104 protein-coding genes and 2 riboswitches (1 of these 106 cut by a window edge) are annotated in these 114,793 nt (G+C 72.0%); of the genes, 67 read left to right on the plus strand and 37 right to left on the minus strand.

Annotated elements, in window-relative coordinates:
• Positions 1-157 precede the first annotated feature (157 nt).
• Positions 158-1,588, minus strand: a complete 1,431-nt coding sequence (locus tag ACIQMU_RS13420; RefSeq protein WP_352243978.1) for a hypothetical protein — start codon at positions 1,586-1,588, stop codon at positions 158-160.
• 209 nt (positions 1,589-1,797) lie between these two features.
• On the minus strand, positions 1,798-1,995 hold the full coding sequence (locus tag ACIQMU_RS13425) for a hypothetical protein (protein WP_352243977.1): 198 nt from the start codon (positions 1,993-1,995) through the stop codon (positions 1,798-1,800).
• 156 nt (positions 1,996-2,151) lie between these two features.
• On the opposite strand from ACIQMU_RS13425, the gene ACIQMU_RS13430 reads away from it, so the two are divergent.
• Positions 2,152-3,126: a carbohydrate kinase family protein gene (locus ACIQMU_RS13430; RefSeq protein ID WP_352243976.1), complete on the plus strand. Its 975-nt coding sequence runs from the start codon at positions 2,152-2,154 to the stop codon at positions 3,124-3,126.
• Here ACIQMU_RS13430 and ACIQMU_RS13435 read toward each other — a convergent pair whose 3' ends face one another.
• Positions 3,127-4,518, minus strand: a complete 1,392-nt coding sequence (locus tag ACIQMU_RS13435; protein WP_352243975.1) for an aminotransferase class V-fold PLP-dependent enzyme — start codon at positions 4,516-4,518, stop codon at positions 3,127-3,129. It lies immediately after the preceding gene.
• Between the two features lie 273 nt (positions 4,519-4,791).
• Here ACIQMU_RS13435 and coxB point away from each other — a divergent pair, with 273 nt between their 5' ends.
• From coxB to ACIQMU_RS13455, 4 genes are all read left to right on the plus strand, one after another.
• Positions 4,792-5,760, plus strand: coding sequence for a cytochrome c oxidase subunit II (gene coxB, locus ACIQMU_RS13440; protein WP_352243974.1), 969 nt, complete (start codon positions 4,792-4,794; stop codon positions 5,758-5,760).
• A complete protein-coding gene (ctaD, locus tag ACIQMU_RS13445; RefSeq protein ID WP_352243973.1) occupies positions 5,757-7,493 on the plus strand; it encodes a cytochrome c oxidase subunit I in 1,737 nt (578 codons plus the stop codon). Before coxB ends, ctaD begins: the two co-directional genes overlap by 4 nt.
• The gene (locus tag ACIQMU_RS13450; protein ID WP_007451224.1) at positions 7,490-7,888 is read left to right on the plus strand and encodes a cytochrome c oxidase subunit 4; all 399 of its coding nucleotides are present in this window, start codon (positions 7,490-7,492) and stop codon (positions 7,886-7,888) included. Before ctaD ends, ACIQMU_RS13450 begins: the two co-directional genes overlap by 4 nt.
• A 141-nt stretch (positions 7,889-8,029) precedes the next feature.
• On the plus strand, positions 8,030-9,283 hold the full coding sequence (locus tag ACIQMU_RS13455; RefSeq protein WP_352243972.1) for an Ig-like domain-containing protein: 1,254 nt from the start codon (positions 8,030-8,032) through the stop codon (positions 9,281-9,283).
• Between the two features lie 60 nt (positions 9,284-9,343).
• Here the strand turns inward: ACIQMU_RS13455 and ACIQMU_RS13460 are convergent, their stop codons facing one another.
• Positions 9,344-9,745, minus strand: a complete 402-nt coding sequence (locus tag ACIQMU_RS13460) for a hypothetical protein (RefSeq protein ID WP_352243971.1) — start codon at positions 9,743-9,745, stop codon at positions 9,344-9,346.
• Between the two features lie 199 nt (positions 9,746-9,944).
• Here ACIQMU_RS13460 and ACIQMU_RS13465 point away from each other — a divergent pair, with 199 nt between their 5' ends.
• From ACIQMU_RS13465 to ACIQMU_RS13490, 6 genes are all read left to right on the plus strand, one after another.
• Positions 9,945-10,565: a heme-copper oxidase subunit III gene (locus ACIQMU_RS13465; protein ID WP_003969635.1), complete on the plus strand. Its 621-nt coding sequence runs from the start codon at positions 9,945-9,947 to the stop codon at positions 10,563-10,565.
• A 56-nt stretch (positions 10,566-10,621) separates the two neighbouring features.
• Positions 10,622-11,431, plus strand: coding sequence for a c-type cytochrome (locus tag ACIQMU_RS13470; protein WP_352243970.1), 810 nt, complete (start codon positions 10,622-10,624; stop codon positions 11,429-11,431).
• Positions 11,428-12,480 (plus strand): Rieske 2Fe-2S domain-containing protein, encoded by a 1,053-nt coding sequence (locus ACIQMU_RS13475; RefSeq protein ID WP_352243969.1) that lies wholly within the window; start codon positions 11,428-11,430, stop codon positions 12,478-12,480. The genes ACIQMU_RS13470 and ACIQMU_RS13475 overlap by 4 nt, the downstream gene beginning before the upstream one ends.
• Positions 12,477-14,126 (plus strand): cytochrome bc complex cytochrome b subunit, encoded by a 1,650-nt coding sequence (locus tag ACIQMU_RS13480; RefSeq protein ID WP_352243968.1) that lies wholly within the window; start codon positions 12,477-12,479, stop codon positions 14,124-14,126. Before ACIQMU_RS13475 ends, ACIQMU_RS13480 begins: the two co-directional genes overlap by 4 nt.
• 123 nt (positions 14,127-14,249) lie before the next feature.
• On the plus strand, positions 14,250-15,314 hold the full coding sequence (gene trpD / locus ACIQMU_RS13485; RefSeq protein WP_402688885.1) for an anthranilate phosphoribosyltransferase: 1,065 nt from the start codon (positions 14,250-14,252) through the stop codon (positions 15,312-15,314).
• A gap of 104 nt (positions 15,315-15,418) precedes the next feature.
• A riboswitch (SAM riboswitch) is annotated at positions 15,419-15,536 on the plus strand.
• Between the two features lie 178 nt (positions 15,537-15,714).
• Positions 15,715-17,109, plus strand: a complete 1,395-nt coding sequence (locus ACIQMU_RS13490; RefSeq protein ID WP_402688886.1) for an aminotransferase class V-fold PLP-dependent enzyme — start codon at positions 15,715-15,717, stop codon at positions 17,107-17,109.
• A 61-nt stretch (positions 17,110-17,170) separates the two neighbouring features.
• On the opposite strand, the gene ACIQMU_RS13495 is transcribed toward ACIQMU_RS13490, so the two are convergent.
• Positions 17,171-17,452, minus strand: a complete 282-nt coding sequence (locus tag ACIQMU_RS13495; RefSeq protein WP_007451244.1) for an Lrp/AsnC family transcriptional regulator — start codon at positions 17,450-17,452, stop codon at positions 17,171-17,173.
• A complete protein-coding gene (locus ACIQMU_RS13500; protein WP_352243965.1) occupies positions 17,449-18,204 on the minus strand; it encodes a rhomboid family intramembrane serine protease in 756 nt (251 codons plus the stop codon). The genes ACIQMU_RS13495 and ACIQMU_RS13500 overlap by 4 nt, the downstream gene beginning before the upstream one ends.
• Before the next feature lie 193 nt (positions 18,205-18,397).
• Between ACIQMU_RS13500 and ACIQMU_RS13505 the strand changes: the two genes are divergently transcribed.
• The 5 genes from ACIQMU_RS13505 (at position 18,398) to ACIQMU_RS13525 (ending at position 23,910) form a co-directional block, all read left to right on the plus strand.
• A complete protein-coding gene (locus ACIQMU_RS13505; protein WP_030121791.1) occupies positions 18,398-18,640 on the plus strand; it encodes a hypothetical protein in 243 nt (80 codons plus the stop codon).
• Positions 18,641-18,678: 38 nt separating this feature from the next.
• A complete protein-coding gene (locus ACIQMU_RS13510; protein WP_352243964.1) occupies positions 18,679-20,040 on the plus strand; it encodes an NYN domain-containing protein in 1,362 nt (453 codons plus the stop codon).
• A gap of 293 nt (positions 20,041-20,333) precedes the next feature.
• Positions 20,334-21,359 (plus strand): NlpC/P60 family protein, encoded by a 1,026-nt coding sequence (locus ACIQMU_RS13515; RefSeq protein ID WP_352243963.1) that lies wholly within the window; start codon positions 20,334-20,336, stop codon positions 21,357-21,359.
• A 249-nt stretch (positions 21,360-21,608) separates the two neighbouring features.
• A complete protein-coding gene (locus ACIQMU_RS13520; protein ID WP_402688887.1) occupies positions 21,609-22,637 on the plus strand; it encodes an NlpC/P60 family protein in 1,029 nt (342 codons plus the stop codon).
• Between the two features lie 16 nt (positions 22,638-22,653).
• Positions 22,654-23,910: a hypothetical protein gene (locus ACIQMU_RS13525; protein WP_352243961.1), complete on the plus strand. Its 1,257-nt coding sequence runs from the start codon at positions 22,654-22,656 to the stop codon at positions 23,908-23,910.
• Here the strand turns inward: ACIQMU_RS13525 and ACIQMU_RS13530 are convergent.
• Complete coding sequence (locus ACIQMU_RS13530; protein WP_402688888.1) at positions 23,886-25,139, minus strand: glycosyltransferase 87 family protein; 1,254 nt, start codon at positions 25,137-25,139, stop codon at positions 23,886-23,888. The two genes, ACIQMU_RS13525 and ACIQMU_RS13530, sit on opposite strands and share 25 nt — an antisense overlap.
• A 104-nt stretch (positions 25,140-25,243) precedes the next feature.
• Here ACIQMU_RS13530 and ACIQMU_RS13535 point away from each other — a divergent pair, with 104 nt between their 5' ends.
• Positions 25,244-26,386, plus strand: a complete 1,143-nt coding sequence (locus ACIQMU_RS13535; protein WP_352243959.1) for a glycosyltransferase family 4 protein — start codon at positions 25,244-25,246, stop codon at positions 26,384-26,386.
• Positions 26,387-26,450: 64 nt separating this feature from the next.
• Here ACIQMU_RS13535 and ACIQMU_RS13540 read toward each other — a convergent pair whose 3' ends face one another.
• Positions 26,451-28,247, minus strand: a complete 1,797-nt coding sequence (locus ACIQMU_RS13540; RefSeq protein WP_352243958.1) for an AMP-dependent synthetase/ligase — start codon at positions 28,245-28,247, stop codon at positions 26,451-26,453.
• Between the two features lie 279 nt (positions 28,248-28,526).
• On the opposite strand from ACIQMU_RS13540, the gene ACIQMU_RS13545 reads away from it, so the two are divergent.
• The 6 genes from ACIQMU_RS13545 to ACIQMU_RS13570 all read left to right on the plus strand — a co-directional run bounded on the left by ACIQMU_RS13545 (position 28,527) and on the right by ACIQMU_RS13570 (position 33,585).
• On the plus strand, positions 28,527-29,333 hold the full coding sequence (locus ACIQMU_RS13545) for a metallophosphoesterase (protein ID WP_352243957.1): 807 nt from the start codon (positions 28,527-28,529) through the stop codon (positions 29,331-29,333).
• Positions 29,334-29,442: 109 nt separating this feature from the next.
• Positions 29,443-29,892, plus strand: a complete 450-nt coding sequence (locus ACIQMU_RS13550; RefSeq protein WP_352243956.1) for an SRPBCC family protein — start codon at positions 29,443-29,445, stop codon at positions 29,890-29,892.
• A 5-nt stretch (positions 29,893-29,897) separates the two neighbouring features.
• Positions 29,898-31,085 (plus strand): ArsA family ATPase, encoded by a 1,188-nt coding sequence (locus ACIQMU_RS13555; protein ID WP_402688889.1) that lies wholly within the window; start codon positions 29,898-29,900, stop codon positions 31,083-31,085.
• A gap of 86 nt (positions 31,086-31,171) precedes the next feature.
• Positions 31,172-31,651: a DUF5304 domain-containing protein gene (locus tag ACIQMU_RS13560; protein ID WP_352243954.1), complete on the plus strand. Its 480-nt coding sequence runs from the start codon at positions 31,172-31,174 to the stop codon at positions 31,649-31,651.
• Positions 31,652-31,770: 119 nt separating this feature from the next.
• Positions 31,771-32,712: an ROK family glucokinase gene (locus ACIQMU_RS13565; protein WP_352243953.1), complete on the plus strand. Its 942-nt coding sequence runs from the start codon at positions 31,771-31,773 to the stop codon at positions 32,710-32,712.
• 78 nt (positions 32,713-32,790) lie between these two features.
• Positions 32,791-33,585 (plus strand): endonuclease/exonuclease/phosphatase family protein, encoded by a 795-nt coding sequence (locus tag ACIQMU_RS13570; protein WP_402688890.1) that lies wholly within the window; start codon positions 32,791-32,793, stop codon positions 33,583-33,585.
• Here ACIQMU_RS13570 and ACIQMU_RS13575 read toward each other — a convergent pair.
• Both ACIQMU_RS13575 and ACIQMU_RS13580 read right to left on the minus strand, forming a co-directional pair.
• Positions 33,552-34,241: a hypothetical protein gene (locus ACIQMU_RS13575; RefSeq protein ID WP_352241024.1), complete on the minus strand. Its 690-nt coding sequence runs from the start codon at positions 34,239-34,241 to the stop codon at positions 33,552-33,554. The two genes, ACIQMU_RS13570 and ACIQMU_RS13575, sit on opposite strands and share 34 nt — an antisense overlap.
• Complete coding sequence (locus ACIQMU_RS13580; protein ID WP_352241025.1) at positions 34,234-35,013, minus strand: alpha/beta fold hydrolase; 780 nt, start codon at positions 35,011-35,013, stop codon at positions 34,234-34,236. Before ACIQMU_RS13580 ends, ACIQMU_RS13575 begins: the two co-directional genes overlap by 8 nt.
• Before the next feature lie 225 nt (positions 35,014-35,238).
• Between ACIQMU_RS13580 and ACIQMU_RS13585 the strand changes: the two genes are divergently transcribed.
• From ACIQMU_RS13585 to ACIQMU_RS13600, 4 genes are read left to right on the plus strand one after another with little or no spacing between them, the layout of a single operon-like run.
• The gene (locus ACIQMU_RS13585) at positions 35,239-36,009 is read left to right on the plus strand and encodes a lysophospholipid acyltransferase family protein (RefSeq protein WP_352241026.1); all 771 of its coding nucleotides are present in this window, start codon (positions 35,239-35,241) and stop codon (positions 36,007-36,009) included.
• A gap of 31 nt (positions 36,010-36,040) precedes the next feature.
• Entirely contained in the window at positions 36,041-37,276 is a 1,236-nt protein-coding gene (gene macS / locus ACIQMU_RS13590) for a MacS family sensor histidine kinase (protein WP_402688891.1), read from the plus strand.
• Positions 37,273-37,977, plus strand: coding sequence for a response regulator transcription factor (locus tag ACIQMU_RS13595; RefSeq protein WP_352241028.1), 705 nt, complete (start codon positions 37,273-37,275; stop codon positions 37,975-37,977). Before macS ends, ACIQMU_RS13595 begins: the two co-directional genes overlap by 4 nt.
• Before the next feature lie 36 nt (positions 37,978-38,013).
• Positions 38,014-39,009, plus strand: a complete 996-nt coding sequence (locus ACIQMU_RS13600; protein WP_352241029.1) for a 2-hydroxyacid dehydrogenase — start codon at positions 38,014-38,016, stop codon at positions 39,007-39,009.
• Positions 39,010-39,024: 15 nt separating this feature from the next.
• On the opposite strand, the gene ACIQMU_RS13605 is transcribed toward ACIQMU_RS13600, so the two are convergent.
• Together ACIQMU_RS13605 and ACIQMU_RS13610 are read right to left on the minus strand one after the other, a co-directional pair.
• Entirely contained in the window at positions 39,025-40,971 is a 1,947-nt protein-coding gene (locus tag ACIQMU_RS13605) for an anthranilate synthase family protein (protein ID WP_402688892.1), read from the minus strand.
• Positions 40,972-41,098: 127 nt separating this feature from the next.
• Positions 41,099-41,167, minus strand: coding sequence for a trp operon leader peptide (locus ACIQMU_RS13610; protein ID WP_352241208.1), 69 nt, complete (start codon positions 41,165-41,167; stop codon positions 41,099-41,101).
• Positions 41,168-41,269: 102 nt separating this feature from the next.
• On the opposite strand from ACIQMU_RS13610, the gene ACIQMU_RS13615 reads away from it, so the two are divergent.
• Entirely contained in the window at positions 41,270-42,616 is a 1,347-nt protein-coding gene (locus tag ACIQMU_RS13615; protein ID WP_352241209.1) for a class II 3-deoxy-7-phosphoheptulonate synthase, read from the plus strand.
• A gap of 171 nt (positions 42,617-42,787) precedes the next feature.
• On the plus strand, positions 42,788-43,087 hold the full coding sequence (locus ACIQMU_RS13620) for a (2Fe-2S)-binding protein (RefSeq protein ID WP_352241031.1): 300 nt from the start codon (positions 42,788-42,790) through the stop codon (positions 43,085-43,087).
• 52 nt (positions 43,088-43,139) lie between these two features.
• Here ACIQMU_RS13620 and bfr read toward each other — a convergent pair whose 3' ends face one another.
• On the minus strand, positions 43,140-43,619 hold the full coding sequence (bfr, locus tag ACIQMU_RS13625) for a bacterioferritin (protein WP_402688893.1): 480 nt from the start codon (positions 43,617-43,619) through the stop codon (positions 43,140-43,142).
• 157 nt (positions 43,620-43,776) lie between these two features.
• Here bfr and ACIQMU_RS13630 point away from each other — a divergent pair, with 157 nt between their 5' ends.
• Positions 43,777-44,409 carry a sulfite oxidase-like oxidoreductase gene (locus ACIQMU_RS13630; protein ID WP_352241032.1) on the plus strand — a complete coding sequence of 211 codons (633 nt, stop codon included), beginning with the start codon at positions 43,777-43,779 and terminating at the stop codon, positions 44,407-44,409.
• On the opposite strand, the gene ACIQMU_RS13635 is transcribed toward ACIQMU_RS13630, so the two are convergent.
• The 5 genes from ACIQMU_RS13635 to thiO form a co-directional block, all read right to left on the minus strand.
• Positions 44,376-45,272: a deoxyribonuclease IV gene (locus tag ACIQMU_RS13635; protein ID WP_352241033.1), complete on the minus strand. Its 897-nt coding sequence runs from the start codon at positions 45,270-45,272 to the stop codon at positions 44,376-44,378. The two genes, ACIQMU_RS13630 and ACIQMU_RS13635, sit on opposite strands and share 34 nt — an antisense overlap.
• Before the next feature lie 6 nt (positions 45,273-45,278).
• Positions 45,279-47,213: a Stk1 family PASTA domain-containing Ser/Thr kinase gene (gene pknB, locus ACIQMU_RS13640; RefSeq protein ID WP_352241034.1), complete on the minus strand. Its 1,935-nt coding sequence runs from the start codon at positions 47,211-47,213 to the stop codon at positions 45,279-45,281.
• 182 nt (positions 47,214-47,395) lie between these two features.
• Positions 47,396-48,190 carry a thiazole synthase gene (locus tag ACIQMU_RS13645; RefSeq protein WP_352241035.1) on the minus strand — a complete coding sequence of 265 codons (795 nt, stop codon included), beginning with the start codon at positions 48,188-48,190 and terminating at the stop codon, positions 47,396-47,398.
• A gap of 2 nt (positions 48,191-48,192) precedes the next feature.
• The gene (gene thiS / locus ACIQMU_RS13650) at positions 48,193-48,471 is read right to left on the minus strand and encodes a sulfur carrier protein ThiS (RefSeq protein WP_402688894.1); all 279 of its coding nucleotides are present in this window, start codon (positions 48,469-48,471) and stop codon (positions 48,193-48,195) included.
• Positions 48,468-49,649 (minus strand): glycine oxidase ThiO, encoded by a 1,182-nt coding sequence (thiO, locus tag ACIQMU_RS13655; RefSeq protein ID WP_352241037.1) that lies wholly within the window; start codon positions 49,647-49,649, stop codon positions 48,468-48,470. The genes thiS and thiO overlap by 4 nt, the downstream gene beginning before the upstream one ends.
• Positions 49,647-49,759, minus strand: a riboswitch (TPP riboswitch). Its footprint overlaps the gene before it by 3 nt.
• 116 nt (positions 49,760-49,875) lie before the next feature.
• Here thiO and ACIQMU_RS13660 point away from each other — a divergent pair.
• From ACIQMU_RS13660 to ACIQMU_RS13685, 6 genes are all read left to right on the plus strand, one after another.
• A complete protein-coding gene (locus tag ACIQMU_RS13660) occupies positions 49,876-50,262 on the plus strand; it encodes a hypothetical protein (protein WP_352241038.1) in 387 nt (128 codons plus the stop codon).
• Between the two features lie 9 nt (positions 50,263-50,271).
• Positions 50,272-51,513, plus strand: a complete 1,242-nt coding sequence (locus ACIQMU_RS13665; RefSeq protein ID WP_352241039.1) for an FAD-dependent oxidoreductase — start codon at positions 50,272-50,274, stop codon at positions 51,511-51,513.
• 83 nt (positions 51,514-51,596) lie between these two features.
• Positions 51,597-51,962: an Rv2175c family DNA-binding protein gene (locus tag ACIQMU_RS13670; RefSeq protein WP_352241040.1), complete on the plus strand. Its 366-nt coding sequence runs from the start codon at positions 51,597-51,599 to the stop codon at positions 51,960-51,962.
• A gap of 76 nt (positions 51,963-52,038) precedes the next feature.
• The gene (thiE, locus tag ACIQMU_RS13675) at positions 52,039-52,689 is read left to right on the plus strand and encodes a thiamine phosphate synthase (protein ID WP_402688895.1); all 651 of its coding nucleotides are present in this window, start codon (positions 52,039-52,041) and stop codon (positions 52,687-52,689) included.
• Between the two features lie 181 nt (positions 52,690-52,870).
• Positions 52,871-53,788: a methylenetetrahydrofolate reductase [NAD(P)H] gene (metF, locus tag ACIQMU_RS13680; protein WP_352241042.1), complete on the plus strand. Its 918-nt coding sequence runs from the start codon at positions 52,871-52,873 to the stop codon at positions 53,786-53,788.
• Positions 53,789-53,837: 49 nt separating this feature from the next.
• Positions 53,838-54,737, plus strand: coding sequence for a hypothetical protein (locus tag ACIQMU_RS13685; protein ID WP_402688896.1), 900 nt, complete (start codon positions 53,838-53,840; stop codon positions 54,735-54,737).
• Between the two features lie 81 nt (positions 54,738-54,818).
• Here ACIQMU_RS13685 and ACIQMU_RS13690 read toward each other — a convergent pair whose 3' ends face one another.
• The 5 genes from ACIQMU_RS13690 to ACIQMU_RS13710 form a co-directional block, all read right to left on the minus strand.
• On the minus strand, positions 54,819-56,333 hold the full coding sequence (locus tag ACIQMU_RS13690; RefSeq protein ID WP_402688897.1) for a phytoene desaturase family protein: 1,515 nt from the start codon (positions 56,331-56,333) through the stop codon (positions 54,819-54,821).
• 31 nt (positions 56,334-56,364) lie between these two features.
• Complete coding sequence (locus ACIQMU_RS13695; protein WP_402688898.1) at positions 56,365-56,982, minus strand: DUF4126 domain-containing protein; 618 nt, start codon at positions 56,980-56,982, stop codon at positions 56,365-56,367.
• Between the two features lie 386 nt (positions 56,983-57,368).
• Entirely contained in the window at positions 57,369-57,980 is a 612-nt protein-coding gene (locus ACIQMU_RS13700; RefSeq protein ID WP_352241046.1) for a TetR/AcrR family transcriptional regulator, read from the minus strand.
• Positions 57,981-58,057: 77 nt separating this feature from the next.
• Entirely contained in the window at positions 58,058-60,145 is a 2,088-nt protein-coding gene (locus ACIQMU_RS13705) for a YhgE/Pip domain-containing protein (RefSeq protein ID WP_352241047.1), read from the minus strand.
• Entirely contained in the window at positions 60,117-60,887 is a 771-nt protein-coding gene (locus tag ACIQMU_RS13710; protein ID WP_402688899.1) for an ATP-binding cassette domain-containing protein, read from the minus strand. The genes ACIQMU_RS13705 and ACIQMU_RS13710 overlap by 29 nt, the downstream gene beginning before the upstream one ends.
• A 164-nt stretch (positions 60,888-61,051) precedes the next feature.
• On the opposite strand from ACIQMU_RS13710, the gene ACIQMU_RS13715 reads away from it, so the two are divergent.
• The 3 genes from ACIQMU_RS13715 to ACIQMU_RS13725 all read left to right on the plus strand — a co-directional run bounded on the left by ACIQMU_RS13715 (position 61,052) and on the right by ACIQMU_RS13725 (position 63,143).
• Complete coding sequence (locus tag ACIQMU_RS13715; RefSeq protein WP_352241049.1) at positions 61,052-61,576, plus strand: SAV_6107 family HEPN domain-containing protein; 525 nt, start codon at positions 61,052-61,054, stop codon at positions 61,574-61,576.
• A gap of 156 nt (positions 61,577-61,732) precedes the next feature.
• Positions 61,733-62,491, plus strand: a complete 759-nt coding sequence (locus tag ACIQMU_RS13720; protein WP_402688900.1) for a methyltransferase — start codon at positions 61,733-61,735, stop codon at positions 62,489-62,491.
• Positions 62,492-62,738: 247 nt separating this feature from the next.
• Positions 62,739-63,143: a DUF3040 domain-containing protein gene (locus ACIQMU_RS13725; protein ID WP_352241051.1), complete on the plus strand. Its 405-nt coding sequence runs from the start codon at positions 62,739-62,741 to the stop codon at positions 63,141-63,143.
• Between the two features lie 246 nt (positions 63,144-63,389).
• Here ACIQMU_RS13725 and ACIQMU_RS13730 read toward each other — a convergent pair whose 3' ends face one another.
• From ACIQMU_RS13730 to ACIQMU_RS13745, 4 genes are all read right to left on the minus strand, one after another.
• Positions 63,390-65,807, minus strand: coding sequence for a DUF3488 and DUF4129 domain-containing transglutaminase family protein (locus tag ACIQMU_RS13730; RefSeq protein ID WP_402688901.1), 2,418 nt, complete (start codon positions 65,805-65,807; stop codon positions 63,390-63,392).
• Positions 65,804-67,168 carry a DUF58 domain-containing protein gene (locus ACIQMU_RS13735; RefSeq protein WP_402688902.1) on the minus strand — a complete coding sequence of 455 codons (1,365 nt, stop codon included), beginning with the start codon at positions 67,166-67,168 and terminating at the stop codon, positions 65,804-65,806. The genes ACIQMU_RS13730 and ACIQMU_RS13735 overlap by 4 nt, the downstream gene beginning before the upstream one ends.
• The gene (locus tag ACIQMU_RS13740; RefSeq protein ID WP_352241054.1) at positions 67,165-68,217 is read right to left on the minus strand and encodes a MoxR family ATPase; all 1,053 of its coding nucleotides are present in this window, start codon (positions 68,215-68,217) and stop codon (positions 67,165-67,167) included. Before ACIQMU_RS13740 ends, ACIQMU_RS13735 begins: the two co-directional genes overlap by 4 nt.
• Before the next feature lie 249 nt (positions 68,218-68,466).
• A complete protein-coding gene (locus tag ACIQMU_RS13745; protein ID WP_352241055.1) occupies positions 68,467-69,030 on the minus strand; it encodes a carbonic anhydrase in 564 nt (187 codons plus the stop codon).
• A gap of 430 nt (positions 69,031-69,460) precedes the next feature.
• Between ACIQMU_RS13745 and rsmH the strand changes: the two genes are divergently transcribed.
• The 16 genes from rsmH to ACIQMU_RS13825 all read left to right on the plus strand — a co-directional run bounded on the left by rsmH (position 69,461) and on the right by ACIQMU_RS13825 (position 87,485).
• The gene (gene rsmH, locus ACIQMU_RS13750; protein WP_402688903.1) at positions 69,461-70,426 is read left to right on the plus strand and encodes a 16S rRNA (cytosine(1402)-N(4))-methyltransferase RsmH; all 966 of its coding nucleotides are present in this window, start codon (positions 69,461-69,463) and stop codon (positions 70,424-70,426) included.
• Between the two features lie 61 nt (positions 70,427-70,487).
• Positions 70,488-71,045: a septum formation initiator family protein gene (locus ACIQMU_RS13755; RefSeq protein WP_402688904.1), complete on the plus strand. Its 558-nt coding sequence runs from the start codon at positions 70,488-70,490 to the stop codon at positions 71,043-71,045.
• Between the two features lie 4 nt (positions 71,046-71,049).
• Positions 71,050-73,038 carry a penicillin-binding protein 2 gene (locus ACIQMU_RS13760; RefSeq protein ID WP_352241058.1) on the plus strand — a complete coding sequence of 663 codons (1,989 nt, stop codon included), beginning with the start codon at positions 71,050-71,052 and terminating at the stop codon, positions 73,036-73,038.
• Between the two features lie 40 nt (positions 73,039-73,078).
• Entirely contained in the window at positions 73,079-74,797 is a 1,719-nt protein-coding gene (locus ACIQMU_RS13765) for a UDP-N-acetylmuramoyl-L-alanyl-D-glutamate--2,6-diaminopimelate ligase (protein WP_402688905.1), read from the plus strand.
• A 4-nt stretch (positions 74,798-74,801) separates the two neighbouring features.
• A complete protein-coding gene (murF, locus tag ACIQMU_RS13770) occupies positions 74,802-76,223 on the plus strand; it encodes a UDP-N-acetylmuramoyl-tripeptide--D-alanyl-D-alanine ligase (RefSeq protein ID WP_352241061.1) in 1,422 nt (473 codons plus the stop codon).
• Positions 76,220-77,290 carry a phospho-N-acetylmuramoyl-pentapeptide-transferase gene (gene mraY / locus ACIQMU_RS13775; RefSeq protein ID WP_352241062.1) on the plus strand — a complete coding sequence of 357 codons (1,071 nt, stop codon included), beginning with the start codon at positions 76,220-76,222 and terminating at the stop codon, positions 77,288-77,290. The genes murF and mraY overlap by 4 nt, the downstream gene beginning before the upstream one ends.
• Positions 77,272-78,714 carry a UDP-N-acetylmuramoyl-L-alanine--D-glutamate ligase gene (gene murD / locus ACIQMU_RS13780; protein WP_402688906.1) on the plus strand — a complete coding sequence of 481 codons (1,443 nt, stop codon included), beginning with the start codon at positions 77,272-77,274 and terminating at the stop codon, positions 78,712-78,714. The genes mraY and murD overlap by 19 nt, the downstream gene beginning before the upstream one ends.
• Positions 78,715-78,778: 64 nt before the next feature.
• Positions 78,779-80,224 (plus strand): putative lipid II flippase FtsW, encoded by a 1,446-nt coding sequence (gene ftsW, locus ACIQMU_RS13785; protein WP_352241064.1) that lies wholly within the window; start codon positions 78,779-78,781, stop codon positions 80,222-80,224.
• Between the two features lie 6 nt (positions 80,225-80,230).
• Entirely contained in the window at positions 80,231-81,319 is a 1,089-nt protein-coding gene (gene murG / locus ACIQMU_RS13790; protein WP_352241065.1) for an undecaprenyldiphospho-muramoylpentapeptide beta-N-acetylglucosaminyltransferase, read from the plus strand.
• 62 nt (positions 81,320-81,381) lie between these two features.
• Positions 81,382-82,176 (plus strand): cell division protein FtsQ/DivIB, encoded by a 795-nt coding sequence (locus tag ACIQMU_RS13795; RefSeq protein WP_402688907.1) that lies wholly within the window; start codon positions 81,382-81,384, stop codon positions 82,174-82,176.
• Positions 82,177-82,452: 276 nt separating this feature from the next.
• On the plus strand, positions 82,453-83,676 hold the full coding sequence (gene ftsZ / locus ACIQMU_RS13800; protein ID WP_352241067.1) for a cell division protein FtsZ: 1,224 nt from the start codon (positions 82,453-82,455) through the stop codon (positions 83,674-83,676).
• Complete coding sequence (gene pgeF / locus ACIQMU_RS13805) at positions 83,673-84,413, plus strand: peptidoglycan editing factor PgeF (RefSeq protein WP_402688908.1); 741 nt, start codon at positions 83,673-83,675, stop codon at positions 84,411-84,413. Before ftsZ ends, pgeF begins: the two co-directional genes overlap by 4 nt.
• Before the next feature lie 6 nt (positions 84,414-84,419).
• Positions 84,420-85,139 carry a YggS family pyridoxal phosphate-dependent enzyme gene (locus tag ACIQMU_RS13810; RefSeq protein ID WP_402688909.1) on the plus strand — a complete coding sequence of 240 codons (720 nt, stop codon included), beginning with the start codon at positions 84,420-84,422 and terminating at the stop codon, positions 85,137-85,139.
• A 125-nt stretch (positions 85,140-85,264) separates the two neighbouring features.
• Entirely contained in the window at positions 85,265-85,888 is a 624-nt protein-coding gene (locus ACIQMU_RS13815) for a cell division protein SepF (RefSeq protein ID WP_402688910.1), read from the plus strand.
• A 90-nt stretch (positions 85,889-85,978) separates the two neighbouring features.
• Entirely contained in the window at positions 85,979-86,263 is a 285-nt protein-coding gene (locus ACIQMU_RS13820; RefSeq protein ID WP_006123846.1) for a YggT family protein, read from the plus strand.
• A 49-nt stretch (positions 86,264-86,312) separates the two neighbouring features.
• Positions 86,313-87,485 (plus strand): DivIVA domain-containing protein, encoded by a 1,173-nt coding sequence (locus tag ACIQMU_RS13825; protein WP_402688911.1) that lies wholly within the window; start codon positions 86,313-86,315, stop codon positions 87,483-87,485.
• 339 nt (positions 87,486-87,824) lie between these two features.
• Here the strand turns inward: ACIQMU_RS13825 and ileS are convergent, their stop codons facing one another.
• Positions 87,825-90,968, minus strand: coding sequence for an isoleucine--tRNA ligase (ileS, locus tag ACIQMU_RS13830; protein ID WP_402688912.1), 3,144 nt, complete (start codon positions 90,966-90,968; stop codon positions 87,825-87,827).
• A gap of 561 nt (positions 90,969-91,529) precedes the next feature.
• Here ileS and ACIQMU_RS13835 point away from each other — a divergent pair.
• The 5 genes from ACIQMU_RS13835 to ACIQMU_RS13855 all read left to right on the plus strand — a co-directional run bounded on the left by ACIQMU_RS13835 (position 91,530) and on the right by ACIQMU_RS13855 (position 96,097).
• Positions 91,530-92,288 carry a TraR/DksA C4-type zinc finger protein gene (locus tag ACIQMU_RS13835; RefSeq protein WP_352241073.1) on the plus strand — a complete coding sequence of 253 codons (759 nt, stop codon included), beginning with the start codon at positions 91,530-91,532 and terminating at the stop codon, positions 92,286-92,288.
• Positions 92,289-92,347: 59 nt separating this feature from the next.
• On the plus strand, positions 92,348-92,938 hold the full coding sequence (gene lspA / locus ACIQMU_RS13840) for a signal peptidase II (RefSeq protein ID WP_402688913.1): 591 nt from the start codon (positions 92,348-92,350) through the stop codon (positions 92,936-92,938).
• A 43-nt stretch (positions 92,939-92,981) separates the two neighbouring features.
• Positions 92,982-93,923, plus strand: coding sequence for an RluA family pseudouridine synthase (locus tag ACIQMU_RS13845; RefSeq protein ID WP_352241075.1), 942 nt, complete (start codon positions 92,982-92,984; stop codon positions 93,921-93,923).
• The gene (locus tag ACIQMU_RS13850; protein ID WP_352241076.1) at positions 93,920-94,405 is read left to right on the plus strand and encodes a GNAT family N-acetyltransferase; all 486 of its coding nucleotides are present in this window, start codon (positions 93,920-93,922) and stop codon (positions 94,403-94,405) included. The genes ACIQMU_RS13845 and ACIQMU_RS13850 overlap by 4 nt, the downstream gene beginning before the upstream one ends.
• Positions 94,406-94,510: 105 nt before the next feature.
• Positions 94,511-96,097 (plus strand): Na+/H+ antiporter, encoded by a 1,587-nt coding sequence (locus ACIQMU_RS13855; protein WP_402688914.1) that lies wholly within the window; start codon positions 94,511-94,513, stop codon positions 96,095-96,097.
• A 40-nt stretch (positions 96,098-96,137) separates the two neighbouring features.
• Here ACIQMU_RS13855 and ACIQMU_RS13860 read toward each other — a convergent pair whose 3' ends face one another.
• On the minus strand, positions 96,138-97,289 hold the full coding sequence (locus ACIQMU_RS13860) for a mechanosensitive ion channel domain-containing protein (RefSeq protein ID WP_352241078.1): 1,152 nt from the start codon (positions 97,287-97,289) through the stop codon (positions 96,138-96,140).
• Between the two features lie 49 nt (positions 97,290-97,338).
• Here ACIQMU_RS13860 and ACIQMU_RS13865 point away from each other — a divergent pair, with 49 nt between their 5' ends.
• The gene (locus ACIQMU_RS13865; protein ID WP_352241079.1) at positions 97,339-97,917 is read left to right on the plus strand and encodes a dienelactone hydrolase family protein; all 579 of its coding nucleotides are present in this window, start codon (positions 97,339-97,341) and stop codon (positions 97,915-97,917) included.
• Between the two features lie 70 nt (positions 97,918-97,987).
• Here the strand turns inward: ACIQMU_RS13865 and ACIQMU_RS13870 are convergent, their stop codons facing one another.
• The 3 genes from ACIQMU_RS13870 to ACIQMU_RS13880 form a co-directional block, all read right to left on the minus strand.
• Positions 97,988-98,803 (minus strand): DsbA family protein, encoded by an 816-nt coding sequence (locus tag ACIQMU_RS13870; protein ID WP_352241080.1) that lies wholly within the window; start codon positions 98,801-98,803, stop codon positions 97,988-97,990.
• Positions 98,804-98,869: 66 nt separating this feature from the next.
• Complete coding sequence (locus tag ACIQMU_RS13875; protein WP_352241081.1) at positions 98,870-99,595, minus strand: hypothetical protein; 726 nt, start codon at positions 99,593-99,595, stop codon at positions 98,870-98,872.
• Positions 99,596-99,693: 98 nt separating this feature from the next.
• Positions 99,694-101,019, minus strand: coding sequence for a DUF2252 domain-containing protein (locus tag ACIQMU_RS13880; RefSeq protein ID WP_352241082.1), 1,326 nt, complete (start codon positions 101,017-101,019; stop codon positions 99,694-99,696).
• Positions 101,020-101,222: 203 nt separating this feature from the next.
• Between ACIQMU_RS13880 and dnaE the strand changes: the two genes are divergently transcribed.
• Positions 101,223-104,762: a DNA polymerase III subunit alpha gene (gene dnaE / locus ACIQMU_RS13885; protein WP_352241083.1), complete on the plus strand. Its 3,540-nt coding sequence runs from the start codon at positions 101,223-101,225 to the stop codon at positions 104,760-104,762.
• Positions 104,763-104,859: 97 nt separating this feature from the next.
• Here the strand turns inward: dnaE and ACIQMU_RS13890 are convergent, their stop codons facing one another.
• Entirely contained in the window at positions 104,860-105,033 is a 174-nt protein-coding gene (locus ACIQMU_RS13890; RefSeq protein WP_352241084.1) for a hypothetical protein, read from the minus strand.
• Between the two features lie 301 nt (positions 105,034-105,334).
• Between ACIQMU_RS13890 and ACIQMU_RS13895 the strand changes: the two genes are divergently transcribed.
• The 4 genes from ACIQMU_RS13895 (at position 105,335) to ACIQMU_RS13910 (ending at position 109,403) form a co-directional block, all read left to right on the plus strand.
• Positions 105,335-106,600, plus strand: coding sequence for an NYN domain-containing protein (locus tag ACIQMU_RS13895; protein WP_402688915.1), 1,266 nt, complete (start codon positions 105,335-105,337; stop codon positions 106,598-106,600).
• A gap of 107 nt (positions 106,601-106,707) precedes the next feature.
• Positions 106,708-107,691, plus strand: a complete 984-nt coding sequence (locus tag ACIQMU_RS13900) for an ABC transporter ATP-binding protein (RefSeq protein WP_352241210.1) — start codon at positions 106,708-106,710, stop codon at positions 107,689-107,691.
• Positions 107,692-107,779: 88 nt separating this feature from the next.
• Positions 107,780-108,619 (plus strand): ABC transporter permease, encoded by an 840-nt coding sequence (locus ACIQMU_RS13905; RefSeq protein WP_352241086.1) that lies wholly within the window; start codon positions 107,780-107,782, stop codon positions 108,617-108,619.
• Positions 108,620-108,662: 43 nt separating this feature from the next.
• A complete protein-coding gene (locus ACIQMU_RS13910; RefSeq protein WP_352241087.1) occupies positions 108,663-109,403 on the plus strand; it encodes an ABC transporter permease in 741 nt (246 codons plus the stop codon).
• Between the two features lie 46 nt (positions 109,404-109,449).
• On the opposite strand, the gene ybaK is transcribed toward ACIQMU_RS13910, so the two are convergent.
• The 4 genes from ybaK to ACIQMU_RS13930 form a co-directional block, all read right to left on the minus strand.
• Positions 109,450-109,953 (minus strand): Cys-tRNA(Pro) deacylase, encoded by a 504-nt coding sequence (ybaK, locus tag ACIQMU_RS13915; protein ID WP_352241088.1) that lies wholly within the window; start codon positions 109,951-109,953, stop codon positions 109,450-109,452.
• A 16-nt stretch (positions 109,954-109,969) separates the two neighbouring features.
• A complete protein-coding gene (locus ACIQMU_RS13920; protein WP_352241089.1) occupies positions 109,970-110,734 on the minus strand; it encodes an LON peptidase substrate-binding domain-containing protein in 765 nt (254 codons plus the stop codon).
• Between the two features lie 5 nt (positions 110,735-110,739).
• Complete coding sequence (locus tag ACIQMU_RS13925) at positions 110,740-111,780, minus strand: hypothetical protein (RefSeq protein ID WP_352241090.1); 1,041 nt, start codon at positions 111,778-111,780, stop codon at positions 110,740-110,742.
• 300 nt (positions 111,781-112,080) lie between these two features.
• Complete coding sequence (locus ACIQMU_RS13930; RefSeq protein ID WP_402688916.1) at positions 112,081-113,682, minus strand: oxidoreductase; 1,602 nt, start codon at positions 113,680-113,682, stop codon at positions 112,081-112,083.
• A gap of 185 nt (positions 113,683-113,867) precedes the next feature.
• On the opposite strand from ACIQMU_RS13930, the gene hisD reads away from it, so the two are divergent.
• Positions 113,868-114,793, plus strand: the 5' portion of a protein-coding gene (hisD, locus tag ACIQMU_RS13935; protein WP_352241092.1) for a histidinol dehydrogenase. 397 nt of this gene lie beyond the right edge of the window; the window shows 926 of its 1,323 coding nt (coding positions 1-926); its start codon is at positions 113,868-113,870; the stop codon falls past the right edge of the window.

The following is a 114,793-nucleotide window of genomic DNA, read 5'->3' on the forward strand; positions in this document are numbered from 1 at the left end:
CGTACAACCCGGGAGAGAAGCAGATGTCCGTATCGGACGAGACCACCACCGTGAGCGACGGCAGCCTCCTGTCCGACGCCGCCGCCGCCGTAGGTCTGTCGCCCCGCGGTTCCGGTGCCGTGCGAACACCCCGCACCGGACCGCGGTCGGGCCGCCGTCAGCCGCGCGGCACCGCGGCGCCCGACGCGGCGTCGATCACCGTACGGTCGCCCAGCGGCTTGTCCAGCTTCACGGTCCGCGTCAGCTCCTTGGCGATCATGATGCAGGCTTTCCCGCCCTCCTGCGGCTTCTCCGTGACCGAGATCCGCACCTGGCCCGCGCTCTCCCGGGCGCTCGCCGTGTAGGTGCTGCACACGCCGCCCCAGAAGGTGACCTCAAGCGTCCGCCCGTCCGCGCCGTACGACGTCACCTTCCGCTCCCCGGGGGGCGCCGTCGGGGACTCCGGCTTCTCGATGAACTCCGGGTCCACCGCGACCTGGGTGACGGTGCTCTCCGGACCTCCCGGCGCCTGGCGGACCGTGAACAGCCAGGACGGCACCAGCGTCTGCCGGCCGTCCACGTAGTTCAGGGCGAGCCCGAACACCGCGCCCTCGACCGTCCGCTCCACCGGCGCCCGCTTGCCGTTGGACGGCACGCACTGGGGGCCCGAGGGCTTCGGCTCGCCCTCCAGCGGTACGGGAGTGGCGCAGCCGCCGATGTCCCTGTCGGCATCGCCCCTGCCCCTGCTCGCCGCGTTCAGCTGCTCCAGCGCCTTCTCCGCGCCGACCGCCGGGTAGGTGTCGCCCTTCTCCAGGGCCTTCAGGTGTCCGCTGCCGCCCGTCACCTCGCCGTCCGGGCCCACCTGGACACCGGTCGACCAGCCGTACGTCGGGAGCCCGCCGATCCTGGGATCGGCGTTCACCACGCGGATGTCGCCCATCAGCTGGCCCGCGTCGAGCGCCGCGCCGTCCTGCCCGGCAGCCTTGAGCACCGGCACCGCGGCCGCCTTCGCCGCCTTCTCGCTCACCGGGCCGCCCCCCGGCTCCGAGGGCCCGTTCGCGCACACCTTCCCCGGCTCGCAGGGCTGGGACGGGGTGGTGCGGGCGAACGTCCAGGTGCCCGGGGCCTGCTTGGCCACCTTCAGGAGCGCGCCGGGGCCGTCGTCGTCGCCGACCACCCAGGAGGTGCCCTCGGTGCGCGGCGAGCCGGGAATGCCCAGCGCCTTCGCCAGCCGGGCGACGTCGGCCGGTGCGACCGTGCCCTTCGCGTGGTGGACCGCCGCCTGGTCCGGACCGTCCGGGAGCTCGCCCGCGGCCCGGTAGACCACCGGCGGGCCGCCCGGGTCCGGTTCGCCGGGTGCGATGCCCGGGGGCGGGGCGTCCGGGGCAAGGGTGCTCGGGCCGTCGGCGGCGGTGTCCAGGGCCAGCAGCGGGGCCGAGCCCTTCGTCGCCGCGCCGTCGCCCGCCGCGCCGCCGCCCGAGGCGGCCGAGGCCCAGTACGCCCCGCCGCCCCCCGCCAGCAGCACGGCCGCGGCCACCGAGGCCACCGCGAGCGGCGAACGCCGCCGCCGGGGGCCGGTCACGTCGTTGTCGGGTCGCTCGGTGCTCACCGGATCGCTCCTTCGACTGCGTTGCCGTCGCGGTGCCTGCCGCGTGTCCCCGGACGGGGACACCGGTGGGACGGAACGGAGAGGCGAGCGGTTCCCCCGTCCGGGGGACGGCCCGGACGGGAGGAGCGTCCGCCTCCCGCCGGAGCCGCGCGGAACGGCCCGGAACGCGGTGGCGTCCGGCCCGGTGCGGCAGGTACGGCCGCCGCCCCTCAGTCCCCGTACTCGGACATGGCGTCGATCAGCCGCGCCGACGAGGGCGGGACCGTCACCCCGTGGATCCGGGGCGGCTCCGCCGGGACCGGGGCGGGCTTCACCGAAGCCGTCCAGTGCGGCGCCATCCGCTCGCAGTCGCCGCGCAGTGCGGCCAGGCTCGATTCCGACTCGGGCAATGCGGTGTGCTTCGACATATCCGCACCGTAACCACGGTCGAGCTCAGGTAGAAAGCCCTACTATCGGGTAGTTCTCCCTTTTCCCGGCCGTCGGCTCACCCGGTAGCGTGAACTGTCACGTCGTCCCGGAGGGCGTACTTACGGCCCTTCGCCTTCCGCAGGAGCAGCCTCCCCGTGCGTATTGCAGTCACCGGCTCGATCGCCACTGACCACCTCATGACCTTTCCCGGCCGCTTCGCCGACCAACTGGTCGCGGATCAGCTGCACACGGTCTCCCTCTCCTTCCTGGTCGACAACCTCGACGTGCGCCGGGGCGGTGTCGCCGCCAACATCTGCTTCGGCATGGGCCTCCTCGGCACCCGTCCGATCCTGGTCGGCGCCGCCGGGGCCGACTTCGACGAGTACCGCGCCTGGCTCGACCGGCACGGCGTCGAGACGGGTTCGGTCCGTATCTCCGAGGTCCTGCACACCGCTCGGTTCGTCTGCACCACCGACGCCGACCACAACCAGATCGGCTCCTTCTACACGGGCGCGATGAGCGAGGCCCGCCTCATCGAGCTGAAGAGCGTCGCCGACCGCGTCGGCGGCCTCGACCTCGTCTCCATCGGAGCCGACGACCCCGAGGCGATGCTCCGCCACACGGAGGAGTGCCGCACCCGGGACATCCCCTTCGCCGCGGACTTCTCGCAGCAGATCGCGCGGATGGACGGCGACGAGATCCGCATCCTCCTGGACGGCGCGACCTACCTCTTCTCCAACGAGTACGAGAAGGGGCTCATCGAGTCGAAGACCGGCTGGAGCGACGAGGAGATCCTCGCCAAGGTCGGCCACCGCGTCACCACCCTCGGCGCCCGCGGTGTCCGGATCGAGCGGGCGGGCGAGCCGGTCATCGAGGTCGGCTGCCCCGAGGAGCAGGCCAAGGCCGACCCCACCGGCGTCGGCGACGCCTTCCGGGCCGGCTTCCTCTCCGGCCTCGCCTGGGGCGTCGGCCTGGAGCGCGCCGCCCAGGTCGGCTGCATGCTCGCCACCCTGGTCATCGAGACGGTCGGCACCCAGGAGTACACCCTGCACCGCACCCACTTCATGGACCGCTTCACCAAGGCGTACGGCCACGAGGCCGCCGCCGAGGTCCAGCAGCACCTGGCGTGATCAGCCGAGCCGGCGGACCACATAGGCGGAGCCCCGGTCCGCCGGCTCCTCGCCCACATACTCCTGCCCCCGCATCTCGCACCAGGCCGGGATGTCCAGGCGGGCCGCCTCGTCGTCGGCGAGCACCGTCACCGTGGCGCCCACCGGCACCTCCTCGATCACCTTTGCGAGCTCGATCACCGGGATCGGGCAACGGCGGCCCAGCGCGTCGACCACCAGGGAAGCGGCGGGCCCGGGGGAGGGGGCCGCAGCGGCCGGGGCGGCCGGCGCGCCGAGCCGTTCGCGCACCTCGGCGACCACCCCGGGAAGGATCTCCAGGAAGCGGTCGACGTCCGTTCCGGCCGTGCCCGGCGGCAGCGACACCCGTACGTTCCCCTCCGAGAGCACCCCCATGGCCCTGAGCACATGGCTCGGCGTCAGGGTGCTGCTCGAGCAGGACGAACCGGACGAAACGGAGAACTCCCTCCGGTCCAGCTCGTGCAGCAGGGCCTCCCCGTCGACATAGAGACAGGAGAAGGTGACCAGATGCGGCAGCCGCCGCTCCGGGTCGCCCACCACCTCGACATCGGGCACCTGTTCGGCCACCACCGTACGAATCCGGTCCACCAGCGCGCGCAGCCGCGCCGACTCCGCCGCCGCCTCGCCCCGTACCGCGCGCAGCGAGGCCGCCGCCGCCACGATCGCCGGCAGGTTCTCGAACCCCGGCGCCCGCCCCGACTCCCGCTCCCCGGCCGGGCCGGGGGGCGAGAAGCGCACCCCCTTGCGGACCGCCAGCAGCCCGACCCCGGCCGGGCCGCCCCACTTGTGCGCGCTCGCCGTCAGCAGCGACCAGCCCGCCGGGACGGGCCCCCAGCCGAGCGACTGGGCCGCGTCCACCAGCAGCGGCACCCCGGCGTCCGCGCAGAGCGCGGCGACCTCGGCCACCGGCTGCTCGGTGCCCACCTCGTGGTTGGCCGACTGGAGGCAGGCCAGCGCGGTGTCCGCCCGCAGGGCCGAGCCGTACCCCGCCGGATCGACCGCCCCCGTGCGGTCCACCGGGACCTCGGTGAGCGAACCGCCCGCCGCCTCGTGGGCCGCCGCCGCATGGAGCACCGACGAGTGTTCGACCGCGGAGAGGGCCAGATGGCCCCCGACACGCCGACGCCCCGAAAGAGCGCCGGCAATTCCCGCGTGCACCGCCGTCGTCCCGGACGAGGTGAAGACCAGCTCGTCCGGGCGGCATCCGACGGCCTCCGCGGCCGCCTCCCGGGCCGCGTCGAGGAGCAGCCCGGCTCGCCGCCCCTCCCGGTACAGGCGGGCGGGATCGGCCCAGCCCTCGTCGAGCGCGGCAAGCAGCGCCTGGCGTGCGACGGGGTGCAGGGGGGCGGCGGAGGCGGCATCGAAGTAGGGCACCCGGCCACGCTAGCCCGCCCCCGGCCGAACCTCGCCGGAGGCCGCTCCTCCCGGGCGGGCGAGTGTGCGTCAGAAGGGGGCCGGAGTCCCGGATTCCACCCCATGGGGGTGTCGGGCGGCGCGTTGGGCACCCTCCCCGCGCGACCCCAAATAGCGTCCAGTAGGGTTTGGTCCGCATAAACATCCAAACCCCTGCCCGCGTCAGGGCCGGCGACCGACCAGAGACATACGGGCGCGCCGACCGTGCGGGCGAGACTCTCGGGAAGGCGCTACGTGAGTCCCAACGGCTCCGACCGCTCGTCGCGGCGCCCGATGCGGCGGAAGCTGCCGCAGGTGCTGACTGCGGGCCTGGTCCTGGCGACGGCCTCCGGTTGTTCATACAACTGGGAGGATTTCCCCCGCCTCGGAATGCCCACACCGGTAACGGAAGAGGCCCCTCGGATCCTCTCCCTCTGGCAAGGCTCGTGGGCGGCAGCGCTCGTCACGGGTGTCCTTGTCTGGGGGCTGATCCTCTGGAGCGTCTTCTTCCACCGGCGTAGCCGGACCAAGGTGGAGGTACCTCCGCAGACCAGGTACAACATGCCCATCGAGGCGTTGTACACAGTGGTTCCCCTCATCATCGTCTCGGTGCTCTTCTACTTCACCGCGCGAGATGAGTCGAAGCTCCTCGAGCTCTCCGACAAGCCCGCCCACACCATCAACGTGGTCGGCTTCCAGTGGAGCTGGGGCTTCAACTACATCGAGAAGGTGGACGGCCAGCCCGCAGCGGGCCCCGAGATCCCCAAGGAACTCGACGCCATCCCCGACCGGTTCCGCGATGACTTCCCCGAAGGCGCCGGCGGCGTCTACGACGTGGGCATCCCCGGGACCCGTAATCCGCAGAACGGCAACCCGGGGCCGACCCTGTGGCTGCCCAAGGGCGAGAAGGTCCGCTTCGTCCTCACTTCGCGGGACGTCATCCACTCCTTCTGGGTGGTGCCGTTCCTCATGAAGCAGGACGTCATCCCGGGCCACACCAACGCGTTCGAGGTGACTGCCAACCGGGAGGGCACCTTCATGGGGAAGTGCGCCGAGCTCTGTGGCGTCGACCACTCCCGCATGCTCTTCAACGTCAAGGTCGTCTCCCCGGAGCGTTACCAGCAGCACCTCAAGGAGCTGGCTGAGAAGGGTCAGACGGGCTACGTGCCGGCAGGCATCGCGCAGACCGACCCGGCCAGGAATGCGGAGAAGAACCAACTGTGAGCATCCTCAACGAACCCCAGGGTGCCGCTCCGGCAGACGACTCGTACGAGGACGAGCTGCCCGTGCGGCGCAAGCAGCCGGGAAACATCGTCGTGACGTGGCTGACCACCACCGACCACAAGACGATCGGTACGCTCTACCTGATCACGTCGTTCGTGTTCTTCTGCATCGGCGGACTCATGGCGCTCTTCATGCGCGCCGAGCTGGCCCGTCCGGGCACGCAGATCATGTCGAACGAGCAGTTCAACCAGGCGTTCACGATGCACGGCACGATCATGCTGCTGATGTTCGCGACGCCGCTGTTCGCCGGATTCGCGAACTGGATCATGCCGCTGCAGATCGGCGCGCCCGACGTGGCGTTCCCGCGGCTGAACATGTTCGCGTACTGGCTGTACCTCTTCGGCTCGCTCATCGCGGTGGCCGGCTTCCTCACCCCGCAGGGTGCGGCCGACTTCGGCTGGTTCGCCTACTCCCCGCTCTCGGACGCGGTCCGTTCGCCGGGCGTCGGCGCCGACATGTGGATCATGGGTCTGGCCTTCTCCGGCTTCGGCACGATCCTCGGCTCGGTCAACTTCATCACCACGATCATCTGCATGCGCGCACCCGGCATGACGATGTTCCGCATGCCGATCTTCACCTGGAACGTCCTGCTGACCGGTGTCCTGGTCCTGCTGGCCTTCCCGGTCCTGGCCGCCGCGCTCTTCGCACTGGAGGCGGACCGAAAATTCGGTGCGCATATCTTCGACGCGGCCAATGGCGGCGCATTGCTCTGGCAACACCTCTTCTGGTTCTTCGGCCATCCAGAGGTGTACATCATCGCTCTGCCGTTCTTCGGAATCATTTCCGAGGTCATCCCGGTATTCAGCCGCAAGCCGATGTTCGGCTACATCGGCCTGATCTCCGCGACGATCGCCATCGCCGGCCTTTCCGTGACGGTGTGGGCGCACCACATGTACGTCACGGGCGGTGTGCTGCTGCCGTTCTTCTCCTTCATGACGTTCCTCATCGCCGTGCCGACAGGCGTGAAGTTCTTCAACTGGATCGGCACGATGTGGAAGGGGTCGTTGTCCTTCGAGACACCGATGCTCTGGGCCGTCGGCTTCCTGATCACCTTCACCTTCGGTGGTCTGACCGGCGTCATCCTCGCCTCGCCCCCGATGGACTTCCACGTCTCCGACTCGTACTTCGTCGTCGCGCACTTCCACTACGTCATCTTCGGCACCGTGGTCTTCGCGATGTTCTCCGGCTTCCACTTCTGGTGGCCGAAGTTCACCGGCAAGATGCTGGACGAGCGGCTCGGCAAGATCACGTTCTGGACGCTGTTCGTGGGCTTCCACGGCACGTTCCTGGTGCAGCACTGGCTCGGTGCGGAGGGCATGCCGCGTCGCTACGCGGACTACCTCGACGCCGACGGCTTCACCGCGCTGAACACGATCTCGACGATCTCCTCGTTCCTGCTCGGCCTGTCGATGCTGCCGTTCTTCTACAACGTCTGGAAGACCGCGAAGTACGGCAAGAAGATCGAGGTCGACGACCCCTGGGGCTACGGCCGCTCGCTGGAGTGGGCGACCTCCTGCCCGCCGCCGCGGCACAACTTCCTCACGCTGCCGCGCATCCGTTCCGAATCCCCGGCGTTCGACCTGCACCACCCGGAGATCACGGCGCTCGAACAGCTCGACCACCTCCCCGAGTCGGACAAGGCCCTCGCCGGCGGCAAGGAGGCAGGCAAGTGAAGATCCAGGGACAGATGTTCATCTGGCTGAGCGTCTTCATCCTCGCCATGGCCGTCGTGTACGGCGTGTGGTCCAAGGAGCCGGTCGGCACCACGGCCCTCTTCCTGGCCTTCGGGCTGTCCATCATGATCGGCTTCTACCTGGCCTTCACGGCCAACCGGGTCGACGCCATGGCCCAGGACAACAAGGAGGCGGACGTCGCCGACGAGGCGGGCGAGCTGGGGTTCTTCTCCCCGCACAGCTGGCAGCCGCTCTCCCTGGCGGTCGGCGGAGCCTTCGCCTTCATGGGCGTCGTCTTCGGCTGGTGGCTCCTGTACTTCTCCGCCCCCCTGCTCCTGATCGGCCTCTTCGGCTGGGTCTTCGAGTACTACCGGGGCGAGAACCGCACCCAGTGACGCCGCACACCGTGACACCGCACCACGGGTGACACGCGCTACACCACGAAGGGCCCGCATCGCCCACAGCGACGCGGGCCCTTCGCTCGTTTGCAGTCACTGAACGCGCTGGAACGGACGAATCTTCTTAGCGTGGACGGCATGAAGCACACGCCGCGCATCCGCACCGTAGTGAGCTGCACCCTGTTGGTCGTGACCCTCGCCGCGGGTGCGACCGCCTGTGGCTCGCCCGACGGCCACCCGCTCTCGACGAAGCCTTTCGACGCGGGCGACCAGGTCTCCTTCAACGGCCCCTCCAAGGAGGAGAAGGCCGACCCCGACAAGCCCCTGGAAGTCGCCGTCAAGGGCGACGACGGGCGCATCACCGACGTCAGCGCCGTGGACACCGGCGGCCGCCACCTGGCGGGGGAGCTCTCCGCGGACGGGAAGCGCTGGCGCTCCACCGCCCCGCTCGCGGCCGGCACCGGATACACCGTCAGGGTCGCCATGGAGAACGGCGACGGCGCCCCGGGCGTCCGTACGCTCTCCTTCGACACCTCATCGCCCAAGAAGCTGCTGAAGGTCGCCTTCGGCCCGGAGGCGGGCACCTACGGCGTGGGGCAGCCCATCACGGCGGAACTCAGCGCCCCGATCACCGACAAAACGGCCAGGGCGACCGTCGAGCGCGCCCTGAAGGTCCGCTCCACCCCGGCGGTCACCGGCTCCTGGTACTGGGTCGACGACAAGAAGCTGCACTACCGCCCGAAGGAGTACTGGCCCGCGAACGCCTCGATCGAGGTGCGCTCCAACCTGGCGGGCATCAAGGTGACCAACGCCCTCTACGGAGCCGAGGCCAAGCCCCTGAAGCTCGCCACGGGCGACCGGATCGAGGCCGTCACCGACGCCTCGGACCACTCCTTGACCGTGCTCCGCAACGGAGAAGTGATCAACACCATTCCGGTCACCACCGGCAAGCCCGGCTTCTCCACCCGCAACGGCGTCAAGGTGGTGCTCGCCAAGGAGCAGTTCGTACGGATGCGCGGGGAGAGCATCGGCATCGCGGCCGGCTCCTCGGAGTCGTACGACCTGCCGGTCTACTGGGCCACCCGGGTGACCTGGAGCGGCGAGTACGTCCACGCCGCCCCCTGGTCCACCGGCTCCCAGGGCAACGCCAACGTCAGCCACGGCTGCACCGGCATGAGCACCGGCAACGCCAAGTGGTTCTTCGACACCGTGCGCGAGGGCGACATCGTCAAGGTCGTCGGCAGCGCGGGCGAGGACATGGACCCGTTCGGCAACGGGTTCGGCGACTGGAACCTCTCCTGGGAGGAGTGGCGGAAGGGCAGCGCCCTCCACGAAGGGGCGCCGGACAGCCCGCAGACGCTCCAGGCCGCCCGGCTGCGCCCCCACGTCTGATCCGTGCCCCGGGCAGGGCCCGGCGGCCCGGAACGTCCCTCAGCGGGCCGCTGGGGCCCCTCAGGCGTCCACGGCGAGCCGGTGGCGCAGCAGCGCCGCCAGCGCGTCGGCGAACTCCACCGGGTCCACCGGGAGCGTCACGGCGGACTCCGCGCGGCTCCAGGTGGCCAGCCACGCGTCCTGCGGGCGGCCGATCAGCAGGAGAACCGGCGGACAGCGGAAGATCTCGTCCTTGATCTGCCGGCAGACGCCCATGCCGCCGATGGGAGCCGTCTCCCCGTCCAGCACACAGACGTCGACGCCGCCGTCCTCCAGCGCCTTGAGGACGGCCGGGAGCGTCGCGCACTCCAGGAACTCCACCGGTGGGACGTCCGCGGCAGGCCGGCGACCGGCTGCCAGCCTCACCTGCTCGCGGATGTTGGCGTCGTCGCTGTAGACCAGGACCGTGGCGGTCGCCTGCATTGTTCCTCCGTGACATCGACGTCGTCGGGGCTCTCGGGGCATGCACCGATGCGCGGATCGTACTCCGCCCGACCGGCCGTCAGCACCGGTAATGACGACCTCGCGATGGGCCGTTCGGCGGAGGGCGCGACCCCCGCAGACGGTACGGACACACCGAACGGCACCCCCCGGGGTGAGGGCGGGATAAGCGACCGACATAATGTCGGTCGTGGCGACAGCAACGACAGTAGAAACCGGGCACGCGCACCCGTCGGTCAATCGGCCGAACCTCACCAGCGTCGGAACCATCATCTGGTTGAGTTCCGAGCTGATGTTCTTCGCGGCCCTCTTCGCGATGTACTTCACCCTGCGATCGGTGATGGGACCCGATTACTGGAAGGAGATGTCCGACCATCTGAACTTCCCGTTCTCGGCGACGAACACCACGATCCTGGTGCTCTCCTCACTCACCTGCCAGCTCGGCGTCTTCGCCGCCGAGCGGGGCGATGTGAAGAAGCTCCGCACCTGGTTCATCATCACGTTCGTGATGGGTGCGATCTTCATCGGCGGCCAGGTCCTGGAGTACACCGAGCTGGTCAAGGACGCGGGGCTCTCCCTGTCGTCCGACCCGTACGGCTCGGTGTTCTACCTGACCACCGGCTTCCATGGTCTGCATGTGACAGGCGGTCTCATCGCCTTCCTGCTGGTCCTCGGCAGAACGTACGCGGCCAAGAGGTTCACCCACGATCAGGCCACCGCCGCCATCGTCGTGTCCTACTACTGGCACTTCGTCGATGTCGTATGGATCGGCCTGTTCGCAACGATCTACATGATCAAGTAACCGGGGCTCGCACCCGCCCACCATCGACGCAGAAGATCCTGACACCGGGGTAATCCGTGAAAAAGCTCTCCGCACGACGACGCCATCCGCTGGCGGCGGTCGTCGTACTACTCCTCGCGCTGGCGGCTACCGGGGGGCTGTACGCCGCGTTTGCGCCTGCGGGCAAGGCGCAGGCCGATGAAACCGCCCAGTCCCTCGCCATCGAAGAGGGCAAGAAGCTCTACTCCGTAGGCTGCGCCAGCTGCCACGGAACCGGCGGTCAGGGCACCACCGACGGGCCGTCCCTCGTGGGCGTGGGCTCCGCCGCCGTCGACTTCCAGGTCGGTACGGGCCGTATGCCCGCGCAGCAGCCGGGCGCCCAGGTACCGAAGAAGAAGGTCATCTACAACCAGGCGCAGATCGACCAGCTCGCGGCGTACGTCGCGTCGCTCGGCGCCGGTCCGATCACGCCGACCGACAAGCAGGTCGACCCGGCCGGCGCGGACGTCGCCAACGGCGGCGAACTGTTCCGCACCAACTGCGCCCAGTGCCACAACTTCACCGGTAAGGGCGGAGCCCTGACCGAGGGCAAGTACGCACCCGACCTCGAAGGCGTGAGCCCGAAGCACATCTACGAGGCCATGCAGACCGGCCCGCAGAGCATGCCCTCCTTCCCCGACACGATCATGCCGGTGCAGGAGAAGAAGGACATCATCGCGTACATCGAGTCCGTGAACGGTGACGAGACGGAGAGCCCCGGCGGCCTGGCCCTCGGCGGTCTCGGTCCGGTCAGCGAGGGTCTGTTCGCCTGGATCTTCGGGCTCGGCGCTCTCGTCGCAGTCGCCGTTTGGGTCGCGGCCCACACCGCTAAGGCCAAGAAGTCATGAGTAGCCAACAGATTTCAGAAGACAACCTGCCCGAGGGGCAGGAGACCGCGCACGGCGCGGTCGAGCGTACGGACGACCCGTTCGCCGACCCGGGGCTGCCGGCTCACAAGCCGCGCATCCAGGATCTCGACGAACGCGCCGCGAACCGCTCGGAGCGGGCCGTCGCGTTCATGTTCACCCTCTCGATGCTGGCGACGGTGGGCTTCATCGCCTCCTACGTCATCTTCCCGGTGGACAAGATCGTCTACATCTGGCCCTTCGGCCATGTGAGTGCGCTGAACTTCTCCCTCGGTCTCACCCTGGGCGCCGCTCTCTTCTTCATCGGAGCGGGAGCCGTCCACTGGGCGCGCACCCTGATGTCCGACGTCGAGGTCGCGGCCGAACGGCATCCGATCGAGGCCGCGCCCGAGGTCAAGGCCCAGGTCATGGCCGACTTCGCGGCCGGCGCCGAGGAGTCCGCGATCGGTCGGCGCAAGCTGATCCGCAACACCATGTTCGGTGCGCTGGCCCTGGTGCCGCTCTCCGGTGTGGTCCTGCTGCGCGACCTCGGTCCGCTGCCGGAGAAGAAGCTCCGGACCACCCTGTGGGCCGAGGGCAAGCAGCTCATCAACATGAACACGATGAAGCCGCTGCGCCCCGAGCACATCACCGTCGGGTCGCTGGCCTTCGCCATGCCCGAGGGCCTCGACCCGGAGTCGCACGACTTCCAGACGCAGATGGGCAAGGCTGCCCTGATGATCGTCCGCATCGAGCCGGACGACATCAAGGACAAGCGCCAGCGGGACTGGGCCCACGAGGGCATCGTCGCGTTCTCCAAGATCTGCACCCACGTCGGCTGCCCGATCAGCCTGTACGAGCAGCAGACGCATCACGTGCTCTGCCCGTGCCACCAGTCCACCTTCGACCTCTCCGACGGCGCTCGCGTCATCTTCGGTCCGGCCGGCCACCCCCTTCCGCAGCTGCGGATCGGTGTCAACAGCGAGGGCAACCTCGAGGCGCTCGGCGACTTCGACGAGCCCGTCGGTGCTGCCTTCTGGGAGCGCGGATGAGTACTGCGACAAAGAACCCCTCCGCCGCCGGTCCGGCGAGCGGACGCAAGGCTCCGGCCGGCGAGCGGGTGGCCGACTGGGCGGACGGCCGACTGGGCATCTACAGCCTGGCCAAGGCCAACATGCGCAAGATCTTCCCGGACCACTGGTCCTTCATGCTCGGTGAGGTCGCGCTCTACAGCTTCATCATCATCATCCTCACGGGTGTGTATCTGACGCTGTTCTTCCAGCCGAGCATGGGCGAGATCGTCTACCACGGTCCGTACGAGCCCATGCAGGGCATCCGGATGTCCGAGGCTTACGCCTCGACCCTGAAGATCAGCTTCGAGGTCCGCGGTGGTCTGCTCGTACGGCAGATCCACCACTGGGCCGCGCTGATCTTCCTGGCCGCCATGTTCGTGCACATGATGCGCGTCTTCTTCACGGGCGCCTTCCGCAAGCCGCGCGAGATCAACTGGCTCTTCGGCTTCCTGCTGTTCGTGCTCGGCATGTTCACCGGGTTCACCGGCTACTCCCTCCCGGACGACCTGCTCTCCGGTACGGGTGTCCGCTTCACCCAGGGCGCGATCCTGTCCGTGCCGATCGTCGGCACGTACATCTCGATGTTCCTGTTCGGCGGCGAGTTCCCCGGCCACGACTTCGTGGCCCGGTTCTACTCGATCCACATCCTGCTGCTGCCGGGCATCATGCTCGGTCTGGTGGTGGCGCACCTGATCCTGGTCTTCTACCACAAGCACACGCAGTTCGCGGGCCCCGGCAGGACCAACAAGAACGTCGTCGGCATGCCGCTGCTGCCCGTGTACATGGCGAAGGCCGGAGGGTTCTTCTTCCTCGTCTTCGGCATCATCGCGATCATCTCGGCCATCGCCACGATCAACCCGATCTGGGCGCTCGGCCCGTACCGCGTCGACCAGGTGTCCACCGGCGCCCAGCCCGACTGGTACATGGGCTTCGCCGAGGGCCTGGTCCGGGTGATGCCGGGCTGGGAGATCAACCTGTGGGGCCACACCCTCGCCCTGGGCGTGTTCATTCCGCTGGTCGCCTTCGGCGTGGTCCTCACCGTGATCGCGGTCTACCCGTTCGTCGAGTCCTGGATCACCGGCGACAAGCGCGAGCACCACATCCTGGACCGCCCGCGCAACGCCCCGACCCGCACGGGTCTCGGCGTCGCCTGGATCACGGCGTACTTCATCGGCCTCGTCGGCGGTGGAAACGACCTGTGGGCCACGCACTTCCACCTGTCGATCAACTCCATCACCTGGTTCGTCCGGATCTTCTTCTTCGCCGGACCGGTCATCGCGTTCATCGTCACCAAGCGGATCTGCCTCGGCCTCCAGCGCCGCGACCGGGAGAAGGTGCTGCACGGTCGCGAGACCGGGCTCATCAAGCGCCTGCCGCACGGTGAGTTCGTCGAGGTCCACGAGCCGCTCAGCCCCGAGCAGCTGCACACGCTCACGGCGCACGAGCAGTACCGGCCGCTCGAACTCGGCCCCGCGGTCGACGAGAACGGCGTCAAGCGCAAGATCTCCCCGGTGCAGAAGCTGCGCGCCAAGCTCAGCAAGGGGTACTACGCCGAGGGGAACCAGATTCCCAAGGCCACCCCCGAGGAGTACAAGGAGATCAGCGAGGGCCACGGCCACCACTGATCACCTGAACCGATCGCCACCGTGAGAGCCCCGTCCATTCGATGGACGGGGCTCTTCGCGGTCCTCCGCGCTGGATAGGGTGGAGCCATCTTCCCTAGCCGGCTGTGGACCCTGGAGCGGACCATGAACGTTGTGACCCCGAACGGCGGCGACAGCGTGGCGGACCGTTCCTGGCCCGGCCTCCTGAACCCCCTCCTGCGCGGCGAGAACCTCAGCTCCGAGGACACCGCCTGGGCCATGGACCGCATCATGAGCGGCGAGGCCACCGACGCGCAGATCGCCGGGTTCGCCGTCGCGCTGCGGGCCAAGGGGGAGACCGTCGACGAGGTCACCGGACTGGTCCGCGCGATGTACGCCCACGCCAACACCATCCACGTGCCCGGCCGCACCGTCGACATCGTCGGCACCGGCGGCGACCTCGCCAAAACGGTCAACATCTCGACCATGTCCGCGATCGTCATCGCCGGCACCGGCGCCAAGGTCGTCAAGCACGGCAACCGGGCCGCCTCCTCGGCGAGCGGCTCCTCCGACGTACTGGAGAAGCTCGGCGTCAACCTGGAGCTGACCCCGCAGCGGGTCGTCGAGGTCGCCGAAGCGGCGGGCATCACCTTCTGCTTCGCCGTGAAGTTCCACCCCGCCCTGCGGTACGCCGCCAAGGCCCGCAAGGAACTCGGCGCGCAGACCACGTTCAACATCCTGGGCCCCCTCACCAACCCGGCCCAGGTGCGCGCCCAGGCGGTCGGCGTCGCCGACGCCCGGATGGCGCCCATCGTCGCGGGCGTCCTCGCGGACCGGGGCAACTCCGCTCTCGTCTTCCGCGGTGACGACGGGCTCGACGAGCTGACCACCACCGCCACCTCCCGGGTCTGGGTGGTCCGCGACGGCGCGGTCCGCGAGGAGCCCTTCGACCCGCGCGACGCCGGGCTGCCCATCGTCCCCGTCGAGGCGCTGCGCGGCGCCGACGCCTCCTACAACGCCGATGTGGCCCGCCGTCTGCTGGACGGCGAGGGCGGCGCGGTGCGGGAGGCGGTGCTGCTCAACTCGGCGGCGGCCCTGGTCGCCCTCGACCCGGGCCCCGGCACGCTGACCGAGCAGCTCGCGGCGAAGATCCTCGTCGCGGCCGCGGCCATCGACTCCGGGGCCGCCAAGCGGGCCCTGGAGCGCTGGGTGGCGGCCAGCAACGCCTGAGCGCGCCGCGGAGAGGACGCGGGGCACACGGTGTGACACAGGGCGCGGTCCGGAATCCGGACCGCGCCTTGCGCCTGTGCACACGTATGGCAAGATGCTGCGCAGGTCATGAGTGACAGCGACTACGGCCCCGGCCCGCTGTCCGGCAACCCTCCGTCCGTGGCGGGGTGCCCCGGGTGAAGACCAGGCCGCAGGCAGCGAGGTCTGCGGCAAGCGCGGGCCCCTCGGCATCCAGCGGATGCCAGCCCCCGGGGTCCTGGTCCCCAGGGAGTCTTCTGTGAGCAAGCGAATGCGCTAGGGCTGAACGCCCCCTTCCGCGCACCCTTTTCCCCTTCCCCCTCCCGCGCTGCCGCGTATCCGCCGGCGCGGGGATTTCGCCTGCCTGTTACGGGAGTTCGCCATGTCTGTCCCCACCGCTGCCCTCGACTCGTCGGTTTGTGCCCCGCTGCCCGTTCTGGGGCAGAACGTCACCGTCCCGCTGGTGACCGGCGGTGAGGTCGCCTACGCCGCGCTCGACTACGCCGCCAGCGCCCCGGCCCTCCAGCGGGTCTGGGACGACGTCGCCGCGTACGCCCCGTACTACGGCAGTGTCCACCGAGGGGCCGGCTACCTCTCGCAGCTCTCCACCGACCTCTTCGAGAACAGCCGCCGCACGGTGGCGGAGTTCCTCGGCTGCCGCGCGGAGGACCAGGTCGTCTTCACCCGCTCCACGACCGACTCCCTCAACCTGCTGGCCTCCGCGCTCCCCGCCGGCTGTGAGGTCTTCGTGTACGAGACCGAGCACCACGCGTCGCTGCTGCCCTGGCGCGACGCCCGGGTCACCTACCTCGACGCGCCCCGCACCCCGGCCCAGGCCGTCGAGACCCTGGAGCGCGCCCTCGCCGACCGCGACCCCTACGGCCCCGCGCTCGTCTGCGTGACCGGCGCGTCCAATGTGACCGGCGAGCTGTGGCCCGTGCGGGAACTGGCCGCCGCGGCCCACGCGCACGGCGCGCGCATCGTCCTGGACGCCGCGCAGCTCGCCCCGCACCATCCCGTGGACGTCGCCGGACTGGACGTCGACTGGGTCGCGTTCTCCGGCCACAAGCTGTACGCGCCCTTCGGCTCCGGAGTCCTCGCCGGCCGCGCCGACTGGCTCCGGGAGGCCGAGCCGTACCTCGCCGGCGGTGGCGCCTCCCGCAAGGTCGCCCGGCGCGCCGACGGCGGGGTGGACGTCGACTGGCACACCACCGCCGCGCGTCACGAGGCCGGTTCGCCCAACGTCATCGGCGTCTACTCCATCGCCTCCGCCTGCAAGGCCCTGACCGAGGCGGGGTTCGAGGGCCTGGTCGCCCGGGAGCAGGAGCTGGTGGGCCGGGTCCGGGAGGGGCTCGCCGGGGTGCCCGAGGTGCAGGTGCTGTCGCTTTTCGGCGACGACGCGCCCCGGGTGGGCGTCATCTCCTTCGTGGTGCGCGGCTGGAACAGCTCGCACTTCGCCGCCGCCCTCTCCGCGGAGTACGGCATCGGCGTCCGCGACGGCCTCTTCTGCGCCCACCCGCTCGTGCGCACCCTGCTCGGCAGCGACCCGCGCGACCCGGGCCAGTGCGGCGCGCCGGAGGCCGAGCCGGGCGAGCTCTCCCTCAACGCGATCCGCGTCAGCTTCGGCGCAGGGACGCCCGACGAGCACATCGACCGCTTCCTGGGCGCGGTCTGTGAGCTGGTCCGCGAAGGCGCCCGGTGGAACTACCGCACCGAGGACGGCCGCTGCGTCCCGGACCGGGGCGAGGCCGGCCGGGCCGGACATACGTCCCGGTGAAACGCCTCGGCCGGGGGCAGGCGCGCCGCCTGTCCCCGGCCGAGGTGCTTCGCCGATCCGCCTACGCGTCGAGGCCGATGGCGAAGGCCGCTTCCAGGTCGTGCTGGGAGTAGGTACGGAACGCGACATGGGTGTCGGTGCCCTCGACGCCCGGGATCTTGCTGATCCGGCCGGGGATGACATCGGCGAGGTCGTCGTGCTTGGCGACCCGGACCATGGCGATCAGGTCGTAGGTGCCGGTCACGGAGAAGACCTCGCTGACGCTGTCCAGCGCGGCGATGGCCTCGGCGATCTCCGGAATCCGGTCGACGCTGGTCTTGATGAGCACGATCGCGGTGATCACGGCTGGCTGTCTCCCTCGGTGGCCGTGGCTGGAACCTTCACTCTAGCCGTACGCCCATAACGTCCCCAGGCGTACAGGAACCCGGCCGCGAAGCCCGCCACATGCGCCAGATAGGCCACCCCGGGGCCGCTGCCCGCACCCTGCGCCGCCGCCCACTGGAGGGCGAACCAGAAGATCAACACGATCCATGCGGGAAAGCGCAGCGGCAGGAAGAAGAGGAACGGGAACAGACTGGTCACCCGGGCCCGGGGGAAGAGGTACAGGAACGCGCCGAGCACCGCGGAGATCGCCCCCGACGCCCCGACCAGCGTCTGCCCGGAGTCCGCGTGCGCCGCCGCGTAGCAGACCAGCGCCACATAGCCGCAGCCCAGGTAGAACAGGGCGAACCGCACCCTGCCCATGCGCTCCTCGGCCGACGGGCCGAACACGTACAGGAACAGCAGGTTCCCCAGCAGGTGCAGCCAGCTGCCGTGGACGAACAGCGCGGTGAACGGCGTGATCAGCGCACGGGCCGACCCCTCCCACAGTTCGGTGGGGATCACTCCCCACCGCTCGAAGTACCCCGCCTGCGCGGCGAGCAGCGCGTCCTCGCTCCGGTGGGCGGCGCCGCCGAACCCCGAGAGCGGGCTGACCAGGAAGACGACGCCGCACATGGCGATCAGTCCGTACGTGACCGGAGCGCCGCTCGACACCGCCGCGTCCCGGAACCTTCCGGCCGTTCTCCGCCAGTCGGCCTGCCGCCACTCGATCATGTACAGAGCATGACGTACCGGCAGAGAACGGGACGGAGCGCCTCGCCGTGCCGGGGCTCATACGCGAGGCCGTAGGGTTACGCCAGGACTTCCGCAGTTCGACGGCGCACCGCGAGTTCCTTGGCGTAGACAGGTGGAGACGCTGCGGCGCGCCCGTCGCGAGCTCCTGGAGACGACGAAAGAGGACGCAACGATGACGACGGTTCCCCTGCCGACCGACGGGACCCGCTGGCGCTGCACGCTGTGCGGCAATCTCACGCGCTTCGATGTGACCCGCTCCTCCAAGGTCGTGGAGTACGTGCACCTCGACCTGGCCGGTGAGCCGAGTGTCGAGGAGCGGGAGGTCGTCAGTGAGACCATCGAGTCGGTCCGCTGCCGCTGGTGCAACGCGGTGGACCAGATCGAACTGGTGGACAAGCCGGGTGCCGCTTCCTGAGGGAGCGCGCCCATCACACATCTATGGGGTGACGGACGGTGGATCAGCCGACCAGCGGCGCCGGACCGGCCGACGAGGCCGACGGCGGTGCGGAGGTGCTGGGCCGTCCGCTGCCCGAGGGTGTGCGACGGCGGGTCATCGCGCTGGTCGCGGACGCCTTCGGGGGTCTGACCGTCGCCGAACTGCCCGCCCAGCTACGCCAGTACGCCCGGTTCACCCCGACCCGTCGGGCGAAGTTCGCGGGGAACGCGATGGCCGCCGCGCTGGAGAGCGACGCCCTGTTCCGGCAGCGGATCGGTGAGCGGCTCGGCCAGTCCCAGCCCGAGCTGACCGCCGCCCTGGAGTCGGGGTCGCCGCCCGCCGCCGCCGATCCCCTCGACGTGGCCGCGGCCGCCTATGTGCTGCGCCCGGTCGGCTGGGTGAAGCTGGTCGAGTCGGCCGGCGAGGAGGTCCAGCGCGCCGACGCGGAGCGGGTGGACGAGGAGACCCGGCGCGAGCTGGGCCGGCTCCGCGAGGAACTGGAGCGGGCCCGTGCCCAGACCCGTGCCGAGACCGAGCGGCTGCGCACCGAGCTGGAGGCGGCCCGCAAGGAGACCGAGTCGCTGCACCGCAAGCTGCGCAGCGCCCTGAGCGAGGTGAAGCGCGGTGAGGCCGCGCTGCGCCGCAGCGTCGCCGAGGCCGACACCGCACGGGCCGAGTCGGCGGCCCAGCTCTCCGCCGCCGAGAGCGAGTCGCGCCGGCTCAAGGGGCGGCTGGGTGAGGCCGAGGCGGCCCTGGAGGCGAGCCGGCGGGCCGCCCGCGAGGGCCGCTCGGTGGAGGACATGCGGCTGCGGCTGCTCCTGGACACCGTGCTCGACGCGGCCTCGGGGCTGCGACGGGAGCTGGCGCTCCCGCCGGCGACGACGCATCCCGCAGACACCGTGGACGCGGTGGAGCCGGGCCGGATGTCGCCCAAGGACATTGCCGCCAGGGCTCTTTCGGAGACCGATCCGGCGTTGCTGGACCAACTGCTGGCGCTGCCGCAGGCCCACCTCATCGTGGACGGCTACAACGTCACCAAGACCGGCTATCCGCAGATGCCGCTGGAGAAGCAGCGGTTGCGGCTGCTGGGCGGGCTCTCGGTGCTCGCGGCGCAGACCGGCGCTGAGATGACCTGTGTCTTCGACGGCGCCGAACTCGCCGCCCCGGTGCTGCTGGCCCCGCCGCGAGGCGTCCGGGTGCTGTTCAGCAAGGCCGGGGTCACGGCGGACGAGCTGATCCGTCAACTGGCCCGCGCGGAACCGCCGGGGCGGCCCGTGGTCGTCGTCTCCACCGACCGCGAGGTGGCGGACGGCGTGGCCAAGGCCGGGGCGAGGCCGGTCGCGTCCGTCTTGCTCCTCAAGCGGCTTTCGCGCGTCTAGGGCGATATGCTCGATCATGTGTGGCATGCCGGGTTTCTGGGAACGTACCGTCAAGTCGCCGCTACGCGCGGTGGGGTGAAAGTAAAGAAGTGCCTGGTGTGACGAGAAAATTCCTGTGAGGATTTGAACTGATCACAAGATGGTCACTAAGGTCGGGCCTCGAACCTTCGCACGGTTGATCACCCATCGGGGGTGACGGCGAAGGAACCGCCGAGTCCGTCATGTGCACGGAGCCGGGGATTCTTTCCCCCACAGCCCGGTAGGCGGCTCAGAGGAAGAAGGAGCTCGCCTCCGTGGCGTCCCACCGTCGTCCCAAGCAGCCGAGCCGCACCCGCGTGACCGTGCTCACCGCGACCGCCGCCGCGGCCGTGGCCCTGACCTCCCAGGCCGCCCACGCCGATCCCAAGCCGAGCAAGAGCGAAGTCAAGGCGAAGGTCGACAAGCTCTACCACGAGGCCGAGGCGGCCACCGAGAAGTACAACGGGGCCAAGGAGCAGCAGGACAACCTGAAGAAGGAAGTCGACGCGCTCCAGGACAAGGTCGCCCGCGGCCAGGCCGAGCTCAACACGCTGCGCGGCGAACTCGGTTCGATCGCCACCGCCCAGTACCGCTCCGGCGGCATCGACCCCTCGGTGGCCCTCTTCCTCGCCTCCGACCCGGACAGCTTCCTCGACCAGGCGTCCGCGCTCGACCAGCTGACGGTCAAGCAGACGGAGTCGCTGCAGAAGATCCAGTCCAAGCAGCGCACCCTCGCCCAGCAGCGCAAGGAAGCCCAGGACAAGCTCGGCGACCTCGCCGACGTCCGCAAGGCGCTCGGCGAGAACAAGAAGAAGTACCAGGGCAAACTGGCCGACGCCCAGCAGCTGCTCAACACGCTCACCCAGGCCGAGCGCGACAAGATGAAGAAGGACGAGCAGCGCGCGAGCCGCGCCGCCGGCGACCGGGTCGCCCTCGGCAACGAGGCCCCCGCGTCCGGCCGCGGAGCCGCCGCCCTGGCCGCCGCCGCCACGCAGATCGGCAAGGCGTACGTCTCCGGCGGCACGGGCCCCAACTCCTACGACTGCTCCGGGCTGACCCAGTGGGCCTTCGCCCAGGCCGGCGTCTCCATCAGCCGGACCACGTTCACCCAGCACAACGACGGAACGAAGATCGGCCGCAGCCAGCTCAAGCCGGGCGACCTCGTCTTCTTCAACAACCTGGCGCACGTCGGCTTCTACGCCGGCAACAACCAGATCCTGCACGCCCCGAAGCCGGGCACCGTCGTCCGCTACGAGTCGATGGACTACATGGGCACCTTCCAGTTCGGCGTCCGCATCTGACACCACGGCACGGCACACCCGAACGAGGGAATCGCCGCGCACCGCACTGACACCCCCGCCCCGCCGGAGACCAAGGTCACCGGCGGGGCGGCGGCGTGGGGCGCCCCTTCCGCCACCGGCGCGGTCCTTGGTCCGTGCGTAGTCGTCCGATTACTGTCTGGCTGCTGTGCGGCTCCCGGTCCGCGTCCGCCCGCCCCGGGCGGCAGGGGGCGCGCACCACCGCGTCAGCGGAAGGGAGTGCGGCTACCTGTGGTGTCCCATCGCCGTTGCACACAGTCCGGCTTCAACAGAGGAGTCCGGGTCACGGTCATCTCGGCCGCCGCCGCCACCGCGGCGGCGACGCTGACCGGAGCCCCGGCGAGCGCCGACCCGAAGGACACGCGGAAGAGCGCCAGGGCCGCCGTCGACCGCCTCTACGAGGAGGCCGAGCGGGCCACCGAGCGGTACAACGAGGCCGGGGAGCGCGTGGACCGGCTGCGCGGCGAGGCGGACCGCGCCCAGGACGCCACGGCCCGCGGCCAGGAACGCGTCAACCGGATGCGCGACGCGCTCGGCGCGATGGCGGGCGCCCAGTACCGCACCGGGTCCATCGACCCGGCGCTCGCGCTGCTGCTCTCCGCCGACCCCGACACCTACCTGGAGCGGGCCGCCGCCCTCGACCGGGCGGGCGCCCGCCAGGCGCTGACCCTGGACAAGCTGCGGCACGCCCAGCGCAAGATCGCCCAGACCCGTGCCGAGGCCACCCGCGCCCTGACCGAACTGGAGCGCAACCGGGCCGCCGTCACCCGCCACAAGCGCGCCGTCGAGGGCAAGCTCCGTGAGGCCCGCCGGCTGCTCGCCTCCCTGCCGCCCGAGGAACGCGCCTCCTTCGACCGGGCCTCCCGCTCCGGCCGCGAAGGACTGCCCGGCCCCTTGGGCGTCGCCGCCGGCTCCGGCCGCGCGATGACCGCCGTGGCCGCCGCCCACCAGGCGCTCGGCAGCCCCTACGTCTGGGGCGCCAACGGTCCCTCCGGCTTCGACTGTTCCGGCCTGATGCAGTGGGCGTACGCCCGGGCCGCGGTGAGCCTGCCCCGCACCTCCCAGGCCCAGCGCCACGCCGGCCGGACGGTGCCGCTGTCCCAGGCCCGGCCCGGTGACCTGGTCACCTACCGCGCGGACGCCAGCCACATCGGCATGTACGTCGGCAACGGCCAGGTCATCCACGCCCCCTACCCGGGCGCCCGGGTCCGCTACGATCCGGTCGGCATGATGCCCATCTCCTCGGTCACCCGGATCTGACCGTACGATCGGCAGGGTGGCCGTACGAGGACGTGACACGCGCGGGGGAGAGCCCCGGTGGCGACGGCGTGCGGCGGGCCCGCTGCTCGCCGCCCTCCTGGCCGCCTCCGCCTGCACGGCCCCCGCCGGCACGGACGCCCGCCTCACCGCCGACGTCCTCGACGCCGCCCTGGAGCGCCGCGCGGCGGCCGTCCTCGCCCACGACCCGGCGGGCTACCTCGACGGCCTCGCCCCGGACGCCGCGAAGCTGCGGGCCGCCCAGCGGACCGAGCTGCGCCACCTCGCCGACGTGCCCCTGAAGTCCTGGACCTACGACGTCAAGGGCATCACCGGGCAGGACGGCCGGTGGGCCTCCGCCGACGTGGAGCTGCGCTACCGGATCGACGGGTACGACAGCGCCCCCGTCGCCACCCGCCGCGTCCTGGAGCTGATGCGGGACGGCGAGCGCTGGTACATCACCGCCGACCGGCCCGCCAAGGGCGCCTCCGGGCAGCTGTGGCAGCAGGGGGACGTGGAGGTCGTCGAGGGGGAGCACAGCATCGTCCTCGGCGTCGGACGGCCCGGGACCGAGCTGCGCCAGGTCGCCGACACCGTGGACCTCGCCGTACCGGCCGTCTCGGACGCCTGGCCGAGACCCTGGACCCGCCGGGTGGTGGTCCTCGTCCCGGAATCCGTCGAGGACATGGCAGGACTGCTGGGCTCGCCGGAGGCGAGCTACCGGGGCATCGCCGCCGTCACCACCGGTGAGGTCGGCGGCACCGGCAAGCGCCCGGCCCTCGCCGACCGGGTGATCGTCAACCCGCAGGCTTACGCCACCCTGGGCAGTTTCGGGCAGCGAATCGTCCTGACCCATGAGACGACCCACGTCGCCACCCGGACCAGCACCTCCACGGCCACCCCGGTCTGGCTCTCCGAGGGCTTCGCCGACTGGACCGCCTACCGGGGCGAGGACCGGGCCGCCGACACCATCGCCCCCGAGCTGGCCGAGGCCGTCCGCGGCGGCCGGACCCCCGCCGAGCTGCCCGCCGACCCGGACTTCGGCTTCGACGGGGACCCCGCCGAGCTGGCGGGGGCGTACGAGGGCGGCTGGCTGGCCTGCGAGCTGATCGCGGAGCGGTGGGGCAAGGAGAAGCTGATCGCCTTCTACGAGGCGGTCGGGGCCCACCCGGGGCGCGAGGGGGCGGTGGAGCAGGCGCTGGACGCGGTGCTCGACACCACCCCGGAGCAGTTCACCGCCGACTGGCGCGACTACCTCGCCACCCGGCTGGGCTGACCCCCGCCCGCCGCCACCGCGGGGGCGCCCGCCGCGCCCCGCCGCGCCCCCGGCACCGTCGACCGCCACAGCCGCCGCGCCGCCATCAGCGAGGCCGCCACCAGCAGCCCGTTCCGTACGAGGAGAAGCGTCACGCCCCAGGCGTCGCTCGCCACCACATGGCCGAAGCCGACGGGGAACTCCAGCAGTGTCACCCCGGACGCCACCAGCACCAGGACGGCCGGCGGGGTCATCGCCGTCCCCCGGAACACCAGGCACACCGCCGCGAGCCCGACCAGCCACACCACGTACTGGGGGCTGATCACCCGGCTGGTGACCGTGAACAGCAGCACCGCCGTGAACGCCGCCTCCGCCGGGGTGTGCGCCGCGAACGCCTCCGCCCGCCACCGCCACAGCACCAGCCAGCCCAGAGCCAGGACCGCGAGCCCCAGCGCCAGGGTCGACACCCGCTCGACGTGCGGACCGAGGAACTCCAGTGAGCCGTAGCGCAGCTCCACCCGCCCCTCCCAGCCGAACTGCCGCGCCACATGGAAGACCAGCGCCCCCAGCGACTCGACCTCGGTGCCCCGGTCCCGCTGGAAGGCCAGGAACGCGTACGCCCCCGGCAACAGCGCGAACCCCGCCGCGAGCCCCGCCGCCGTCAGCGCCGCCGCCGTCCAGGCCGCCAGCGTCGGACGACCCTTCCGCACCCCGGCCGGCAGCAGCGCCGGCCACCCCTTCAGCAGCGCCCCGAAGGCCGCCAGCGCACCCAGCGCACGGGGGCGGCGCACCCCCGCCAGCAGCGCGGCCACCGCGACCGCCGTCACCATCAGGTCGTAACGGGCGTAGACGGTCGGGCCCAGCAGCGGCACCCCCGCGATCCACACCCACGCGCCCGCCCGCCGCCTCCCCGGCCGCCGGCCCGCGTACAGCAGCAGCCCCAGCACCAGCGCGTCGCAGAGCAGCACCAGCACGAAGAACGCGGTCGCGTACTCCCAGAACGGCAGCAGGGCGGGGGAGAGGATCGCCAGGGCCGCACCCGGCGGGTACTGCCAGGTGACGTCGTCCAGCGGATACGTGCCGGTCAGCAGCACCTCGTACCAGCCCCGGTAGATCACCGACACGTCCACGGTGACGTCCGGGCCGGGCACCGTGACCACCTTGAACACGCAGGCCAGCAGCCAGACCCGGGTCAGCGTCCACACCGCGTACGGCCACGGCCCGGCGCCGGTGGGTGCTCGTCCCGTCATCGCCGTCCGCCTCCGTCGTGCCCAGCCGGTTCTCCGGCGGCCCATGATGCCGGGGGCCGGGCGCGTCAGCGGTGAAGCGCGGCCGTTCGGTACTGTCGGCGGCGATGGACAAGACCTTGATCGTGACCAACGACTTCCCGCCCCGCCCCGGTGGCATCCAGGCGTTCCTGCACAACATGGCGCTGCGCCTGGATCCCGACCGGGTCGTCGTCTACGCCTCAACCTGGAAGCGAGGCGAGGAGGGCGCGGCGGCCACCGCCGCCTTCGACGCCGAGCAGCCGTTCACCGTGGTCCGCGACCGGACGACGATGCTGCTGCCGACCCCGCGCGTCACCCGCCGGGCCGCCGGCCTGCTGCGCGAACACGGCTGCGGCTCCGTCTGGTTCGGCGCCGCCGCCCCGCTCGGCCTGATGGCCCCGGCGCTGCGCCGCGCGGGCGCCCGGCGCCTCGTCGCCACCACCCACGGCCACGAGGCCGGCTGGGCCCAGCTGCCCGCCTCCCGGCAGCTGCTGCGCCGCATCGGCGATGCCACGGACACGATCACCTATCTCGGTGAGTACACCCGCTCCCGGATCGCCGCGGCCCTCACCGCCGAGGCCGCCGGGCGCATGGTCCAGCTACCGCCCGGCGTCGACGAGAAGACCTTCCACCCGGCGTCCGGCGGAGACCGGGTCCGGGCCCGCCTCGGGCTCTCCGACCGCCCGGTGGTCGTCTGCGTGTCCCGCCTGGTGCCGCGCAAGGGCCAGGACACGCTGATCCTGGCCATGCCGGCGATCCTCGCCCAGGTGCCGGACGCCGTGCTGCTGATCGTGGGCGGCGGACCGTACGCCGAGGACCTGAGGCGGCTGGCGGAGGAGACCGGGGTCCAGGACTCGGTGCGCTTCACCGGACCGGTGCCCTGGGCCGAGCTGCCCGCGCACTACGGGGCCGGGGACGTCTTCGCGATGCCCTGCCGCACCCGGCGCGGCGGCCTCGACGTGGAGGGCCTCGGCATCGTCTACCTGGAGGCGTCCGCGACCGGACTGCCCGTGGTGGCCGGCGACTCGGGCGGCGCCCCCGACGCGGTGCTCGACGGCGAGACCGGGTGGGTGGTGCGCGGCGGCAGCGCCGAGGAGTCGGCGGACCGGATCGTGACGCTGCTCGGCGACCCGGAGCTGCGGCAGCGGATGGGGGAGCGGGGCCGGGCCTGGGTCGAGGAGAAATGGCGCTGGGACCTGCTGGCGGAGAAGCTCAGGACCCTGCTGTGAAGGTGCCGTACGCCCAAGGGGCCCGCACCGGGAATCGGTGCGGGCCCCTTGGGCGTGACAGCGCTCAGGCGCGGTAGATCGACTCCACCTCGTCCGCGAAGTCCTTCGCCACCACGTTCCGCTTCAGCTTCAGCGACGGCGTGATGTGGCCGGCCTCCTCGGTGAACTGGGCCGGAAGGATACGGAACTTGCGGACGGACTCGGCCTTGGAGACCGCCGCGTTGCCGTCGTCCACCGCCCGCTGCACCTCGGCCAGCAGCTCCGCGTCCTCGCGCAGCGACAGGACCGTCGAGCCGGCGGGCTTGCCGTGCTCCTCGGCCCAGCGGCCCAGGAACTCCTCGTCCAGGGTGACCAGCGCGGCCACGAACGGGCGGCCGTCGCCGACCACCATGCACTCCGCGACCAGGGCGTGCGCGCGGATACGGTCCTCGATCACCGCCGGGGCGACGTTCTTGCCGCCCGCCGTCACGATGATCTCCTTCTTGCGGCCGGTGATCGCGAGGTAGCCGTCCTCGTCGAGCGTGCCGATGTCACCGGTGTGGAACCAGCCGTCGGCCAGCGCCTCGGCCGAGGCCGACTCGTTCTTCCAGTAACCGGTGAACAGGTGCTCGCCGTGCAGCAGCACCTCGCCGTCGTCCGCGATGCGCACGACCGAACCGGGCAGCGGCTGGCCGACCGTGCCGATCTTCTGCCGGTCCCACGGGTTGAACGCGGTCGCCGCGCACGTCTCGGTCAGGCCGTAGCCCTCCAGGACCGTGAAGCCGATGCCCCGGAAGAAGTGGCCGAGCCGCTCGCCCAGCGGAGCGCCGCCGGAGATCGCGAACTCCCCCCGGCCGCCCAGCACCGCGCGCAGCTTCCCGAAGACCAGTTTGTCGAAGAGCTTGTGCTTGAGCTTCAGTCCGAGTGAGGGGCCTGCCGGGGTGCTCAGCGCCCGGCTGTAGGCGATCGCCGTGTCGGCGGCCCGGTCGAAGATCTTGCCCTTGCCGTCCGCCTGCGCCTTGGCGCGGGCCGCGTTGTAGACCTTCTCGAAGACCCGGGGCACGCCCAGGATCAGCGTCGGCCGGAACGAGGCCAGCTCGTCGGTGAGGTTCTTGATGTCGGGGACGCAGCCGAGCTTGATCGGGGCCATCACCGAGGCCACCTCGACCAGGCGGCCGAAGACGTGCGCGGTGGGCAGGAACAGCAGCACCGAGCACTCGCCCGTACGGAAGAGGGGCTTCAGCCGCTCCACCACGTTGCCGCACTCGGCGAAGAAGCTGCGGTGCGTCAGCACGCAGCCCTTGGGGCGGCCGGTGGTGCCCGAGGTGTAGACGATGGTCGCCGGGTCGTCGGCCTTGGCACTGCGCGTCCGCAGGTCCATGGTCTCCTCCGAGACCTCGGCCCCCGCTTCGCCCAGGGCCTCCACCGCGCCGGCCCCGATCTGCCAGACGTGCGCGAGATCCGGCAGCGCGTCCCGTACGGAGGCCACGGTCGCGGCGTGCGCGTCGCTCTCCACGAGCACCGCCACCGCCCCGGAGTCGCCGAGGATCCACTGCACCTGCTCGGCGGAACTGGTCTCGTACACGGGTACGGTCACCGCGCCCGCGCTCCAGATCGCGAAGTCCAGCAGCACCCACTCGAAGCGGGTGCGTGACATCAGGGCGACCCGGTCACCGGGCTGCACGCCCGAGGCGATCAGCCCCTTGGCGGCGGCTCTCACCTCGGCCAGGAACCGCGTGGCGCTGACGTCCGTCCAGACGCCGGCCACCTTGCGGCTCATCACCGCGACATCGGGATGCTGAGCGGCATTGCGGCGGATGAGATCCGTCAGGTTGCCGTCCGTCGGGACCTCGTACAGGGCCGGAAGGCTGAACTCGCGCAAGACTGCTGCTCCTCATCGGGCTCCGGTACCACGGCTCTGTGTGACGCACCGGCTGCGGTCCAAGAATGGCGGGTGCTCAGTGGGGTGAGCACGACTGGACTGCCCGGACGTTACCCACCGGTACTCGGTTCCCGATAGGGGGTTCCGGCCAGATGTCTTATGCATCACACAGGTAAATGGCCCTTTCGCGCACAGTAGTCCACCGCCATGACGGCCTGGAAGTAACCGCAGGTAGGGACGGTCTACCCAGCTTCGGAGGGGGCGCTCTAGGGTGATCCCATGCGAGCCAGCGAACCGGACAGCCGGGACCCGGCCGGGGGATCGACCCGGATCCACGTGGTCAGCGACGTACACGGAAACAGCGAGGCCCTGGCCCGCGCGGGGGACGGCGCCGACGCCCTGATCTGCCTCGGTGACCTGGTGCTCTTCCTCGACTACGCCGACCACTCGCGCGGCATCTTCCCCGACCTGTTCGGCGAGGAGAACGCCGACCGCATCGTGGCCCTGCGCACCGCCCGCCGCTACGACGAGGCCCGCGCCTTCGGCCGCGAGCTGTGGGCGGGCCGCGACCGCGACACCGAGATCCTCGGCGCGGTGCGCAGGCAGTACGCCGAACTCTTCGCGGCCTTCCCCACCCCGACGTACGCCACCTACGGCAACGTCGACGTCCCCGGTCTCTGGCCGGAGTACGCCCGCCCCGGCACCACCGTGCTGGACGGCGAGCGCGTCGAGATCGGCGGCCGGGTCTTCGGCTTCGTCGGCGGCGGCCTCAGGACCCCGATGAACACCCCGTACGAGATCAGCGACGAGGAGTACGCCGCCAAGGTCGAGGCGCTCGGCCGGGTCGACGTCCTCTGCTCCCACATACCGCCCGACGTCCCGGAGCTGACGTACGACACCGTCGCCCGCCGCTTCGAGCGCGGCAGCCGCGCCCTGCTGGACGCGATCCGCGCCACCCGCCCCCGGTACGCGCTTTTCGGCCATGTTCACCAGCCGTTGGTCCGCCGGATGCGGATCGGGACCACCGAGTGCGTCAACGTCGGCCACTTCGCCTCCACCGGAACCCCCTGGGCGCTGACCTGGTGACCGCGGGCGGCCGGGGCGTGGACCGGAGCGCTCCGGGCACGCGATAGCCTGCACAGCGGCAGGCTCCTGCCGAACGCGACCGGTTACACCGCACTGGAGGGCCACGGCGATGGCTGAACACACCAGCTCGAGCATCACGATCGAGGCGGCGCCGGCCGACGTCATGGGCGTGATCGCCGACTTCGCCCGCTATCCGGAGTGGACCGGAGAGGTCAAGGAGGCCGAGGTCCTCTCCACCGACGACCAGGGCCGCGCCGAGCAGGTCCGCCTCGTCCTGGACGCCGGAGCGATCAAGGACGACCACGTCCTCTCCTACACCTGGACCGGCGAGCGCGAGGTCAGCTGGAGCCTCGTCAAGTCCCAGATGCTGCGCTCCCTGGACGGCACCTACGCCCTCGCCCCGCTCGGCGGCGGAGAGCGCACCGAGGTCACCTACCGGCTCGCCGTGGACGTCAAGATCCCGCTGCTCGGCATGATCAAGCGCAAGGCCGAGAAGGTCATCATCGACCGTGCCCTGGCCGGTCTGAAGAAGCGCGTCGAATCCGTTCCCGGGAACTGAGAGCCGTGCGTACGGTCCTGGTCACCGGCCCCGGCGGCGCGGGCCGTACCACCGTCGCGGCGGCCACCGCGCTGGCCGCCGCCGAACACGGCGACCGCACCCTTCTGATCTCCGCCGAGGCCATACCCGGCTTCCCCGACGGCACGGAACCCACCCGGGTCACCGACCGCCTCGACCACGCCCGCATCGACTCCGGCGAGCACTTCCGCGCCGAACTCACCGAGCTCCAGAAGCGCGCCTCCGGCGTCCTGGACCTCCTCGGCGCCGGCCGGCTCGACGGCGAGGAGCTCACCGAACTCCCCGGCTCCCCGCAGCTCGCCCTGCTGCACACGCTGCGCCGGGCCGCCGAGGGCGACTGGTCCGGCTACGACGTCCTCGTCGTCGACCTCCCCCCGCTGACCGAGGCCCTGGCCCTGCTCGCACTGCCGGAGCAACTGCGCCGCTACCTGCGCCGGCTGCTCCCCGCCGAACGCCAGGCCGCGCGCGCCCTGCGCCCCGTCCTCGCCCAGCTCGCCGGGGTTCCGATGCCCGCCCAGTGGCTGTACGAGGCCGCCGCCCGCAAGGACGCCGAGCTGGCCGCCGTCGAGGCCCTGCTCGCGGACGGCGCCACCACGCTCCGGCTCGTCGCGGAGCCGGGACCCGCCGCCGAGGACGCGCTGCGCGCCGCCCGCACCGGCCTCGCCCTGCACGGACTCCGCGCCGACCTGCTGGTCGCCTCCCGCGTCCTGCCCCGCCACTCCTGCGACCCCTGGTTCGCCGCGCTCGCCGCCCAGCAGGAGAAGTGCCTGGACCACTGGCGGCAGGAGACGGCCCCGGACGTCCCCGTGCACGAGGCCGCCCACCTGGGCCGCGACCCGCGGGGCCCGGAGGACCTGGCCGCGCTGGAGATCCCCGCCCCCGACGACCGGACGCCCGGCCGGACCGCCGACCCCTGGTGGACCGAGGAGGAGCCGGACGCCGCCGAGGGGGCCGTGATCCTCACCTGGTGCCTGCCGCTGCCCGGGGCCGCCAAGGAGGACCTGCGCCTGGTCCGCCGGGGCGACGAACTGCTCCTGACCGTCGGCCCCTTCCACCGGATCGTGCGGATCGCCTCCGCGCTGCGCCGCTGCACCGTCTCCGGCGCCGCCCTGGCCGACGGGGTCCTGCGGGTGAGGTTCACGCCGGATCCGACCCTGTGGCCGCGCACCTCCTGAACGGTGTGCGGCCATTCGGGTAACGTCGGTACTACGTGTACCGCAGGCCGACGCCCGTCGGCCGCCCCGCGTCGCAGGAGTCCGCCATGAGTGAAGCCACCGATCGTCCCGTCGACGGCGACGCGTGGGCCGACGCCTGCGCCGAGGACCTCGCGGCGGAGAAGGCCCGCCGCCGGGCCCAGTACGGCCCGCCGCCGGGCTCCGCCGCCGAGGAACTGCGCAAGCTGGTCGACGCCGTCGCCGACAAGGTCTCCTCGCTCGGCACCCCGCTGCTGGGCGTCGCCGCCCAGGGCGCGGTCCAGCAGGCCGTCCGGCAGGCCAGGTCCGCCGTCGAACCGGTCATCGAACGCAACCCGGAACTGTTCGACCACCTCGCCGCCGCGGGCAACGAGCTGCTGGCCGCCTACCGCTCCGCGGTCGAGGGCCAGGAGAGCCGCTGGACCCGCACCACCGAGGGCGCGTCGGGCGCCCCCGGCCCCGAAAGCCCCTCGAAGAAGGCCGCCGACGACCCGTCCGACCCCCGCGACGACGGCCCCTCCGGCACCGAGCGCATCGACCTGGACTGACCGGGCCGCCGGCCGGGACCGGCGGAACACTTCGGCCGGGACCGACCGGCCCCGGCCGGGCCGGGCCCCGCCTCGGGTACGGTTGGCCCTAGCGGGGCTCGACCGAAACTGAGGGATTCATGGGACTCACCATCGGCGTCGATATCGGCGGCACGAAGATCGCGGCTGGAGTGGTCGACGAAGAGGGCCGGATCCTCTCGACTTTCAAGGTGGCGACCCCGCCGACGGCCGAAGGCATCGTCGACGCGATCTGCGCGGCGGTGGCCGGGGCGAGCGAGGGACACGAGGTGGAGGCCGTCGGCATCGGCGCCGCCGGCTACGTGGACGACAAGCGCGCCACCGTGCTGTTCGCACCGAACATCAACTGGCGTCACGAGCCGCTCAAGGACAAGGTCGAACAGCGCGTCGGCCTTCCCGTCGTCGTCGAGAACGACGCCAACGCCGCGGCCTGGGGCGAATACCGCTTCGGGGCCGGCCAGGGCCACGACGACGTCATCTGCATCACGCTCGGCACCGGCCTCGGCGGCGGCATCATCATCGGCAACAAGCTGCGCCGCGGACGCTTCGGCGTGGCCGCCGAGTTCGGCCACATCCGGGTCGTCCCGGACGGCCTGCTCTGCGGCTGCGGCAGCCAGGGCTGCTGGGAGCAGTACGCCTCCGGCCGCGCACTCGTCCGGTACGCGAAGCAGCGCGCCAACGCCACCCCCGAGAACGCCGCCATACTGCTCGGCCTCGGCGACGGCTCGGTGGACGGCATCGAGGGCAAGCACATCAGCGAGGCCGCCCGGCAGGGCGACCCGGTGGCCGTCGACTCGTTCCGCGAGCTGGCCCGCTGGGCCGGCGCCGGACTGGCCGACCTCGCCTCACTGTTCGACCCGTCCGCGTTCATCGTGGGCGGCGGGGTGTCGGACGAGGGCGAGCTCGTCCTCGGCCCGATCCGCAAGTCGTTCCGGCGCTGGCTGATCGGCGGCGAGTGGCGCCCGCACGCCCAGGTGCTGGCCGCCCAACTCGGCGGCAAGGCGGGACTCGTGGGCGCGGCCGACCTGGCCCGCCAGGGCTGAGCCCCGCCTCCGTATGCCGCACCGACGCCCGTCGACGCCCTCCGGGGCGTCGACGGGCGTCCGCCGTATCGTGGCCGCATGGTCCTGACGCCACTGCCCGACTCCCGTACCGAGCCGGACGGTTCAGCCGTCATCAGAGTGCTGAGCTACAACGTCCGGTCGATGCACGACGACACCGCCGCGCTGGCCCGGGTCGTCCGCGCCTGCGCACCCGACCTGGTCCTCGTCCAGGAGGCCCCGCGCTTCTTCCGCTGGCGCAAGGCCGCGGCCGGGCTCGCCAGGAACAGCGGCCTGGTCGTGCTGAGCGGCGGTGCCACCGCCGCCGGGCCGCTGCTGCTGTGCTCGCTGCGGGTGGCCGTCGAGCGCACCGAGGACGTCCTGCTGCCGCTCACCCCCGGCCTGCACCGCAGAGGCTTCGCCACCGCCGTGGTGCGGATCGCCGGGACCCGGCTCGGCGTGCTGAGCTGCCATCTCAGCCTCCAGCGCGATGAACGCCTCGCCCAGGCGGACCTGCTGGTGGAACGGCTGGCCGCGATAGGCGTCGAGCACGCCGTGGCGGGCGGCGACCTCAACGACGTACCGACCGGGAAGGCGTTCCGGCACCTGGCCCGGAAGCTCCAGGACTGCCGGGCCGTCTCCCCGTGGGGCGGCGAGCTCACCTTTCCGCCGGACGGACCGCGCAAGCGGATCGACGCGGTCTTCGCCACCCCGGGCATCGAGGTGCTCGGCTGCGGCGTGCCGACCGGGCTGCCCGGCGTGCGCGGGGAAGACCTCAGGGCGGCCACCGACCACCTGCCGGTCCTGGCCGCCCTCAGGGTCCCGGCCGGGGCCGGGCCGCCTCACACGACCGCGCCGCGCCCCGGGTCGCCGTAGGTGTCGTCATCGTCGTCGTGCGGCATCCGGGCCACCAGGGTGGCGAAGCCGCCGAGGAAGCCGCCGATGCAGAGCGTGCTGAGCCACCACGTCATCTCCCACCGGAACAGCACCGCGACGAGCATCAGGACCGGCCCGCCGATCACCGCCAGCCAGGCGAACTTCGCCGTGACGTCGGCCTCCGGCAGCGGCGGCGGCTCCGGGGGCACGAAGTGGCCCTCCTCGCCGTCGTCCGGCACGTCCACGCCGTCGTCCTTGGACTCGGGCAGTTCGTAGTCGCGGGGGCCTGCGACCCCGGGCGCGAACACCACGGAACTGCCCAGCGACTTCTTCTCCGGAGGCTTCGGGGGCCGCTTGCCGGACCCCTTGTCCGCCGGATCACCGGCGGCGCCGTCCTTCGGCCCCACCACATTGCGCTGGTCGTCCTCCAGCAGGGCCAGGTCCTCGACGGACTTGAACGGCTTGGCGCCCGGCGGGTCCGGCGGCTCCTCCCCGTACCCCGCGACGATCGCGGCCCACGCCGCCTCCTCGTCGACCGACCGCTCCGCGTCCTCGGCCCCCGCCGGCTTCGTCCCCTCCGGGACGGCCGCGGGCTCCGTGGGGCGCGGCTCGCGCTCCTCGTCGCTGCCTGTGCGTTCCGCGTCGTGCTCAGCCACCGGACGTGCTCCCCTTCTTCCCGACGCTCGGTGCGAGACGGCCGATGAACCGGTAGCTCTCATCGAAGATCCGCTCCGCATCGTGGTCCAACGTCGCCACGTGGTAGCTCTGTTCCAACAGGATCTCCGAGACGTCCCGGGAGGAGATCCGGCTCAGGATCCGCACGCTGTCGGCGGGCGGCACGACATGGTCCTGCGGGCTGTGCAGCAGGACCACCGGCTGGGTCACCTGGGGCAGTTCCCCGTCGACCAGCCGGAAGAACGTCCGCACCGAGTGCGCCGCGTGCAGCGGCACCTTGTCGTACCCGACCTCGTGCGCCCCCGGGAGCGCGATGTCGTCGGCCAGCCCCTTGGTCGTCCGCACCAGATGACGGGCCACCGGCAGCGCGTACGCGGACAGGCCGTGCACCTTGTTAGCCGGGTTGACCAGCACCAGCCCGCTGATCGCGTCCCCGTGCTTGGCCGCCAGCCGCAGACTCAGCGCACCGCCCATGGACAGCCCGAAGACGAAGACCCGCTCGCACTTCTCCTTGAGGACCCGCAGCTCCCGGTCCACCTCCGCGTACCAGTCCTGCCAGCCGGTGACGGCCATGTCCTCCCAGCGGGTGCCGTGGCCCGGCAGCAGCGGCAGCGACACCGTCAGTCCGCGCTCGGCGAGGTAGTCCGCCCAGGGGCGCAGCGACTGCGGCGATCCGGTGAAGCCATGACAGAGGAGGACGCCGACCTCTCCGCCCTCGTGGCGGAACGGCTCGGCTCCAGGGAGGACCGGCACCAGGGTCTCCTGTTCGTGGGACGGGGCGGGGGCGGGCGGGCACCTGGGGGAGTGCTTGACGGATGACTTCACCGTACGCGACCGGACCGACACCGACCAGGGCCGTCACGCCCTCTCGGGAGACCCGCGCGGGCGGTGCGGGAAGACGGTCGTCCCAGGCCGGGCAGCGGCCGCGGGGGCCTCACAGGCTAAGGTCGGACCGACAGCACACAGGAGGCACCAGAGTTGATCTACGGCGCAATGAAGTTCTCCATCGGCGGGTCCCTGAAGCTCGCCTTCCGGCCGTGGGTGGAGGGCCTGGAGAACATCCCCGAGCGCGGTCCGGCGATCCTCGCGAGCAATCACCTGTCGTTCTCCGACTCGTTCTTCCTCCCGGCCGTGCTGGACCGCAAGGTCACCTTCATCGCCAAGGCCGAGTACTTCACCGCCCCCGGCGTCAAGGGCAAGCTCACCGCCGCCTTCTTCAAGGGGGTCGGTCAGCTCCCCGTCGACCGCTCCGGAGCCCGCGGCGCGGGCGAGGCGGCGATCAGGGCGGGCATCCAGGTCATCGAGAGCGGCGGCCTCTTCGGCATCTACCCCGAGGGCACCCGCTCGCCCGACGGCCGCCTCTACCGGGGCAAGCCCGGCGGTCTGGCCCGGGTCGCGCTGGCCACCGGCGCCCCCGTGATCCCGGTCGCCATGATCGACACCGAGAAGATCCAGCCGCCCGGCCAGGTGATGCCCAAGCTGATGCGCCCCGGCATCCGGATCGGCAAGCCGCTGGACTTCAGCCGCTACCAGGGCATGGACGGCGACCGCTTCATCCTGCGCTCGGTGACCGACGAGGTCATGTACGAGATCATGAAGCTCTCCGGCCAGGAGTACGTCGACATCTACGCCACCGCCGCCAAGCGCCAGATCGCCGAAGAGGCGAAGGCCAAGGCGGAGGAGGCCAAGCGGGAGCGGAAGCAGCCCGCCGCGGGCGACGGATACGGAACGGGACGGTCCGACGCGTAACCGCGTCGTGTGCCGTCCGGGGGGTGGGGCCATGGCCAAGCGTGAGCGGGTCGTACGGATGTCGGTCGAGCTGCCGCTGTGGCGTGCGCTGACGGGCTACCGCGTCCTGACGATGATCTACGCGGTGCTGCTCGCCGCCTTCGGACGGCACAAGTTCGAGCGGCCCTGGGTGGCCGTCGCGTTCCTGGCGTTCCTCCTCGTCTGGACGCTCGCCACCCTGCCCAAGGTCCGCTCGGCGGCGAGCTGCACCAAACGCTTCCTCGGCGCGGACCTCGTCGTCGCCCTGACCGGCATCCTGCTCACCCCGCTCGCCGACTTCGACTCCCAGTCCTTCGACGGCCCGACTCTGCCGTCGATCTGGACGGCCGGCTCGGTCCTCGCCTTCGCCATCAAGGGCGGCTGGCGGTGGGCGGCCTTCGCCTCCACGTTCGTCGCCGCCGCCAACATCATCCAGCGCGGCGACCCCAGCCGGGACACCTTCCACAACGTCCTGCTGGTCTGGGTCGCCTCCATCGCCATCGGGTACGTCGTCGAGGTCGCCCGCGCCAGTGAGCGCACCCTCGCCCGCGCCCTGGAGATCGAGGCCGCCACCCGCGAACGCGAACGGCTCGCCCGCGACATCCACGACAGCGTGCTCCAGGTCCTCGCCATGGTGCAGCGCCGGGGCACGGCGATCGGCGGGGAGGCGGCCGAGCTGGGCCGGATGGCCGGGGAGCAGGAGGTCGCCCTGCGCACCCTGGTCTCCAGCGGTCTCGTGCCCCTCACCCGGGTCTCCGAGGACGCCGCCGAAGGAGCCGCGGTCCGCACGGTCGAGGTGACGGAGCACGACACCGGCGACGGAGCCGACTGCGACCTGCGAACCCTGCTCGCCCCGCACGCGGGATCCCGTACGAGCCTCGCGGAGCCGGGCGCCCCGGTGCTGCTCCCCGCCGAGTCGGCCCGCGAACTGGCCGCCGCCGTCAGCGCCGCCCTGGACAACGTACGGGTGCACGCCGGCCCGGAGGCCCAGGCGTGGATCCTGATCGAGGACGAGCCGGACGAGGTGATCGTCACCGTCCGGGACGACGGCCCCGGCATCCCCGAGGGGCGGCTCGCCCAGGCGGAGGGCGAGGGGCGGCTCGGCGTCGCGCTGTCCATCCGCGGCCGGCTGCGCGACCTGGGCGGCACGGCAGAGCTGATCTCGGTCCCGGGGCAGGGCGCCGAGGTCGAGTTGAAGATTCCGAAAGCACCGAAGGTCTCCCGGGGGAAGGCAGGAACGGCCCGATGAGCACACAGCACACGGCACAGGACGAGCAGGGGGCCCTCGACCGGCCCATCAAGGTCATGGTCGTCGACGACCACCCCATGTGGCGGGACGCGGTCGCCCGCGACCTGGCCGAGTCCGGCTTCGACGTCGTCGCGACCGCCGGGGACGGCCCGCAGGCGGTCCGCCGGGCCAGGGCCGCGAACCCGGACGTCCTGGTCCTCGACCTGAACCTCCCCGGGATGCCCGGCGTCCAGGTCTGCAAGGAGCTGGTCGGCTCCCACCCGGGCCTGCGGGTCCTGGTCCTCTCCGCGAGCGGCGAGCACGCCGACGTCCTGGAGGCGGTGAAGTCCGGGGCCACCGGCTACCTGATGAAGTCCGCCTCCACCCAGGAGCTGACCGACGCCGTCCGCTCCACCGCGGCCGGCGACCCGGTCTTCACCCCGGGCCTCGCGGGCCTGGTCCTCGGCGAATACCGCAGGCTCGCCTCCGACCCCGCCCCCGCGGCGTCGGACGAGCCCAAGGCCCCGCAGCTCACCGACCGTGAGACCGAGGTGCTGCGGCTGGTCGCCAAGGGGCTCTCGTACAAGCAGATCGCCGAACGCCTGGTCATCTCCCACCGCACGGTCCAGAACCACGTGCAGAACACCCTCGGCAAGCTCCAGCTGCACAACCGGGTCGAGCTCGTGCGGTACGCGATCGAGCGCGGCCTCGACGACGTCTGACCGGCGGGCCCGGGGGCGCGGCCGTATATTCGCGCTATGGAGATCCTGGCCTTCGGCGTGCAGTCCGACGAGAAGCCCCTGATCGAGAGGGCCTTCGCGTCACTGCACGAGGTCCGCTGCCTGGACGTCTTCCTGAACCGGGACACCGCCCCCATCGCGGCCGGCTACGAGATCATCTCCACCAGCGTCAACGCCGACCTCGGCGGCCGGGTGCTCCAGACGCTGGCGGCCGGCGGCACGCAGATGATCGCCCAGCGCTCCACCGGCTTCAACAACATCGACCTGGAGGTCGCCGAGCGCCTCGCCCTGCGTGTCGCCCGGGTCTCCTCCTACTCCCCGTACTCGGTCGCGGAGTTCGCCTGGACACTGGCTCTGGCCGTGAACCGGCGCATCATCCGCGCCGCGAGCCGCACCCGGGACTTCGACTTCCGTCTGGACGGGCTGCTGGGCCGGGACATGCGCGGCCGGACCGTCGGGGTGCTCGGCACCGGGAAGATCGGCGAGGCGTTCACCCGGATCGCCCACGGCTTCGGCATGAAACTGCTCGGCTGGGACGTGGTGGAGAACCCGGCCTGCCTGGAGCTGGGCATGGAGTACGTCGACCGGCGGCGGCTGTTCGCCGAGGCCGACCTGATCAGCCTGCACGTGCCCCTGCTGCCCAGCACCCGGCACATCATCGACGAGGCCGCCCTCAAGGCGATGAAGGACGACGCGATCCTCGTCAACTCCAGCCGCGGCGGCCTCGTCGACACCGCCGCCCTGGTCACCGAGCTGCGCGCGGGCCGCTTCCTCGGCGTCGGACTCGACGTGTACGAGGCGGAGGCCGGGCTGTTCTTCCTCGACAAGTCCCTGGAGGGCATCGACGACGACACCCTCGCCCGGCTGGTGACCTTCCCCAACGTCATCGTCACCTCCCACCAGGCGTACTACACCGAGGACGCGGTGGGCCAGATCATCGACGCGACGGTCCGCAACGTCAGCGACTACCTGGCCCGCCGCACCGGCGAGAACGTCCTCGTACCGCGGAGCTGAGGCCGTCCGCCCGAGTCAGCGCGGCACGGGCAGCCCGGCCAGCAGCTCGGTCACGATCACCGAGCCCCGCAGGGTCAGCACCGACTCCGGATGGAACTGCACCGACGCGAAGCCGGGGCCGCGCAGCGCGTGCAGCTCGCCGCTGTCCTCGTCGCGGCTCACCTCGATCCCGTGCGCGGCCAGCTCCGCGGCGGCCGGACCGTCGCACCGCCCGGTGAAACTGTTGTAGAAGCCCACTGTCTCCGGCCGCCCGAACAGCTCGATCCGGGTCTGCGCCCCCTGGTACGGCACGGCCTTGCGCACGATCTCCAGCCCCAGCTCCGCCGCGATCAGCTCGTGGCCGAGGCAGACCCCCAGCAGCCCGTGCCGGTGATCCCGCACCAGCTCGGCGGTGACCGCGCGCAGCAGCCGCATCTTCGGGTCGGTGAGATCGCCCGGATCGCCCGGGCCCGGGCCCAGCACCACGGGCCCCCGGTGCGCCCCGAGCACCTCCCGCAGCCCCGGCTCGTCGTAGCGGCGCACCGAGACCTCCAGCCCCGAAGCCCGCAGCAGATGGGCCAGCATCGCGGTGAACGTGTCCTCGCCGTCCACCACCAGCGCGTGGCCCGCAAGGTCCCGGGTGCGCTCCCGCATCCGCAGCCAGAACGGCGCGAGGCCGCCGCGCCGCTCGTCCAGCGCCGCCCGCACCCGGGGGTCCGATGCCAGCCGCGGACGGTCCGCCTCCGCCCCGGGCCGGCCCGGCCGCACCCCCAGCGCGGCCAGCACCCCGGCGGCCTTGGCGTGGGTCTCGGCGACCTCGCTCTCCGGATCCGAGTGGCGTACGAGCGTCGCCCCGACCGGCACCTCCAGCGAACCGTCGGCGGCGATGTCGGCGGTACGGATCAGGATCGGGGAGTCCAGGGTCTGCGCCCCGTGCCCGTCCCGGCCCAGCAGCGCCAGCGCGCCCGCGTAGTAGCCGCGCCCCCCGGACTCGTACCGCTCGATGACCCGGCACGCGTTCTGCACCGGGGAGCCGGTGACGGTCGCCGCGAACATCGTCTCGCGCAGCACCTCCCGAACGTCCAGCGAGGACTTCCCCCGCAGCTCGTACTCGGTGTGCGCGAGGTGCGCCATCTCCTTGAGCCGGGGCCCGACCACCACCCCGCCCATGTCGCCCACTGTGCACATCATCTTCAGCTCCTCGTCGACCACCATGGACAGCTCCTCGCTCTCCTTGCGGTCCCCGAGAAACGCCAGCAGGCTCTCGGCGGTGGGCCCCTCGGCCGGGTAGCGGTACGTCCCGCTGATCGGGTTCATCACGACCGTCCCGCCGGACATCCGCACATGCACCTCCGGGCTCGCCCCCACCAGCGTCCGTCCGCCCGTCGCCCGCCCCCCCGGAACGGAGGTCCCTTCGGGCCCGCTGCCTCCCGTGTGCACGACGAATGTCCAGTACGCGCCCCGCTCGCCCGCCAGCAGCCGCCGGAACAGCGCCAGCGCGTCCGCCCGCCCGAAGCCGGGGATCTCGCCCCGGAACGTCCGCCGGATCACGAAGTTCGCGCCCTCGCCCTGCCCGATCTCGTCCCGGATCACCCGCCGCACGATGTCCGCGTACTCCCCGTCCGGCACGTCGAAGCCGCGGTCCGCCACCGTCACGTCGTGGGCGGGCAGCGCCGCCAGCAGCTCCGTGAGCTCCAGCTCGTGCGTCTCGTCGGCGACCAGCACGCTCAGCGGGGTGCCGTCGTCGCGCACGTCGAAGCCGCGCTCGGCGATCTGCCGGAACGGCACCAGGGCGAGCGCCGGCGACGGGCCCACCGGCAGGTCGGCCAGCCGGTCCACCTCCCGCACCCCGCCGATCAGCAGTTCGACGTGATCGTGGTCACGGCCGGGCGTCCGGCGGCGCAGGAGGGCGAACGGCGGGGCGTCGTCGGCCAGCAGCCGGCGGACGAGGCCGGAAGCGGAGCGGGGCGCGGTCTGGGACATGGGAGCGGGTTCCTTCCGGGACGGTCCGTACGCGGTTCGTACGGGACGCGTGGAGAAGAGGAACGGCTCCGCGAACGCGGAAAAGGCCGCCCCTCGGGCGGCCTTCGCGAAGTGTCAGCGCGATGAGTCAGCGGGCCGCCGGATGAGCGGTCCACCACCAGTTCCGGATCGAGATCTCGATCACTCGCGTCGACATGCCCCGACCCTAGCGGACCGTCCGGGCATCGGAGCGGGCGTCTCATCTGTTGAGCGCACGGCTGGACGCGCCTTCCGACCCCGTAATGTTGTGCACGTGACCGTGAACGCCAATACCTCCGTCGCCGGTGGCAACACCTGGCGAGACCTTCCCGCGGCGCAGCAGCCCGAGTACCCCGACTCCGAGGCCCTGCGCGATGTACTCGCGGACCTCGCGTCGTATCCGCCGCTCGTCTTCGCCGGCGAGTGCGACCAGCTGCGCGCCCGCATGGGAGCCGTCGCCAAGGGCGAGGCGTTCCTGCTGCAGGGCGGCGACTGCGCCGAGGCGTTCGACGCCGTGTCGGCCGAGCACATCCGGGCCAAGCTGAAGACGCTGCTCCAGATGAGTGCCGTCCTGACCTACGCGGCCTCCGTGCCGGTGGTGAAGGTCGGCCGGATCGCGGGCCAGTACTCCAAGCCGCGCTCCAAGTCGACCGAGACCCGCGACGGCGTGACCCTGCCGACCTACCGCGGCGACTCGGTGAACGGCTTCGCCTTCACCGAGGAGGCCCGGATTCCGGACCCCGCGCGGCTGAAGCAGATGTACCACGCCTCCTCGTCCACGCTGAACCTGGTGCGCGCCTTCACCACCGGCGGTTACGCCGACCTGCGCCAGGTCCATGCCTGGAACCAGGACTTCGTGAAGTCGTCCCCCTCCGGCCAGCGCTACGAGGCTCTGGCCCGCGAGATCGACAACGCCCTGAACTTCATGAAGGCGTGCGGCACCGACCCGGCCGAGTTCAAGGCGGTCGAGTTCTACGCCTCGCACGAGGCCCTGCTGCTGGACTACGAGTCGGCGCTGACCCGCACCGACTCGCGCACCGGCGAGCTGTACGACACCTCCGCCCACATGGTCTGGATCGGTGAGCGCACCCGCCAGATGGACGGCGCGCACATCGAGTTCGCCTCCAGGATCCGCAACCCGATCGGCGTCAAGCTCGGCCCGACGACCACCGTCGACGAGGCACTCGCCTACATCGACCGCCTCGACCCCGAGCGTGAGCCGGGACGGCTGACCTTCGTCGTCCGGATGGGCGCCGACAAGGTCCGCGACAAGCTCCCCGAGCTGGTCGAGAAGGTCACCGCCTCGGGCGCGACCGTCGCCTGGGTGACCGACCCGATGCACGGCAACACCTTCGAGGCCGCCTCCGGCCACAAGACGCGCCGCTTCGACGACGTCCTGGACGAGGTCAAGGGCTTCTTCGAGGTCCACAAGGGCCTCGGCACCCACCCGGGCGGCATCCACGTGGAGCTGACCGGCGACGACGTCACCGAGTGCGTGGGCGGCGGCCACGAGATCTTCGTGGACGACCTGCACCAGCGGTACGAGACGGCCTGCGACCCCCGGCTCAACCGCAGCCAGTCCCTCGACCTGGCCTTCCTCGTCGCCGAGATGTACCGCGACCAGTAGGCCGCCCGGAACTCCGGGCGGTCGTAGCTGTGGGGCACGGATCCATGTGATCCGTGCCCCACAGTCTCTCCCGGGCTTTTGGGCCGGTTGAGCGACGGGTAAGGTTAGGTTAGCCTCACCGACGAAGACCGGGGCGGCGCCAGTGACCGACCCGCAGGGAGGTGAAACCGCATGTACGTCTGCTCCTGCTTCGGCATCACGGAAGCGCAGGTCAAGAAGCATGCGGACGCCGGAGCCTGCACGCCCCGGCAGATCGCGTCGGCCTGCAAGGCCGGGACGGACTGCGGTGGCTGTGTGCGCCGCATCCAGGCCCTGCTGGGACGGGGCGACTGCCCCCGACGTGAGCTGCTCGACCAGCGGCGGGAACCCGCCGCTCGCACGCACCCGGTCGCCGCGACCCTCGCGGCATCCGCCGCGGCGGCGGCCGCCGCGGGCACGCACCGGGACGTCCGGCTCTCCGATGCCGCCTGACCGGCACCCCGGGCGCAGGCCCCGGCCGGTTCCGTAGGCCCTGTCGGGACTCTCAGCTCTCCGGCTGCTCGATCAGCTGGGCGATGTAGAGAGCCTCACCGAGCTTCTCCACCAGCTCCAGCTGGGTGTCGAGATAGTCGATGTGGTGCTCCTCGTCCTCCAGGATCGACTCGAAGATGTTCGCCGACGTGATGTCGCCCTTGGCGCGCATCACCTCGATGCCGCGCTTGAGGCGGTCGATCGCCTCCACCTCGATCTGGCGGTCCGCCTGGAACATCTCGGTGACCGTCTGGCCCACCCGGACATGGAAGAGCCGCTGGTAGTTGGGCAGGCCGTCGAGGAACAGGATCCGGTCGGTGAGGATCTCGGCGTGCTTCATCTCGTCGAAGGACTCGGCCCGGGTGTACTTGGCGAGCTTGGTCCACCCGAAGTTCTCCTGCATCTTGGCGTGCAGGAAGTACTGATTGATGGCGGTCAGTTCGGCGGTCAGCTGCTCATTGAGAAACTCAAGGACCTCGGGGTCGCCCTGCATGGCAAAGGCTCCTTCCAACCGGTGATCGATCTGGCGAATTGGCCAGATCCTCGCACCGCGCTCAGCGGCCGTCCAGTAAGTGCACGCTTAGTACGAGTTGCCCGGATGAGGTACGCGCTGGTCATGACCACCCCTGCCTGTCTGTCACCATGGAGGCATGGGTCAGCCGGAAAGCCGGGAAAATCGCGAATCGGTGCAGTCCGAGCTTCCGCCGGGACAGCGCCTGCAGCGCGGATGGCCGGTCACCCACTACGGGCCCGTTCCCAAGTTCAAGCCCGACCGCTGGGAATTCCGGGTCTTCGGGGCCACCGCCGACGGCGACAAGCACTGCTGGAACCACCAGGAATTCTCGGCGCTGCCGTTCTCCTCGGTCGTCGCCGACCTGCACTGCGTGACGAAGTACAGCATGCTCGGCGCCGAATGGGGCGGCATCCCCGCCCGTACGATCCTCGATCTGGCGCCGCCCGCCCCCGACGCCACCCATGTGATGGTCTGGGCCGAGTACGGCTTCTCATCCAACCTGCGCATCGAGGACTTCGCCTCCGAGCACACCCTTTTCGCCACCCACAAGGACGGCGAACTCCTCACCGCCGAGCACGGCTTCCCGCTCCGCCTCGTCGTCCCGCACCGGTACGCCTGGAAGGGCCCGAAGTGGGTCCGGGGCATCGAGTACATGACGGCTGACCGGCGCGGATTCTGGGAGGAGCGGGGCTACCACAACATCGGCGACCCCTGGAGCGAGCAGCGCTACTCCTATCAGGAGGAGCCCGGGGACGGCCCCGAACTCTGAGGACCGTCCCGCAGCGCCTTGAGCCGCGCCACGTCCGCCGCGTGCCCCTCCTTGCCGCCGGGCGTCTCGATGACCAGCGGCACGCCCGCGGTCGCCGGATGCGCGAACAGCTCCCGGAAGGGCTCCGCCCCGATGTGACCGGCGCCGATGTTCTCGTGCCGGTCCTTGTGCGCGCCCACGACGTCCTTGGAGTCGTTGGCGTGGATCAGCTTGAGCCGCCCCTCGCCGACCGTGTCCACCAGCAGATCGAGCGTCTGCCGCATCCCCGAGGGGCCGGCCAGATCGTGCCCCGCGGCGTAGATGTGGCACGTGTCCAGGCAGACGCCCAGCTTCGGGTGGGAGTCCAGCGCCTCGAAGTACGGCCCGAAGTCCCAGGTCCGTGAGCAGAGCGAGAATCCCTGGCCGGCCGTCGACTCCAGCAGCAGCTCCGGATCGTCGTCGTGGGTCAGCTCGTCCAGCAGGGGGCGCAGGTGTGCGCGCACCTGCGCCAGCGCCTCGGTGCGCGGCCGTCCGCCGGTCGCCGAACCGGTGTGCACCACCACGCCCAGCGCACCGATCTCGCGAGCCCGCCGCAGCGAGTGGCGCAGGGACTCCACCGACTTCTCGACCGTCGCCGCGGTGTGCGAGCCGAAGTTGATCAGATACGGGGCGTGGACGTAGGCCGGGATCGAGGCCGCGGCGCACTCGGCGCGGAACAGCTCGTCCTGTGCCGGGTTCCCGGCGGGCGTCGCCCAGCCGCGCGGGTTGGCCACGAAGACCTGCACGGCCTCGGCCGCCAGCTCCCGGGCGTACTCCAGGCCGACCTTGGCGAGACCGCCGGCCACCGGAACGTGTCCGCCGACCGGATTGCGCGGAGCGTGCATGCGGTCCTAGAACCCCTTGGTCTTGATGGTGATCGTGGACCCCTCGGGCGCCTGCTCGCCGCCGTCCACGGACTGGCTCGCGATGGTGTCGCCGAAGGAGAGGAACGGCCGGTCGACCTTCACGTCGAAGCCCGCCTCCTCCAGTGTGCTCCTCGCCTCGTCGACGTCCCGGCCGGTGACGTCCGGGACGTCCAGCATCCGGGGCCCCTTGGAGACGGTCAGCTGGACCGTGTCGCCCTCGGCGGCCTCGGCTCCCTCGCCGGGGGACTGCTCGGCGACGTCCCCCGCGGCCTCGGAGGAGTGGACCCGGCCGGGCAGCACCTCGGCCTCCAGCCCCTCGGCCGTCAGCTCGGCGGTGGCGTCCTCGGCCGACAGCCCGGTCACGTCCGGAACGTCGACGGGAGCGCCCTTGCTGACCACGAGCGCCACGGCGGTGTCCGGGGCGCGGTCGGTGCCGGCGCGGGGCTCCGTGCGGATGACCTCGCCGCGGGCCGCGTCCTCGCTGAACTCCCGGGTCACCATCCCCGGGGCCAGCCCCACCTTCTTCAGGGAGCGCCGGGCGTCCGCCAGGGAATCGCCCGCGACGTCGGGCACCCGCACGATCTCCGGACCGCGCGAGACGACGAGCCGCACCGAGCCGTTGCCCCGGATCCGCTCGCCCGAGGCGGGGTCGCTGCTCACGACCGAGCCCCGCTCGACGCTGTCGCTGAAGGCCCGGTCCACGCCCTTCAGCCCGAGCCCGGCCTTCGAGAGCCGCTGCTCGGCGGCCTGCTGGGTCTGCCCCAGCAGCGAGGGCACCCGGGTGAACTGGCCGGAGTTGATGTACCAGACGCCCGTCCCGATGCCCAGCGTCAGCAGTACGGCGGTGAGCACCGCGATCAGCTTGCGGTGGGGCCCGCCGAACGGGCCGCGCCGGCCGGTCCCGCGCGGGGAGGCCGGTCCCGCCGGCGGCATCTCCAGGCGGCTGGTGCGGTGCACGACACCGCCCTCGCCGCCACCGTCCGCCGGGAGGGCCCGCGCGATCACGCTCGTACGGTCCTCCGCGCCGTCATGGGTGTCCGACAGGGCCTGCGGCGGTACGGCGTCCAGCTCGGCGTCGGTCAGCCCGGCGCGCGCCTCCCGCGCCTCGGCCAGCAGCAGCACCGCGTCGTGCGGACGGATCTCGGGACTGCGGGCGGTCGCGCTCGCCACCAGGCTGTCCAGCGCGACCGGGAGCCCCGGCACGGCCGCGGACGGGGCCGGGACGTCGGAGTTGAGGTGCTGGTAGATGACCTGGGCGGCGTTCTCGCCGGTGTGCGGCTTGGCGCCGGTCAGCATCTCGTACAGAACGACCCCGCAGGCGTACACGTCGCTGCGGGTGTCGGCGGTGCCGTGCTCGATCTGCTCGGGGGCCAGATACGACACCGTGCCCAGCAGCGAGCCGGTGGTGTCGGTGGCCGTGCCGACCGCCCTGACCAGGCCGAAGTCGGCGACCTTCACCCGGCCGTCGTCCCCTATCAGGACGTTCTCCGGCTTCATGTCGCGGTGCACGAACCCCGCCCGGTGCGCGGCGCCGAGCGCGGCGAGGACCGGCTCCAGGATGTCCAGCGCCGCCCGGGGCTGGAGTGCCCCGCGCTCGCGCAGCACATCGCGCAGGGTGCAGCCCGCCACGTACTCCATCGCGAGATAGACGTACGCGCCCTGGGCCCCCTGGTCGAAGACCGCGACGACATTGGGGTGCGCGAGGCGGGCCACCGACTTGGCCTCGCGGATGAAGCGCTCGACGAACGAGACGTCGGTGGCGAGCGCCGGGTGCATCACCTTGAGGGCGAGCACCCGGTCCAGACGGGTGTCCACGGCCCGGTAGACCGTGGCCATCCCGCCGACGGCGATGCGCGCCTCAACGCGATACCGGCCGTCGAGCAGCTGCCCGACGAGAGGGTCCTGGAGGGTCGTGTCCACCCGGAGAGTCTACGAGCCGCCACCGACACCCCGAACGGGCCGGGGCGTTCCCGGGGCCGTTCTGCAGCCGAGCCGTGACAGGGACACGCCCCGGGGCCGGTCGCCGGCCCGGTGGCGGCGGCTGCCGCCCGCGCCCTCGGCCCCGCGGGCCGCGGCCGTGGGGCGGGGGCACGGGCGGCGGCTCAGAAGGCCGGGCGCTCCGGATCGAGCACCGCCCGCCCGGCCACCGGGGACGACGCCTCGGCGAAATGGCGGCGCGGAATGCGCCCCGCCCGGTACGCGAGCCGCCCGCCCTCCACCGCGTGCCGCATCGCCGAGGCCATCAGCTCCGGCTCCTGGGCCCGGGTCACCGCCGAGGCGAGCATCACAGCGGCGCACCCCAGCTCCATCGCCTGCGCCGCGTCCGAGGCGGTCCCGGCCCCGGCATCGAGGATCACCGGCACTCCGGCCCGCTCGACGATCAGCTCGAAGTTGTGCGGGTTGCGGATGCCGAGCCCGGAACCGATGGGGGAGCCCAGCGGCATGATCGCCGCGCACCCCACGTCCTCCAGCTTCCGGGCGAGCACCGGGTCGTCGTTGGTGTACGGCAGTACGGTGAACCCCTCGTCGACCAGGACCTCGGCCGCGTCCAGCAGCTCGATCGGGTCGGGCAGGAGGGTCCGCTCGTCGGCTATCACCTCCAGCTTGATCCAGTCGGTGCCGAGCGCCTCCCTGGCCAGCCGGGCGGTCAGCACCGCCTCGCCCGCGGTGAAGCAGCCCGCCGTGTTCGGCAGGACCTGGATGGAGAGCCGCTCCAGCACCGAGAGCACCGAGCCCCGCACGGACGCGTCCAGCCGGCGCATCGCGACCGTGGTCAGCTCGGTGCCCGAGGCGATCAGGGACCGCTCCAGCACCTCCAGGCTCGGGGCCCCGCCGGTGCCCATGATCAGCCGTGAGGCGAACGTGGCGGGCCCCAGCGCGAAGACGTCGTCCGACATGGTCAGCCCCCCTGCACGGCGGTCAGGACCTCGACGCGGTCGCCCTCGCGGAGCGTCGTGGCGGCCCACCGGCCGCGCGGGACGACGCTCTCGTTGAGGGCGGCGGCGACCCCGGAGCGGGCCGGGGTCAGCGTCGCGACGAGGGTGTGCAGGTCCGTCCCCGCGGGAACGGACCGGGGCTCCCCGTTCACCGAGACGGAGACGGAGGCCCCGGCAGGCGCGGGCGCGGGGGCGAGGGCGGGCTCGGGCGCGGGCTCCGGCGCGGTGGGCTGCTGGGTCATACGGGCTGCTCCTGGAGTACGGGGGCGGCGGGTGCGAAACGGCCGGGGGCGAAGGGGCGGGCCGCCTCGGGCAGCTCGCCGGTGGTCAGGGCGTCGGCCATCGCGTCCCCGGTGAGGGGGGTCAGCAGGACGCCGTTGCGGTGGTGGCCGGTGGCGAGCAGCAGGCCGGGCAGGGCGGTCGGCCCGAGCAGCGGGGCGTTGTCGGGCGTCGCGGGACGCAGGCCGGCCCGGGTCTCGGTGAGGGGCAGCTCGGTGATGCCGGGCACCAGCTCGTGGGCGTCGCGCAGCAGCTCGTAGACCCCGCCGGCGGTGACCGTGGTGTCCCAGCCCATCTCCTCGCTGGTGGCGCCGACGACCAGCTCGCCGTTCTCGCGCGGCACGAGGTAGAGGTGGCCGCCCCGGACCACGGCGCGCACGGTGCGGCTCAGGAAGGGGGCGTACGCCCGGGGCACGGTGAGCCGGAGGACCTGGCCCTTGACCGGGCGGACCGGCGGCACCAGCTGCGGCGGGAGCCCCGCGAGCCGGCCGCTGAGGCTGCCCGCCGCGAGGACGACCTGACCGGCCGCGAACTCCGTGCCGTCGCCGAGCAGCGCCCCGGCGGCCCGGCCCCCGGCGACGGTGAGCCGCTCGGCGGTCGTCCGGCGGAACGCCACCCCGGCCCGCTCGCAGGCGGTCAGCAGCGCCGCGGCGAGCCGACGCGGATCCACCTGGTGGTCGCCGTCGACCCGGAGGCCGCCCCGGACGCCCGGGGCCAGCATCGGCTCCAGGCGGCGGCACTCACGGCCGCTCAGCCAGACCGACTCCAGACCCGAACGCTCCTGGAGGGCGTGCAGTTCGCGCAGATGGGCACGGTCGTCGGAGTCCAGGGCGACGGCGAGCGTGCCGCAGGCGCGGAAGCCGGTGTCCCGGCCGCTCGCCTCCTCCAGCTCGGCCACGAACGCCGGATAGCGGGCAGCGGAGGCGAGGTTGAGCCCGAGCAGCAGCTGCTCGCCGTAGTGCAGCTCGGTGACGGCGGCCAGCATCCCCGCCGCGACCTGGGCCGCGCCGCCGCCCGGTTCCGGGTCCGCCACGGTGACGCGCAGCCCGCGCTGGGCGGCCCGCCACGCGGTGACCAGGCCGATGATTCCGCCCCCGATGACGAGGACGTCGGATCCGGAGGTGTTCCCCGAGACGCGCATGGGTGTCCAGCCCCTCCCTTCGCCGGCATGACCCGGAGCAGGTTCGTACGGTCGGAGGCCGTCCAGCCTCCCTCTCAGCCCGGTGCGTCCGGGCTCCCGCGAGTGTTCTACCTTGGCCAGCCTAGAGCCTGTCGTCAACCTGCCGTCCGCCGGGCGGCGGCGGCCTGTCGACGAAGGGCCCGACCCACTCGTCCACGGCCGGCAGGCCGGTAAGGGAGCAGCCACCATGGCCCGTTCGCTCGACGGACTCGTCCTCGCGCCGGTCGCCGACCAGGCTCCCGGCCAGGTCGGGACCCGCACCCGTTTCACGTACCACGAGCGGGACGGCCGGATCTGGGCCGACTACGCGGGCGGCGACGTGGTCCGCGGCCATCTCGTCGGCACCCGGGACGGGGACGCGCTGGACTTCCGCTACGTGCAGCTCAAGCAGGACGGCACGACCGCGTCCGGGCACTGCCTCTCCACGGTCGTCGACCTCGCGGACGGCCGGGTGCGGCTGGAGGAGCGATGGACGTGGGAGTCGCGGGAGGGCGGCGGCACCAGCGTGGTGGAACAGCTCTCCCCCCGAGCCGCTTCCCGCGACCCACTGCCTGACGGGACGTCAGTTGATTAAGGTGGACAGGTGAGCGAGCAGACACAGCAGCGGACGGCGCGGCGGACACGGCACGCCGTGGTCGTCGGAGCGGGCATGGCGGGCGTGCAGAGCGCCGTGGCCCTGCGCGAGGCGGGCTTCACCGGGTCCGTCACCCTCATCGGGGCCGAGCCCCACCAGCCTTACGACCGCCCGCCCCTGTCCAAGGCCGTGCTGCTGGGCAAGGCCGAGGACTCCGCCTTCGACATCGACTTCGAGGCGCTGGACATCACCCTGCGCCTCGGCCTGGACGTCACCGCCCTGCGCGCCGCCGACCAGGTGCTGGACACGGCCGACGGGCCCGTCCCCTACGACGCCCTGATCCTGGCGACCGGCGCCGAGCCCATGACCCTGCCCGGCGCCGACGGCGTGCCCGGCGTCCACCTGCTGCGCACCCTCGACGACGCCGCCCGGCTGCGGCCCGTCCTGGACCGGCGGCACGACGTGGTCGTCGTCGGGGCGGGCTGGATCGGCGCGGAGTTCGCCACCGCGGCCCGTGCCGCGGGCTGCGCGGTCACCGTCGTCGAGGCCGCCGCCCGCCCGCTCGCGGGCGCCCTGCCCGCCGAGGTGGCCGCACCGATGGCCGACTGGTATGCCGACAGCGGCGCCGAACTGCTCACCGAGGCCCGGGTCGACCGGGTCGAGGAGGGGGCCGTGATCCTGGCGGACGGCCGCGTCCTGCCCGCCGGAGCCGTGGTCGTCGGCATCGGCGCCCGCCCCGCCACCGGCTGGCTGGCCGGCTCCGGGGTCGCGCTCGGCCCGGACGGCTCGGTCACCGCCGACAGCGCGCTGCGCACCTCGCTGCCCGGTGTGTACGCGGTCGGGGACTGCGCCTCCTTCCCCTCCGCCCGCTACGGAACACGTCTGCTGGTCCACCACTGGGACAACGCCCTCCAGGGCCCGCGCACCGCGGCCGCCGCGATCATGGCCGCACAGGACGGCGGACCGCTCCCCGTCTACGACCCCGTCCCGTACTTCTGGTCCGAGCAGTTCGGCCGCTTCGTGCAGTACGCCGGCCACCACGCGGACGCCGACACCCTGCTGTGGCGCGGCGACGGGGCGGCCGACACCTGGTCCGTGTGCTGGCTGCGCGACGGCGCGCTGGCCGCCGTGCTCGCCGTGGGCCGCCCGCGCGACCTCGCCCAGGGCCGCAGGCTCATCGAGTCGGGAGCCGTCCTCGACCCGGAGAGGGCGGCCGACCCCGCCGTACCGCTGAAGTCCGCCGCCCTGTGACGGTGGCGGGGCCCGCCGGGCCGGCCCCCCGTACGGTCGGGCCCGGCTACCGGCTGTCGGTCCGGGATGGCACGCTTGTCCCTGTGACCGAGATTGACGCAAAGACCGATGCTCTCGTCCCCGCCTGGCTCCACCTTCCCGACATCGCGGAAATGCTCGATGTCCAGGTGACGCGTGTACGGCAGCTGGTCAGGGATGGCCAGCTCATCGCCGTACGCCGTGGTGAGAACCGGGCCCTTCAGGTGCCCGCCGCCTTCATCGACGGCGACAAGGTGGTCAAGGGCCTCGCCGGCACCCTGACCCTCCTGAGGGACGACGGCTATTCCGACGAAGAGATGCTGGAGTGGCTCTTCACCCCCGACCCGACCCTGCCCGGCACCCCCGCGCAGGCGCTGAGCGAGAATCGCGGTACGGAGGTGAAGCGCCGCGCCCAGGCGCTCGCCGTCTGACCGACACGACAGGAAGCGGAGTACGGGCCGCCCGGCGCGGCCCGTGCACCGTCACGACCACGGGGGAGTTCCACCGATGTCCACGCCTCGCGAGCAGTTGTCCGGCGCCCGGCTCTATCTCTGCACGGACGCCCGCAAGCGGCAGGGTGACCTCCCCGCCTTCCTGGACGCCGTGCTCGCCGGGGGAGTCGACATCGTCCAGCTCCGGGACAAGGGCATGGAGGCCGCCGAGGAGCTGGAACACCTCGCCGTCCTCGCCGACGCCTGCCGCCGGCACGGCAAGCTCCTCGCGGTGAACGACCGGGCCGACGTCGCCCACGCCATCGGCGCCGACGTCCTGCACCTCGGACAGGGGGATCTCCCGGTCCCCGCCGCCCGCGCGGTCATCGGCGACGAACGGCTCGTCGGCCGCTCCACGCACGCCGAGGCCGAGGTCGACGCGGCCGCCGCCCAGGACGGTGTCGACTACTTCTGCACCGGCCCCTGCTGGCCCACCCCCACCAAGCCCGGCCGGCACGCCCCCGGCCTCGGCCTCGTGCGCTACGCCGCCTCCCTCGGCGGGCCGCGGCCCTGGTTCGCCATCGGCGGGATCGACGCGGGCAATCTGGACCAGGTGCTGGACGCCGGCGCCCGCCGTGTCGTCGTCGTCCGGGCGATCACCGAGGCCGACGACCCCGCCGCCGCCACCGCCGACCTGGCACGACGCCTCCGGGCGCACCCGCTCTGACGCCACGCGCGCCCGCCCGCCCGCCGGCCGATGAGGGACGCCTCCGGCGCGCGTTCCGAGGGATGGACGGATGAGGGACGTCTCCGGCACTCGTTCCGAGGGATGGACAACAGTCCGGCAAAACGAGACAAGTTTCCCGCTCTGGTTGGGGGAGCGCCCGCCCGCTGGTTAACCTCCCCTCATGGCCCTTGGCACTCCTTCCACCAGGACGGATCACGCGCGTACCGTGCGTGACCTGCTGGCGACCGGCAAGACGTCGTACTCCTTCGAGTTCTGGGCGCCCAAGACGGAGAAAGGTGAGCGGAACCTCTGGAACGCGCTGCGCCGGGTCGAGGCGGTCCGTCCCAGCTTCGTCTCGGTGACGTACGGAGCCGGCGGCTCCACCCGCGCCGGGACGGTCCGGGCCACCCAGCAGATCGCCGCCGACTCCACCCTCACCCCGGTCGCCCACCTCACCGCGGTGAACCACTCCGTGGCCGAGCTGCGCAACATGGTCGGCCAGTACGCCGACGCGGGCATCAGGAACATCCTCGCGGTCCGCGGTGACCCGCCGGGCGACCCGATGGGCGAGTGGGTGGAGCACCCGCAGGGCGTGAAGTACGCCGCCGACCTCGTCCGCCTCATCAAGGAGTCGGGAGACTTCTGCGTCGGCGTCGCGGCATTCCCCGAAATGCACCCCCGGTCCTCCGACTGGGAGACGGACATCGGTCATTTCGTGGACAAGTGCCGGGCGGGCGCCGATTATGCGATCACCCAGATGTTCTTCCGGCCGGAGGACTATCTCCGGATGCGTGACCGTGTGGTCGCCGCCGGTTGCGAAACGCCGGTGATTCCCGAGGTCATGCCCCTCACGAGCGTGAAGCAACTGGAAAAGTTCCCCCAGCTCAGCAACGCGACCGTGCCCGCGTCGCTGAAAGAGCGCATCCTCGCGGCCAAGGACGATCCGGCCGCTGTACGCTCCATTGGCATCGAGTTCGCAACGGAGTTCTGCGCGAAGCTGCTGGCCGAAGGTGTGCCCGGACTGCACTTCATCACGCTCAACAACTCGACGGCGACGCTCGAAATCTACGAGAAACTCGGACTGCACAAGCAGTCGTGACCGGTCGTACCCGCCGCCGACGCGGCTACGGCCGCAGGAGGGGGCGGGCGTGGGCTGGACGGTCCTCTACATCGCATTCGGTCTGGTGGCGCTGTGGCTGCTCGGCGAGGTGCTGTTGCAGTACAAGGCGCGACTGCGGTGGCGGCTCCTCGCCTTCTCCGGCTTTCTCGGCGTGGTCGTCGGGGTGCTGCTGGCCTCCGTCCCGGTCATCGTCGTGGGGACGCTCGCCTTCGCCACCGGCCAGGCGTTCGTGACGCTGTCCTTCCGGCGCGGCTTCTCCACCGGCTGGGCCATCGGGGGCAACCCGGGCGAGAGCCGCCGGCGCAGGGGCGGCGGCGAGGGCGCCGCCGTGAAGGAACCCACGCTGGAGGTCTCGGACCTGGAGGTCGCCGGCCCCGGCTACGACCGGCCCCCGTCCGTCCCGCCCGCGCCGGTCCACGAACCGCGGCCGACGCCCGACGACACCGGCCGGTACGGCGTGTACGGGGACGCCGCCTTCGACGGCGACGGCGCGCACCAGGACCACGGCCACGAGGCCGGCGCCCCGGCCCAGCCGCAGTACGCCGCCCACGACCCGCACTCCGGCTACGACCAGCAGCCGTCCCAGGACCCCTACGCGGGAACGTACGACTACGGCACCGGCCGGCAGAGCTACGCCGCCTACTCCGACCCGTACATCGGCACCACCGCCGGAGCCCCCTCCTACGGTGGCGACGACGCCTACGGCGACGGCTACGGCAGCCAGGGCGGGCAGCAGGGCTACGCCGACCCGTACGCCCAGAGCTACGGCGCGGAGGCGTACGGCGCGGACACCCCGCCCGGCGGCGTATGGGTCCCGCACCAGCGCGACGCCGAGCAGTACCCCCCGATGCCGCCGGAACAGCCCGCGGGGCCCGCTCCGTACGGCAACGGCTACGACACCGGCCAGAACGAGCAGTACCGCTACTGAGCCGCGCCGCCGCCGGGAGCAGACTCCCGGCGGCGCCCCCGGGGCGGTCCCGCGGCGTACCCGGCGGCAGTCGCTCCCGGCTCAGCGGGAACCGCGGAAGCCGTCGCCCTCCACGACGAGTCCGGCCACCAGCGTCCCCGACATCCCGGCGTGCGCCAGCCCGCCGCCCGGATGGGACCAGCCGCCCGCGAGATACAGGCCCGGCAGCCGGGTGAGGTTGCCCGGGTGCAGGTACGCGCCCGCAGCCCCGGCCAGCGCGGGCGGCGGCACCGCACCGCCCTCGGCCCCGGTCTCCGTCTCGGTCTCCGCGGGCGTGCGGACCGCGGTGTGCAGGATCCGCTCCCGCAGCCGGGGCACGGCCGCCGCCGCCCGCTCCACCACGACGCCGGCGAACCGCCGCCGCACCTCCGCGTCCCGCCAGTCGACCGGCCCCTGGGGGGCCACCGTCGCGGTGAGCGTCACCGCCTCGTGCTCCGCGTCCGGGCGGGTCGCCGGATCGTCGGGGCGCAGCACCGTCACCGTGGGGCTCCCGGCGACCCGGCCGCCGAACACCGCCTCCTGCTCCGCCGCCCCGTCGGCGCTGTGCACCACGCTCCGGTGCACCGCGTCCGCCTCCCGGCCCCCGCGCAGCGACAGCAGCACCGTGAACCGGCCCGCCGCGCCCGCGCCGGAGCCCGCCCGGACCGGCACAACGCCCGCGCCGCCCACCCGCTGACCCGGCACCAGGCCCGGACGCGGCCGGACCCCGAGCACCACCCGGTCGGCCTCGGCCACCTCACCGCCCGCCAACTCCACGCCCGCCGCCCGCCCGTCCTTCTCGACGACCCGGAGCACCTCGGCCCCGAAGACGAACTCCACCCGGCGGGCCAGGCACCGCTCGTACACCGCCCGCGCCAGCTCGCGCATCCCGCCCATCACGTACCAGCTGCCGAAGGTCTGCTCCATGTACGGCAGCAGCGCGGCGCTCGCCGGGGCGGTGCGGGGGTCGAGGCCGTGGGACAGGGCGTACCCGTCGAGCAGCGCGGCGAGCCGGGCGTCCGCCAGCTCCCAGGCGCCGATCTGCGCGAGCGTGCCCGCCCGCCGGGCTCCGCGCAGCAGGCGCCGCTGCCGCACCGCCGGATACGGATCGCGCCCGAGCACCTGGTGGTCCGCCCGCAGGGGCTCCTCCAGGAGCGGTCGCCGCGACCGGTCCCAGGCGTCCCGGGCCCGGTCCATGAAGTCACTCCAGCGGGCCCCGGCGCCCGCGCCGAGGGCGCCGTCCAGGGCGGTGGCCGCCCCGGCCCGGGTCGCGTTGGGCAGGGACACCGCCGTGCCGTCCGCGAAGAGATGGCGGCTCGCCGGATCCACCTGGGTCAGCGTCACGCACTGCTCCAGCGGCTCCTTGCCGGTCTTGACGAACAGGTCCCGCTGGACGGCTGGGAGATGGAGCAGCCCGGGCCCCGTGTCGAAGACGAAGCCCTCGTGCGCATGGCGGCCGACCGAGCCGCCGTAGCTCGCGGACCGCTCGTACACCGTCACCCTGTCGCCGGCCACGGCGAGCCGGGCGGCCGCCGCCATCGCGCCGGTCCCGGCGCCGATCACCGCAATTCGTGCCATGCCGGTGACCCTATCGACCGGCCCGTGCGGTTCAGCCGGGAGGCCAGGGCCCACCCGCCGCGGCCAGGCGTTTCTCCTCGCGTCGCTGGGCCCTGCGGCGCAGGAAGCGGCGAATCCGGGAGGCGAGGAAGAGCACAGTGACGATGCCGAGGGCCAGCAGCACGGCCGCGATCACGGCCGCCGCCACCGGGTTGAATACGGCGAAGGTGATGACCCCGGCGACCCCGAGGTCCTCGGCGATGCTCATCCCCACGTTGCTGAAGGGCTCCGGCGAGGTGTTGACCGCCATCCGCGTCCCGGCCTTCACCAGATGGCTCATCAGGGCCGTGGACCCGCCGATCGCTCCGGCCGCCAGCTCCGGCAGCGATCCGCTCTCGCCGGCCAGCAGCGCGGCCACCACCGCCCCGGTCACCGGCCGGATCACGGTGTGCGCCGTGTCCCAGACCGAGTCCACGTACGGGATCTTGTCCGCCACCGCCTCGCAGAGGAACAGCACACCGGCCACGATCAGGACGTCGGTGCGCTGAAGGGCGGCGGGTACCTCGTCCGACACGCCGGTCGCGCCGAACAGGCCGAGCAGCAGGACCACCGCGTACGCGTTGATCCCGCTCGCCCAGCCGCTTGTGAACACCAGGGGGATTATCGACACGCAGGCGATCGTAGCGACGCCGCACCGATCCCGGGCGGGGCCCGGCGCCGCCCCTGAGTACCCGTACTCAGGGGCGGAGATGAGTAGTTACGCGGATAGGCCCCCACCTGCGCGGACGGCAGAGTGGTGATCACGGAAGGGGCGCTGCGCCAGGACCGCCGGCACGGGGCGGCGGAACGGTGCGGTTCCCCCGACGCAACGGGGGTGCGCGACGGAGACCCGGGGACCACGGGGGACACACGGGGTCACGGGAACGGGTTTCCGGCAGCACGCAAGACGCCGGTCCGGCGGAGTTCGCGGGGGGATGCGAACTCCGACGGCCGGCGTCTTCGGCTTTCCCGCTCGATCCCGAAGACACGCCTCGGGCCCGGCGGGCTCCGGCCGCGTCAGTGGCCGCTGACCCGCCCGTGCAGCAGCAGCGACAGCGCCGAGTGGACCTCGTCGATCGAGCGCTCCGGCTGGAACGCCTGCCAGTCCAGCGCCGCCACCAGCACCATCCCGACCAGCGCGGCGGCCGTCAGCGGGATGTCGATCTCCTCGCTCAGCTCACCGCTGTCCACCGCGTCCCGCAGCACGTCCTCGACGACCGCGACGGCCTCCTGGCGTACCACCAGCAGCGTCGACTGCCAGGCGCGGTTGGTGCGCCACAGCTCGGCCACGTACAGCTGGGTGAAGGCCGGGTAGCGGTCGATGAAGGCGAGCCCGGCCCGGATCATCGCGTCCAGCGCCTCCACCCGGGTGCCGCCGCGCTCCTCGGACTCCTCGGCGGCGGCCCGCAACGAGGCCGTGAGAAGCCCGACGCCGTGCCGCAGCAGCTCCTCGAACAGCTCGGTCTTGCTCTTGAAGTTGTAATAGACCGTGCCCTTGGCGACCCCGGCCCGCTCGGCGATCTCGTCGACGGTGGTCGCCGAGAAGCCCTTCTCGGCGATGAGCGTCACCGCCGCCTCGTAGAGCTTCTGCCTGGTGGCCTGGCGGCGCGTGGTGCCACTGCTTTCCATGAGGCCGATTCTTCCAGGCCCCGGCGCACTCACCGCCCCGGCTCCCGGCGCGTGTGCCGGCCCGGTTCCCGGCGCGCTCACAGGCTCAGCTCCGGGTGCAGCCGGCTCAGGCTCCACACCTGCTTGCGGCGCGCGGTCAGGGCGGTCAGGGCGAGCGCGCCGACGGTGAAGGCCCCCAGCACCGCACAGCCCAGCCACACCGGGCCGAGGGGCCCGCCGGTGATCAGCCTGCGCAGCCCCTCGACGACGTACGTCATGGGGAGGTACGGGTGGATCGCGCCGAAGAAGCCGGGGCTGGTCTGGACGGGGTAGGTGCCCCCGGCCGAGGTCAGCTGGAGCATCAGCACCACCAGCACCAGGATGCGTCCGGCCGCCCCGAAGCAGGCGTTCAGCCACTGCACGATCGCGGCGAAGCAGCAGGTCACCAGGGCCAGGAAGCCGATCGTTCCGGCGGCGTGGACCATCTGGAGGCCGAGGCCCCAGTGCAGGACGGCCATCAGGGCGCCGACCTGGAGCGTGCCGATGGCGGCGACCGGGAGCCACCCGGCGAGCGCGATCCGCCAGGACGAGGCCCCGGCGGCGAGCGCCCGCCGGTTGAGCGGCTGGATCAGCATGTACGCCACCATCGCGCCGACCCACAGGGACAGCGGGATGAAGTACGGGGCGAAGCCGGTGCCGTAGTTGGGCGCCTCGTGCAGCGACTTGGAGGCCAGCTGGACGGGGTCGGCCATGACGTCGGTCCGCGCGTCGCGGTCCTTCTTGTCGTAGTCCGGGATCTTGTCCACGCCGTCGTTGAGGCCCCGGGCCAGCTCTGCCGAGCCGTCGCCGAGCCGGAAGAGCCCGCCGTCCAGGTTCTCCGCGCCGGTCTTCAGCTTGCCGACGCCGGTGTCCAGGTCGCTGGAGCCGGTCTGCGCGCCGCCGAGTCCGGTGTGCAGCGCCTGCGCGCCCTTGGCGACCTTGTGGGCGCCGGTGTTCAGTTCATTCACCTCGGCTACTGCCGACGCCAGGTCGTCGTCCAGCGTCGGCGCGCGCTTCGCGAGGCCGTCGGCCTGCTTCTGGAAGGCGGCCAGCTGGGTGCTCAGCTTCTTCAGGTCGCCGCTCTGGTTCGTGACCAGGGCGTTCACATCGGCGGCTGTCTTCGCGACGTCGACGGCCGTGACCTTCGCCCGTTCCAGCGGGGCGCAGACCGCGGCGTCGGGCTCCTCGGCCTCCTCGCACCGGGTGCGGTGGATCTCGGTCAGCTCGTCGGCGGACTCCTTGGCGTCGGCGGCCGCGGTGGGCGCGCTCTTCACCAGCAGATCGAGGTTGTGCCGTACGTTCCCGGAGTTGTCGGCGACCAGCCGGGCCGTGTCGCCGATGGACTTCCCGTTGTCCTGGAAGAAGGGGCGCACGTCACCGGCGATCCTGTTGACCTTGTCGGCCAGGACCTGGGTGCCGCCGGCCACCCGGGCGGAGCCCGTGGCGAGATCGCGCGAGCCCTGGTTCAGCTTCACGATCCCGTCGGAGAGCTTCTTGCTGCCCGCCTTGGAGTCCTTGAGGCCCTCCGCGAGGTCCTTGGAGCCCTGCTTCGCCTTCGAGATGCCGCCCTTGAGGTCGTCGGCGCCCTTGGCCGCCTCGGCGGTCTTGTCGTGCAGATCGGAGAAGTTGATGAAGATGCGGTCCAGGAAGCCCCGGGAGGCGTTCGTGGAGGCGGCGTTGCGCACCTCTCCGAAGACCGTTTTGGAGATCTGCCCGACGATGTAGTTGTTCGCGTCGTTCGTCCGCACCTGGAGTGCGCCGGTCTCGGGGGAGTCCCCGCCGCTGGACGCGATCTTCTCGCTGAAGTCGGACGGCATGGTCAAGGAGAGGTAGTACGTGCCCTCCTCGACGCCCTTCTCGGCCTCGGCGGAGCTCACCTCGTGCCAGGCGAACACCTTGGAGTCGAGCAGCTTCTCGCTGATCTCGTCCCCCGCCGCGACGCGCTTCCCGTCGCTGGTGGCGCCCTTGTCGTCGTTGACCAGGGCGACGGGCAGCTTGTCGAGCTTTCCGTACGGGTCCCAGAAGGAGCACAGGTACAGGGCGCCGTAGAGCAGCGGCAGGAGCAGCAGGGCCACCAGCGCGGCGGCCGGAAGCTTCCCCCTGCCGAACCGCTTCAGCTCAAGCGCGGCCAGTTTCGGGATGCGCATCGACCGTCTCCTCGTCGGTGGTGGGGGAGGTGGTGTCGGGGGAGGGCGCGGGCGCGGTGCGCACGACGTGGGTGTTCTCCGGGGCCTCGCTGCACACGGCGAGCACGGTGGTCCCGGCATCGGCCACGGAGCGCAGCAGGGCCCAGGCCAGGGCCCGTTCGGCATCCGAGAGCTTGAGGTCGGCGTCGTCCACGGCGAGCAGTCGCGGCTTGCCGATCAGGGCGAGCGCGACGGACAGCCGCAGCGCCTCCAGCCGCTCCAGGTCCCGCACCGAGGTGCGCTCCGACTTCGGCAGCGTGGCGAGGTCGAGGCCCGCGGCGTCAAGAGCCTCGTCGATCCTGGCCGCGGACGCCGCCCGGCGTTCGGCGCGCGGGCGCAGCAGGGTGCGCAGGGAGGCGCCGTAGCGGCCCTGGAGCTGGGCGCGTTCGTTCAGGTGCTCGGCGACCGTGAAGGCCGGATCCAGTTCGCTGACCGCGGGGACCGGCCCCAGGGCGGCGATCCGGCGGACTGCGGCGGCCTGCCCGGGGAGCCGGAGTCCGCCGGTCTCCGCGTGGCCCTCGGTGGTGCGCATCCGGCCGGTCAGGGCGAGCAGCAGGCAGGTGCGGCCCGACCCGGACGGTCCTTCGACGGCCACCAGTGATCCTGGCTCGGCGCTGAACGTCACGTTCCGGAAGACCCGGCCGCGCGGTCCCTCCAGTCCCAAGTCCTCGGCGCTGACCGCCGCGCCGTGCGGGCTCTCCACAGACCCTCCCTGATTTAGACTGACCAGTCAGTGCAAAAATAGTCCGAACTCGCACTCGGAGCAAAACGGCAGGTCAGGGCGGTATGCGGGCCGATTGTCAGTGGGGCCCGCCACCATGGACACAGACGGCCACGAAGCCGTCACACGACGACAGGAGGTTCGTCATGGCCAGCTCGTCCGCAGCCGCCGTCCCGCGGCGCCGCGCAGGCAGCCCTGCCCCCTCACTGACCGGTCCGGCCGACGATGTCCACCCCGTGCCGCGCCGCACGGCGCCGCCCGCCGCCCTCGAACTGCTCGCCAAGGCCCGCTCCGGCCTCGACGAGGCCGCCGTGCTCCACCAGCCGAACGAGCGGTACGCCACCGCGCACCTCGCCGCCCTGCGCGCCGCGGCGGCCGTGCTCGCGGCCCGTGGCCGCCCCGAGACGAACAAGCGCCGCCGCGAGCGCATCCGCAGCGCCTGGGAAGTGCTCCCGGAGATAGCGCCGGAGCTGACCGAATGGAGCGCCCTCTTCGCCTCGGGCGCCCAGCGCCGGGCCCGCGCGGAGGCCGGTATGCCGGGAGCCGCCGGCCCGCGCGACGCCGACGACCTGCTGCGCGACGCGGCCATGTTCCTGCGCCTGGTGGAACGGCTCCTGGCGCTCCAGCCGGTGCTCCCGCAACCACGCCCGGAGCGCCCGGGCGACGGGTGACCGGGGCCCGGCCCCGTGCCGCCGCCCGGCGCTCGGCGGCACGAGGCCGGGCCGTGGGCGGCGGTGCGAGGCAATAGGGTGGTGACCGCTCACATCACTACCGCACTGTTCACGCTCCGCCGTCCCCGGCGGCACCGTGCCGAGGAGTCATCTGCCGTGTCGGACCAGCCGCGCCCCCGCGCCTCCCTCCGTACCGCCGTGGTCTGGGAGGTCCTCAAGGACGCTCTGGACCGTCAGGCCAAGGCCACCGGCAGGGACGCCCTGGATGTTCTGGACACCGGTGGCGGCACCGGCAACTTCGCCGTGCCCGCGGCCCGGCTCGGCCACCGGGTCACCGTCGTCGACCCCAGCCCCAACGCCCTCTTCGCACTGGAGCGCCGCGCGGCCGAGGCCGGGGTCGCCGACCGGGTCCGGGGCGTCCAGGGCGACATCCTCGGGCTGTTCGACGTCGTGGAGCGCGACGGCTTCGACGCGGTGCTCTGCCACGGCGTCCTGGAGTACGTCGACGAGCCCGCCCAGGGCGTGCGCAACGCGGTCCAGGCGCTGCGCCCCTCCGGCGCGCTGAGCCTGCTGGCCGCGGGGCTGGGCGGAGCCGTCCTGGCCCGCGCGCTCGCCGGTCACTTCACCGAGGCCAGGAACGCGCTCACCGACCCGGCGGGCCGTTGGGGCGAGGGCGACCCGGTGCCCCGCAGGTTCACCGCCGAGCAGCTCTCCGACCTGGTCTCCGAGGCCGGGCTGGAGATCACCGCGGTGCACGGGGTCCGGGTCTTCGCCGACCTCGTGCCGGGCGCCCTGGTGGACACCGAGCCCGGCGCCGTGGAAGCGCTGCTCAAGCTCGAAGCGGCCGTCGCCGAGCAGCCCGCGTTCCACTCCGTCGCCACCCAACTGCACATTCTGGGCGAGAAGCGCCGCTGATCAGCAACGCAGCTCCGCACCGAGTGGGACTCAGGACCCCCGTAAGGGGCGTACGCCCCGTATGATCGGGTGACACCATCCGGCATGGCGGATCGGTCGTCGGGGAATCTACGCCTCAGCAGCCGAGCCGACATAGCGGTCCGGACTGGCTGAACGCTAGAGGGCGGGTTTCACGGGGGCGAATCCCTGCCTATCCTGGAAGGGCCGCATACCGGTCGCCCCCGCGGCCGACGACGAGGAGGATCCCGTGCCGCTCTCGGAGCACGAGCAGCGCATGCTCGAGCAGATGGAGCGAGCGCTGTACGCCGAAGATCCCAAGTTCGCGACAGCGCTCGAGGGAAGCGGACTGCGTACGTATACCCGGAAAAGGGTCTACCAGGCGGTCGCTGGCTTCCTGGTGGGTATCGCGCTCCTCATGGCCGGAATGGTCGCCCAGCAGATCTGGATCAGCGTGGTGGGGTTCCTCGTCATGCTCGGCTGTGCCGTGCTCGCGGTCACCGGATGGCGCAAAGCGCCCAAGCCCGGTGAACAACAGCCGGCTGCCGCAGGCAGCGGGGACAGCGGCGAACGCCGCCGACCGAGACAACGCCGGTCGATGATGAACCGCATCGAGCAGCGGTGGCAGCGCCGCCGCGACGAACAGGGCCAGTAGAGACCCGGGGGGCCATCGCCCCCCGGGTCTGCTTCTTGTCAGGAGTTCCCGCGGAGGGAATTCCTGTCGAGGACCGTGCGATGGCACGGCGTATGACACCGATGGGTGAGGGTGGCCGGGGAAAACGCGGCCTCCCTCACCCATGTGCGTTCCCACGCGCCCGGGCGCGCTGTCCGGCCTCTCGGCGCAGGACCCACTGGCGCAGGACCCACTGGCGCAGGACCCACGCCCGGGGCCCCGCGCCCCTCAGCCGTGCTGGCGCGTGAGGCGGCGCAGCCGGGCCGTCCAGCGGCCGGCTCCCGGCCGCCCCGCCCAGCGTTCCGCGAGCGCGGTCCGACGGTCCGCGAGGGCCCACATCACCCGGACGGACGACCGTGGCAGGAATGTCGCCCGCAGCCGGGTGCCGCGTCCGGCCGCCTCCCGCAGACCCGCCCCCACCGCCCGCACGTCCTCGGCCAGTCCGGCCGCCGGAAGCGGCACGGCGGCGTACAGCACCTGCTCCACCGCGCCCGCGATCCGGTGCACGGCCTCGGCCGCGGCGGTGTCGAGCCGGCCCAGCCGCACGACCCTGGCCGCCGCCTTCCGGGGTGTGAGCGACTCGTCCGGCGCGATGCCGTGGTCCCAGGCCGCGTCGGTGACCTCGCGCCAGGCGGCCAGCGTCCGCGCGGCGGCGTCCGCGGGGGTCCGGCCGCCGGAGCCCAGCCGCCCGTTCCTCGTCCGGGTCCGCCAGAGCAGCGGTGACAACGGCAGCACCAGCGCCGCCGCCCCGGCGAGCACCAACAGCAGGACCGTCCCGGCCGGGGTCCCCCGGTCGGTCGGCAGCGCCGCTCCCGGCTCCTGCGAAGGCCCGCAGTCGCCTTCCTGGCGCAGCTGCGGCGGGCAGCTGCTCTCGGCGGACGGCGCGGCGGACGGCGTGTCCGAGGTGTCCGCCGAGGGCTCGGCCACGTCGCTCGCGCTGTCCGCGGGAGTCTCGGGCCGGGTGTACGAAGGAGTGCTCCCCCGGCTCGGGGTGGGCTCGAACCGGGTCCAGCCGACCCCCTCGAAATACAGCTCCGGCCAGGCGTGCGCGTCGCGCAGCCCGACCGAGGTCGCCCCGTCCGACTTCACCGTGCCCGGGGTGAAACCCACCGCGACCCGGGCCGGAATGCCCAGCGTCCGGGCCATCGCGGCCATCGAGAACGAGAAGTGGACGCAGAACCCCTCGCGGTCGCGGAGGAACCGGACGATGGCCGACGACCCGGTCCCCGAGGTGACCGTCGTGTCGTAGGTGAAGCCGCCGTCGGACGCGAACCAGTCCTGCAGCTTCACGGCCCGCTCATAGGCGTTGGACGAGCCCTCCGTGACCTGCTCGGCGGTCCTGGCGACCACGGCCGGCAGCGAGCCGGGCACCTGGGTGTACTCGCGGACCAGGTCCTGCGGCGGCGGACCCGCGGCCGCGAGCTGTCCCGCCGTGGGCTCCACGACCAGGCTGCCGACCTCGTACTGCGCGCCGCGCGTGGTCTGCCCGTCGTCGCCGACCAGGGTGCGGCCCTCCGGCTCGTACCGCCAACGGCCGCCCGCGCGCACCTCGCTCGCCGGGAAGGGGAGCGGCAGATAGGTCTGCTGGTAGGAGCGGGAGGCGGAGATGTTCGTCCGCACCTCGGTGACGGAGACGTCCCTGCCCAGCCCCGGCGGCTGCGGAAGGCGGTCGGGAACGTCCGTCAGCCGACGGGTGGAGGAACGCCACTCGCTGCCGTTGAACTCGTCCAGGGCCAGGATCCGCAGATAGAGGCTCTGCGGGTCCTCGATATTGCTGCGGTACGTCAGCACCTCCCGGTTGTCCGGCTGGTTGAGGTTGTTCTGGAGCGACACGACCGGATTCACCGCGGAGATCGTGCCGCCGCCACTGCCTCTGCCGTTGCCCGGGCCCTTGCCGCCCAGCAGGCCGCTGTCCAGGGCGGGCAGGGCCAGCGGGATCACCAGGGCGACGCCGAGCGCCAGCACGCCGATCCGCCGACCCGTGCGGACGGGGGACGCCCCGCCGCCCGCGCCGCCGGCCCCGTCCGCCGACCTGCCCGTGTTCCGTGCCGCGCCGCCGAAGACGCGGCCCCACTGGGTGAGCCGGTCGCGGCCCTCCGCGAGCAGGAGCAGCAGGTAGCCGGAGGCGGCCAGGAGGAACCACAGCCAGCCCGCCCCGCCGTCGGAGAGGCTGGCCGCGACCGAGTACAGGGCCAGCAGCGGCAGTCCGGCGGGGGCCGCGCTGCGGAAGGTGACCGCGAGGGCGTCCACCGCCAGCCCGATCAGAACCACGCCGCCGACCACCATCAGCTCGATGCCGTCGGTCATCGGAGCCGGGATGGCGTACGTGCCGACGTCCTCCCCGCCCGCCACCAGCAACTCGCCGAGCCGCATGACGGCCGACGGGCCCGGCAGCACTCCGAACAGGGCGTGCTCCCGGGCGAACACCAGCGTCAGCAGCAGCAGGGTGACCAGCGCCTGGGCGGCGATCGTCAGCGTCCGTGCCACCGGCATCCGGCGCGCGAGGACGCCCGCCCCGCTCTGGACGGCGAGCAGCACCGCCGCCTGCACCAGCCAGCCGGCCCCCTCCACCAGCGGGAACAGCGCCCCCGCCGCCAGCAGTGTCGCCGCGTAGGCGTACAGCGCCATCCTGGCCCGCCCGCTCATGACCATCCCCCCGTGTAACCCGTCGGGCCGCCGCCGGAGGCGGACGGCGTGTCCGGGCTGCCCGCCAGCTGCCACAGGGCGGGCAGCTGGGCCCCCGGCTCCACGGCCACCGCGGTCCAGCCCGACTCGCGCAGCCGTCGGAGCCGCTCCCCGGACTGCCGCGCGGCGGCCTCGTCCCCGGCCCACACGGCGCTGTCCAGGACGAAGGCGACCCCCGCGCCGGCGCGCTGCCGCATCCGGGCCGCGACCGCTGCCTGCTCCTCGTCCAGATCACCGAAGAAGGCGATGAGCAGCCCCTCGTTGCCGCCGCGCAGCACGTCATGGGCGCGGGAGAGGCCCCCGCCGTCGGAATGGCCGACCACCGCGAGCGTGTCGAGCATCAGTCCCGCCGAGTCCGCGGACTCCTGGGTCGAGCCCGCGAATCCGCCGGACCCGTCTCCGGGCACCGCTTCGCCGTCGTCGGTGAGCAGCCGTACGGCGAAGCCGCGCTCCAGCATGTGCACGAGTGCGGAGGCCGCCCCCGAGACCGCCCACTCGAACGCCGAATCGGGCCCGGCGCCCTGGTAGCCGATCCGCCGGGTGTCCAGCAGCACCGTGCACCTGGCGCGCTGCGGCTGCTCCTCGCGGCGCACCATCAGCTCGCCGTGCCGTGCGGTGGAGCGCCAGTGGACCCGGCGCAGGTCGTCACCGTGCCGGTAGCCGCGCGGAATGATGTCGTCCTCACCGGCGAGCGCCAGCGAGCGCTGCCGCCCGTCGCCGTATCCCGCGGCCTCGCCCGCCAGCCGCAGCACGGGCAGCGGCACCGTGCGCGGAAGGACGACGAGGGTGTCGTACGCGCTGAAGGAGCGCGTCAGCTCGCACATCCCGAACGGGTCGCTGAGCCGCAGTTGCAGCGGGCCCAGCGGATAGCGGCCGCGCAGGTCGGAGCGGACCCGGTAGGACACCTCACGCCGGCCGCCGGCCTCCACGCGGTCCAGGACGAAGCGGGGGCGCGGGCCGAGGACGTAGGGAACCCGGTCCTGGAGCATCAGCAGCCCGGTGGGCAGCCGGGCGACGTTCTCCATCCGCAGGTGCACCCGGGCCTCCGCGCCGGCGGGCACCCGGGACGGCGAGAGCCGCCGGGTGCCCGTCACCCGGTAGCGCGTGCGGTAGAGCACGGTGACGCAGACCAGCGGCAGCACGGCCAGCAGCAGCCCGACCCGCAGCAGGTCGTCCTGGCCCAGCACGTACGCGCAGACGGCGGCGGCCAGTCCGGCGGCCAGGAACGACCGTCCCCGGGTGGTCAGTCCGCCCAGGGCCGCCCGGGGGCCGCCCTTCCGGCCGCCGTCCTCCACGGCGCCGGGCTCGCCGGCCGCCGTCACAGCCGCCGTGCCCCGGGCTGCTGCTGGTGGTACAGCGGCCGGCCCGGTTCCCGGCCGACGGGCGGAGGCGGCGCGGTGCCGCCGGCCGAGGTCGGCACGGGGGTGCGCTGGATGATCTCCAGAACCACCTGTTCCGCCGTGCGGCGGTTCAGCTGGGCCTGGGCGGTGGGCAGCAGGCGGTGCGCGAGCACCGGCGCGGCCAGTGCCTGGACATCGTCCGGCAGGGCGTAGTCACGCCCGTTGAGAGCGGCGGACGCCTTCGCGGCGCGCAGCAGGTGCAGCGTCGCGCGCGGGGAGGCGCCGAGTCTGAGGTCGGGGTGCCCCCGGGTGGCCCCGACGAGCTCCACGGCGTAGCGCCGCACGGCGTCGGCGACATGCACCGTGCGGACGGCGTCGATCAGCTTCACGATGTCGTGGGCGTGGGCCACGGGCTGGAGGTCGTCCAGCGGGGAGAGCCCCCCGTGCACGTCGAGCATCTGGAGCTCGGCCTCCGGGCTCGGATAGCCGATGGAGACGCGGGCCATGAACCGGTCGCGCTGGGCCTCCGGCAGCGGATAGGTGCCCTCCATCTCGACCGGGTTCTGGGTGGCCACCACCATGAACGGGTCGGGCAGCGCGTAGGTGTGCCCGTCGATGGTGACCTGGCGCTCCTCCATCGACTCCAGCAGCGCCGACTGGGTCTTGGGGGAGGCGCGGTTGATCTCGTCGCCGATCACGATCTGGGCGAAGATCGCGCCGGGCTTGAACTCGAACTCCCGCCGCTGCTGGTCGAAGATCGACACGCCCGTGATGTCCGAGGGCAGCAGGTCCGGGGTGAACTGGATCCGCCGCACCGAACAGTCGATGGACCGTGCCAGCGCCTTGGCCAGCATGGTCTTGCCGACACCGGGGACGTCCTCGATGAGGAGGTGCCCCTCTGCGAGGAGCACGGTCAGCGACAGCCGTACGACCTCGGGCTTGCCCTCGATCACCCCCTCCACCGACCTGCGCACCCGCTCCGCTGTGGTGGTCAGATCCGTGAGGCTCGCTCGATCGTCATAGGTCGTCACCCGGCCCTCCTCGGCCCTTCTGCGCAGAGGCCGTCGCGCGTACCCGCGCGGCCCACCCCGGAAAATCGGACACTCCTCCGGAAGGCCCGGGGGCGTCACACCAGCATTCTTGTTGCCGTTACCGCTCGGTGTCACTCGCCTGTGGACAAGTGGGTGCGGAAAGTCGGCGTCTGTCACGGTTTCGGCACCGTGGGGCGCGGTGCCGAAACCATGACGTGCGGCAGAGGGCCGGGAAACGAGGGACCGTGTTCAGGAAGTGGAGTGGATCTCGCGCAGCAGGCCGGTGGTCACGTCGAAGACGAAACCGCGCACATCGTCGGTGTGCGGCAGGAACGGCGAGGTCCGCACGCGCTGCATCGACTGGCGCACGTCCTGGTCGGCGTCCGAGTACGCCTCCACGGCCCAGACCGGACGCTGGCCGACCTCGCGCTCCAGGTCCTGCCGGAAGTCCTCGGTGAGGGACTCCAAGCCGCAGTTGGTGTGGTGGATGAGGACGACGCTGCGGGTGCCGAGAGCCCGCTGGCTGATGGTCAGCGAGCGGATCACGTCGTCGGTGACCACGCCGCCCGCGTTGCGGATGGTGTGGCAGTCGCCGAGTTCGAGGCCGAGCGCGGCGTGCAGGTCGAGACGGGCGTCCATGCAGGCGACCACGGCGACCTGGAGGACGGGGCGCGCGTCCATGCCCGGATCGCTGAAGTCCTTCGCGTACTCGGCGTTCAGCGCGACGAGCCGGTCGGTGACCTGGCCGCCCTCGCGGACCGGCGCGGCGGTGGACGGCACGGACTCGGTGGAGGAATGAGCGGAAGTCGACATGGATACGACGTTAGCCTTCCCACCTGGACCGGGTGTGCTGTGAGAGCGGACAAAGAACGTCAACTCGGCTTGTTGTGAGCTAACCCACAAGACGCGCGGATACGGCCGTTCGTGTGGGTTCGCCGCATCCGTACGGGTGGAGCGACGCGCAGCGCGGTTCGTTGATCGCGAATCGATCGAATGGCAGGGTGGACTAAAGTAACGCGAAGTCACCATCGAACGCCGTACCCGACCACTGCCCCACCGCACCCCCCGCACCTCCTGCATATTCCGTTTTTCCCCCGTGATGTGCGGCGTACGTGCGACCCGGCCCTCTCCCGCTCTCGGTCGGCCGACGCCTCTTCCCCGGCGCCGGCGGGCCTCCCCTTCAGAGCGGGCGGGGACCAGGACGTACGTGCCGGCCGCGCGGGACAGAGCCTGAGAGGGCGCATTGAGCCAGACCCGACACGTCCCGGTGATGCTCCAGAGGTGTCTGGACCTGCTGGCCCCGGCTCTCCAGGACCCGGCCCACCCGGAGCCCGTGGTCGTCGACTGCACCCTCGGCCTCGGCGGCCACAGCGAGGCGCTGCTCGCCTCCTTCCCCACCGCCCGGCTGATCGCCCTGGACCGCGACAAGGAGGCGCTCCGCCTCTCCGGAGAGCGGCTCGCCCCCTACGGCGACCGGGCCACCCTCGTCCACGCGGTCTACGACGAGCTGCCGGAGGTCCTCGCGCGGCTGGGGGTCCTAAAGGTCCAGGGCATCCTGTTCGACCTCGGCGTCTCCTCCATGCAGCTGGACGAGGCCGACCGCGGGTTCGCGTACGCCCAGGACGCCCCGCTCGACATGCGCATGGACCAGAGCACCGGCATGGGCGCCGCCGAGGTGCTCAACACCTACCCGCCCGGCGAACTGGTCCGGATCCTGCGCGCGTACGGCGAGGAGAAGCAGGCCAAGCGGATCGTCTCCGCCGTCGTGCGCGAGCGCGAGAAGGAGCCCTTCAGCAACAGCGCCCGGCTCGTCGAGCTGATCCGCGACGCGCTGCCGCAGGCCGCCAAGCGCACCGGCGGCAACCCGGCCAAGCGGACCTTCCAGGCCCTGCGCATCGAGGTCAACGGCGAGCTGAAGGTCCTGGAGCGCGCCATTCCGGCCGCCGTCCAGTGCCTCGACGTCGGCGGCCGTATCGCCGTGCTGTCCTACCAGTCGCTGGAGGACCGGCTGGTCAAGCAGGTCTTCGCGGCCGGCGCCGCCAACACCGCGCCTCCCGGACTGCCCGTCGTCCCCGAGCGCTACCAGCCCCGGCTGAAGCAGCTCACCCGGGGCGCCGAGCTGCCCACCGAGGAGGAGGTCGCCGAGAACCGCCGCGCCGCCCCCGCCCGGCTGCGCGGCGCCCAGCGCATCCGCGAGGAGGAGCGATGAACACCGGGGCCGGACACCGTGCGGCAGCCCGCCGCGGGGCGCCCCCCGGGGGAGCCGCGCGGTGAGCAAACCGGCCGCACCGCTGAAGGGGCGGGCCGCGCGGCTCGCCCGGCTGATGCCGTCCCCCGGGCCGAGCACCGCGGCCCGCACCCCCTTCGTCCTGCTGGTCGTCCTGCTCCTGGGCGGCGGGCTCATCACCCTGCTCCTGCTGAACTCCGCCCTCAACGAGGGCTCGTTCAAGCTCAGTGAGCTGAAGCGGGAGACCACCGAGCTCACCGACGAGCAGCAGGCCCTCCAGCGCGACGTCGACAGTCGTTCCCAGCCCGACGCCCTGGAGCGCCGCGCCCGGGAACTGGGCATGGTCCCCGGCGGCAGCCCCGCCTTCCTGAACCCCGACGGCACGGTCCGCGGCGTCCCCAGCGAGGCCACCGCCCCGCCCTCGCCGAGCCCCAGCCCCAGCCCCACCCCGGACCCCGACGCCACGGCCGACGCCGCCCCGGACCCCGACGCCACGGCCGCCGGCCCTTCCGGCTCCGCGCCGGCCTCCGCGACCGAGTCCGGCCCCGCGCCCGCCCCCGCGGCGGGGAACAGCCCGCCCCCGACGAGCCCCGGCAGGTGACGCAGTGCCGCCCAAGGAACCGCCGCGCCGCCGTGTACCCGGACCGGCGCGCCCCCGTAACGGCGCGTCCGGATCCGGCCGTTCCGGCGCGCGCCCACCGGCCCGCCGCCCCCGCTCCGCCCCGGGGCGCACCACCGCGCGCGGCGGCACGCCACGCTCTCTGCGCCTCGGCAGTCCCCGCCCCCGGCTGCGGCTCGTCGGCCTCGGGCTGACCCTCGTCATGCTGGCCTTCGTGGCCCGCCTGCTCCAGGTCCAGGCCGTCGACGCCAGCGCCTACGCGGCCAAGGCCGAAAAGAACCGCTACCTGGAGTACACGGTCGCCGCCGAGCGCGGCGAGATCACCGACCGCAAGGGCGTCGCACTCGCCACCAGCGTGGACGCGCACAACATCACGGCCGACCCGAAGATGTTCACGCCCGAGGAGAGCAAGGCGCCCGACGCGCCCCAGCAGGCCGCCGCCCTGCTCGCCCCGATCCTCGGCAAGGACGTCGACGAACTCGTCAAGAAGCTCTCGGCGCCCAAACGCCGCTACACCGTGCTCGCCCACCGGCAGACCCCGCAGGTCTGGAAGCAGATCAAGGACCTGAAGTCCGTCTTCGCCGAAAAGGCGTCCGAGGACAAACTGAAGGGCGGCCCGGGAGCCAACGTCCTGGCCGGAGTCCTCCAGGAGCCGACCACCAGACGCGTCTACCCCAACGGGGACCTCGCCGCCGGGATACTGGGATTCGTCAGCGCCGACGGCAAGGGCGGCGGCGGCCTCGAATCGCAGCTCGACAAGGAACTCGCGGGTGAGGACGGCAAGATCCGCTACGCGCAGGCCGGCGGCCGCCGGGTGCCCACCGCCGGCGGCAGCGAGGAACCGGCCGTGCCCGGCTCCGACATCGAGCTGACCATCGACCGCGACATCCAGTGGGCGGCGCAGAAGGCCATCGCCGACCAGGTCGAGAAGTCCAAGGCCGACCGCGGCTACGTGATCGTGCAGAACACCAGGACGGGCGAGCTGCTGGCCATGGCCAACGCCCCCGGCTACGACCCCAACGACCTCTCCCAGGCCACCTCGGCCTCCCTCGGCAACGCCGCCCTCCAGGACGTGTACGAACCCGGCTCCACCAGCAAGGTCATGTCCATGGCCGCCGTACTGGAGGAGAAGGCCGCCACCCCCGGCACCCACGTCACCGTCCCCAACCGGCTGCACCGCGGCGACCGGCTCTTCAAGGACGACGTGGACCACCCCACCTGGTACCTCACGCTCAACGGCGTCCTCGCCAAGTCCAGCAACATCGGCACCATCCTGGCGACCGGTCAGCTCGGCAAGACCCAGGCGGAGGCCAACCAGGTCCTCTACTCCTACCTGCGCAAGTTCGGCCTCGGATCCAAGACCGGGCTCGGCTACCCCGGGGAGTCGCCGGGGCTGCTGGCCCACCCGAAGGACTGGTCGACCTCGCAGCAGTACACGATCCCCTTCGGCCAGGGGCTCTCGCTCAACGCCGTCCAGGCCGCCTCGGTCTACTCCACCATCGCCAACGGCGGCGTACGGATCGCCCCCACCCTCGTCCGCGGCACCAAGGGGTCCGACGGGCGCTTCACCCCCGCCGAGGCCCCCGAGGAGAACCGGGTGGTGAGCGAGAAGACCGCCAAGACCCTGGCGACGATGCTGGAGTCCGTCGTCGACGACCGGGAGGGGACCGGCACCAAGGCCGCCATCCCCGGCTACCGGGTCGCGGGCAAGACCGGCACCGCCAACCGGGTCGACCCCGCCCGCGGTGTCTACAAGGGCTACACCGCCTCCTTCGCGGGCTTCGCCCCCGCCGACAACCCGCAGGTCACCGTCTACTGCGCGATCCAGAACCCCACCAAGGGCAGCTACTTCGGCGGCCAGATCTGCGGCCCGATCCACAAGCAGGTCATGGAGTTCGCACTCAAGACGCTCCAGACCCCCCCGTCCGGCAGCGAGCCGCCCAGGCTGCCGGTGTCCTTCAAGCCCGGCGAGTGAACACGGGGATGCGCGAGCATCTCCTCCAAGGGAACCCTCAGTGACAACCATCACCCCCGATCCCGGGAACCGGAGCGAGAACCGCCGCAACCGGGGTCCCTCGCTTCGCGAGACGCCGCACCGGCCCGGTACGCTCACCGCCGTGCCCCACGCTGATCAGTCCCAAACCTCTCAGAAGGACGCGCCTGTGACCTACCCGGGAGCGCCCCGACCGGACCGGCTCCGGCCCACCCCCCTCGGCGAGCTGGCCGGCCGGCTCGGCGTCGAAACGGCCGGGGCCGGTGAGGTCACCGGCATCACGCACGACTCGCGGGCCGTGCGCCCGGGTGACGTGTACGCGGCCCTGCCCGGCGCCCGCTTCCACGGCGCCGACTTCGCGGCCCAGGCCGCGGGCCTGGGCGCCGCCGCCGTCCTCACCGACCCCTCCGGCGCCGAACGCGCCGCCGCCACCGGCCTGCCGGTCCTGGTCACCGAGGACCCGCGCGCCGTGATGGGTGAGCTGGCCGCCGACATCTACGGGCGGCCCGGCATCGGCCTCCTCCAGATCGGCATCACCGGAACCTCCGGCAAGACCACCACCGCGTACCTCGTCGAGGGCGGACTGCGCGCCGCCGGACGCCCCACCGGGCTGATCGGCACCGTCGAGATGCGCATCGGCGACGAGCGCATCAAGTCCGAGCGCACCACGCCCGAGGCCACCGACCTCCAGGCCCTGTTCGCCGTCATGCGCGAACGCGGCGTCGAGGCCGTCGCCATGGAGGTGTCCAGCCACGCCCTGGTGCTCGGCCGGGTCGACGGCTGCGTCTTCGACGTCGCCGTCTTCAACAACCTCAGCCCGGAGCACATGGAGTTCCACTCCGGCATGGAGGACTACTTCCAGGCCAAGGCCCAGCTGTTCACCCCCGAACGCAGCCACCGCGGCGTCGTGAACTTCGACGACGAGTACGGCCGCAGGCTGCTGACCGAGTCCGGGGTGCCGGTCACCAGCTTCTCCGCCGAGGGCCATCCGGACGCCGACTGGCACGCCGAGGACGTCGAGGTGGGGCCGCAGGACAGCACCTTCACCGCCGTCGGCCCCCAGGGCGAGCGGATCACCGCCCGCGCCCCCCTGCCCGGCCCGTTCAACGTCGCCAACACCCTCGCCGCGATCGTCACGCTGGCCGTCGCGGGCGTCGACCCGCAGACCGCGGCAGACGGCATCGCGGCCGTCCCCGGGGTCCCCGGCCGGCTGGAGCGGGTGGACGCGGGACAGCCCTACCTCGCCGTCGTCGACTACGCGCACAAGACCGACGCCGTCGAGTCCGTACTGCGCTCGCTGCGCAAGGTCACCGAGGGACGGGTGCACATCGTCCTCGGCTGCGGCGGCGACCGCGACACCACCAAGCGCGGCGCGATGGGCGCCGCGGCGGCCCGGCTCGCCGACACCGCCGTACTGACCTCCGACAACCCCCGCTCGGAGGACCCCCTCGCGATCCTCGCCGCGATGCTCTCCGGCGCCGCCGAAGTCCCCGTCCACGAGCGCGGCGACGTGTTGGTCGACGCCGACCGCGCCTCGGCCATCGCCGCCGCCGTGGCCCGCGCGGAGGCGGGCGACACCGTCCTCGTCGCGGGCAAGGGGCACGAACAGGGCCAGGACATCCACGGAGTGGTACGCCCCTTCGACGACCGCAAGGTCCTGCACGCAGCCATCGAGCGGTCCCTGTCGCACCCCGGCGCCGCGGACCGTGCCCCTCACCACGAGAACAACAGTCAGGGATGACCAAGTGATCACCCTTTCCCTCTCCGAGATCGCCGAAATCGTCGGCGGGCAGTCGTACGACATACCGGATCCGGCTCTCACCGTGACCGGCCCCGTCGTCATCGACTCCCGCGAGGTCGTGCCCGGCAGCCTGTTCGCCGCGTTCGCCGGCGAACGGGTCGACGGCCACGACTACGCCCGGCGCGCCGTCGAGGCGGGCGCCACGGCCGTCCTGGCGGCCCGTCCCGTCGGCGTTCCGGCGATCGTCGTGGACGACGTCGTCGGAGCGCTCGGAGCCCTCGCCCGCGCCGTCGTGGAACGCCTCGGCACCACCGTCGTCGGACTCACCGGATCAGCGGGCAAGACGTCCACCAAGGACCTGATCGCGCAGCTCCTCCAGCGCAAGGGCCCGACCGTCTGGACGCCCGGCTCCCTCAACAACGAGATCGGCCTGCCGGTCACGGCGCTGACCGCCACCGCCGAGACCGAGCACCTGGTCCTGGAGATGGGCGCCCGAGGCATCGGCCACATCCACTACCTGGCCGACCTCACGCCGCCCCGCATCGGCCTGGTCCTCAACGTCGGCTCCGCCCACCTCGGTGAGTTCGGCAGCCGGGAGGCCATCGCCCAGGCCAAGGGCGAGCTGGTCGAGGTCCTACCCGAGGACGGCTGCGCCGTGCTCAACGCGGACGACCCGCTCGTCCGCGCCATGGCCTCGCGCACCCGGGCCCGGGTCCTGCTCTTCGGAGAAGCCCCGGAAGCGGACGTACGGGGCGAGAAGGTCAGGATGACCGCCGACGGACGGCCCGCCTTCGAGCTCCACACACCCACCGGGTGCAGCGACGTGACCATGCGCCTGTACGGTGAGCACCACGTGTCGAACGCGCTCGCCGCGGCCGCCGTCGCCCATGAGTTGGGCATGTCCGTGACCGAGATCGCCGAGGCGCTCTCGGAGGCGGGCACCCTCTCCCGCTGGCGCATGGAGGTCACCGAGCGTCCGGACGGTGTGACGGTCGTCAACGACGCCTACAACGCGAACCCCGAATCCATGAGAGCCGCACTGCGTGCGCTGGCTGCCATGGGTAGGGCCCGACAGGGCGACGGGGCGCGCACCTGGGCGGTGCTCGGTCAGATGGCCGAGCTCGGTGACGCGTCGCTCGCCGAGCACGACGCGGTCGGACGGCTCGCCGTCCGGCTCAACGTCAGCAAGCTCGTCGCTGTCGGGGGGAGAGAAGCCTCCTGGCTGCAACTGGGCGCATATAACGAGGGTTCGTGGGGTGAGGAGTCGGTGCACGTGTCCGACGCACAGGCGGCCGTCGACCTGTTGCGCAGTGAACTGCGCCCGGGAGACGTCGTGCTGGTGAAGGCGTCCCGGTCGGTCGGCCTGGAGAAGGTCGCCCAGGCACTGCTGGAGAACTCGACCGAGGGCGAGGTCGCCGGCCGATGAGGCAGATCCTCTTCGCGGGGGCCATCGGGCTCTTTCTGACCCTGGTCGGTACTCCGCTGCTGATCAAGCTGCTGGCCCGCAAGGGATACGGGCAGTTCATCCGGGACGACGGCCCGCGCACGCACGGCAGCAAGAAGGGCACGCCCACGATGGGCGGCATCGCCTTCATCCTGGCGACGATCATCGCGTACCTCCTCGCGAAGGTCCTCACGGGTGAGGACATCCGCTACTCCGGCGTCCTCGTGCTGTTCCTCATGGCCGGGATGGGGCTCGTCGGCTTCCTCGACGACTACATCAAGATCGTCAAGCAGCGGTCGCTCGGTCTGCGGGCCAAGGCGAAGATGGCCGGCCAGCTGATCGTCGGCATCGCCTTCGCGGTGCTCTCGCTCCAGTTCCCCAACTCCGCGGGCAACACCCCGGCCTCCGACCGGCTCTCCTTCGTGGAGGACTTCGGCTGGTCGATCGGCCCGGTGCTCTTCTGCGTCTGGGCGCTGTTCATGATCCTCGCCATGTCCAACGGCGTGAACCTCACCGACGGCCTCGACGGACTGGCCACCGGCGCCTCCGTCATGGTCTTCGGCGCCTACACCTTCATCGGCCTCTGGCAGTTCCAGGAGTCCTGCGCCAACGCGGACAAGCTGACCAACCCGAGCGCCTGTTTCGAGGTACGCGACCCGCTCGACCTCGCCGTCGTCGCCGCCGCGCTGATGGGCGCGTGCTTCGGCTTCCTGTGGTGGAACACCTCGCCCGCCAAGATCTTCATGGGCGACACCGGCTCGCTCGCCCTCGGCGGCGCGCTCGCGGGCCTCGCGATCCTCTCCCGCACCGAGTTCCTCCTCGCCATCCTCGGCGGCCTCTTCGTGATGATCACCATGTCCGTGGTCATCCAGGTCGGTTCGTTCAAGATGACCGGGAAGCGGGTCTTCCGGATGGCCCCGCTCCAGCACCACTTCGAACTCAAGGGGTGGTCCGAAGTCCTTGTCGTGGTCCGCTTCTGGATCATCCAGGGCATGTGCGTGATCGTCGGCCTCGGCCTCTTCTACGCGGGATGGGCAGCCAAGAAGTGAGCACCGTGGACTGGCAGGGCAAGCACGTCACCGTCGCCGGGCTCGGCGTCAGCGGCATCCCCGCGGCCCGCGCCCTGCACGAGCGCGGCGCGCACGTCACCGTCGTCAACGACGGCGACGACGCCCGCGCCCGCGCACAGGCGGCCGAACTGGAGGCGGACGGCATCACGGTGCGCCTCGGCGACGGCGCCACCCTGCCGCCGTCCACGGAACTCGTCGTCACCGCCCCCGGCTGGCAGCCGGACAAGCCGCTCTTCCTGGCTGCCGCCGAGGCGGGCGTCCCGGTCTGGGGCGACGTCGAACTGGCCTGGCGACTGCGCGGCACGGGCGGCCGCGAGCCCGCCCCCTGGCTCGCGGTCACCGGCACCAACGGCAAGACCACGACCGTACGGATGCTGGCCTCGATCCTCGAAGCCGCGGGCCTGCGCACCGCGGCCGTCGGCAACATCGGCGTATCGCTGCTGGACGCGGTGCTCGGGGACACCGAGTACGACGTCCTCGCGGTCGAACTCTCCAGCTACCAGCTGCACTGGGCGCCCTCCCTGCGCGCCCACTCCGCCGCCGTCCTCAACCTGGCGCCGGACCATCTCGACTGGCACGGCTCGATGGAGGCGTACACCGCCGACAAGGGCCGCGTCTACGAGGGCAACACGGTCGCCTGCGTCTACAACGCGGCCGACCCGGCCACCGAGGACCTGGTCCGCGAGGCCGACGTCGAGGAGGGCTGCCGGGCCATCGGCTTCACCCTCGGCGCCCCCGGCCCCTCCCAGCTCGGCGTGGTCGACGGCATCCTCGTCGACCGGGCGTTCGTCGCCAACCGCCAGAAGCAGGCCCAGGAGCTGGCCGAGGTCACCGACGTCAGCCCGCCGGCCCCGCACAACATCGCCAACGCCCTCGCCGCCGCCGCCCTCGCCCGCGCCTACGGCGTGGAGCCGGCCGCCGTCCGCGAGGGCCTGCGCGCCTTCCGGCCGGACGCCCACCGCATCGAGCACGTCGCGGACATCGGCGAAGTCGCCTACGTGGACGACTCCAAGGCCACCAACACCCACGCCACCGAGGCTTCCCTCGCCGCCTACGACTCCATCGTCTGGATCGCGGGCGGACTGGCCAAGGGCGCGGCCTTCGACGAGCTGGTCACCGGCGCGGCGAAGCGGCTGCGCGGGGTGGTGCTGATGGGCGCCGACCGGGCGCTGATCCGCGAAGCCCTGACGCGACACGCCCCCGAAGTCCCGGTGGTCGACCTCGACCGGACCGACACTGGGGCGATGTCCGAAGCGGTCGCGCGGGCGGCCGCGCTCGCCCGGCCGGGCGATACGGTACTGCTGGCCCCGGCCTGTGCCTCGATGGACATGTTCACCGACTACAACAAGCGGGGCGAGGCGTTCGCGGACGCGGTCCGCGCACGCGCCGTCGAGAGCGCCTGACCGACCGGGCCTCCGCGCCCGGGGTCACGGGCCCCGGGCACGAGCAGTGGAGGGGACAGCGACAATGCCGGCCGACGAGAGATTCGCCGTACGGCGGGACCGCGCACGGGCCTTTGCCCCCCGCCCCCTCGCCGCGGCGCCCGCACCCCTCGGAGCACCGCTGCCGGCCGGGCTCGCCCTGCGCGGACGCCTCGCCACCGGCGCCCGGCGCCCCGAGGCGCCTCGCGGTTCCGGGCGCGGCGGCTCGGGCCCCCGCGCCCCGCGCCCGGAGCGCGGCGGCGGACCGCGCCGGGCCTACGAGCGGGCACGGCGGGCCTGGGACCGGCCCCTGACGGCCTACTACGTGATCCTCGGCTCCAGCCTCCTGATCACCGTGCTGGGCCTGGTGATGGTCTACTCCGCCTCGATGATCAAGGCGCTGGACATCAGCAAGCCCTCGACGTACTTCTTCGGCAAGCAGTTCCTCGCCGCCGTCATCGGGGGCGCTCTGATGCTGATCGCCGCCCGGATGCCCGTGAAGCTCCACCGGGCGCTGGCCTACCCGATACTGACGGTCACCGTCTTCCTGATGGTCCTGGTCCAGGTGCCGGGGATAGGGAAGTCGGTCAACGGCAACCAGAACTGGATCTACCTGGGCGGCCCGTTCCAGCTCCAGCCCAGCGAGTTCGGCAAGCTGGCCCTCGTCCTGTGGGGGGCGGACCTGCTGGCCCGCAAGCAGGACAAGCGGTTGCTGACGCAGTGGAAGCACATGCTCGTACCGCTGGTCCCGGTCGCCTTCATGCTGCTCGGGCTGATCATGCTCGGCGGCGACATGGGAACCGCGATCATCCTCACGGCGATCCTGTTCGGTCTGCTCTGGCTGGCCGGCGCCCCCACCCGGCTGTTCGCCGGGGCCCTCGGCTCCGCCGCCGCCATCGCGTTCCTCCTGATCAGGACCAGCCCCAACCGGATGTCCCGGCTCGCCTGCATGGGCGTGAGCGAACCCGATCCGGAGGGCGGCTGCTGGCAGGCCGCGCACGGAATCTACGCTCTGGCGTCCGGCGGATGGTTCGGTTCCGGACTGGGTGCGAGTGTGGAAAAATGGGGCCAACTCCCGGAACCCCACACCGACTTCATCTTCGCGATCACCGGTGAGGAACTGGGTCTGGCGGGGACGCTGTCCGTGCTCGCCCTCTTCGCGGCTCTAGGCTATGCGGGTATCCGCGTGGCCGGACGCACGGAGGACCCCTTCGTGAGGTATGCCGCGGGAGGCGTGACCACGTGGATCACGGCGCAGGCCGTGATCAACATCGGTGCGGTGCTCGGCCTGTTGCCGATCGCCGGGGTTCCGCTCCCGCTGTTCTCGTACGGGGGATCGGCCCTGCTGCCGACGATGTTCGCGGTCGGGCTGATGATCGCCTTCGCGCGGGAGGACCCCGCCGCCAAGGCGGCCCTGGCCATGCGGAAGCCCGGGGTGAGATGGAAGACGATGAGACGGCGCGTCAAGAAGCGTCCGTCCGGAGAGCGGTGAATTTCGGTGCATGTCGTACTCGCCGGCGGGGGGACCGCCGGACACATCGAGCCCGCGCTTGCCCTCGCAGACGCCCTGCGCAGGCAGGACCCGACCGTGGGAATCACTGCCCTCGGCACGGAACGCGGACTGGAGACCAGACTCGTGCCCGAGCGGGGGTACGAGCTGGCGCTCATCCCTGCCGTCCCGCTGCCCCGCAAGCCCACCCCCGAACTGATCACCGTCCCGGGCCGGCTGCGCGGCACCATCAAGGCCGCCGAGCAGATCCTGGAGCGCACCGAGGCGGACTGCGTGGTCGGCTTCGGCGGCTACGTCGCGCTGCCCGGCTACCTGGCCGCCAAGCGGGCCGGTGTGCCCATCGTGGTCCACGAGGCCAACGCCCGCCCGGGCCTGGCCAACAAGATCGGCTCGCGGTACGCCCACGGGGTCGCCGTCTCCACCCCGGACAGCAAGCTGCGCGGCGCCCGCTACATCGGCATCCCGCTGCGCCGCACCATCGCCACCCTGGACCGCGCCCGGGTCCGCCCGGAGGCCCGCGCCTCCTTCGGCCTCGACCCCAACCTGCCCACGCTGCTGGTCTCCGGCGGCTCGCAGGGCGCGCGCCACCTCAACGAGGTGGTCCAGCGGGTCGCGCCGCTGCTCCAGCGCTCCGGGATCCAGATCCTCCATGTGGTCGGCCCGAAGAACGAATTGCCGCGGATCGACAACATGCCCGGGATGCCGCCCTACATCCCGGTACCGTACGTGGACCGGATGGACCTCGCCTACGCGGCGGCCGACATGATGCTCTGCCGCGCGGGCGCGATGACCGTCGCCGAACTCTCCGCCGTCGGGCTCCCCGCCGCCTATGTCCCGCTGCCCATCGGCAACGGCGAACAGCGGCTCAACGCCCAGCCGGTGGTCAACGCCGGCGGCGGCCTGCTGGTGGACGACGCGGCTCTCACCCCGGAGTGGGTGCAGGGCAACGTCCTGCCGGTACTGTCGGACCCCCACCGGCTGTACGAAATGTCCCGCGCCGCGGCCGAGTTCGGCCGGCGCGACGCCGACGACCTGCTCGTCGGCATGGTGTACGAAGCGATTGCCGCGCGCCGCTAGGCGCCCGGCGCGATGCGGTGCGGACCCGGGGCGGGCGCCCCGGGTCCGGCGAAGGAGCGAGCGTGGCCGGACCGACGACCGCCCAGCGCGGCGCACCCGGGCGGGCGGACACCGCCGCCCGCCCGCCGCACCCCGGCGCCGAGGGGCCCCGGATCAGCCGTCGCGTCCTGCTGATCCTCATCGCCGTGGCGGCCGCTCTGCTCGCCGCGTTCGTGATCTGGGTGCTCTACGGCTCCTCCTGGCTCCGCGTCGAGAAGGTCGGCACGACCGGCGTCGAGGTCCTGAGCCGCGAGGAAGTGGAAGCGGTTGCCGCGGTACCGATCGGCGCCCCGCTGGTCTCCGTGGACACCGACGCGATGGAGCGCCGGTTGCGCCAGAAGCTGCCTCGTATCGACTCGGTCGATGTCGTTCGGTCCTGGCCGGGTGCCATCGGCCTTAAGGTGACGGAACGGAAGCCGGTCCTGCTGGTCGAGAAGGGCGGTGCGTTCGTGGAAGTGGACGCCGGTGGCGTGCGCTTCGCCACCGTGGACGAGCCGCCGAAGGGCGTACCCCTGCTGGAGCTGGCGCCCGACCCGTCCGCGAGCCTCCGCCGCTTCGGCGATGACCGACTGCTGCGGGAAGCGGTCCGGGTGGCCGGCGACCTTCCGGCGGGCGTCGCCGAGGACACCGAGGCAGTCCGGGTCACCTCGTACGACGCCATCTCCTTGCGGCTCACCCGGGATCGTGTGGTGACCTGGGGGAGCGGTGAGGATGGTCCGGTGAAGGCCCGCGTCCTCACCGCGCTCATGAAAGCCGCCCCCAAAGCGGAACAGTTCGACGTAAGTGCTCCCACCGCCCCGGCGGTATCGGCGAGTTGACGGGTATTTGTGCTGGCCAGCACCCTGGTTGGTCAGCGCTACGGGTGATCACATAGGGTGAAAAGAAAAACGGGAGGTTCGGCGTGTTCGTTGAACGTGCGCCACTTGTCGACTTAGTGTCCTGTTCGGAAGAGTCCAGGAAGCAGACACACTGGTAACCCTAAACTTCAACGTTAGGGTTTGGGTCGGCGTTCGGACCGTCCCCATCGACATCAGTCGTCGCCGCGGGTCCACCGCAGAGCGACGACACGTAACTCGAGGCGAGAGGCCTTCGACGTGGCAGCACCGCAGAACTACCTCGCAGTCATCAAGGTCATCGGTGTCGGCGGCGGTGGTGTCAATGCCATCAACCGAATGATCGAGGTCGGTCTCAAAGGCGTCGAGTTCATCGCGATCAACACGGACGCACAAGCCCTGTTGATGAGCGACGCCGACGTCAAGCTCGACGTCGGCCGTGAACTGACCCGCGGCCTCGGCGCCGGGGCGAACCCGGCCGTCGGTCGCAAGGCGGCAGAGGACCACCGTGAGGAGATCGAGGAGGTCCTCAAGGGGGCCGACATGGTCTTCGTCACCGCCGGAGAGGGCGGCGGCACCGGCACCGGCGGCGCACCCGTCGTCGCCAACATCGCGCGCTCGCTCGGCGCCCTGACGATCGGCGTGGTCACCCGCCCGTTCACCTTCGAGGGCCGGCGACGCGCGAACCAGGCGGAGGACGGCATCGCCGAACTCCGCGAAGAGGTCGACACCCTCATCGTCATCCCCAACGACCGCCTGCTGTCGATCTCGGACCGCCAGGTCAGCGTGCTCGACGCCTTCAAGTCGGCCGACCAGGTGCTGCTCTCGGGTGTCCAGGGCATCACCGACCTCATCACCACCCCGGGGCTGATCAACCTCGACTTCGCCGACGTCAAGTCGGTCATGTCCGAGGCCGGATCGGCGCTCATGGGCATCGGCTCGGCGCGCGGCGACGACCGCGCGGTGGCGGCGGCGGAGATGGCGATCTCCTCGCCCCTCCTGGAAGCCTCCATCGACGGCGCCCGCGGTGTCTTGCTCTCCATCTCCGGCGGCAGCGACCTCGGCCTCTTCGAGATCAACGAGGCCGCCCAGCTGGTGAGCGAGGCGGCGCACCCCGAGGCCAACATCATCTTCGGCGCCGTCATCGACGACGCCCTGGGCGACGAGGTACGGGTCACCGTGATCGCCGCGGGCTTCGACGGCGGACAGCCGCCGGCCCGCCGGGAGAACGTCCTCGGCGCGAACAGCGCCAAGCGCGAGGAGCCGGCCGCCCCGGCCAGGTCCTCCGTCGAGCCCTCCCGCCCGACGGGCGGACTCGGTTCGGTGCCTCCGCGCGAGGAGAGCCCGGCCCCGGCCGAGCCCGCCCCCGTGCCGGCTTCGAACGAGAGCGCGCTCCCGCCGGTCTCCGCCCCGCACGTCCCGCCGGCCCGTCCCTACCAGGACGCCCAGGCCGAAGAACTGGACGTTCCGGACTTCTTGAAGTGATAGGTCAACACCAGGCGGCACCCGTCACGGGCAGCGCTCATTTCGCCTTCACCGACCGGTGGGGCGGAGTGAGCGCCGCTCCGTTCGGGGAACTCAACCTCGGCGGCGCGGTCGGTGACGACCCCGCCGCCGTCGGCGCGAACCGGGCGCGTGCGGCCGGCCGCCTCGGCCTCGACCCGGCGTCCGTGGTCTGGATGAACCAGGTGCACGGCCGGGACGTCGCGGTGGTGGACGGGCCCTGGGGCGCGGACGCGGAGATTCCGGCCGTGGACGCGGTGGTGACCGCCCGGCGCGGACTGCCGCTCGCGGTCCTCACCGCCGACTGCACCCCCGTTCTCCTCGCCGACCCGGTGGCCGGAGTCGTCGGAGCGGCGCACGCCGGGCGGCCCGGGCTGGTCGCCGGAATCGTGCCGGCGACCGTCGAGGCCATGACCGCGCTGGGAGCACAGCCTTCCCGGATCACCGCGCACACCGGGCCGGCCGTCTGCGGACGGTGCTACGAAGTGCCGGAGGAGATGCGGGCGGAGGTCGCCGAGGCCGTCCCCGGCACCTGGTCCGAGACCGCGTGGGGGACTCCGGCGGTCGACGTCACCGGCGGAGTGCACGCCCAGCTCGCCGCACTCGGTGTGGCGGACCGGCACTCCTCACCCCACTGCACTCGGGAATCGGGCGACTACTTCTCGTACCGCCGCGACCGCACCACCGGGCGGTTCGCCGGATATGTCTGGTTGGACTGATAGGGCATGACGGACCGTAAGGCTCAACTCGCGGCGAATCTCGCACAGGTGGAGGAGAGGATCGTCTCCGCCTGCGCCGCGGCCGGTCGCCGGCGCGAGGAAGTGACCCTGATCGTGGTCACCAAGACGTATCCCGCCGGCGATGTGCGGATTCTGCATGAACTCGGTGTGCGTCATGTCGCGGAGAATCGTGACCAGGACGCGGCTCCCAAAGCCACCGCTTGTGCGGATCTTTCGCTGACATGGCACTTTGTCGGACAATTGCAGACGAACAAGGTTCGTTCTGTGACCAGTTATGCCGATGTGGTGCAGTCGGTGGACCGCGCCAAGCTCGTCACCGCGCTCTCCGCCGCCGCGGTGCGCGGGGAGCGTGAACTCGGCTGCCTCATCCAGGTCGCCCTGGACGCGGAGAGCGGTGAGCGCGGTGAGCGCGGCGGCGTCGCTCCGGACGGCGTCGAGGAGTTGGCGGCCGCGATCGGCGCCGCGCCGGGACTCCGGCTCGACGGCCTGATGACCGTGGCGCCGCTGGCCGGGGAGTACGCCGGCCGCCAACGGGCCGCGTTCGACCGGCTGATGGAAATCTCATCGCGCCTGCGCGCCGGTCATCCGACTGCGAACATGGTCTCCGCAGGTATGAGCGGGGACCTGGAGGACGCGGTGGCGGCCGGAGCGACACATGTACGCGTCGGTACGGCGGTACTCGGAGTCCGACCCCGCCTCGGGTAACGTCGCGAAGCAAGTCGGACCACAGCAGAAAATATGGTCATTCCCACTCACCGTGGGCCGACCACAGTGGATCGCGGGCACTTGGTGACGAATGCCGATCCACCACAGAGCGGAGGACTCGGAGCATGGCCGGCGCGATGCGCAAGATGGCGGTCTACCTCGGCCTCGTGGAGGACGATGGGTACGACGGTCCGGGGTTCGACCCCGATGACGAATTCGAACCTGAGCCGGAGCCCGAGCGCGACCGGCGGCGGCACCAGCCCCCGCACCAGGTGGAGCGGGAACGCGAGCGCGAACGGGACGAACCGGTACGAGTCGTACAACCGCCCGCCCAGCGCGAGCCGGTTCAGCTGCCTCCGGAAAGCGGGCGACCCGCCCGAATCGCACCCGTGGCATCCATCACACCCGAACGCCCCAACATGGAGAAGAACGCACCGGTGATCATGCCCAAGGTCGTGTCCGAGCGGGAGCCGTACCGCATCACCACGCTGCACCCCAGGACCTACAACGAGGCCCGTACCATCGGGGAACACTTCCGTGAGGGCACTCCGGTGATCATGAATCTCACGGAGATGGACGACACGGACGCGAAGCGACTTGTCGACTTTGCCGCGGGACTCGTCTTCGGTCTCCATGGCAGCATTGAACGCGTGACGCAGAAGGTGTTCCTGTTGTCGCCTGCTAACGTCGATGTCACGGCGGAGGACAAGGCCCGCATCGCAGAGGGCGGATTCTTCAACCAGAGCTGAGAACACGACACCGGGAACAACCCGGCCGAGAGGCCGGTGCCGGCCACGAGGCCGGAGCTACGAGAGCCAGGGGAGAGGGAAGCGCGGGACATGGGCGTCGCACTGGATGTGGTCTATATCGCGCTGATGTGTTTCCTCATCGTGCTGATCTTCCGGCTGGTCATGGACTATGTCTTCCAGTTCGCACGTTCATGGCAACCCGGCAAGGCGATGGTGGTCGTACTGGAGGCCACTTACACTGTCACCGATCCACCGCTCAAGCTTCTGCGGCGGTTCATCCCGCCGCTGCGTCTCGGGGGCGTGGCACTCGACCTGTCCTTCTTCGTTCTGATGATCATCGTCTACATCCTGATCAGCGTTGTGGTCAGGTTGTGAGCGATACGGTCTTGCCGACTGCCGACGACTACGTAGAGGTGAAGAAGAGATGCCGTTGACCCCCGAGGACGTGCGGAACAAGCAGTTCACGACCGTCCGCCTCCGAGAAGGCTATGACGAGGACGAGGTCGATGCCTTTCTCGACGAGGTCGAATCGGAACTGACCCGTCTGCTCCGTGAGAACGAGGACCTGCGCGCCAAGCTGGCCGCCGCGACGCGTGCCGCTGCACAGAACCAACAGCAGCAACAGCAACAGCAGCAGCAGGGTATGCGCAAGCCTCCGGAGCAGCAGGATCGCCCGGGTGCGCCCGTTCCCGCCGCCATATCGGGACCGCCGCAGCAGCAGCAGCCCCCGCAGATGGGTCCGCCCCAGCTGCCCGGTGGTGCGCCGCAGTTGCCCGCAGGTCCCAGTGGCCACGGCCCCCAGGGCGGCCACGGTCCCGGTCCGCAGGGCCCGCACGGCCCCGGTCCGATGCAGGGTGGTCCGATGGGCGGTCCCATGGGTCACAACCCCCAGCAGCAGCAACAGCAGCAGATGCAGCAGATGCAGCAGATGCAGCCGCCGCAGATGCAGCAGCAGGGGCAGGGGCAGGGCCCCGGCGGCGACAGCGCCGCCCGTGTCCTCTCGCTCGCACAGCAGACCGCCGACCAGGCGATCGCGGAGGCCCGTTCCGAGGCCAACAAGATCGTCGGCGAAGCACGCAGCCGGGCCGAGGGCCTGGAGCGCGACGCGCGCGCCAAGGCCGACGCCCTGGAGCGGGACGCGCAGGAGAAGCACCGCGTGGCGATGGGCTCCCTGGAGTCCGCCCGCGCGACGCTGGAGCGCAAGGTCGAGGACCTGCGCGGCTTCGAGCGCGAGTACCGCACGCGGCTGAAGTCCTACCTGGAGAGCCAGCTGCGCCAGCTGGAGACCCAGGCGGACGACTCGCTCGCCCCGCCGCGGACGCCGGCCGCCGCATCGCTGCCGCCGTCGCCCTCGCTGGCTCCGGCCGGTGCGGGTGCGATGGGTCACTCCATGAGCGGCTCCAACCACGGTGGCCACGGCGGCCAGCAGATGGGTGGCGGTCAGTCCATGGGCGGCGCTCCGTCCTACGGCGGTCAGCAGCAGATGTCGCCCGCGATGACGCAGCCGATGGCGCCGGTGCGGCCGCAGGCGCCGCAGCCGATGCAGCAGGCGCCCTCGCCGATGCGCGGGTTCCTGATCGACGAGGACGACAACTGAGCGGTTCGCGCTCGCTGAGCGCGTAGCCGTCGGCAGGCAAAGGGCTGGGCCCCGGGATTTCCCGGGGTCCAGCCCTTTGGCGTGGGCGGCGCGCCCCTGGCCCCCTTTGTCCTCGAACGCCGGACGGGCTGGTTTCGGGGCTCCGCCCCGGACCCCGCTCCTCAATCGCCGGAGGGGCTTGATACAGCCCGGCCCATATCCAGCCCGTCCGGCGATTGAGGACATCTTGTAGCCTCGCCGGCGATTGAGGCGCGGGGATTCGGGGGCGGAGCCCCTGAGGGGGTACGGGGAAGGGCCCGGCCGGAACGCTTCCGGCCGGGCCCCTCGCTTGCGTACGGGCTACCGCTTCCGCAGGCGGAACGTGAGCGCCAGGCCCTCGTCCTCGAACACCTCGCCGTACGTGGCGTCCGCCTCGCCCTCCGCGTAGTCCGGGGCGAGCACCTCCTCGGAGATCAGCGGAGCGTGCTCGGTGAGCGCCTCCACCGTCGCCGGCGACGTCGAGGTCCAGCGGACGGCGATGCGGTCGGCGACGTCCAGGCCGCTGTTCTTGCGCGCCTCCTGGATCAGCCGGATCGCGTCACGGGCCAGGCCCGCGCGGCGCAGTCCCGGGGTGAGCTCCAGGTCCAGGGCGACCGTCGCGCCCGAGTCCGAGGCGACCGACCAGCCCTCGCGCGGGGTCTCCGTGATGATGACCTCGTCGGGGGAGAGGGCGATCTGCTCGCCGTCGACCTCCACCGATGCCGTGCCCTCGCGCAGCGCCAGGGACAGGGCCGCCGCGTCCGTGTTCGCCACCGCCTTGGCCACCGCCTGCACGCCCTTGCCGAACCGCTTGCCGAGGGCCCGGAAGTTGGCCTTCGCCGTGGTGTCGACCAGGGAGCCGCCCACCTCGGAGAGCGAGGCCAGCGACGTGACGTTCAGCTCCTCCGTGATCTGGGCGCGCAGCTCGGCGGAGAGCCCCTCGAAGCCGGCCGCCGCCACCAGTGCCCGGGACAGCGGCTGACGGGTCTTCACACCCGACTCGGCGCGCGTGGCCCGGCCCAGCTCCACCAGGCGGCGCACCAGCGCCATCTGCGTGGAGAGCGTCGGGTCGATCGCCGACAGATCCGCCTGCGGCCACGAGGACAGATGCACCGACTCCGGGGCGTCGGGAGTGACCGGCGCCACCAGGTCCTGCCAGACCCGCTCCGTGATGAACGGGGTCAGCGGGGCCATCAGCCGGGTCACCGTCTCGACGACCTCGTGCAGCGTGCGCAGCGCCGCCTTGTCGCCCTGCCAGAAGCGGCGGCGCGAGCGGCGTACGTACCAGTTGGAGAGGTCGTCCACGAACGCCGAGAGCAGCTTGCCGGCGCGCTGGGTGTCGTAGCCCTCCATCGCGACGGTCATCTGGTCGACCAGCGCGTTCAGTTCGCTGAGCAGCCAGCGGTCCAGGACCGGGCGGTCGGCCGGCGCCGGGTCGGCCGCGGAGGGGGCCCAGCCCGACGTGCGGGCGTACAGGGCCTGGAAGGCGACCGTGTTCCAGTAGGTGAGGAGCGTCTTGCGGACGACTTCCTGGATGGTGTTGTGACCCACGCGCCGCGCCGCCCACGGGGAGCCGCCCGCCGCCATGAACCACCGCACCGCGTCCGCCCCGTGCTGGTCCATCAGCGGGATCGGCTGGAGGATGTTGCCCAGGTGCTTGGACATCTTGCGGCCGTCCTCGGCCAGGATGTGGCCGAGGCAGACGACGTTCTCGTAGGACGACTTGTCGAAGACCAGGGTGCCGACCGCCATCAACGTGTAGAACCAGCCGCGGGTCTGGTCGATGGCCTCCGAGATGAACTGCGCCGGGTAGCGGCTCTCGAAGACCTCCTTGTTCTTGTACGGGTAGCCCCACTGCGCGAACGGCATCGAACCCGAGTCGTACCAGGCGTCGATGACCTCCGGGACGCGGTACGCCTCCAGCTGGCAGTTCGCGTGGGAGCAGGTGAAGGTGATCTCGTCGATGAACGGGCGGTGGGGATCGAGCGACGACTGGTCGGCGCCCGTGAGGTCCGTCAGTTCGGCGCGCGAGCCCACGCAGGTGAGGTGGTCGTCCTCGCAGCGCCAGATCGGCAGCGGCGTGCCCCAGTAGCGGTTGCGGGAGAGCGCCCAGTCGACGTTGTTGTTCAGCCAGTCGCCGAAGCGGCCGTTCTTGACGGACTCCGGGAACCAGTTGGTCTTCTCGTTCTCCTGGAGGAGCCGGTCCTTGACCGCGGTCGTACGGATGTACCACGACGGCTGCGCGTAGTAGAGCAGCGCCGTGTGGCAGCGCCAGCAGTGCGGGTAGCTGTGCTCGTAGGGGACGTGGCGGAAGAGCTTGCCGCGCGCGTCCAGGTCCGCGGTGAGCGCCTCGTCGGCCTTCTTGAAGAAGACGCCGCCGACCAGGGGCAGCTCCTCCTCGAACGTGCCGTCGGGGCGGACCGGGTTGACCACGGGCAGGCCGTAGGAGCGGCAGACCACGAGGTCGTCGGCGCCGAACGCGGGGGACTGGTGGACGAGTCCCGTACCGTCCTCGGTCGTCACGTACTCGGCGTTGACGACGTAGTGGGCCTCGGCCGGGAACTCCACGAGGGCGAACGGGCGCTCGTAGGTCCAGCGCTCCATCTCCGCGCCGGTGAACGACTGACCGGTGGCCTCCCAGCCCTCGCCGAGGGCCTTCTCCAGAAGGGGCTCGGCGACGACGAGCCTCTCCTCGCCGTTCGTCGCGACGACGTAGCGGACCTCGGGGTGGGCGGCGACCGCCGTGTTGGAGACCAGCGTCCAGGGGGTGGTCGTCCAGACCAGGAGGGCCGCCTCGCCGGCCAGCGGGCCGGAGGTGAGGGGGAAGCGGACGAAGACCGAGGGGTCGACGACCGTCTCGTAGCCCTGGGCCAGCTCGTGGTCGGACAGGCCGGTTCCGCAGCGCGGGCACCAGGGGGCGACCCGGTGGTCCTGGACCAGCAGGTTCTTGTTGAAGATCTCCTTGAGCGACCACCAGACGGAGTCCACGTACTCCGGGTCCATGGTCCGGTACGCGTCGTCCAGGTCGACCCAGTAGCCCATACGGGTCGTCAGCTCGGCGAACGCGTCGGTGTGCCGGGTCACCGACTCACGGCACTTGGCGTTGAACTCGGCGATGCCGAACGCCTCGATGTCCTTCTTGCCGTTGAAGCCCAGCTCCTTCTCGACCGCGAGCTCGACCGGCAGGCCGTGGCAGTCCCAGCCGGCCTTGCGGCCGACGTGGTAGCCCTGCATGGTGCGGAAGCGGGGGAAGACGTCCTTGAAGACGCGGGCCTCGATGTGGTGCGCGCCCGGCATGCCGTTGGCGGTGGGCGGGCCCTCGTAGAAGACCCACTCGGGGCGGCCCTCGGACTGTTCGAGGCTCTTGGCGAAGACCTTGCTCTCGCGCCAGAAGTCGAGCACGGCGTGCTCCAGCGCGGGCAGGTCGACCTGGGCGGGTACCTGGTGGTACTGCGGCGTTGTCATGTGCGGCTTCCTCCGGCGGACGTATTCCACTTCCGTCGGAGGGACGAGAGCGTCTCGGCTCCCGCGGTACCACCCTCCTTGGCCCCGGGCACCGGCCCGTGGCCCCCTCATTGGGGTCGCGATGCCGGGTCTAATGACCTTGTGCCCGTGGGCGCGGCCCACAGTCCAAGGCGTTCTTCCGGCGGCTCCGGGGTGATCTTCACGACGCGCTCGCCCCCGGGCTCCCACCGTCCCCGGGTCGCTGCTGGCTGCGTACGGCGCTACTCGTCCCGTCCCTGCCTCTCGCTGGGGCCAGTGTACGGGCCCGTACGGGCGACGGCCGACCGGTTTTCGGCGGCGCGCGGGCGTGACCCGACTGGCGGGACGGGGCGCACGGACTTCCCGCCGGGGCCGGAGGCCGGATTACCGGGCGGGGAGCTGGGAACAACGGATGCAGGCGCGCCACGACCGGACACGGGGAGGGGTGAGAGGCGGCGTGCCCCGTTGCCGCGGGGCTGGAGTCGATTTATCGTCCCAGCACGATTCGCGCGCAAGATCACAAAATGTGAAGGGGCCGCGGCCATGGTGGCGAAGAAGACGGCGGAAGAGACCGCGGCCGAGCACGACGGCCCCCACGAGCCGCCGGCCGAGCAGGCGTCCGCGCCCGCGCGGAGGACGGCCGGCGGCACAGCGAAGAAGGCCGGCGCCAAGAAGGCGGCGGCCAAGAAGACCGGTGCCGAGAAGACGGCGGTGGGCGGGAAACCCGCCGCGAAGAAGAGTGCGGCCAAGAAGGCGCCGAAGAAGGCCGCAGCGACGGCCACGGAGGCGGCCGGGGCCGCCGAGCAGACGGGAGCCCACACGGTGGTAGCCAAGAAGAGCGCGAGCCGTTCCGCAGCGGGTGCACAGGCCACGGCCCCCGTGCCGCCGGCCCGGGCCGCCGCCCCCGACGAACTGGCCGTCCGGCCCGGGGAGGACCCCTGGACGCCCGAGGAGGTCACCGAGGCGCGGAGCCTGCTGACGAGTGAGACGCTGCGGCTCCGCAGCGAGCTGGAGACCTCCGGGGCGGCGCTCGCCGGACTGATGAGGGACTCCGGCGACGGCGCGGGCGACGACGAGGCCGACACCGGCACCAAGAACATCACCCGCGAGCACGAACTGTCGCTGGCCGCGCACGCCCAGGAGACGCTGGAGCAGACGGAGCGGGCGCTGGCCCGGCTGGAGGCGGGGACGTACGGACTCTGCGAGGTCTGCGGCAAACCGATCGGGAAGGCGCGGATGCAGGCATTCCCCCGGGCCACCCTGTGTGTCGAGGACAAACAGAAGCAGGAGCGGCGCGGCTGATCCGCACAGGTGTGTCGTACCCTCATCCCCAGGCAGGCTCCTAGGTATGAGGGACTCACGTGGCAGAGGCGGAGCGCATCATCGGTACGCCGGACAATCCTGACGCCGAGGGCACGGACGAGGGCGGAAGCACGGCCGCCGACGCCGCGGTGAACGCGGGGCGGGGCAAACGCAAGATCCTCGTTCTTCTGGGCGTGGCCGTCGTGGCCTACCTGCTGGACCTGGTCACCAAGATGATCGTGGTCGCGAAGCTGGAGCACCAGGCGCCGATCGACATCGTCGGCGACTGGCTGCAGTTCCGGGCGCTCCGGAACGCGGGCGCCGCGTTCGGCTTCGGCGAAGCGTTCACGGTGATTTTCACCATCATCGCCGCCGGAGTGATCGTGGTGATCGTCCGGCTGGCCCGCAAGCTCTACAGCCTGCCGTGGGCCATCGCCCTGGGACTCCTCCTGGGCGGTGCGCTCGGCAACCTCACCGACCGCATCTTCCGGGCGCCCGGCGTGTTCGAGGGCGCGGTGGTGGACTTCATCGCCCCCAAGCACTTCGCCGTCTTCAACCTCGCCGACTCCGCCATCGTGTGCGGCGGCATTCTCATCGTGATCCTCTCCTTCAAGGGCCTCGACCCCGACGGGACCGTGCACAAGGACTGACCGGGCGGCGCGGGGAGCGGCGGGCGCAAGGCATACTCGACAGGTGAGTACGCACCCCGAGATCCGCACCCTGCCCGTACCGGACGGCCTGGAAGGCGAGCGCGTCGACGCCGCCATCTCCCGGATGTTCGGTTTTTCCCGCACCAAGGCCGCCGAGCTGGCCGCAGCCGGGAAGGTCCAGGTGGACGGTTCGGTGGCCGCGAAGTCCGAGCGGGTCCACGGGGGCGCCTGGCTGGAGGTGGAGATGCCGCAGGCCGCCGCTCCCGTCCAGATCGTCGCCGAACCCGTCGAGGGCATGGAGATCGTGCATGACGACGACGACATCGTCGTCATCATGAAGCCGGTCGGCGTCGCCGCCCACCCCAGCCCCGGCTGGACCGGCACCACCGTCATCGGCGGTCTCGCCGCCGCCGGCTACCGGATCTCGACGTCCGGCGCCGCCGAGCGCCAGGGCATCGTCCACCGCCTCGACGTCGGCACCTCCGGCCTGATGGTCGTCGCCAAGTCCGAGCGCGCCTACACGCTGCTCAAGGCCCAGTTCCGCGACCGCGTCGTCGACAAGAAGTACCACGCCCTCGTCCAGGGCCACCCGGACCCGATGAGCGGCACCATCGACGCCCCCATCGGGCGCCACCCCAACCACGACTACAAGTGGGCGGTCACCGCCGAGGGCAAGCCGTCGGTGACCCATTACGACCTGATCGAGGCGTACCGCGCCGCCAGCCTCCTCGACATCAAGCTGGAGACCGGCCGCACCCACCAGATCCGGGTCCACATGTCCGCCCACCGCCACCCCTGCGTCGGCGACCTCACCTACGGCGCGGACCCGACGCTCGCCAAGCGCCTCGGGCTGACCCGCCAGTGGCTGCACGCCGTGCGGCTGGGCTTCGAGCACCCGAGCGACGGCGGCTGGGTGGAGTTCTCCAGCACCTATCCGGCCGACCTCCAGCACGCCCTGGACACCATCTCGGCGGAGAGCCAGTGACCTCGGCCCCCTCCCCGTACAGCACCCGCAGGGCCGTCGAGGAGAGCGACCTCCACGCCTGCTTCCAGGTCCGCAAGGAGGTCTTCGTCGGCGAGCAGGACGTTCCCGAGGAGCTGGAGTACGACGCCCACGACGCGACCGCGGTGCATGTCCTGGCCGTCGCGGCGGACGGCGCCGCGCTCGGCACGGGGCGGCTGCTGCACGGCGCGGACGCCGCCCGGAAGACCGGCGGCGCCCCGGACACAGGCTCGCTGGGCAGGCTCGCCGTGACCCGCCGGGCCCGCGGCCACGGGGTCGGCGCGGCCCTCGTACGGGCCATCGAGGACGAGGCGAGGGCGCTGGGCCTGGCCGCCGTCGACCTGCACGCCCAGACCCATGCCCTCGGGTTCTACGAGCGGCTGGGATACGTCGCGTACGGCCCCGAGTTCCCCGACGCGGGCATGCCGCACCGGGCCATGCGGCGGGGAATCCGCCCGGCCTGAGCGCCGGAAGCGGGGCATATCGGATAAAACACTCGTTCCGCGTGGCAGGGTGGAGCCGCTTCGGCCGTGTGATGTGCCGGACCCGCACGCTCCGGAAGGCGCCCCGTGGAACAGATGTCCTTGTTGCTCCTGCTGCTGCTCGGAGCCGTGGTCACGGTTCCGCTCGGCGACCGGCTGGGCCTGCCCGCGCCGGTGCTGATGACCCTGGCCGGCATCGCGATGGCGTTCATGCCCTTCGTGCCGAACGTCGACATCCCGCCGGAGATCATCCTCCCCGCGCTGCTTCCGCCGCTGCTCTACGCCACCGTGCAGCGCACCTCCTGGCGGCAGTTCGCCGCCAACCGGCGCCCGATCTTCCTGCTGGCGGTGGCCCTCGTCTTCGTCACCACGGCCGCCGTCGCCGCCGTGGCCCACTCGATCGTGCCGGGGCTGCCCATCGCCGCGGCCGTCGCGCTCGGCGCGCTCGTCGCCCCGCCCGACCCGGTCGCGGCGACGGCCGTGGCGGGCTCCGTGGGACTGCCGCGCCGGCTGGTGTCGATCCTGGAGGGCGAGGGGCTCTTCAACGACGTGACCGCCATCGTGCTCTACCACGTGGCCATCGCCGCCGCCGTCAGCGGCACCTTCTCACTCCCCGAGGCGTTCGGGCTGCTGGTCCTCTCCGCCGTCGTCGCGGTGGCCGTCGGCCTCGCGCTCGGCTGGCTCACCATCAAGCTGATGGGGCTGCTGGCCGACGCCACCCTCCAGGTCGGCCTGACCTTGCTGGTGCCCTTCGTCTCCTACGCCCTGGCGGAGGAGCTGAAGGGCTCCGGAGTGCTGGCCGTGCTGACCACCGCACTGTTCCTGGCCGAGCGCACCGCCGACGCCGACGACGTGCTGGGACGGCTCACCGGACGTACCTTCTGGGACATCGTGGACACCCTGGTCACCGGTGTGGCCTTCGGGCTGATCGGCCTGGAGCTGCACAGCGTGTTCGGCACCGCCGACGGGCGGGCCCTGGAGATGGCCGGCTGGGGGCTCGCGATCGTCGGGGTCGTCGTCGGCGTACGGCTGCTGTACCTGCTGCCCGCGACCTGGCTGGCCAAGCGGCTGCACACCCGCCGCGACGTCAGCGAGGAGATCCCCACCAGCTGGCGGGAGACCGTCGTGATGTGGTGGGCCGGGATGCGCGGGGTGGCCTCGGTCGCCCTGGCGCTGGCGATCCCGCTGGAGACCGACGACGGGCAGCCCTTCCCCGGGCGCGACGAGATCATCTTCGTCGCGTTCTCCGTGATCATGGCCACGCTGGTCTTCCAGGGGCTCACCCTGCCCTGGCTGGTGCGCAAGCTGAGGGTGCGGGCCGACACCGCCGCCGAAGAGGCCCTGGAGCGGGACCTCGCCGTCCGGGCCGCCGAGGCCGCCAAGCACCGCCTCAAGGAGATCCAGGAGGTCGAGGACTTCCCCGAGGACGTCGTGGAGAGGCTCCAGCGCGCCGCGTACGACATCGGGGGCCGGATCAGCCCCGACATGGTCGACGAGGAGCGGCGCGAGGCGTACGCCCGGCGCGCGGACCGCTTCAAGGCCGTCGTCCGCGTCCAGCGCGAGATGATGTCGGCCGCCCGCCACGAGGTGCTCGCCGCGCGCAGCGAGCCCGGCTCCGACCCGGAGGTCGTGGACCGGGTGCTGCGGTACCTTGACGTCCGCTCCCTGCGCTGAACCACGCCGGGCGGGGAGCGGAACCACCCGGGACGCGGGTTCAGCCGCGGCCCAGGCGCGGGGCCTTCGAGTCGCCCCCGTCGGCCGGCGACGGCTTGCCGTCGCGGACCGCCCGGCCCCTCGCGCCCGCCAGCTCCGCCCACTGCTCGCCCGGCGGCAGCAGGGCGGGGGAGGTGGCGATCCTCGGCAGCGCGTACGGATGGTGGTCGCGCAGCCAGCCGATCAGCTGCTCGCGGACCGCGCAGCGAGCCGTCCAGATGTCGTCCGCGTCCTTCGCCGTGACCACCGCGCGCACCTCGATGGTGGTCGGCGTGGTGTCGGTGACCGCCAGCGACCAGTCCCGGCCGTCCCAGGCGGCGATGTCCCCCAGGAGGTCCCGCAGCTTCTCCCGCATGGCGGCGACCGGAGCGGAGTGGTCCAGCTGGAAGTAGACCGTGCCGGTCATCTGCGCCCCGCCGCGCGACCAGTTCTCGAAGGGCTGGCTGGTGAAGTACGAGACCGGCATGGTGATCCGCCGCTCGTCCCAGGTCCGTACCGACAGGAACGTCAGGGTGATCTCGTCGATCGTCCCCCACTCGCCGTCCACCACCACGGTGTCGCCGATCCGCACCATGTCGCCGAACGCGATCTGGAGACCGGCGAAGAGATTGCCCAGGGTCGACTGGGCGGCGACGCCCGCGACGATGCCGAGCAGACCGGCCGAGGCGAGCATCGACGTGCCGACCGCCCGCATCGGGGGGAACGTCAGCAGCATCGCCGCGATGGCGACCACCGTCACCACGGCGATGACCACCCGCTGGATCAGCGTCACCTGCGTACGGACCCGGCGGACCCGGGCCGGATCGCGGGTGGCCGTCGCATAGCGGCTGTAACTGGCCTCCACGACCGTCGCCGCGATCCGTACCACCAGCCAGGCGGACGCGCCGATCAGCACCAGGGTCAGGACCTGGCCTATCCCGGCCCGGTGGTCCCACACCCAGGCGATGCCCGACTGCCGGTAGCTGCCGCGCAGCAGCGCCGTGATGATCACCACCTGCAACGGAGGCCGGCAGCGCCGCAGCAGCCCCCACAGCGGGGTCTCGTGGTGACGGCTGTCGGCCCGCCGCAGCAGCCGGTCGACCACCCAGCCGACCAGCAGGGTGACCGTCACGGAACCTCCGATGACGATCAGCGGGCGCAGCACGCTCTCCATTACCTCGTTCTCCTAGCTGTAGGGCAGCCCCGGGGGCGCGAATGGCACCATGGGGCTCATGAACATCATGCTTTTCCACTCGACGTACGGGCTCCGGCCCGCCGTGCACGCGGCGGCCGCGCGCCTCAGGGACGCGGGCCACGAGGTGCGCGTGCCCGATCTCTTCGAGGGGCACACCTTCGACACGGTGGAAGAGGGCAGGGCGTACAAGGACGAGGTCGGCAAGGACGAGCTGCTCAAACGCGCGGTGCTCGCCGCCGCACCCTACTCCGACCAGGGGCTCGTCTACGCCGGCTTCTCCCTCGGGGCGGCGACCGCGCAGACCCTGGCGCTGGGCGACGCCAAGGCCCGCGGACTGCTGCTGTTCCACGGCACCTCGGACCTCGCCGAGAACGCCTCGGTGGACGAACTCCCCGTTCAGCTGCACGTCGCGGACCCGGACCCCTTCGAGCCCGACGACTGGCTGAACAGCTGGTACCTCCAGATGCAGCGCACCGGTGCGGACGTGGAGGTCTACCGCTACCCCGGGGCCGGGCACCTGTTCACCGACCCCGAGCTGCCCGACTTCGACCAGGCGGCCGCCGAGCAGACCTGGAAGGTCGCACTCGGCTTCCTGGCCACCCTGTAGGGCCGCTCGGCGCTCGGCGCGCCGGGCCGGACGGCCCGTTCCACGCGCTGAGCGCCGCGAAGCCCGCGCGTTACGCCTTCAGCGCCTTGTCGACGGCCTTCGTGAACTCAGCGGCCGTCATGGGGGCGTTCTCGCTGCCCTCGCTCGTGACCTTCTTGTCGTCCATCTTCAGCGTCGGCGTGCCCTGCACGCCGCTCTTGTCGAACGACTTGGACATCTTCATCGCCCAGGCGTCGTACGTGCCGTCCTCCACGTCCTTCTGGAAGGCTTTGTTGCCCTTCAGCGCGTCGACCGTGTCCGCGACCTCGATGAGGTAGTCGTCCTCGGCGAACTTGTCGTCGCTCTCCTCGGGGTGGAACTTCGCCGAGTAGAGCGCGGCCTTGTACTCCAGGAACGCCTCGGGGCTCACGTCCAGCGCCGCACCGAGGGCGCTGAGGGCGTTCTTGGAGCCCTCGCCGTTGTCGGTGTTGTCGATGAAGGTCGCGCCGACGTACTTGACCTTGTACTTGCCGGCCTCGACGTCCTTCGAGATGGTCTCGCCGACGCCCTGCTCGAAGGTGGCGCAGACCGGGCAGCGCGAGTCCTCGTACAGCTCCAGGGTCTTCTTCGCGCTCGACTCGCCGATCACCACGGTGGTGCCGTCGTCGCCCGAGGTGTTCTTCGGCGCGGTGACGTTCTTCGCGTCGGCGGCCGCCTCCCAGGCGTCCGGCTTGTTCAGCTGCATCACGCCGTAGCTGATGCCGCCGACCACGGCGAGCGCGGCGACGACCGAGACGGCCACGACGACCTGCTTGCGGGTCCGGTCCTTCTTCGCCTGACGCTCGCGCTCGGCGCGCAGCCGCTCACGGGCCGCTGCCTTGTTCGCCTGGGTGTTGCGCTTGCTCATAGTCGTTCTCCGTGAATACGTGTGCGGGGAATGGGCGGGTGCTGCCGTCGTCGCGTCGCCGTGCCCTCAGGCAGCGGCGTACGCCACGGGCGGCGGGCCCCTGCGCCCCACGCAGTGCACCAGGAAGCGGGCGGTCAGCGGCGGGTGCGGACGCCCGGCGGGCCGGGAGCGGCGGGCCGCCGTCCGGACACCCGCGCGCACCACGGCGACCGCGACCAGCAGCGGCCGGAACGCCAGCAGGGCCGCCGCGCGCAGCAGCCCGGCCAGGGCCGCCTCGCCGCGCCGCAGCCAGGCCGCGGCCAGCAGCCCGACCACCACATGGGCGACGAGCAGCAGCCACGGCACGGCGGGCCCGGGATGTGCCAGCAGCGCCGCCGCGCGGTCGCCCGCGCCGGCCACCTCGGCCAGCTGGGTGCCCACCGCGCCGACGCCCGCGATCCGGGCTCCGCCGGGGCCGGCCTCGCCACCGCACAGGACGTCGAAGCCCACCGCGCGCAGCGGGCCCGCGACGGGGCCGCCGGCCGCCCCGTAACAGAGGTGCTGGCCCGTGGTGAAGAGCGTGTCGGCGGCCAGCTCCAGCGGGACCAGCAGGCCGGCGATCGCCCCGAAGCCGCGTTCCCGGCCGGCCAGCGCGTAGGCCATGGCGAAGACGGCGGCGGCCAGCAGGGCCACCGCCGTCAGCGGCAGCGGGACCCGGGAGAGCAGCACATGGGACGCCGTGGACAGGGTGACGACGAGCGCGGTGAAGACCGCCGCGCGCGCGACCCTGAGCTGCGTCCCTGAGATGTCCATCGCCGGAAAGTGTGTCATGCGCCGAGGTAAGCGGACCTTAAAAGAGGCTGAGAGTCCTCCGTCGCCGGGAGCCCCGGGAGCCCTCGGCGCCGGGTGTCCTACAGCCCCGGGATCCGGCCGTTGCGGAAGAGGTCCACGAAGATCTGGTGGTCCGCCCGGGCTCTCGCCCCGTAGCTGTGGGCGAAGTCGACCAGCAGCGGCGCGAAGCTCTCCTCGTCGGCCGCGATGGCGGCGTCGATCGCCCGCTCGGTGGAGAAGGGGACCAGCGAGTGCCCGCTCTCGTCGTCGGCGGCCGCGTGCATCGTGGCCGTCGCCCGGCCCAGGTCCGCGACGACCGCGGCGATCTCGTCCACCTCGTCGATGTCGGACCAGTCCAGGTCGACCGCGTACGGCGAGACCTCGGCGACCAACTGGCCGGAGCCGTCCAGCTCGGTCCAGCCCAGCCACGGGTCCGCGTGCGCCTGGAGCGCGCGCTGCGAGATCACGGTGCGGTGCCCCTCGTGCTGGAAGTACTCCCGCACGGCGGTGTCCGTGATGTGCCGGGAGACCGCCGGGGTCTGCGCCTGCTTGAGGTAGATCACCACGTCGTTCTCCAGGGCGTCGCTGTTGCCCTCCAGGAGGATGTTGTACGAGGGCAGCCCGGCGGAGCCGATGCCGATGCCCCGGCGGCCCACCACGTCCTTCACCCGGTAGGAGTCGGGGCGGGTCAGGCTCGACTCCGGCAGCGTCTCCAGATAGCCGTCGAACGCGGCCAGCACCTTGTAGCGCGTCGCGGCGTCCAGGTCGATCGACCCGCCGCCGTCCGCGAACCGGCGCTCGAAGTCCCGGATCACCGTCATCGAGTCCAGCAGCGAGAACCGGGTGCGCGACCGGGCGGCGCGCAGCGCGCCCAGCAGCGGGCCGTCCGCGGTGTCCAGTGTGAAGGGCGGCACCTCGTCGTTCTTCGCGCCCGTCGCCAGCGCGTGGATCCGCTCGCGGTAGGAAACGGCGAAGACCGTCACCAGCTCGCTGATCTGCTCGTCGGCCAGCGCCTTCGCGTAGCCGATCAGCGCCACGGAGGCGGCGAAGCGCTTCAGGTCCCAGGTGAAGGGGCCCACGTACGCCTCGTCGAAGTCGTTGACGTTGAAGACGAGGCGGCCGTTGGCGTCCATGTACGTGCCGAAGTTCTCCGCGTGCAGATCGCCGTGGATCCACACCCGGCCGGTGCGCTCGTCCAGGAACGGGCCGCCGTGCCGCTCCCGCTCCAGGTCGCCGTAGAACAGGCAGGCCGTGCCCCGGTAGAACGCGAAGGCCGAGCCCGCCATCTTGCGGAACTTGACCCGGAAGGCGGCCGGATCGGCGGCCAGCAGCTCCCCGAAGGCGGTGTCGAAAACGGCGAGAATCTGCTCCCCGCGCTGCGCTGCGCCGGTCTGCGTTTCCGACATTTCTTGCTGCCTCCTGCGATAGCTGGCGTGTCCGGCCGGACCCTGGGCCCACGTGACCGAGTGCATGACAAAACGGGCACCTGTCCCGCTCTCCTCAACGCTCGGCGGAAGCCGGGAGTGCCCGCCGTCCGCGTTCGTCACGCCGTAGACTTCCACGCTGTCCCCCCGTCCGTCATCGCCCGACTTCCCGGAGGCCCGACGCCGTGACCAAGCCGCCCTTCACGCACCTGCACGTTCACACCCAGTACTCGCTGCTGGACGGTGCGGCGCGGCTCAAGGACATGTTCGAGGCGTGCAACGAGATGGGCATGTCGCACATCGCGATGACCGACCACGGCAACCTCCACGGGGCCTACGACTTCTTCCACTCGGCGACCAAGGCGGGCGTCACGCCGATCATCGGCATCGAGGCGTACGTCGCCCCGGAGTCGCGCAAACACAAGCGCAAGGTGCAGTGGGGACAGCCGCACCAGAAGCGCGACGATGTGTCCGGATCCGGTGGTTACACCCACAAGACGATCTGGGCGTCCAACAAGACCGGGCTGCACAACCTCTTCCGGCTCTCCTCCGACGCGTACGCCGAGGGCTGGCTCCAGAAGTGGCCCCGGATGGACAAGGAGACCATCGCCCGGTGGTCCGAGGGCCTGATCGCCTCCACCGGCTGCCCCTCGGGCGAGGTGCAGACCCGGCTGCGGCTCGGCCAGTTCGACGAGGCGGTCCAGGCGGCCTCCGACTACAAGGACATCTTCGGCGCGGACAAGTACTTCCTGGAGCTGATGGACCACGGCATCGAGATCGAGCGCCGGGTCCGCGACGGGCTGCTGGAGATCGGCAGGAAGCTCGACATCCCGCCGCTCGTGACGAACGACTCCCACTACACGTACGCCCACGAGGCCACCGCCCACGACGCCCTGCTCTGCATCCAGACCGGCAAGAACCTCTCGGACCCCGACCGCTTCCGCTTCGACGGCACCGGCTACTACCTCAAGACGACGGAGGAGATGTACGCCGTCGACTCCTCCGACGCCTGGCAGCAGGGCTGTGCCAACACCCTCCTGGTCGCCCAGCAGATCGACACCACCGGCATGTTCGAGGCGAAGAACCTCATGCCGAAGTTCGAGATCCCGGACGGCTTCACGGAGATCACCTGGTTCCAGGAGGAGGTCCGGGTCGGCATGGCGCGCCGCTTCCCCAACGGCGTCCCCGACGACCGGCAGAAGCAGGTCGAGTACGAGATGGACATCATCATCCAGATGGGGTTCCCGGGGTACTTCCTGGTCGTCGCCGACTTCATCATGTGGGCCAAGAACAACGGCATCGCGGTGGGCCCCGGCCGAGGCTCCGCCGCCGGTTCGATCGTGGCGTACGCGATGGGCATCACCGACCTCGACCCGATCGAGCACGGGCTGATCTTCGAGCGGTTCCTCAACCCCGAGCGCGTCTCCATGCCCGACGTCGACATCGACTTCGACGAGCGCCGGCGCGTCGAGGTGATCCGGTACGTCACCGAGAAGTACGGCGCCGACAAGGTCGCCATGATCGGCACCTACGGCAAGATCAAGGCCAAGAACGCCATCAAGGACTCCGCCCGCGTGCTGGGCTACCCGTACGCGATGGGCGACCGGCTCACCAAGGCCATGCCCGCCGACGTCCTCGGCAAGGGCATCGACCTCAACGGCATCACCGACCCCAAGCACCCGCGCTACAGCGAGGCGGGCGAGATCCGGGGGATGTACGAGAGCGAACCGGACGTCAAGAAGGTCATCGACACCGCCAAGGGCGTCGAGGGCCTGGTCCGGCAGATGGGCGTGCACGCCGCCGGCGTCATCATGTCCAGCGAGCCGATCGTGGACCACGCACCGCTCTGGACGCGGCACACCGACGGCGTCACCATCACGCAGTGGGACTACCCGCAGTGCGAGTCGCTCGGCCTGCTGAAGATGGACTTCCTCGGCCTGCGCAACCTGACGATCATGGACGACGCCATCAAGATGGTGAAGTCCAACAAGGGCATCGACCTGGAGATGCTCGACCTGCCGCTGGACGACCCCAAGACCTACGAACTGCTCTGCCGAGGCGAGACGCTCGGCGTCTTCCAGTTCGACGGCGGGCCGATGCGCTCCCTGCTGCGCCAGATGCAGCCCGACAACTTCGAGGACATCTCCGCCGTCTCGGCCCTCTACCGGCCGGGCCCGATGGGCATGAACTCGCACACGAACTACGCGGAGCGCAAGAACGGCCGCCAGGAGATCACCCCGATCCACCCGGAGCTGGAGGAGCCCCTCAAGGAGGTCCTCGGTCTCACCTACGGCCTGATCGTCTACCAGGAGCAGGTCCAGAAGGCCGCCCAGATCGTCGCCGGGTACTCGCTCGGCGAGGCCGACATCCTGCGCCGCGTGATGGGCAAGAAGAAGCCCGAGGAGCTGGCCAAGAACTTCGTCCTCTTCGAGGCGGGGGCCAAGGAGAAGGGCTTCTCGGACGCGGCGATCAAGGCGCTGTGGGACGTTCTGGTGCCCTTCGCCGGATACGCGTTCAACAAGGCGCACTCCTCGGCGTACGGGCTGGTCACCTACTGGACCGCCTACCTCAAGGCGAACTACCCCGCCGAGTACATGGCGGCCCTGCTGACCTCGGTCAAGGACGACAAGGACAAGTCCGCGGTCTACCTGAACGAGTGCCGCCGCATGGGCATCAAGGTGCTCCCGCCCAACGTCAACGAGTCGCTGTCCAACTTCGCCGCCCAGGGCGACGACGTGATCCTCTTCGGCCTGACCGCCATCCGCAACGTCGGCCAGAACGTCGTCGACTCGATCATCCGGTCCCGCAAGGCGAAGGGGAAGTACAGCAGCTTCCCCGACTTCCTCGACAAGGTCGAGGCGGTCGTCTGCAACAAGCGGACCGTGGAATCGCTCATCAAGGCCGGCGCGTTCGACGAGATGGGCCACACCCGCAAGGGCCTCGTCGCCCACCACGAGCCCATGATCGACAACGTGGTGCAGGTCAAGCGCAAGGAGGCCGAGGGACAGTTCGACCTCTTCGGCGGCATGGGGGAGGAGGAGAGCGACGAGCCTGGCTTCGGGCTCGACGTGGAGTTCTCCGACGTCGAGTGGGAGAAGGCGTACCTGCTCGCCCAGGAGCGGGAGATGCTCGGCCTGTACGTCTCCGACCACCCGCTGTTCGGCCTGGAACACGTGCTGTCCGACAAGGCCGACTCCTCGATCTCCCAGCTCATGGGCGGGGACTACGGGGACGGCGCGATCGTCACGGTCGGCGGCATCATCTCCGGCCTCCAGCGCAAGATGACCAAGCAGGGCAACGCCTGGGCCATCGCCACCGTGGAGGACCTGGCGGGTTCCATCGAGTGCATGTTCTTCCCCGCCACCTACCAGCTGGTGTCCACTCAGCTCGTCGAGGACACCGTCGTCTTCGTGAAGGGCCGCCTGGACAAGCGCGAGGACGTGCCCCGGCTGGTCGCCATGGAGATGCAGGTTCCCGACATCTCCAACGCCGGGACCAACGCGCCCGTCGTCCTCACCATCCCGACCGTGAAGATCACCCCGCCCATGGTCACCCGCCTCGGCGAGGTGCTCAGCCACCACCGGGGCGACACCGAGGTGCGCATCAAGCTCCAGGGCCCCCGCAAGACCACGGTGCTCCGGCTCGACCGGCACCGGGTCAAGGCCGACTCCGCCCTCTTCGGCGACCTGAAGGTGCTGCTCGGCCCGGCCTGCCTGGCCGGCTGAGACACGGAGCCGCGGCCGGAACGGCGAGAGGGGCGTCCCGCCGGGACGCCCCTCTCGCCGTCTTCGAGCCCTGCCTCTACCGCACGCGGCCGACGGGTCAGTTGTGGCCGAAGCGTCGCTGATGCTTGCGCGCCACGTCGGACGGGCTGCCCTGGGCCTGCGCCTGCGGCTGGTTCTGCGACTCGTACGCCGTCGACTTGGCCTGCTCCGCGCTCCGCTCCGACGCGGACGCGTGCTGGCTGCCCTGCTTGCGGTTCTTGTTCTTGGCCATGGTGAATGCCTCCTGTGGGGAATCCTGGGGGGCCAGGACCGCTGTCAGACTCACATAGCGCCGCAAAGGCCGCATGTTGGATCATTACGGTGCGTAGTGGTTTCCGCGGTGGTCCGCTCCCCACGGCTTCGCCCGTGCCCTCCCCCGGGCTCTCCCTCTTCCCTTCCGGATTCGCCACGCCGATGATCCAGTTCCGGCCGTTAACCCCTGCGCGGTCGGGCAGACTCGAAGGAAACCCTGGGTAAGCGGACCCGGTCATCGAGGAGCGGGCCGCTGAACCGTTCCCGAATTCTGGAAGAGGGTGGAACGCGTGGACCGTTGCGTCGTCCTGGTGGACGCCGGCTACTTGCTGGGCGCAGCCGCGAGTCTGCTGGCCGGAGAGCCCGCCCGTTCCCGCATCACCGTCGACCACGCCGCCCTCATCCAGGGGCTGCGCGAGCGCGCCGAGGCCGACACCCAGCAGCCGCTGCTGCGCATCTACTGGTTCGACGGCGCCCCGGACCGGGTGCCCCAGCCCGAGCACCGCCGGCTCCGCGTGATGCCCCGCGTGACCGTACGGCTGGGCGCCCTGACCCGCAGCGACGGACGCTGGGCGCAGAAGGGCGTCGACGCCGCCATGCACGCCGAGCTGACCGAACTGGCCAGGAACCGGGCCTGCTCCGACGTCGTCCTGGTGACCGGCGACGGCGATCTATTGCCCGGCCTGATGTCCGCCAAGGAACACGGGGTCGCCGTCCACCTCTGGGCCGTGCAGGCCGCCGACGGCGACTACAACCAGTCCGAGGACCTGGTCGCCGAGGCCGACGAACGGCGAGTCCTCGACCGGGCCTGGATCACCAAGGCCGTACGCGCCAAGGACACCGGCGCCAGTTGCGCCCCGCCGCCCGTCCCCCGCCCCGAGATCGCCGCGATCCTCTCCGCACCGCTGCCCGAGGCGGCCCTCGCCGCCTCCGCCGAACGCGCCTCCGAGGCCCAGGCCGCCGCCCGGAGCGGCGCCGCCGCCCCCGCCGAGAACGCTCCCGCCTCCCCGCCCGACAACCAGGCCGCCCCCGGCGGCCACAAGGGCGTCCCCACCCCCAAGGACCTGGCCGCGCTGCGCGCCCACACCGCCCATCCGGACCGCCAGCACCCGCCGCAGCCCGCGAACGCCACGCTGCGCTGGTCCTCCGACAAGGGCTGGGTGGATCGCGGCGGCTCCCTCGGCGAACCGGCGGAGACCGCGTCCCTGCCGACCCTGGCCAACGTCACCAGCGCCGAACAGCGCTGGGCGGACCGGGAGGAGGACATCACCACCGTCGGCGGCGACCCCTTCGAGGTGGGCCAGGTCTTCGCCCGCCGCTGGATGGAGCGCCTGCCGGAGACCGTCCACCTGCAGAAGCTCTCCACCATGTACCCCCGCATCCCGCACCGCATCGACGGCGAACTGCTCCGGTACGCGGCCCGCTTCGGCCTCCTCGCCCACAAGGACGACCAGATCGACGAGCACGACCGCTACGCGATCCGGGCCGGCTTCTGGCGGGAGATCGACGTGCGGGCCGCCGCCGAGCACGTACCGGCGGGGGAGTAGCCGCCCGGGGCGCGGGACGGCCCCGGACGCGAACCGGGGCATGTGACCCCGTACCCTCGTACCTCGTGAGTACGGGCACAGCACAGGCGCAGAGGGACACCGGCACCGTGTGCGCGGTGCGGGATCTGGTCAAGACCTATCCCGCCGTCCGGGGCCGCCGCGGCGCCCCCGCGACGCCCGAGGTACGCGCCACCGACGGCATCAGCCTGGACGTGGAGCGCGGTGAGATCTTCGGACTGCTGGGCCCCAACGGCGCCGGCAAGTCCACCCTGGTCCGCCAGCTCACCGGGTTGATGCGGCCCGACTCCGGCAGCGTCGAGGTGCTGGGCCACGACCTCGTACGCCACCCCGAGCGGGCCTCCCGGCTGATCGGCTACCTCGGGCAGGAGTCCACCGCCCTCGACGAACTGACCGTCTCCCTCGCCGCCGAGACCACCGGACGGCTGCGCGGCCTCGCCGTACGGGACGCCCGCGCCGCGCGCGACGCCGTCCTGGAGGAACTGGGTCTCACCGCGATCGCCGGGCGGCCCCTGAAGAAGCTCTCCGGCGGCCAGCGCCGGCTCGCCTGCTTCGCCGCCGCCCTCGTCGGCGACCGGCCCGTCCTGGTCCTCGACGAGCCGACCACCGGAATGGACCCGGTCGCCCGCCGCGCCGTCTGGGCCGCCGTCGACCGCCGCCGGGCGGAGCGCGGGGCCACGGTCCTGCTGGTCACCCACAACGTGATCGAGGCCGAGACCGTCCTCGACCGGGTCGCCGTCCTGGAACGAGGCCGGGTCATCGCCTGCGACACCCCCGCCGGCCTCAAGGAACAGGTCGCCGGAGAGGTGCGCGTCGAGCTGGTGTGGCGCGAACGGGCCCCGCTGGACGTACCCGAGGTGGCGGCGCTGCGGCCGTCCGCCCAGGAGTCCGGGCGGCGCTGGGTGCTCCGGCTCGGCCCGGACGAGGCACGGGCCGCGGTCGCCGCGGTGACGGGCGGCGCGGCCTTCGCCGCGCTCGACGATTTCACCCTGGCCACGCCCAGCCTGGAAGATGTCTATCTCGCGCTCGGGGGAGACGCGGCCAATGCGACCAAGGGGCTGGTGAAGGCGTGAGAGGCGTGGGGAACGTGCACGCGGCGGACGCCGCGGACGTACGCGACAGGTGGGACGGGTTGGACGTGTCTAAGGGGAGCGGCCTCAGGTGACGAGCATCATTCCGGCCCGGACCGCACCGCCGCGCGTCCCGCCCGCGCCCGGCTCCTCCGGCACGGGCCCCCGTACGGTCGCCGCACCCCTGGCGCCGCGTGCCCGGCTGCTGCCCTCGCTGGCCGCCGTCTACCGCGCCCAGCTCTCCCGGGCGCGGGTCGCCCGGATACCGCTCCTTTTCGTGGCGACCTTCCAGTCCGTCGGGATCATGGTGCTGATGCGCGGTGTCGTGGACGGCGGTGCGGAGGCCCGCGCGGTGGTCGCGGGATCCAGCGTCCTGGTCGTCGCCTTCGTCGCGCTCAACCTGCTCGCCCAGTACTTCGGGCAGCTGCGGGCGGGCGGCGGGCTCGACCACTACGCCACCCTGCCCGTGCCGCCCGCCGCGGTGGTGCTCGGGGCGGCCGCCGCCTACGCCTCGTTCACCGTGCCCGGAACAATCTTCACCGCGATCACCGGGAGCGTGCTGTTCCAGCTGCCGATGACCCATCTGTGGGTCCTGGTGGCCGTCGTCCCGCTCTCCGGCGCCGCCCTGGCCGGTCTGGGCGCGGCGCTCGGACTGCTCGCCCCGCGCCCGGAGCTGGCGACCCTGCTGGGGCAGCTGGGAATGTCCGCCGCCCTGCTGCTCGGGGTGCTGCCGGCCGGCCGGCTGCCGGAGCCGGTGGGGTGGGCGCGCGACCTGCTGCCCTCGACGTACGGGGTGGAGGCGCTGGCCCGGTCCTTCGACGCCCGCCCGGACTGGGGGCTCATCGCCTTCTACCTCGCGATCTGCGCGGCGGTGGGGGTTCTCTCGCTGGCCGTGGCGACGTGGGCGTACCGGCGGGCCGCCGTACGGTAGCCGACGGGGCACGGGTGCGGCGGCCGGTGAGGCGGCTCGCCGGGTGGCCTGGCACGATGGCACGGTGACCGCACCACTGACGCCGCCTCACCAGCCCGGCCCCCACGACCCGTGGCAGGCCCCGCCCTCGGGCTCCCACCTCGCGCCCTCCTCGCACGCGCCGGACGACCCGGACACGGCCACGGAGCTCCGTCAGGCCGCCGTCGTCCTCGTCCTGGTCGCGCTCGCGGGCATCGCGCTCGGACTGCTGTGGCTGTGGCTCGCGCCGCGCGTTCCGCTGGTCTCCGACGACACGGCCGTCTTCCTGGGGAACAGCGAGGGCGAGGAGGCGATCGGAGCGGACGGAACGTTCGTCCTGCTGGCCCTCGGCTTCGGCGCGCTCTCGGCGGCCGCCGTCTTCTGGCGGCTGCGCCGCGGGGGCGTCTTCGTGGTCGTGGCGCTGGCGCTGGGCGCGCTGCTCGGCTCGCTGCTGGCCTGGCGGGCCGGCATCTGGCTGGGGCCGTCCTCCGACGTGGTGGGCCGGGCCCGGGAGGCCGGGCAGGGCGTGACGTTCGACGCCCCGCTGGAACTGCACGCGGTGTGGGCGGCGCTGCTGGCGTGGCCGTTCGCGGCGATGGGCGTCCATCTGCTGCTCACCGCGGCGTTCGGGCCGCGGGACGTCGAGCCGGGGTGGTCGGGCTTCCCGGAGTATTACGGGGGGCCGGTTCAGGGACCCCCGGCGGGGCCGTGGTCCGCGTCGTCGGAGCCGCCGTCGGGGCCCGGCGCGTCAGGCGGGCCCGCCTGACGGAATCTCCCGTAACCCCTGGCCGTCGTCGTGCGCCCGCCAGGGACTACGGGACAGGCCGCGCGATCTCCGCGAACACCGCTCCCGTCAGCTCCGCCAGATCCGTCGCCGCCAGCTCGACCTCCAGGCCGCGGCGGCCCGCCGACACGCAGATCGTGGCGTGGTCGCGCGCCGACGCGTCCAGCACCGTGCGCAGGCGCTTGCGCTGGCCCAGGGGCGAGATGCCGCCGCGTACGTAGCCGGTGGTGCGTTCGGCGGCGGCCGGGTCCGCCATCGCCGCGCGCTTGCCGCCGACCGCGGACGCCAGGGCCTTGAGGTCCAGGGAGCCGGCCACCGGGACCACCGCGACCGTCAGAGAGCCGTCCACGTCCGCCACCAGGGTCTTGAAGACCCGGTCGGGGGAGACGCCGAGCGCCTCGGCGGCTTCCTCCCCGTAGGACGGGGAGGCCGGGTCGTGCTCGTAGACGTGGACCGTGAAAGCGGTGCCCGCGGCGGTCAGGGCGACCGTGGCGGGGGTGCCGCCCGACTGCTTCTTCGGCTTCTTGGCCACCGGGAGGGGTCCTCGTTCAGTTGGGGTAGGTGGGGGCGCGGGTCAGGTCGGTCGCGGGCAGCGAGGGCAGGTGCCGGATGACCGCGGTCTCCTTGCGCAGCAGTGTCAGCTCCTCGCGCAGCCGGGTCGCGGTGTCCGGGGCCTGGAGCAGGCGCTGCTTGGTGGGGACGTCCAGCACGGTGGCCGCCGCCACCAGGTAGGAGATCACCGACGGGTCGTCGGGGAGCTCGGAACCGGTCGCCAGTGAGCGTTCGCTCGCTCCGGCCAGCCTCTTCTGGTAGGCGCGGAAGGCCCGCAGGACGCCTTCGGCGAGCGCTCCCGCCTCGTCGCCCTCGCCCTCGGCGGGCGGTTCCTCGGCCAGATCCTCGACCTCGGCGGTCAGATACGGGCCGCTCGACTCGACGGACAGCAGCCTGACCCGGCTGGTGCCGGTGGCCAGGACCTCGAAGCTGCCGTCGGCGCGCTCACGGATCGTCGCCGCGTCGGCGACGCAGCCGACCCGGTGGAAGCTCTGGATCGGATCGGGGCCGAAGCCCTCCGCCGGGGCGCGCTCGGCGGGAGGGGCCGCCGCGACGGTGTCGGGCATGCCGGTGGCCGTCGGGGCGGTCTCGCGGCCGTCGCGGATCGCGACCACGACGAAGCGGCGAGGTTCGTCCTCGGCACTCTTCAGCAGCTCCCGCAGCATGGCGCGATATCGCTCTTCGAAAACGTTGAGCGGCAGCACCAGGCCGGGGAACAGCACCGCGTTGAGCGGGAAAAGGGGAAGGCGGGCGGTGGTCACAACGCTCAAGCGTAATGGCCCCGGGGGCGGCTGTGGTCGGCCCGGTCGCGCAAAGGGGCCGGGGAGGCCGCCCGGAGCCGTGCCCGGTCCCGCGAGTCCAGGAAGAGGCCGAGGGGGTCCTCGGACACCGACGCCCACGGGAACGACGTCGCGCAGGGGCCGATGAGGTGGAACTGGTCCAGCGCCTCGGCCCAGCGGCCCCGGTCGAGCAGGACGTACGCGAGGACGTTGCGGACCTCGGCCGGCCACGGGTCGCCGGGCCGGTAGGCGGCGGAGAGCCTGATCGCCAGGTCTGCCGCCGCGTCGATCCGTTCCTCCAGTACGGAGGTGGTCCGGCCCGCCGCCTGGCTGTCCAGGAGCAGCGCGAAGGCCGCCCGGACCGGCAGGGCCTGCACCAGGGAGCCGGGCAGCGCGTCCTCGGCCGCCCGCTCGGCGAAGTCGAAGCACTCGCGGTGCGAGCCGTACCAGGCGGCGGAGAGGTAGCGCAGCGCCGCCACATGGCAGCCGTAGTGGTGCGTGGAGCGCCGTACGGCCTGCTCCCACAGCGACTCGAAGACGGTGTGCGTGGCGTGGGTGCCGCGCGCGTGGTCCAGGGCGAGCCGCCACGGCACGGGGTCGCGCGGGTCCGCCTCGGCGGCGGCGGTGATCAGCGGGCCCACCTCGCGGAGCCGTTCCGCGCGGGCGGGCGACTCCCAGGCCCGGCGGACCGACAGCTCCGCCTTCACCAGCAGCGCGTCCGGGTCGCGCGGGGCGGCGGCCAGCCAGTCGACGAGCCAGCCGTCCCGGCCGCGGGCGAAGGCGACGAGCCGGCCGAGATAGCGGTCCCGGTTCTCCCAGTCGGCCGCGTCCCGTGTGGCGGCGAGCAGCTCGGCGGCCGGTTCGTGGTCGCCCAGCGCGGCGGCCACGAGCGCGGGGGAGAGCCGCGTGTCCGGGGCGTCGAGCAGCACCGCGTCGTCCGCGGGCCGTCCGGCGGGCGGCGGAGGGCCGTGCCGGACCAGGCGCGCGGTACGGAGCAGAGCGCGAAGGAATGCCATGGTGCAGACCATTGAAAAGCGCTGGTGAGGGGTGCGCCAGAGGTGTGCTGTGAAGCTTCTGTGCCGAGTGAACGGGTTGTACCGGGGCGGGTCAAGAATGGGCAAAGGAAGTGTTCGTCGATGGCTTGTTCACGCCCATCCGCGGTGCGTTTTCCTCCCCGGAGGCCACCGGGTCACCGGGTTACCGGGTCACGGGGGTCGCCGGGCCGTGGAGGTCACGGGGCCGCCGGGGCACCCGGTCATGGGGCCTCCGGGGCCGGGCGGCCGGGCCCCGGGCCCGGCCGCCCGTGACCGTGCGGGAACGCCTCCGGATCAGCCCCGGCGCAGCATCCGCGAGGCCCCCGCCGCCACGGTGGTGGCCAGAACCCACCCCACCAGCACCAGGCCGGCCGCCGCCCACTGCCAGGCGTCCTCCATCCGCCAGTAGCCGTCCTGCCCGAGGTTGATCACCGGGATCAGCAGATCCAGCGCGTACAGCGCGGGATTCCACTGCGGGTGCTCGTCGCCCTTGATCGAGCGCGGAACCTGCTGCGAGAAGGCCGCCGTGCCCGCCGCCCACAGCACCGCCATCCACACCGCGGCCCGCCCCGGCCGGTAGCCGTACGCCACCGTCCAGTCCTGGAGGTACCCCCACGCCTTCGCCGCGGGCGGCAGCGTCTCCCGGCGGCGACGCTGCTTGGCGAGCAGCACCTCGCGCGCGTCCGCGTCCTCGCCGCAGCTGCGCATCACCGTCGCGAGCCGCTCGTACGGCTCGGGGACGTACTCCGGGGTCGCGGCCTGCACCCACTCCAGGCGCCGGGAGAGCGGGAAGTGGCCGTAGGGGACGAGGTTCTCGTAGACGAAACCGCCCATCGCGAGGCCGCCGGGGCCCGGCCAGCTCGTCGACAGGTCGATCAGGGTCACGACTTTCGCGCCGTTCAGGACGACCCGGCCCTCCTCCGGGCGCTCCGCGTTGAACCGCAGCTCCGGTGTAACGATTCGGCGCAGCGACAGCTCCTCCTGCCGGGTCATGGTGAACCGGGCCTTGTGCAGGTCCACCGCGTCCCCGAACCGCCCGTCGTCCAGGCGCACCCCTCCCCGGCACTCGAAGACCTGCGAGCGGGTGCCGCGCGCCGGGGTCGGGGCGTAGACCACGCCGTAGGGGGGAGTGGTGCCCTGGTTCCCCGTGTCGACGCTCACCCACGCCTCGCTCATGTAGAGCGTGCGCTCCACCGTCAGCTGCGGGGCGTTCAGCGCGCGCCGGTCCGCCGCGGCGCGCAGGCGGCTGCCGCGCAGGCTCAGCGAACCGCCCACCTTCGCCCCGCGCAGACTCAGCTCGCCGAGCGTCTCGATCATCTCCGCCTGGAGGTCCTGCGCGACCGCCATGCCGTCCCCGACGACGGCCCGCCCGTGCCGGTCGGGGCCGACGCTGAGCTGGTTGATCAGGAGATCGGTGCCGATCTGGGCGTCGGTCAGCCGGATACCCCGGTCGATCCGGCAGCGCGGCAGATGCAGATCGCCCTCCGTGTGCAGCCGCGCCGCCTCCAGCCGGGGCAGCGCGCAGCCCACCAGCCGCAGGGTCGTGAAGTGGCACTCGGGGAGCACCACCTCCTGCTCGAAGCGGCAGCCGGTCAGCTCCACGTACGGAGATACCCGGCCACCCGCCAGATCCAGCTTTCCGGTGATCCGCACCCCCCGGAGCTTCAGCGCCGCCACCCGCCCGGGCCGGGCCGGCGGGCCGCTCAGCAGCAGCCGCGCCACCGTGCGCGCGCCGACGCTCCGCTCGGGCCCCCACGCCTGCGGGGCGAACGGATCGTTGTGCGTCGGGTCGTAGCTGCGTAAGTCGTAGGTGGTCCCGTTGCGGAAGGACTGCCACATGCCCAGCTCCGCTGCGCTGAGGCCGTCCGGGATGTCGCCTTCGTGCGGCTCGGTCACGGCCGCTCCCTCCGTGCACACATGCTGTAGTGCTGTTCTTCCCTCTGTGTGACGCCATGAAAGCTAGCGGTCAGCAGTGACAGCCGGACATGGCCGATACGCGTATCGGCCAGTGATACGGGCGACCGGTATCAGCCAGTGATACGGACGACCGGCCGCTCGGAGCGGTCTGAGAGAATTGCCGTGTGATCTCTCGAATCGATCTGCGCGCTGACGCCCTCCCCGAGGGCGCCGCCCTGCGCGACCTGCTGCCCCGTGCCGAGTTCGACGTGGAAGCCGCCCTGGAGACGGTGCGGCCCATCTGCGAGGACGTGCGCCATCGCGGCTCCGCGGCAGTGATCGACTGGGGGGCGAAACTCGACGGTGTCCGGATCGAGTCGGTCCGGGTGCCCGCCGACGCCATCTCCCGCGCCCTCCAGGAGCTGGATCCGGCCGTCCGGGCCGCCCTGGAGGAGTCGATCCGCCGCGCCCGCCTCGTCCACCGCGAGCAGCGCCGCACCACGCACACCACCCAGGTCGTCCCCGGCGGCACCGTCACCGAGAAGTGGGTGCCCGTCGAGCGCGTCGGGCTCTACGTCCCCGGGGGCCGCTCGGTCTACCCCTCCTCCGTCGTGATGAACGTCGTCCCGGCCCAGGAGGCGGGCGTCGAGGGCGTCGCCGTAGCCTCCCCGCCGCAGAAGGACTTCGGCGGGCTGCCCCACCCCACGATCCTCGCCGCCTGCGCCCTGCTCGGCGTCGACGAGGTGTACGCCGCCGGCGGCTCCCAGGCCGTCGCGATGTTCGCGTACGGCACCGAGGACTGCCTCCCGGTCAACCTGGTCACCGGCCCCGGCAACATCTACGTCGCCGCCGCCAAGCGCCTCCTCAAGGGCCGCATCGGCATCGACGCCGAGGCCGGGCCCACCGAGATCGCGATCCTCGCCGACGCCACCGCGGACCCGGCGCACGTGGCCGCCGACCTGATCAGCCAGGCCGAGCACGACCCGATGGCCGCCGCCGTCCTGGTCACCGACTCCGAGGAGCTGGCCGCCGCGACCGAGGCCGAGCTGGCCCCCCAGGTCGCCGCCTCCAAGCACGTCCAGGACCGCATCGAGCCCGCCCTCGCCGGCCG

It is taken from the genome of Streptomyces sp. NPDC091649, assembly GCF_044756785.1.
GTDB lineage: Bacteria > Actinomycetota > Actinomycetes > Streptomycetales > Streptomycetaceae > Streptomyces.

Bases quoted from the DNA above. Each gene is read 5' to 3' on its own strand.
- ACIQMU_RS13425 (WP_352243977.1), bottom strand. From the start codon at position 1,995: ATGTCGAAGCACACCGCATTGCCCGAGTCGGAATCGAGCCTGGCCGCA.
- ACIQMU_RS13455 (WP_352243972.1), top strand. From the start codon at position 8,030: ATGAAGCACACGCCGCGCATCCGCACCGTAGTGAGCTGCACCCTGTTG.
- ACIQMU_RS13460 (WP_352243971.1), bottom strand. From the start codon at position 9,745: ATGCAGGCGACCGCCACGGTCCTGGTCTACAGCGACGACGCCAACATC.
- ACIQMU_RS13465 (WP_003969635.1), top strand. From the start codon at position 9,945: ATGTCGGTCGTGGCGACAGCAACGACAGTAGAAACCGGGCACGCGCAC.
- ACIQMU_RS13475 (WP_352243969.1), top strand. From the start codon at position 11,428: ATGAGTAGCCAACAGATTTCAGAAGACAACCTGCCCGAGGGGCAGGAG.
- ACIQMU_RS13480 (WP_352243968.1), top strand. From the start codon at position 12,477: ATGAGTACTGCGACAAAGAACCCCTCCGCCGCCGGTCCGGCGAGCGGA.
- trpD (WP_402688885.1), top strand. From the start codon at position 14,250: ATGAACGTTGTGACCCCGAACGGCGGCGACAGCGTGGCGGACCGTTCC.
- ACIQMU_RS13490 (WP_402688886.1), top strand. From the start codon at position 15,715: ATGTCTGTCCCCACCGCTGCCCTCGACTCGTCGGTTTGTGCCCCGCTG.
- ACIQMU_RS13500 (WP_352243965.1), bottom strand. From the start codon at position 18,204: ATGATCGAGTGGCGGCAGGCCGACTGGCGGAGAACGGCCGGAAGGTTC.
- ACIQMU_RS13505 (WP_030121791.1), top strand. From the start codon at position 18,398: ATGACGACGGTTCCCCTGCCGACCGACGGGACCCGCTGGCGCTGCACG.
- ACIQMU_RS13530 (WP_402688888.1), bottom strand. From the start codon at position 25,139: ATGACGGGACGAGCACCCACCGGCGCCGGGCCGTGGCCGTACGCGGTG.
- ACIQMU_RS13535 (WP_352243959.1), top strand. From the start codon at position 25,244: ATGGACAAGACCTTGATCGTGACCAACGACTTCCCGCCCCGCCCCGGT.
- ACIQMU_RS13545 (WP_352243957.1), top strand. From the start codon at position 28,527: ATGCGAGCCAGCGAACCGGACAGCCGGGACCCGGCCGGGGGATCGACC.
- ACIQMU_RS13550 (WP_352243956.1), top strand. From the start codon at position 29,443: ATGGCTGAACACACCAGCTCGAGCATCACGATCGAGGCGGCGCCGGCC.
- ACIQMU_RS13560 (WP_352243954.1), top strand. From the start codon at position 31,172: ATGAGTGAAGCCACCGATCGTCCCGTCGACGGCGACGCGTGGGCCGAC.
- ACIQMU_RS13565 (WP_352243953.1), top strand. From the start codon at position 31,771: ATGGGACTCACCATCGGCGTCGATATCGGCGGCACGAAGATCGCGGCT.
- ACIQMU_RS13570 (WP_402688890.1), top strand. From the start codon at position 32,791: ATGGTCCTGACGCCACTGCCCGACTCCCGTACCGAGCCGGACGGTTCA.
- macS (WP_402688891.1), top strand. From the start codon at position 36,041: ATGGCCAAGCGTGAGCGGGTCGTACGGATGTCGGTCGAGCTGCCGCTG.
- ACIQMU_RS13595 (WP_352241028.1), top strand. From the start codon at position 37,273: ATGAGCACACAGCACACGGCACAGGACGAGCAGGGGGCCCTCGACCGG.
- ACIQMU_RS13600 (WP_352241029.1), top strand. From the start codon at position 38,014: ATGGAGATCCTGGCCTTCGGCGTGCAGTCCGACGAGAAGCCCCTGATC.
- ACIQMU_RS13605 (WP_402688892.1), bottom strand. From the start codon at position 40,971: ATGTCCCAGACCGCGCCCCGCTCCGCTTCCGGCCTCGTCCGCCGGCTG.
- ACIQMU_RS13620 (WP_352241031.1), top strand. From the start codon at position 42,788: ATGTACGTCTGCTCCTGCTTCGGCATCACGGAAGCGCAGGTCAAGAAG.
- bfr (WP_402688893.1), bottom strand. From the start codon at position 43,619: ATGCAGGGCGACCCCGAGGTCCTTGAGTTTCTCAATGAGCAGCTGACC.
- ACIQMU_RS13630 (WP_352241032.1), top strand. From the start codon at position 43,777: ATGGGTCAGCCGGAAAGCCGGGAAAATCGCGAATCGGTGCAGTCCGAG.
- ACIQMU_RS13635 (WP_352241033.1), bottom strand. From the start codon at position 45,272: ATGCACGCTCCGCGCAATCCGGTCGGCGGACACGTTCCGGTGGCCGGC.
- ACIQMU_RS13645 (WP_352241035.1), bottom strand. From the start codon at position 48,190: ATGTCGGACGACGTCTTCGCGCTGGGGCCCGCCACGTTCGCCTCACGG.
- thiS (WP_402688894.1), bottom strand. From the start codon at position 48,471: ATGACCCAGCAGCCCACCGCGCCGGAGCCCGCGCCCGAGCCCGCCCTC.
- thiO (WP_352241037.1), bottom strand. From the start codon at position 49,649: ATGCGCGTCTCGGGGAACACCTCCGGATCCGACGTCCTCGTCATCGGG.
- ACIQMU_RS13660 (WP_352241038.1), top strand. From the start codon at position 49,876: ATGGCCCGTTCGCTCGACGGACTCGTCCTCGCGCCGGTCGCCGACCAG.
- thiE (WP_402688895.1), top strand. From the start codon at position 52,039: ATGTCCACGCCTCGCGAGCAGTTGTCCGGCGCCCGGCTCTATCTCTGC.
- metF (WP_352241042.1), top strand. From the start codon at position 52,871: ATGGCCCTTGGCACTCCTTCCACCAGGACGGATCACGCGCGTACCGTG.
- ACIQMU_RS13690 (WP_402688897.1), bottom strand. From the start codon at position 56,333: ATGGCACGAATTGCGGTGATCGGCGCCGGGACCGGCGCGATGGCGGCG.
- ACIQMU_RS13700 (WP_352241046.1), bottom strand. From the start codon at position 57,980: ATGGAAAGCAGTGGCACCACGCGCCGCCAGGCCACCAGGCAGAAGCTC.
- ACIQMU_RS13705 (WP_352241047.1), bottom strand. From the start codon at position 60,145: ATGCGCATCCCGAAACTGGCCGCGCTTGAGCTGAAGCGGTTCGGCAGG.
- ACIQMU_RS13715 (WP_352241049.1), top strand. From the start codon at position 61,052: ATGGCCAGCTCGTCCGCAGCCGCCGTCCCGCGGCGCCGCGCAGGCAGC.
- ACIQMU_RS13730 (WP_402688901.1), bottom strand. From the start codon at position 65,807: ATGAGCGGGCGGGCCAGGATGGCGCTGTACGCCTACGCGGCGACACTG.
- ACIQMU_RS13745 (WP_352241055.1), bottom strand. From the start codon at position 69,030: ATGTCGACTTCCGCTCATTCCTCCACCGAGTCCGTGCCGTCCACCGCC.
- mraY (WP_352241062.1), top strand. From the start codon at position 76,220: ATGAGGCAGATCCTCTTCGCGGGGGCCATCGGGCTCTTTCTGACCCTG.
- murD (WP_402688906.1), top strand. From the start codon at position 77,272: ATGGGCAGCCAAGAAGTGAGCACCGTGGACTGGCAGGGCAAGCACGTC.
- ftsW (WP_352241064.1), top strand. From the start codon at position 78,779: ATGCCGGCCGACGAGAGATTCGCCGTACGGCGGGACCGCGCACGGGCC.
- ACIQMU_RS13810 (WP_402688909.1), top strand. From the start codon at position 84,420: ATGACGGACCGTAAGGCTCAACTCGCGGCGAATCTCGCACAGGTGGAG.
- ACIQMU_RS13815 (WP_402688910.1), top strand. From the start codon at position 85,265: ATGGCCGGCGCGATGCGCAAGATGGCGGTCTACCTCGGCCTCGTGGAG.
- ACIQMU_RS13820 (WP_006123846.1), top strand. From the start codon at position 85,979: ATGGGCGTCGCACTGGATGTGGTCTATATCGCGCTGATGTGTTTCCTC.
- ACIQMU_RS13825 (WP_402688911.1), top strand. From the start codon at position 86,313: ATGCCGTTGACCCCCGAGGACGTGCGGAACAAGCAGTTCACGACCGTC.
- ileS (WP_402688912.1), bottom strand. From the start codon at position 90,968: ATGACAACGCCGCAGTACCACCAGGTACCCGCCCAGGTCGACCTGCCC.
- ACIQMU_RS13835 (WP_352241073.1), top strand. From the start codon at position 91,530: ATGGTGGCGAAGAAGACGGCGGAAGAGACCGCGGCCGAGCACGACGGC.
- ACIQMU_RS13860 (WP_352241078.1), bottom strand. From the start codon at position 97,289: ATGGAGAGCGTGCTGCGCCCGCTGATCGTCATCGGAGGTTCCGTGACG.
- ACIQMU_RS13865 (WP_352241079.1), top strand. From the start codon at position 97,339: ATGGGGCTCATGAACATCATGCTTTTCCACTCGACGTACGGGCTCCGG.
- ACIQMU_RS13870 (WP_352241080.1), bottom strand. From the start codon at position 98,803: ATGAGCAAGCGCAACACCCAGGCGAACAAGGCAGCGGCCCGTGAGCGG.
- ACIQMU_RS13875 (WP_352241081.1), bottom strand. From the start codon at position 99,595: ATGGACATCTCAGGGACGCAGCTCAGGGTCGCGCGCGCGGCGGTCTTC.
- ACIQMU_RS13880 (WP_352241082.1), bottom strand. From the start codon at position 101,019: ATGTCGGAAACGCAGACCGGCGCAGCGCAGCGCGGGGAGCAGATTCTC.
- ACIQMU_RS13890 (WP_352241084.1), bottom strand. From the start codon at position 105,033: ATGGCCAAGAACAAGAACCGCAAGCAGGGCAGCCAGCACGCGTCCGCG.
- ACIQMU_RS13925 (WP_352241090.1), bottom strand. From the start codon at position 111,780: ATGGTCTGCACCATGGCATTCCTTCGCGCTCTGCTCCGTACCGCGCGC.